Raw genomic sequence first — 115343 nt, 5'->3', positions numbered from 1 at the left:
TGTTCAGCGCTTGCTGCTCTGCATGCGGCGCCACGCCTTCCAGTTCAACCATCGACAGGTTGACGCGGTGCTTGAGCGTGCGTTCCGGGTCCCACACATAGGCCACGCCGCCCGACATGCCGGCTGCGAAGTTGCGGCCCGTGGCGCCCAGCACCACGACCGTGCCGCCCGTCATGTATTCGCAACCGTGGTCGCCCGTGCCTTCGACCACCGTCGCCGCGCCCGAGTTACGCACCGCGAAGCGTTCGCCGGCCACGCCGTTGAAGAATGCTTCGCCTGCCAGCGCGCCATACAGCACGGTGTTGCCGGCAATGATGTGGTCGGGGCCGAAGCCGCGGAAGTCGTTGGGCGAGCGCACGATGATGCGTCCGCCGGACAAGCCCTTGCCGACGTAGTCGTTGCCTTCGCCCACCAGGTCCATCGTGATGCCGTGCGCCAGGAACGCGCCGAAGCTTTGGCCGGCGGTGCCGTTGCACTGAATGTGGATGGTGTCGTCGGGCAGGCCGTCGTGGCCGTAGCGCGAGGCCACGGCGCCCGACAGCATGGCGCCGATCGTACGGTTGCGGTTGCGCACCGGCACGATGAACGACACCTTTTCGCCACGTTCCAGCGCGGGGCGGCTGCGGTCGATCAACTGGTGATCCAGCGCGCCGGCCAGGCCGTGATCCTGCTCTTCGGTCTGACGCACGTCGGCGTCGGATTGCGTTTGATGGAACACGCGGGCGAAGTCCAGCCCTTGCGCCTTCCAGTGCTCAACGCCCGAACGCATGTCCAGCAGATCGGCGCGGCCGATCAGGTCGTCGAACTTGCGGATGCCCAGCTGCGCCATGATTTCGCGGACTTCTTCGGCGATGAAGAAGAAGAAGTTCACGACGTGTTCCGGCTTGCCCTGGAATTTCTTGCGCAGGACGGGGTCTTGCGTGGCCACGCCCACCGGGCAGGTGTTCAGGTGGCACTTGCGCATCATGATGCAGCCTTCAACGACGAGCGGCGCCGTCGCGAAACCGAATTCATCAGCGCCCAGCAGCGCGCCGATGACGACGTCGCGGCCGGTCTTCATCTGGCCGTCGGCCTGCACGCGGATGCGGCTGCGCAGGCGGTTCAAGACCAGCGTTTGTTGCGTTTCGGCCAGGCCCAGTTCCCAAGGCGTGCCCACGTGCTTGATGGACGACACCGGGGATGCGCCCGTGCCGCCGTCATGGCCGGCGATCACGACGTGGTCAGCCTTGGCTTTGGCGACACCAGCGGCCACCGTGCCCACGCCCACTTCGGACACGAGCTTGACCGACACCGACGCCTTGGAATTCACGTTCTTCAGATCGTGGATCAGCTGAGCCAAGTCTTCGATGGAATAGATGTCGTGGTGCGGCGGGGGCGAAATCAGGCCCACGCCCGGCACCGAGTAACGCAGCTTGGCGATGTATTCCGACACCTTGTGGCCGGGCAGCTGGCCGCCTTCGCCGGGCTTGGCGCCCTGCGCCATCTTGATCTGGATCTGATCGGCCGACGACAGGTACTCGGCCGTCACGCCAAACCGGCCCGACGCCACCTGCTTGATCTTCGAGCGCAGCGAATCGCCCTTCTTCAGCACGACGTCGGCTTCGATGCGGTCCGAACCCAGTAGCGAGGCCAGCGTGTCGCCGTCCTTGATGGTGCTCTTGCCTTCGCGCATTTCGGCGCGGTAGCGCAGTTCATCTTCGCCGCCTTCGCCCGTGTTCGACTTGCCGCCGATGCGGTTCATGGCAACGGCCAGCACCGAGTGCGCTTCGGTCGAGATCGAACCCAGCGACATGGCGCCGGTGGCAAAGCGCTTGACGATGTCCTTGGCCGATTCCACGTCATCCAGCGGGATGGCGCGCGACGGCTCGAAGCGGAATTCGAACAAGCCGCGCAAGGTCATGTGGCGACGGCTTTGGTCGTTGATGATCTGCGCGTATTCCTTGTACGTGCGGTAGTTGTTGGCGCGCGAAGCGTGCTGCAACTTGGCGATGGAATCCGGCGTCCACATGTGCTCTTCGCCGCGCACGCGGTAGGCGTATTCGCCGCCTGCCTCCAGGTCGTTGGCCAGCACCGGGTCGGTGCTGAAGGCGGCGCGATGCTGGCGCAGCGCTTCTTCGGCCACTTGGAAGATGCCGATGCCTTCGATGTTGGACGACGTGCCGGTGAAGTACTTGTTCACCAGGTTGCTTTGCAGGCCCACCGCTTCGAAGATCTGCGCGCCGGTGTAGGACATGTAGGTCGAAATGCCCATCTTGGACATGACCTTGTTCAAGCCCTTGCCGATCGCCTTGATGAAGTTCTTCACGGCCTTTTCGGGGTCATTCATCTTGCCCAGCGATTCCAGCGCCAGGTAGGGGTGAATGGCTTCGGCGCCGTAGCCGCCCAGCAGCGCAAAGTGGTGCACTTCGCGCGCGGAGCCGGTCTCGACGACCAGGCCGGTGTTGGTGCGCAGGCCGGCGCGGATCAAGTGCTGGTGGACGGCCGAGGTGGCCAGCAGCGCGGGGATGGCCACGCGCTCGCTGTCGACCAGGCGGTCCGACACGATCAGGATGTTGTAGCCGCTTTGCACGGCATCAACGGCGCGCGCGCACAGCGCGGCCACGCGGGCTTCAATGCCCTCGGGGCCCCAGGCGGCGGGGTACGTGATGTCGAGTTCGAAGCTGCGGAATTTCTTGCCCGTGACTTGCTCGATGTCGCGGATCTGCGCCATGGCGGCGAAGTCCAGCACCGGCTGGGACACTTCCAGACGCAGCGGCGGGTTGACGTTATTGATGTCCAGCAGGTTGGGCTTGGGGCCGATGAACGACACCAGCGACATCACCAGCTGTTCGCGGATGGGGTCGATGGGCGGGTTCGTGACCTGCGCAAACAGTTGGCGGAAGTAGTTGTAGAACGGCTTGGCGCGGTCAGACAGCACGGCCAGCGGGGCGTCGTTGCCCATCGAGCCGATCACTTCTTCGCCGGTGGACGCCATGGGTTCCAGGATGAACTTGTAGTCTTCCTGGGTCCAGCCGAAGGCTTGCTGGCGGTCCAGCAGCGACACGGCCGATTGCGTGGCAACGGCCACCTGACGCGGCGCGGGCAGCGATTCCAGCTTGATCTGCAGGCGTTCGATCCACTGGCGGTACGGGCGGCTGTTGGCCAGTTGCAGCTTGATCTCGGCGTCGTCGATGATGCGGCCTTGTTCCAGGTCGATCAGGAACATCTTGCCCGGCTGCAGGCGCCACTTCTTGACGATGCGGTTTTCGGGAATCGACAGCGTGCCGGCTTCGGACGCCAGGATGACCATATCGTCATCAGTGACCAGATAGCGGGCAGGGCGCAGGCCATTGCGGTCCAGCGTGGCGCCGATCTGGCGGCCATCGGTGAAGGCAACCGCGGCGGGGCCGTCCCACGGCTCCATCATGGCGGCGTGATATTCGTAGAACGCGCGGCGCGACTCGTCCATCTGCGTGTGCTGTTCCCAGGCTTCCGGGATCATCATCATCATGGCGTGGGCCAGCGAGTAGCCCGAATTCACCAGCAGTTCCAGGCAGTTGTCGAACGTGGCGGTGTCCGACTGGCCTTCGTAGACGATGGGGTACAGCTTCTTCAGATCGTCGCCCAGCACGGCCGACTGCATCATGCCTTCGCGGGCGCGCAGCCAGTTGAAGTTGCCCTTGACCGTGTTGATTTCACCGTTGTGCGCAATCATGCGGTACGGGTGGGCCAGCGGCCAGGCGGGGAACGTGTTGGTCGAAAAGCGCTGGTGCACCAGCGCCAGGGCGGACACCGTGCGGGTGTCGGCCAGGTCGCGGTAGTAGCGGCCAACCTGGTCGGCCAGCAGCAGGCCCTTGTAGACCACGGTGCGCACCGATGCCGACGGCACGAAATATTCCTTGCCGTGAGCCAGATGCATGTTCTGGATGGCGTGGCTGGCGGTCTTGCGGATCACGTACAGCTTGCGTTCCAGTGCGTCCGGCACCATCACGTCGGCGCCGCGGCCGATGAACAGCTGGCGGATCACGGGCTCGCAATCGCGCACGGTGGGCGACATGGGCATGTCGACGTCCACCGGCACATTGCGCCAGCCCAGCACCACTTGGCCTTCCGCGCGCACCGAGCGTTCCAGCTCTTGCTCACAGGCCAGGCGCGAGGCGGTTTCCTTGGGCAGGAACACCATGGCCACGCCGTACTCGCCCGGAGGCGGCAGGATGATGCCTTGCTGGCTGAGTTCGTCGCGGTAGAGCGTGTCCGGAATCTGAATCAGGATGCCCGCGCCGTCGCCCATCAGCTTGTCCGCACCGACCGCGCCGCGGTGGTCCAGGTTTTCCAGGATCTTCAGACCCTGCTGGATGATCGCGTGGCTTTTCTTGCCCTTGATATGCGCAACAAAACCAACGCCGCAGGCGTCATGTTCGTTCTTGGGGTGGTAGAGCCCTTGAGCCGCAGGCAAACCGATGCGGCTGGCATCGATAGGGGTCGCCTTGGGGGTGGGACAGGATTCGATCGGGGTAATTTGGGGCATGGCGCGCTCCGCAGTGAGCCTGCGTCGTAATGTTGCAGTGCAGGAGACGGACAATACCCCCGCTGCAAGTAGGGTGCAACTGGAACAATAGGGGTGTGACCCTAATTATATTGATGCTCCATCATAGGGCATAAATATAGGGACACAACAACGGCCACGCCGTTATTGGCTTGGCAGAGAGGGGCTTTGTGCCGCTGCCGCTGAAGGGTAGTGAAATCCCTATTTATGGCTTTATCTGTCCCTAAATAAAGCGACAATTTTGCTGCGGAATATCAATATCGCCTGTGGCGAAAACTGCACAGGTTTGCCGGCTTCGGGGCGCACAGGCGCAATGGCCGGACCGTTGCCGAATCAATGGGTGTCGCCGCCGACGGGATCAAGCCCAACGGCGAATGCTGCGAAAAACCCGCCGGAGAGGCGGGTTCGGGTATCAGGATGACGTCGTGGGCGTTGAGCTCGTCGGCGTAGCCGGGGAGGTTTCCGCGTCAGCGGACGCCGGAGCGGCAGGCTTCTTGCGCGGACGGCCGCGCTGACCGGGGGCCACGCGCCGGCTGGCGGTATGGGCCAGGCTGGCGATGAAGCTCGCGCCGCCCAATGCCCATTGACCCGACACGGCTTGGTCAATGCGCTGCGATTCTTCGCGCGACAGGCCGTCTTGCAGGCGTTTGCGGTAATTGGCTTGGCGGTCGAATGGCGTGTTGCCACAAGCCCAGTAATCCGCGTGATCGGATTGCCACTGCGCGGGCGCCGCTGTCGTGTTGCCGGTGTGGCTCGCCGCGGACGACCAGGGCCAGGAATCAGGGTCTTGCGAAGCGCCACTGCGCACCGGGTACGTTTCCAGCCAGACCAGCGCCGGCAATACCCAAGCGCCCGGCTCCAGCAGCGCAGAGCGGTAACGCCCCGCGAACACCCGGCCGCCGCGCAGGCGCGCCGCCAGGTTGCGGCCCAGCGTCTGCATCAGCCGGGGCAGGCCTTCCTCGTCAGCGGGCGTGGCCAGCAACAGGATGCGGTCATTGGCAAGCAGCCAGCCGTGAACCGACACGCGATGGCGCTGAGCGGATTCGCCCAGCCAGGTTGCGAGTTGATTTAGTATGTCGGCGGGCGCTGGTTGCGACGGCGCGGCCAGCGGCGAAATGAAGTTGGCCTGCACCAGTTGGGGCAGCCCGGGGGCGTACAGACGGGGCAGTCGGGCCATAGTGTCAGGGCTTGCGTATCTGGAAGAACGGGTTGTCTTCGCTCACGGTATATAAATAGTGCCACGGTGGGCGCTGGTCAAGTCCCGTGATCACAAATCGGGCACGGAATCCATTTTTTTTGTCATTCGGCCGCTTTCGAGTGCAGGTTAACATTCGGCGACGGAACGTCGTACCGTGGATATACCCTAACCCGTCGACGTTTTTTTCACCCCCCTGACCGGAGAAAATCCATGCCCACGGCCTTGGAGCTCATTTCCCAGCATCGCTGCTTTGGCGGTACGCAGCGCTACTACCGCCATGAGTCCGCCCAGATCGGCCTGCCCATGCGATTTTCGGTCTACGTGCCGCCGCAGGCCGACAACGGCCCCGTGCCCGTGCTGTTCTATCTGGCGGGCCTGACCTGCACCGAAGAGACCTTCATGATCAAGGCGGGCGCCCAGCGTCTGGCTGCTGAACTTGGCGTGATGCTGGTCGCGCCTGACACCAGCCCGCGCGGCGCCAACGTGGCGGGTGAAGAAGAAAGCTGGGACCTCGGCACGGGCGCCGGCTTCTATGTGGACGCCACCACGCCGGCCTGGCGTGACCACTACCGCATGTACAGCTACGTCACCGAAGAACTGCACGGCATCGTCACGGGCGGCACCCTGCCCGGCGACGCGTCCCGCACCGGCATCTTCGGGCACTCCATGGGCGGTCACGGCGCACTGGTGCTGGCGCTGCGCAACCCCGCCAAGTTCCGTTCGGTATCCGCGTTTGCGCCCATCGCCGCGCCCAGCCAGTGCCCCTGGGGCAAGAAGGCTTTCGGCGCCTACCTGGGCGACAACCCCGCCGAGTGGGCAGCTTACGACGCGTCGGCGCTGATGCGCGGCCTGAAGCGGCCCTTCCCCGGCGGCATCCTGATCGACCAGGGCGAATCAGACCAATTCCTGGCTGAACAGTTGTATCCCGAGGTATTCGAAGCCGCCTGCGCCGCCGCCGATCAGCCCTTGTCGCTGCGCCGCCAGCCCGGCTACGACCATGGCTACTACTTCATCTCGACCTTCATCGAGGATCACATCCGGTTTCACGTCGAACGGCTTGGAAAACCGGCGGGCTGAAGACGCCCTTCTATACTGGGGAGCCTGCCGCGGCAGGCTCGCGGCGCCCTGGGCGCGACGGGCTGGAACCCGCGGTGTTCTGAATAGGAACGCCTGATTTGATCAACGGTATCGCTCCCTTTGTCTGGATTCTTCTGGGCGCCGTCGTCGTATTCCTGCCGGGCATCGTCATGTTGCTGGGCCGCGGCGGCCCGCGCGACGAGCGTGGCCGCAAGATGTTCCAGTTCCGGCCGGTGCGCCGCCTGTTCGGCTTGATGCTGGTGTTGCTGGGCTGCGTGTCCGGTTTGCTGGCGTTGTCACTGGTGCAGTTTTTCCGCCTGACCACGGATGAATCCGTGGCCCGCGTTGAAATCGCCCAGCAGGCGGACGGCCAGTTCCAGCTTACGACCACCGCACCCGGCATCGGCCCTAAACAATATGTACTGTACGGCGACCAATGGCAGATCGACGCGCGCGTCGTGCGCTGGAAGCTGCCTGCGCTGATGGCGGGCGTGCCGCCGTTGTATCGCCTGGAACGTTTGTCCGGCCGCTATAGCGATACGGCGCGTGAAGCCTCGGCCACGCGCTCGGTCCATGCCTTGGACGACTGGCCCGCGCCCGACTTGGGCTCGCTGAAGAAAAGCTTTCCGAACTGGCTCCCCTTTGTCGATGTCCAATTTGGCAGCGGCGCCTACATGCCCATGTTTGATGGCGCGAAGTATCAGGTCTTTATGGACCCCCGCGGCGCCTTGTTCATCCGTCCGGACGGCGAGGCTACGGCAGAGGGGTTAAAGCGTCTGGGCTGGTAGAAATATATGGGGACGCGTCACGGAATTGAAACTTTGACGCACCGCAATAGTCCTATTAGCACTCCCTTTACTAGAGTGCTAACATCGAATCCATGTCGTTATCCCCTTGCTTTCCGGAGACCCCCGCTATGAAACAACCCAGTACCTCGTTGGCCGCTTCCGGCAACGCCCTGGCGTTGGCCATTGCCAATCCGGGCGCACTTGGCACGATCGACGCGTATATCTCTTCGGTCAACCGCCTGCCGGTGTTGTCCGCCGAACGCGAAACCGAGCTGGGCCGCCGCCTGCGTGACCAGGAAGACCTGGGCGCCGCGCGCGAACTGATTCTGTCCCACCTGCGTCTGGTGGTGTCCGTTGCCCGCCAGTACCTGGGCTACGGGTTGCCCCACGCTGACCTGATCCAAGAAGGCAACGTCGGCCTGATGAAGGCCGTGAAGCGTTTCGACCCCGAGCGCGGTGTGCGCCTGGTGTCGTTCGCCGTGCACTGGATCAAGGCTGAAATCCACGAATACATCATCCGCAACTGGCGCTTGGTCAAGGTGGCCACCACCAAGGCCCAGCGCAAGCTGTTCTTCAATCTGCGCAGCATGCGCCCCGACGGCCAGACGCTGGACCCTGAACAGGTCGATCACATCGCGCGCGAACTGAACGTGCGCCGCGAAGACGTCAGCGAAATGGAAGTGCGCCTGTCCGGCCGCGACATGTCGCTGGAAAACCAGGACGACGATGACGACAGCTACGCGCCCATCGCCTATCTGTCTGACGACGGCCGCCAGGAACCGACCCGCGTGCTGGAACGCGCCGCGCGCGATCAGCTGCAAAGCACCGGCCTGACCGGCGCGCTGGATGCGCTGGACGCCCGCTCGCGCCGCATCGTTGAAGCGCGCTGGCTGCAAGACGATGGCGGCGCTACGCTGCACGAATTGGCGCAAGAGTTCGGCGTGTCCGCTGAACGCATTCGCCAGATCGAAGCGGCTGCACTGAAAAAGATGCGCGGCAATCTGGCGGCGTAATCCGCCGGGGATGAACCTGCACGATGTTCGCAAGAAGGGCCGCTCGCAAGCGGCCCTTTTCTTTGGACGCGATCGTCACGGTCACTATGCACCTACATGGCAAGCGCTATGCATCGCTCAGGCGTCTTGGCGTATCAACGGCGCCACTAGGCATCGCGCAGCAGCGCCCACACCGCAACAATAAATTGATACAAATTCAGGCTCAAATTTCTGCGGATTGCAGAAACTTAATGGGGATCGGCCCGCCTAACTTTATGTAGACCGCGAACTTCGGTTAGCAGTCTTGTCATCCGTCTCGGCTTCTCCTCTTTCCCCTCCCCTATGAGACGGATGCTTGCGGGGCACCACATATATTTCATATATCTGGTGCCCCGTTTTTTATGCGGCTTGCGCGTCGTCTGGCGCCAGCGCCGTATGCCACAGCGCGTCCTGCACGCGACGCACGCCCGTGGCCATCGACCCATCCTGATAGAGCTTGATCCAGCGGTAGCCGGGCGCCATGTTGTCGACTACGTGCTTGCCATCGCGAATGCTGAACTGGAAGCAGGTAGAAGGCGTGGCCAGCATGCGCAGGTTATGGCGGCGGCGGTCGAACTCGTGATGCACATGCCCCCACAACAGCACACGCACCTGCGGCCAGCGCGTCAGCCGCTTGAACAGCACCTGCGGGTTGTCGATCATCATCGAGTCATGCCAATGGCTGTCGATCTGCATGGGGTTGTGGTGCATCGCCACCAGGGTGTGGCGGCCGGGCGCGGCCTCCAGCGCCGCTTCCAGCATATCCAATTGGCTGTCTGGCAAATGGCCGGCGTTGGAGCCGGGCACGGTGGTGTCCAGCGTGACCACGCGCCAAGCGCCAACGTCGGTCACGGGCGTTGACCACTGCGGCAATTCCTGGCGCATCACGGCCGGCTGGTCGTGGTTGCCCGGCAGGCAGCGGATCTGTGCACCCGCCAACGAGCCGGCCTCGCCCAGAATGGCGGCAAAGCGGCGATACGCGGCGGCCTCGCCATCTTGGGACAGGTCGCCGGTGGCCAGCAGCAGGTCGGGATGCTTGCCGTCGGCCTCGATCTGGCGCAACACCGCGCGCAGGCTCGCGTCGGTATTGACGCCCAGCATCGCGACGTCGGGTTCGCCGAACAAATGGCTGTCGGTCAACTGGACGAGCATGGCGGGGGCGTCGTGACGCCGGGCCAGGGAATGGACGCGGGGCAAGTGCCGCTCCTGCGAAGTTTGCACGATTGCACATTACCCAAAAAACATCGCACGGCGCGTATCTGGCGCCGGGCTTGGGGTAACGAAACGTGCATTCTCTAACGCATCCAGGCCGGGGCCTAGGAAAAAAGCCGCTATTCTTTGGGAAAATTCTTAACTGCTCAAATGATCGGGACGCGGCGCTACCCATGGATGTAGGTTTTCTCGTATTCGGCCTGGCCGGTCTTCTCACACTGGTCTGCTTCATGCCTCCGCTGGCCGGCCGCCTCAAGCTGCCGTACTCGGTGCTGCTGGCTATTGTCGGCTGTCTGCTGGGCATCATTATTCATGTGCATGGCTGGGCGCCCAGCTGGATTGCTGACTTCCTGGATTCGCTGGAACGCTTTGAGATTTCGTCCGAAACGTTCCTGATGGTGTTCCTGCCGGTGCTGCTATTTGAGACCGCGTTGTCGATGAACGTGCGCCGCCTGATGGACGACATCGGCCCCATTCTCATGATGGCCATCGTGGCCGTCGTGGTTTGTACGGTGGTGGTGGGCGTGACGCTGGATGCGATCTCGCCCTATGGGATGGTGGTTTGCCTGCTGCTAGGCGCCATCGTCGCTACGACGGACCCGGTTGCGGTGGTGGGCATCTTCCGCGAAGTGGGCGCGCCCAAGCGGCTGACGACGCTGGTCGAAGGCGAAAGCCTGTTCAACGACGCGGCGTCCATCGCCTTGTACTCGGTGCTGCTGGCCGTGCTGAGCGGCCATGGCGAACTGACCGTCAGCGGCATCTTCAACGATTTCATCGTGCACTTCATCGGGGGCGGCATCGCCGGCTTTGCGATGGGGCGTCTGGCTTGCTTTCTGTTCGCGTGGCTGCGCGGGTTTCCCACGGCCGAGATCACGCTGACGCTGACGCTGGCGTATCTGTCGTTCTTTATCTCGGAGCATTATCTGAACGTGTCGGGCGTGGTCGCCACGGTGATCGCCGGTTTGGTCGTGGGGTCTACCGGCCGCACGCGCATGTCGCCTACCACCTTCGAATACCTGTCCAGCGCCTGGGAGCAGTTTGGCTTCTGGGCCAATTCGCTGATTTTCCTGTTCGCGGCCATGCTGATCCCGAAGCTGATGGCCGCAGCCGATTGGCAGGAACTGGTGCTGGTGGCCGTGGTGTTCGTGGCGACCCTGGTCGCCCGCGCCATTGTGGTGTTTGGCCTGCTGCCGTTGCTGGGGCTTACCCGGCTGGGCACCAAGGTCAGCAACCCGTACAAGGTGGTGATGTTGTGGGGGGGCTTGCGCGGCGCCGTGTCGCTGGCGCTGGCGCTGGCGGTTACCGAGCAGACCGGTGTGGCCGAAGAGGCGCGCCAGTTCATCGCGGTGGCCACCACCAGTTATGTGCTGCTGACGCTGTTCATCAACGGCATCAGCCTGCGGCCCTTGATTCGCATGCTGGGCTTGAACCAACTGTCGTCGGTGGAGCGCACGATACGCAATCAGGCGCTGGCCGTGGCGCTGGAAGATCTGCAAGGCAAGACGGATGAAGTCGCCAAGACCGAGCACATCGGCACCGAAGTCCGCGACCGTATCCGCGCCGTGTTCGACGCCAGCCTGACCAGCGTGCACGACGGCCAGGTCAGCCAGATGAGCGACGAGCAGCGTGTGGCGGTGGGCCTGGCCATCGTGGCGCAGCGCGAAGAGGAAATGTTCTTCGACGTGCTGAAGGCGCAGATCGTCGACTGGCGCATGGCCGAAGCCTTGCTGGCGCGGGCCGAACGGCTGGAGGACGCCATCCGGCTGGGCGGCGTGCCGGGCTTTGAGCGCGCCATTGTGGCCGACGTGCGTTATTCCACCGCCTTCCGTCTGGCGCTGCGCATGCATTATCTGTTTGGCTTCCAGGGGTGGCTGGCGCGCGAGCTTGGCCAGCGATTCGCCAACTTGATGAGCAAGCGCTCCGTCGCGCAGCGGCTAATCGTTTTTGCGCGCGAACAGATCACGCCATTGCTGGGCGAAGAAGCCACCCAGCGCATCGTGGCGCTGCACCAGCGTCGCCTGGACCTGATCGAAAGCGCCATGCAGGCGCTGAATCTGCAATATCCGTCCTACGCGCAGTGGCTGCAGGAAAGCTATTTAGGCCGCGTGGCGCGCGAGCTGGAACGCATCCGCTATCGCGACATGCTTGAGCAATTCCTGATCAGCGGCGAGGTCTACGCCGACCTGATGGCGCAGTTAAAGAGCCGCTGGGCGCATATCGACAAGCACCCGCCGCTGGACATCGAAATGAGCGCGGCCGAACTGATCAAGCGCGTGCCGCTGTTTGAAGGGCTGTCGCCCGATTCGCTGCGCGCGATCAGCAAGCTGCTCAAGCCGCGTTTGTCGCTGCCGGACCAGCGCGTGTTGACGCAGGGGCGTCATGGCGAAGAGATGTGTTTTGTGGCCTCGGGCGCCGTGGCCGTGCACCTGCCGGACAACACCATGATCGAGTTGGGCAGCGGCGAATTCTTTGGTGAACTCGGGCTGTTGGGCGAACAGCAGTTGACGCCGGACGTGACCTCGTTGGGCTACAGCAAGCTGCTGATGCTGTCATCACGCGATTTCCACGCCCTGCTGGCGCGCGACGAACATCTGCGTGAACGGATTCAGGTCGTGGCCAAGCAGCGCCTGCGCGCCATTGAAGTGTGGAAGCAGTTTTCGCAAGCGTCGGCCACGCCGGCCACGCCAGCACCCGCACCCGCCTCGGCGCTGAGCCCCGCGCAGGCCGCGGAAGCGGCGGAAGCTGCAGGGGCGGAAACACCAGCAGCACCAGCAACACCAGCAACAAATCCTGCGACGAATCCTCCGGCCGCCGTCCCGTCTTCTGCGCCCGCTGCGCCCGCTGCGCCCGCTGCGCCCGCTGCGCCCGCGGCATCCGCTGCCCCGGCAGCACCGGTCCCACGCGAAGACCTATCCGAAGCTCACGCGCCGCGTGATGACGGCGCGCCCGCTATCCTGGGCGAGCCGGGGGTTGCCCCGCGCTAGGTTCAGATCTGGCCGGCGGCCTGGCGTTGCATGATGTCTTCGACCAGCACCAGCGCCGCCTCCAGCGTGAACTCGCCGTCGGTGATCTGGCGCACCACCGTCGACACCTCCGCGACCGCGATTTCCATGACTTCGCCGTCTCGGTTGGCCGGCCGGGCATCGGCCGCCAGCACGCAGGTGCTGGTCAGCACGTCTTCCACCTGATAGCCCTCGGGCAGCCGGCGATGAATGCGCAGGATCGTACGCAAGGGCGTGCGCTGCGCGAGATCCGGCGCGTCCAGGCCCGCTTCTTCGCCGCATTCGCGCACCAGCGCAAGCTCCAGGTCTTCACCGCTGCCGGCCAATCCGCCGACGAGCGTATCCCACATACCGGGATCAGTGGACTTGCTGAGCGCGCGCCGCGCGACCCAGATGCGGCCGTCCGGGGTCCAGGCGTTGAGATGCACGGCCTTGGTCAACAGGCCCAACGGACGGACCGCTGCGCGTTCGATCACGCCCAGCGGCGCTTCGCCATCCATGACATCCAGCAATTCGTCGCGCCATCCGCGCAAGCAGTTGGCTTGGCGCAACAGTTCGGCCGTCTGTTCCAGCACGGCATTGAGCGCCGCGCCGGGAGTCAGCGCCGCACCGATATGCAAAGCGGTGTCGTCACAGTCGATGCCGGGGGCGCCGCGCAGCGCATCGCACGCGGCATGCGTCGCCCAGCCGCAGCGGCGGCCCGCTATATATAAAGCGTGCGCGCCATCGGGAGCGGGTTCTTGTGCGCGCGCGCACAGCTCGGCATACAAATCGGACAACTGCTTGGGCATGGGTGAGCGTCGTGATGAGGTTGCCGCTGATTTTATGCCACACGGTTTACAGCGGGCGTCAAGGGGTGGACGGGTGGCGCGTGCAGATGGGGGCGGGCGCCATGAATTCAAGAGGCTTGTCTTACATCTGTTTGCGTGTCCGCTATAATCCGCCAGTTTCTTTGTGATTTCGAGTGGGAACGCGGGGGCCGCTCTATCTTCCCTGCTTAACCCTGCCATCTAATAATTGCGCGTAGTCCTGTTGAAGTGACACTCGTGCCACTAGGCGACAAGGGCCCTCGCGCCGTGTTTCGAGGTAAGCATGAAGAAGTGGAGAGGGATACTGGGGGCTTGTGCGATGCTGATTGGCAGCGTGGCCAGTGCTCAGGTGCAAGACATGCCCGGCGGCCCGAAGGTCAATCAGCTGAACCTGCATGAAGGCGTGACAGCAATATCACGCGACATCATGTGGCTGCACTGGCTGTTGCTCACGATCTGTATCGTGATCTTCATCGGTGTGTTCGGAGTGATGTTCTACTCCATCTGGGCGCACCGGAAGTCACGGGGGCACAAGGCCGCAACCTTCCATGAGCATCTGGGCGTGGAAGTTGCCTGGACGGTCATCCCCTTCATCATCGTCATCGCCATGGCGCTACCGGCCACCAAGACGGTCGTGGCCATGAAAGACACATCAAGCGCCGACCTCACCATCAAGGTCACCGGCTATCAATGGAAGTGGGGGTACGAGTACCTCGACGGCTCCGCCGCTGGCGTCAAGTTCCTGTCCACGCTGTCCACGCCCCGCGCGCAGATCGAGAACCGCGAGCCCAAGGGCGAGTTCTATCTGATGGAAGTGGACAACCACATGGTGGTCCCGGTGGACAAAAAGGTCCGGGTCGTACTGACCGCGGCCGACGTGATCCACTCGTGGATGATTCCCGACTTCGGCGTCAAACAGGATGCCATCCCCGGCTTCCTGCGCGACGCCTGGTTCCGTGCTGAAAAACCCGGCATCTATCGCGGGCAATGCGCGGAACTCTGTGGCAAAGACCACGCCTTCATGCCCATCGTTGTTGAAGTGCTGGCGCAAGCCGACTACGACAAATGGGTAGAAGACCAAAAGAAGAAGATGGCGGCGAACGCCGACGATCCTAATAAAGAGTGGACGGAAGCCGAACTGGTTGCCCGTGGCGAAAAAGTCTTCGCCGCCAATTGCGTAGCCTGTCACCAGGCCAACGGCAAGGGCATTCCGGGCAGCTTCCCACCGCTTGACGGAGACAAGGTTGTTCTGGGCCCCAAGGCCGAACAGATCAACACCGTGCTGAAGGGCAAGCCCGGCACCGCGATGGCGGCATTCGGCGGGCAGCTCAATGATGTCGAGATCGCAGCGGTCATCAGCTATACGCGCCATGCCTGGAGCAATGCAGGCAAGGGGCAGGACCCGACGGTTCTACCGAAGGACGTCGCGGCTGCGCGTTGATTGCGCACCCACGTTCCTCCACCGATAGAACCGGTTCCGTTTAGTTAGAGATACCCTGCCGGTCCCGTGGATCGGGGCCGGCACTCAGCAGGAAGGAGTCCATCATGAGCAGCGTCACTGTAGACCACGTGTCGCCGGGCCACGGCCACGGTCACGATGACCACCATCACGCCATGCCCACGGGCTGGCGCCGCTGGCTATTCGCCACGAACCATAAAGACATCGGGACGATGTATCTCATCTTCTCGTTTGCCATGTTGCTGGAAGGCGGCACGCTCGCCTTGCTGCTGCGTACCGAATTGTTCGAGCCGGGCTTGCAGTTCTTCCGCCCCGAACTGTTCAACCAGTTCACGACCATGCACGGCATCATCATGGTGTTCGGCGCCATCATGCCGGCCTTCGTGGGCTTTGCGAACTGGATGATCCCGATGCAGATCGGCGCATCCGATATGGCGTTCGCGCGCATGAACAACTTCAGCTTCTGGCTGCTGCCGGTGGCCGCGATCATGCTGACGGCATCGTTCTTCGTGCCGGGCGGCGCCACCGCCGCGGGCTGGACGCTGTATGCGCCGCTGTCCTTGCAGATGGGTCCGGGTATGGACCTGGGCATCTTTGCGATGCACTTGATGGGCGCGTCCTCGATCATGGGCGCGATCAACATCATCGTGACCATCCTGAACATGCGCGCGCCCGGTCTCACGCTGATGAAGATGCCGCTGTTCTGCTGGACCTGGCTGATCACCGCCTTCCTGCTGCTGGCCGTGATGCCGGTGCTGGCCGCCGCCATCACCATGGTGCTGACCGACCGCCACTTCGGCACGGGCTTCTTCAACGCAGCCGCAGGCGGCGACCCGGTCCTGTACCAGCACGTGTTCTGGTTCTTCGGGCACCCCGAGGTCTACATCATGATCTTGCCGGCGTTCGGTATCGTGTCGGCGATTGTGCCGGCCTTTGCCCGCAAGAAGCTGTTCGGCTACGCCTCGATGGTGTACGCCACCGCGTCGATTGCCGTGCTGTCCTTCATTGTGTGGGCGCACCACATGTTCACGACGGGCATGCCGGTGACCGGGCAGCTCTACTTCATGTACGCCACCATGCTCATCTCCATCCCGACTGGGGTGAAGGTGTTCAACTGGGTCGCCACGATGTGGCGCGGCTCCATGACGTTCGAAACCCCGATGCTGTTCTCCATCGGCTTCATCTTCGTGTTCACGATGGGCGGCTTTACCGGCCTGATCCTGTCGGTGGCCCCGATCGATATCCAGGTGCACGATACCTATTACGTGGTGGCGCACTTCCACTACGTGCTGGTGGCGGGTTCGCTGTTCGCGCTGTTTGCCGGCGCCTACTACTGGGTGCCGAAGTGGACGGGCCGCATGTACAGCGAAAAGCTGGGCAAGCTGCATTTCTGGTCGACGCTGATCTCGTTCAACGTGACCTTCTTCCCGATGCACTTCCTGGGCCTGGCCGGCATGCCGCGCCGGTACGCCGACTACGCCGCGCAGTTCACGACGTTCCACCAGATGGCCACCATTGGCGCGTTCTGGTTCGGCTTGTCGCAACTGATTTTCCTGTACGCGATTCTGCGTTGCTACATGGGCAAGGGCGAACCCGCGGCCGCCAAGCCGTGGGAAGGCGCCGAAGGGCTGGAATGGACGGTGCCGTCGCCCGCGCCGTTCCACACCTTCGAAACCCCGCCCGAAGTGAAGTGAACCCGTCTTTCATGTTCCAGGTAGCACAGCAATGACACCCGAGCAGCGCCGCCGTAACAAGATTGCAGGACTGGTCCTCGTGGCCTTTGTCATCGCTGTGTTTGCCTGGACCGTGTTGCGCGGTTCAGCGTTGCTGACAGGAAACGCGGTCAATTAGGCCCGAAACATGAGCGACGACCTGCACGAAACCACCCGGCGCAAGCTGAGTTTCCTTCAGACGATGAAGGCGGTGGCGTGGGGGTTCTTCGGCGTGCGCAAGGGCGCGGGCTACCGGGAAGACAGCGCCAAGCTGAACCCGGTGCACGTGATTCTGGCTGGGCTGCTGGCAGCGGCAATCTTCGTGACTGTGCTGGTATTAATTGTGCGTTGGGCGGTTTCAAGCCTGACTTGAATCACTTAATCTATAAATCTGTACCAGGGAGAAAGCCATGAGTGCAAGCCACTCGGTTCAAGGTAAAGAGGCACCGTACTACTTTGTGCCCGCCGACTCGGGTCACCCCGTGCGTACGGCGGTGGCGCTGCTGTTCATGGGGCTGGGCGCCGCAGCCTGGATCAACGGCGTCAGCTGGGCCAAGTGGTCCGTGCTGGCCGGGTTCATCGGCTTGATCGTGGTGCTGTACTACTGGTTTGGCGACGCCATCCAGGAATCTGAAGCGGGCTTGAACAGCAAGCGCATCGACGGCTCGTACCGTTGGGGCATGAGCTGGTTCATCTTCTCGGAAGTGATGTTCTTCGCGGCGTTCTTCGGCGCGCTCTGGTATACGCGCACCATCACCACCCCGTGGCTGGGCGACATCGACCACCGCCTGATGCTGTGGCCTGACTTCAAGGCCGCCTGGCCCAACTTCGGCCCGGCCGGCGTGGTTGAGGAATTCCAGACGGTTGGCCCGTTCTGGCTGCCCACGATCAACACCGCGCTGCTGCTGTCCTCGGGTGTCACGCTGACCATCGCCCACCATGCGCTGCGCGAAAATCATCGTGGCAAGACGATGTTCTGGCTGGCCGCAACCGTCATCCTGGGCTTTGTCTTCGTGGCCTGTCAGGCCGCCGAATACCATCACGCCTATACCGAGCTGAACCTGAAATTCAATTCGGGCGCATACGGTTCGCTGTTCTACATGCTGACCGGTTTCCACGGCTTCCACGTGATTTTGGGCGCCACGATGTTGACGGTGATCCTGGTGCGCCTGATGCGGGGACACTTCACCGCCGACCACCACTTCGGCTTCGAAGGCGCGGCGTGGTACTGGCACTTTGTGGACGTGGTGTGGCTGGGCCTGTACTTGTTCGTGTACTGGTTCTGACGCCTGACGTGCCCGCTTGCGGGCACGTGTGATGGATAACGCGCGGGAACTCCTCGGCAACAACGCTGTCGATTAACCCGCGCTACCCATCCTGCCTGGGGCCATCAGCGCAGCCCCGTGCTTTCGATCCAGCCCATGTGATGGGCGAACAGCACGAACAGGAATAGCGCAACCGAAAGTCCGATGCGCACGGTCAGCGCATTGACGGTGCGGCTGGTGGACCCTTTGTCCCGCATCAGATAGACCAGGGCGGATGCCAGACTGGCCAGAATTCCGATGAAGGCCAGTACGACGAAAACGCGCATGGTGGTCTCCGGACAAAATAGAGTGATTAGCAACGATACATGGCCCGACCGCACTCCACCCGCTACACGGTAGCTGCCCTACTTCTGCTTGGTATCGCCGTGGTGATTCTGGCGTCGCTCGGGCAGTGGCAGTTGCGTCGCAGCGATGAGCGACGCGCCATTCTGGCCGCTATCGAAGCCGGCCGCAAGCAAGCGCCGGTGCAGCTCACCCCCGCCACGCCCTCTGATTCGCTGGTACCTTGGCGCGTGGCGCAGGCGACTGGCACATGGTTGCCGCAATTCAGTGTACTGCTCGACAACCGCAATCACGATGGCCGCCCGGGCTATTGGCTGGCCACGCCGCTGCTGCTGGATTCGACCTCACGGCAAGCGGTGCTGGTGCTGCGTGGCTGGCTGCCGCGAGTGATTCAGGGCCAGGGCGAACCGGTGTTGCCCGCCACGCCCGAAGGGCCGCAAACGGTGACCGGCGAGTTGTCCGAACGCGTGCCGCGCATGTTCGAACTGTGGTCGTTGGGCGGGCAGGACCAATCCGCCCTGCCGGCGTTACCGGCGGCGGACGGCAAAACGCCGCAAGTGCAGAACCTGCCGCTGGACACCTACGCGCGCGCCACGGGCCTGAACCTCTTGCCTGTCGTGTTGAGCCAGACCAGCCAGCCCAGCCTGCCCAGCGACGCCAGCCAGCCCAGCCAGCCCAGCCAGACCAGCGAAGCCAGCCAGTCCGGCCAGTCCGGCCAGCCCGGCCAAACCAGCCCGGCCAGCGCCGACGGTCTCATACGCGACTGGCCAGAACCGCCCGTCGATTTTCAGAAGAACACGTCCTACGCCGTGCAGTGGTTTGCGTTTGCTTCGATTGCCGCCATCGCATGGCTGGTGGTGCTGGGGGGCGCCATCAAGCGCATGCGCCAGCGCGCAGAGCCAGGCCCCCGGGCCTGATCGCGCGCATCAATGAACGACTCTTCCAGGATATAAAGTGGCTCGCGACATTTCATCCAACCCGCCTGCGCGCAAGCGCTCGCTGATGCCGATGGTGCTGGTGTTTCTGTGTTCGCTGGCGCCCATCGTGGGCGCCTTCGTGGTGTACATGAACCCGCAATGGTGGCCGTCGGATTCCGCCAACTACGGCACGCTGGTGTCGCCGCAACGGCCGATGCCGGCTGCCAATGAACTGAAGCTGACCACGCTGGACGGCAAGCCGTTTGACCTGCAAAGCCTGAAAGGCAAATGGTTGCTGCTGGCGGCCGACGGCGCGGCGTGCCCGGAAAGCTGCGCCCGCAAGCTCTACATTACGCGCAACACGCACGCCAGCCAGGGCAAGAACGTGGACCGCCTGGCGCGGGTCTGGTTCATTACCGACGATGCGCCGGTGCCGGACAAGGTGCTGGAAGCGTATCAAGGCACGGTCATGCTGCGCGTGAATCCGGATCAGCTGGCGCACTACCTGCTGGCGCGCGATTCGGCCGCCGGGCAGCCCGCCCTGCAAGACCCGATCTGGGTGATCGACCCGCTGGGCAACCTGATGATGCAGTACCCTGCCGACGCTGACGGCGTGAAAGTCCGCAAAGACATCAGCAAGCTGGTCTATAACTCGCGCATTGGCTAAGGGAGTCTTTCCCGGCGAGTGCGCATGTGTGTGCATTTTTATTTGGTTGACATGGAACGCATCAAAGCGCGTTATCGCAAGCTCGTATTTTTCACCTGGTTCCTGACGCTGGACTTGATCATGTTCGGCGCCTTCGTGCGCCTGACGGACTCCGGCCTGGGCTGCCCCGACTGGCCCGGCTGCTACGGCAGCGCGACGCCGCTGGGCGCCATGGGCGACATCCACGAAGCCTCCCAGGCCATGCCGTTCGGCCCGGTGACCTTGTCCAAAGCCTGGATCGAAATGATCCATCGCTACGTCGGAACGATTCTGGGCATGCTGATCATCGGCATCGTCTACATGGCGTGGCGCTATCGCCGCGAACTGGGCCGTTCGCCGGCGCTGGCCATCACGACGCTTGTCGCCGTGTGCGTGCAGGGCGCGTTTGGCGCCTGGACCGTTACGCATAAGCTGATGCCAGCCGTGGTGACGTCGCATCTGGTGTTCGGGCTGTCGGTGCTGGCGCTGATGACCTGGTTGTCCGCGCGTGAACGCCCGCACCTGGCCATTGCCGCGGCTGCGGCGCGCTGGAAACCCTGGGTGGCCGTGGGCTTCGGCTTGCTGCTGGTGCAAGTGACGTTAGGTGGATGGGTCAGCACCAACTACGCTGCGCTGGCCTGCATGGACTTTCCCATGTGCCACGGGAAATGGGTGCCGGACATGGACTTCCACGGCGGGTACTCCGTGATCCGGGGCCTGGGAGAACTGCCATCTGGCGAGATGATTTCCCAGCCCGCACTCACCGCCATCCACTGGGTGCATCGCAATTTCGCCTTCGTCGTGTTCCTGTACCTGGGCACGCTGGCCTGGCGCCTGCGGGCGGAACCCGGCCTGCGCGGCCCCGCCACGCTGATGCTGGCATTGCTGGCCGCGCAGTTGTTTACCGGCCTGACGACCATCTTCTTCCAGTGGCCGCTCTTGATCGCGGTGCTGCACAATGGGGGCGCCGCCGGCCTGACCTTGGCTGCCGTGGTGCTGATGGTGCGTTTGTCCACGGCGGGACGCGCGCCGACGGGGGGCTATGGCCCCAATTCGGTGCGCGTTTAAAATAGGGTCCACTATGACCAGTCTTGCCGCTCCTCAACCCGGATTGTTCCGCCAATACCTCGTACTCACCAAGCCGCGCGTGACGCAGCTTGCGGTGTTTTGCGCGGTCATCGGCATGTTTCTCGCCGTTCCGGGCATTCCCGATATGCGCCGTGTGCTGTTTGGCACCATCGGCATCTGGCTGCTTGCCGCAGCCGCCTTCGCCATCAACTGCCTGATCGAACAGGAAGTCGACGCCCGCATGCTGCGCACGGCGCGGCGCGCCACGGCGCGCGGCACGATCTCGGCGTTCCAGGTGCTGAGCCTGTCAGGCCTGTTGGGCGGCGCGGGCATGTTCGTGCTGTACACGCTGGTGAACCCGCTGACGATGTGGCTGACCTTCGCCACCTTTGTGGGCTACGCCGTCATCTATACCGTCATCCTCAAGCCGCGCACGCCGCAGAACATCGTGATCGGCGGCCTGTCGGGCGCCATGCCGCCTGCGCTGGGCTGGGCTGCCGTGGCAGACTCTGTGCCGGCGGAAGCCTGGGTGCTGGTGCTGATCATCTTCATCTGGACGCCGCCGCATTTCTGGGCGCTGGCGCTGTATCGCAACCACGATTACGCCAAAGCCGGCCTGCCCATGTTGCCCGTCACGCACGGCAACCAGTTCACGCGCCTGCACATCTTGCTGTACAGCGTGGCGCTGGTGGCCACGACGCTGTTGCCCTACGCCATCCGCATGAGCGGCGTGCTGTATGTGTTGTCGGCCTTGGTGCTGGGCGGCATGTTCCTGTCATATGCGTGGCGCTTGTACCGCGTCTACAGCGATGAGCTTGCGCGCAGCATGTTCCGTTTTTCCATTCTCTACCTGGCGCTGCTGTTTGGCGCCCTGCTGGTGGACCACTGGGTCGGCCTGCTGCGCTGACCCCCTGGAGGTTGTTGATGTCCATGTTTTCCGCCAGCCGCCGGCTGGCTCTGCGCTTGACCGTCGCCGCCGCTTTCACGGCCGCCCTGGCCGCTTGCGGCGAAAGCGCGCCCACGTTCAAAGGCAGCGACATCAGCGGCACCCAGCTTGGGCGCGGCATGGAACTGACCGACACCAACGGCAAGACCCGTCAGCTGTCCGATTTCGCCGGCAAGGTTGTGGTGGTGTTCTTCGGCTTCACGCAATGCCCCGACGTCTGTCCGACCTCGCTGGCCGAGCTGACCGAAGTCATGAAGAAGCTGGGCCCGGACGCCGACCGCGTGCAGGTGCTGCTGATTACGGTGGACCCGGAACGCGATACGCAGGAAGTGCTCAAGCAATATGTGTCGGCGTTCGACCCGCGCTTTCTGGGCCTGACCGGCACGCCGGACCAAATCAAGAAGGCGGCCGCCTCGTTCAAGGCGTACTACGCCAAGGCGCCCACCAAGGATGGCAGCACCTACACGATGGACCACACGGCCGCGTTCTATTTGCTGGATGGCAAGGGCGAATCGCGCGTGCTGGCCAACAACAACCTGGGTGTGGACGCGCTGACGCACGACATCCAGGCGCTGCTGAAAGGCTAGTCCTGACAGGACGGGTTCGAAATCGGGCTAGTCCGCGAGGGCTAATTCGTAATCGGGCGATTCAGCCAGAAGTGATCAGCGGGCGCCGCCGCCCGCCGAAGCCCAGCCGGCCAGCGCCGCCTGGGCTTTTTCATTGAGTTCGGAAACGGCGATGTCGTGGCGGTGCGTCATGATCATCAGCGCATAGGGCGTGGCCAGCGCCGCGGCTTCGGGACACAGGCGCGATTCGTCACCGACCGAAGGCGACACGTTGCGCCAATAGTTGATCGCCTGTTCAAGCTGGGGCAGAGAAATGGAATCCATTCGGCTATTGTCCACGAATGCGCGCGAGTGTCCATCCGCCCGCCCTTGGGGCCATTACCCCTGCAAAGAAGCGTCACCATCGCAACATGCCGAAACCGCGCCCGGGTGCTATACCGATGCCGGTTAGTTACGATGGAGCATCGTCATGAATACATCCACCCGAATTGAGCACGCGCGCCGCGGCTTGCATCCCCTGGTTGCCGCCGCGTCGATCGCTGTCATCGTCATGTGCGCCGTGGGCGTCGCCGCTGTGATGGGCTGGCTGCCCTCGCCGTCGGCCAATCCGCACGCGGACACGCCTGTGGCCGAGGCCGGCCCGGAAAGCGCCAACCTGGCGCCGGCGCCGCAAGCTGCTGCACAGCAATCGCAGGCTCGGCAGGCCCAAGCCCAGCAAGCCCAGCAAGCACAGGCACAGCAGGCGCAGGCGCAACAAACCCAGCAAGGCCGTCCGGCATCGGCGTCCGCGCCGCGGCCCGCCGCGCCCGCACCCGCGCAACAGGCTTGCCAGAGCTGCGGCGTGGTGGAAACCATCCGCCCCGTGCAGGTGCCTGTGAAGGACAACAGCGATCACCTCGTCGGCACCATTGGTGGCGGTGTGGTGGGCGGCGTAGTGGGTAATCAATTTGGCGGAGGCAGCGGCAAGACGGCGCTGACCGTGCTGGGCGCGGTCGGTGGTGCTTTGGCAGGCCGTGAAGTTGAGCGTAATATCAGACAGCAACAAACGGTGACGCACTATGAGCTTACGGTCCGCATGAGTGACGGTAGTGCGCGCCAGTTCCGCAGCGCGCAGCCCTTCGCCTTTGCATCCGGCGATCACGTGCGCGTTGAAAATAATCAGCTGCTGCCGGGTTGACCGGCAGCCAGCGGCAACCATCCGTACGCGGGGAGATCTGGCATGAGCGACTCATTCACCAATCCGTTCGTCCTACCTGGCATGGGGCAGAACTCGGATCTGTCGGGCAACCCTCTTCTGGCCAGCATGGAAATGATGCGCCAGGCTTGGGCGGGTTTGACCGGGCCGGGCGGCCTGGCCAGCAGCCTGCCCATGGCTCCCCCGATGAACCTGGAAGACCTGGACCGCCGCATCGCCGAGCTGCGTTCGGTGGAAAACTGGCTGCGCATGAACTTGTCCATGCTGTCGTCCACCATCCAGGGCATGGAAGTGCAGCGCTCCACCATCAGCACCTTGCGTGCGTTTGTGGACAGCGCGGCCAACATGGACTTGAACATGGTGCGCGAAAGCGGTGCGGCATCACCGCTGGAAGTGGTGCTGGGGTTGAAGCCCGCGCCCAAGTCCGCACCCAAGGCTGCGCCCACGTCCTCGTCAAAGGATACCGAGGCAGCCAAGGAGCCCAACGCAGATAATGCCGCGGCGCCCGAATCCGGCATGGCCGGCATGAGCGAACAGATGGGCGCTGCGGCGCAATCGGCATCCAAGGCCTGGTGGGATCTGCTGCAACAGCAGTTCAACCAGATCGCGGCGGCCACGGCGGCATCGATGCCGTCCAACCCCGCAGCACCGGGCGCGGCGTCGGCCCCGAAATCGGGCGAGGCCAAGTCCGGCGAATCCAAATCGGGTGAGTCCAAGCCGGGCGAATCCAAGGCTGCGGCCCGCACCGAGGCCAAGGCTTCGACGCCTGCCGCACGCAAGACGGCGGCTAAGTCCGGCGCCAAGGGCGCCACTAAGACCGCCTCCAAATCCGCGCCTCGCGCAAAGAAAACCGGGCCTGCCGACGGCACGCCCTGATCCTCCTTTCAATCTCGACTGGCGAGTGGCCGCAAGGCTGCTCCGCCGTCTCTCAACCTTTTAGAACTTATGCTTAATGTAGTGATCCTCGCCGCCGGACTGGGCAAACGCATGCAGTCCGACCTTCCCAAAGTGCTGCACACGCTGGCCGGCAAACCGATGCTGGCCCATGTGCTGGACAGCGCGCGCCAGTTGAAGCCGGCGCGCATCATCGTTGTGGTCGGCCATGGCGCGGACCGCGTCAAACAGGCGTTCGAAGGCCAGCCGGATCTGCACTTCGTGTTGCAGCAACCGCAGCAAGGCACCGGCCACGCCGTGCAGCAAGCGGTGCCGCTGCTGTTGGAAGGCGAAGGCAAGGATGACGTGACGCTGGTGCTGTACGGTGACGTGCCGCTGGTGCAGCCCGACACGCTGCAACGCCTGCTGAACGCGCGCGGCGCGGGCGCGGCGGTGCTAACCGAAGTGCTGGACGACTCCACCGGCTATGGCCGCATCGTGCGCGACGCCCAAGGCAATGTGTGCCGCATCGTCGAGCACAAGGACGCGTCCGACGCCGAACGCGCCATCAAGGAAGTGAACACCGGCATCCTGACGGCACCCACGGCCAAGCTGAAAGACTGGCTGACCCGCATCGACAACAAGAACGCACAGGGCGAGTACTACCTGACCGACGTCGTCGGGCTGGCTGTCGTTGACAGCGTGCCGGTGGGCGCGGCGCAACCGGCCGCCGGCTGGGAAACGCTGGGCGTGAACAGCCGCGTGCAGCAAGCCGAACTGGAACGCCGCTGGCAAGGCGAGCAAGCCCGCCGCCAGCTGGAAGCCGGCGTCACGCTGGCCGACCCCGCCCGCTTTGACGTGCGCGGTTCGCTCACGTGCGGCCGCGATGTGTTCATTGACGTGGGCTGCGTGTTCGAAGGCAATGTGACGTTGGCCGATGGCGTGCGCGTTGGCCCGCATTGCGTGCTGCGCGATGTCGCGGTGGGCGCGGGCACGCAGATCGAAGCGTTCAGCCATCTGCAACAGGCCGAAGTGGGCCGTGATGCGCGCGTGGGTCCGTATGCCCGCCTGCGTCCGGGCGCCGAATTGGGCGACCGCAGCCACGTTGGGAACTTCGTCGAAATCAAAAAGAGCGTGCTGGGCGCTGACAGCAAGGCCAATCACCTGGCCTACATTGGCGACGCCGACATCGGCGCGCGCGTGAACGTGGGCGCGGGCACCATCACCTGCAATTACGACGGCGTGAACAAGCACCGCACCGTCATCGAAGACGACGCCTTCATCGGTTCCGACACGCAGCTGGTCGCGCCGGTGCGTGTGGGCCGTGGCGCCACCTTGGGCGCAGGCACCACCCTGACGCGCGACGCGCCGGCTGAGAAGCTGACGGTGTCGCGTGCCAAACAGCTCACCGTTGAGGGTTGGCAGCGTCCCGTCAAGAAGTCGTGATGGCGGAGAACGACCCCGCCCAGGCTGCCGCTCAAGGCGCCGCCCCAAGCGGCGGCGCCAAGTCGGCCCAGCCTGATGGCCTGCCCACGCCGCGCCGGTATTGGGCGGCCGCTACGGTGATGACAGGCATCAGCCTGTCGGTGCTGGACACGACCATCGCCAACGTGGCCCTGCCCACGATCGCCGTCGACCTGAACGCATCCCCCGCGCAAGCCGTCTGGATCGTCAACGCCTACAACCTGGCGGTGGTGATGATGCTGCTGCCCTTGTCGGCGCTGGCCGAGCGCATCGGCTTTCGCCGCATGTTCACCTTCGGCCTGATACTTTTCACGTTGGCGTCGCTGGGCTGCGCGCTGGCCGGCACGTTGTGGCAGCTGACGGCGGCGCGCGTGTTCCAGGGCGTGGGCGCGGCCACCTTGATGTGCATGTTTGGCGGCCTGGTGCGCAACATCTATCCGCTGAAATTGCTGGGACGCGGCATCAGCATCAACGCCACCACGGTGGCCGTGATGTCGGTGCTGGGGCCCACCATCGGGTCCGCCATTCTGTCGGTGGCGCCGTGGCCATGGATCTTCGCGGTCAATCTGCCGATCTGCGTGCTGGCCATGTTCGGCCTGCGCCATCTGCCTGAAGTGCCGCGTAACGACGTCAAGCTGGATTGGGTCAGCGCGCTGCTCTGCATGGTGACGCTGGGCGTCTTCATTTCCGGCGTCGACATGATGGGGCAGGATCTGCTGCGCGGGATCGGCCTGGTTGCGATTGCGACGGTGGTTGGCTTGGTGCTGGTGCGCCGCGCCAGCCGCCAGCCCGCGCCGCTGGTGCCGGTGGACTTGCTGCGCATCCGTCCGCTGGCGTTCGCCGTGGGCGCGTCGGCCTGCACGTTCGCGGCGCAGATGGCGTCGTATGTGTCGCTGCCGTTCTACTTCCAGCAGGTGCTGGGCCGGCCGTACCTGGAAGTCGGCATGCTGATGGGCGCCTGGCCTGTGGGCACCGCCATCATCGCCCCGCTGGCGGGCCGGCTGTCCGACCGCTATTCCGCCGCCACGCTCAGTGGCGTGGGGGCGGCGACCATGGTGGCTGGCATGCTGTCGCTGGCGCTGCTGCCGTCGTCGGTGTCGAACTGGCCCATCGTGGCGGGCATGTTCGTGGCGGGCGTGGGATTTGGTTTCTTCCAGACGCCGAACAACCGCGCCATGTTGTCGGCCGCGCCCCGCTCGCGCAGTGGTGCGGCGGGTGGCTTGCAGGCCACGACCCGGGTGTTCGGCCAGAGCTTTGGCACGGCGCTGGTGGCCATCGCCTTCAGCGTTAGCGTGGCGCACGGCCCCGGGCTGGCGCTGGTGCTGGGGACGATCTGCGCAGCCCTGGCGGTGGTTGTGAACACCGTCCGTTTCAGCAAATTGCGGGTCTAGGGGCCATTCAGCCCCTGGCTCCCTGCCACTACTACCCTGGTTCCCGGCCGCTTCTATAATGGCGGCCGGCGCCTGGTTCCTGAAGCCAGGCGCGCAAGATTCCCTATTTTGAAGGCGGGCAGGCATGAAAATCACGGTCGTGGGTACCGGTTACGTGGGGTTGGTGTCGGGAGCGTGCCTGGCCGACATGGGCAACGACGTCATGTGTCTGGATGTCGACGCGGCGAAGATCGCCCTGTTGCGCCAAGGCGGCATCCCCATCTATGAACCCGGCCTGGAAGACCTGGTCCGCCGCAACGTGCAGGCGGGCCGCCTGCATTTCACGGACGACGTGGCGCAAAGCGTGGCCTTTGGCGACGTGCAGTTCATCGCCGTGGGCACGCCGCCGGGCGAAGATGGCTCCGCCGATCTGAAGTACGTGCTGGCCGCCGCGCAGAACATCGCGCGCCACATGACCACGCGCAAACTCATCGTCGACAAGTCCACCGTGCCGGTCGGCACCGCCGACAAGGTGCGCGCGGTGGTGGCCAAGGAACTGGCGGCGCGCGGCGTCGACATCCCCTTCAGCGTGGCCTCCAACCCCGAATTCCTGAAGGAAGGGGCCGCCATCAATGACTTCATGAGCCCGGACCGCGTGGTCGTGGGCGCTGATGACGACTACACCATCGGCGTGATGCGCCGCATCTACGAACCCTTCCAGCGCACGCACGACCGCCTGATGGTGATGGACGTGCGCTCGGCAGAACTGACCAAGTACGCCGCCAACGCCATGCTGGCCACGCGCATCTCGTTCATGAACGAGATGGCGAACCTGGCCGAAGCCTTGGGCGCCGACATCGAGCAAGTGCGCCGCGGCATCGGCGCCGATCCGCGCATCGGCTATCACTTCCTGTATCCCGGCGCGGGCTACGGCGGCTCGTGCTTCCCCAAAGACGTGCAGGCGCTGGTCAACACCGCCGCCGAAAATTCCCTGCCCATGCGCGTCATCGAAGCCGCCGAAGCCGCCAACCACGCGCAGAAATTCCGCTTGTCGGAAAAGCTGGTGGAACGCTACGGCGAAGACCTGCGCGGCCGCAAGATCGCGCTGTGGGGCTTGTCGTTCAAGCCGAACACGGACGACATGCGCGAAGCGCCCAGCCTGACGGTCATCGCCGAACTGACGCGCCGTGGAGCCGATGTGCGCGCCTATGACCCCGTCGCCATGCACGAGGCCGCCCGCGTGCTGGTCGGCCAGCCGGGCATCAGCTTCGCCACCGACATGTACGACGCGCTGGACGGCGCCGACGCGCTGCTGATTGCGACCGAATGGAAGGTCTTCCGCGCACCCGACTTCGACCGCGTGAAGGCGCTGCTGAAGACGCCGCTGATCATCGACGGCCGCAACCTGTACACGCCCGCCGACGTGCGCGGCCTGGGCTTCGAGTATTCGGGCATCGGCCGCGCATGAAGATCCTGCAACTGAACTTCGAAAAAGGCTGGCGCGGCGGCGAACGGCAGACGCTGTATTGCATGCGCGCCTTCCGCAAGGCGGGCCATGACGTCGAAGTGATGTGCCGCGAAGGCGCGCCGCTGGCCGAGCGCGCGCGCCAAGAGGGTTTCGTCGCCCACACCTGCCGCAACGTGCCGGGCCAACTGGCGTTCCTGGCGGGCGCCAGCCGCTACGACATCATCCACGCGCAAACCGCCAACACCATCACGTGGGCCGTGCTGACCAAGTGGCTGCATCGCAGCCCCGTGGTGTTCTCGCGCCGCACGTCGTTTGTGGTGAAGCCGGGCGACGAATGGAAAACCGGCTACAAGTGGCGCCACGCGAATCTGTTCGTGGCGATCAGCGAGATGGCCGCCAGCGAACCGCGCCGGCTGGGCATCGAACCCGTCATCATCCGCAGCGCGGTCGAACCGCACGCCATCAACGCCGAGAACGTCGACAACCTGGTGCGCGAATTCGAACTGACCGGCAAGAAGGTCATGGCGACCTCCGCCGCGCTGATCCGCGACAAGGACCCCGTCACCTTGGTGCGCGCCGTGGGCGAACTGGCCAAGACGCGCCGCGACTTCGTCTTCCTGCACTTCGGCGCAGGCGGCGACCGCGAACAGCAGGCCAAGGACGAAGCCGAAAAGCTCGGTATCGAAGACGTCTACCGCTTCGCGGGCTTTCGCAAAGGCGTCGAAGATTTCTACAGCATCCTCGACGTGTTCGTCATGAGCTCCGAAGAAGAAGCGCTAGGCAGCAGCGTGCTGGACGCCTTCCTGCAACGCGTGCCAGTGGTATCCACCGACGCGGGCGGCTTGAAAGAAAGCCTGGCCGACGGGCGCGGCGTGCTGGTGGCCGTGGGCGACCACCAGGCCATGGCCGCCGGCATGGCGCGCTGCCTGGACGACGCCGCATTCCGCCAAGATGTGACGGCGCGCGCGTACGAGTACGTCAAGAACGAACACGACGTGCAGAAGATGGGCAACCGGTATCTGGCGCAGTTCGAGCGGCTGCTGGGCGGGCGCTGACCCTTGCGGGGGCACTCACCCCCGCACATCAATCCTCGTTTCAAACTTCGCGCGGTGCACCGAGAAGAACGTGCGCACGTTGCGCACGTTGGCTTGCGCCGTGAAGGCGCGGTGGACCAGTGCGTGGTAGGCGGGCATGTCCTTTACCTGGGCGATCACCACGAAGTCCGGGCCGGGCGATACGCGGTAGCACTGAAGCACGGCGGGCTCGGTCAGCATGCTTTGTTCGAACGCGTCCAGGCTTTCGGCGGCCTGCACATCCAGCGTGATCTCGACGATTGCCGTCAGCGTGCTGCCCAGCTTTTCGGCCGCCAGGATGGCGACCTGGCGGGCAATCACGCCTTCATCCACCAGGCGCCGCACTCGCCGCAGGCAGGTGGGGGGCGAGGCATGCACGCGTGCGGCCAGATCCTGGTTGGTCAGTGAGCTGTCTTCTTGTAACTGTTCAAGAATGCGCAGGTCCAGATCATCGAGTTCCGGCAGCAGATTGGGCATATTTTGCATGATTAATTCAAAAACATCGTTTTGAAGAAAGATTATTTAATCACAAATATGTAAGGGAATTAACTTCCAAATATAGGCGTATTAAGAAATCAAATTTCTTTGCGGGTCGCGCACAATGCGTCGGTACACGAACTTAGCGGAGTCTCTCCTATGTGCGGCATTGTTGGCGCCGTCGCCCAGCGCGACATCACCCCGATTCTTGTTGAAGGTCTGAAGCGGCTGGAATACCGCGGCTACGACTCTTGCGGCGTTGCCGTCTATGCCGACGGCCATCTGCGCCGTACGCGCAGCACGCAGCGCGTGGCTGAGCTGGCCGACCAGGTTGCCCAAGACAAGGTGCAGGGTTTCACGGGCATCGCCCACACGCGTTGGGCCACGCACGGCGTGCCGGCCACGCATAACGCGCACCCCCACTTCTCGCATCTGGGTAACGACGAGCCGCGCATCGCGCTCGTGCACAACGGCATCATCGAAAACCACGACGAACTGCGTGCTGAATTGCAGGCCGTGGGCTATGTCTTTGAAAGCCAGACCGACACCGAAGTCATCGCGCATCTGGTGAACCACCTGTACGCCGGCGACCTGTTCGAAGCCGTGCAGAATGCCGTGCGCCGCCTGCATGGCGCCTACGCCATCGCCGTGTTCTGCCGCGACGAACCGCATCGCGTCGTGGGCGCTCGCCAAGGCTCGCCGCTGGTGGTGGGCGTGGGCCAGAACGAAAACTTCCTGGCTTCCGACGCGCTGGCGCTGGCTGGCACGACCGACCAGATCATCTACCTGGAAGACGGCGACGTCGTTGACCTGCAACTGTCGCGCGTGTGGATCGTGGACGCCAACGGCAAGAACGTGGATCGTGAAGTGCACACCGTGCACGTGCACACGGGCGCGGCTGAGTTGGGCCCGTACCGCCACTACATGCAGAAGGAAATCTTCGAGCAGCCGCGCGCCGTGGGCGACACGCTGCAAGACATCGAAGCCATCACGCCCGAGCTGTTCGGCGACCAGGCTTACAAGGTCTTCAAAGAGATCGATTCGCTGTTGATCCTGGCTTGCGGCACCAGCTACTACGCGGGTCTTACCGCCAAGTACTGGATCGAGTCCATCGCCAAGATCCCGGTGGCCGTGGAAATCGCCAGCGAATACCGCTACCGCGATAGCGTGCCCAACCCGCGTTCGCTGGTGGTCACGATCTCGCAGTCGGGCGAAACCGCCGACACGCTGGCCGCGTTGAAGCACGCGCGTTCGCTGGGCATGGAGCACACGCTGACCGTCTGCAACGTGTCCACCAGCGCCATGGTGCGTGAATGCAAGCTGTCGTACATCACGCGCGCCGGCGTTGAAATCGGCGTGGCGTCGACCAAGGCCTTCACCACCCAGCTGACCGCGCTGTTCCTGTTGACCCTGACGCTGGCGCAAGTGCGCGGCCAGTTGTCGGACGAGCAGGAAGCCGATCACCTGAAGGCCCTGCGCCATCTGCCGGTGGCCATCGGTTCGGTGCTGGCGCTTGAGCCGCAGATCATGGCGTGGGCCGATCGCTTCGCGTCCAAGGAAAACGCCCTGTTCCTGGGCCGTGGCATGCACTACCCCATCGCGCTGGAAGGCGCGCTGAAGCTGAAGGAAATCAGCTACATCCACGCCGAAGCCTACCCGGCTGGCGAGCTCAAGCACGGCCCGCTGGCGCTGGTGACCGAACACATGCCGGTTGTGACCATCGCGCCCAAGGACGAGCTGCTGGAAAAGCTGAAGTCCAACATGCAGGAAGTGCGTGCGCGCGGCGGCGAGCTCTATGTGTTTGCGGATGCCGACAGCAAGATCCAAAGCGCCGAAGGCATGCACGTGATCCGCATGCCCGAGAACTACGGCAAGCTGTCACCCATCCTGCACACCATTCCGCTGCAGCTGCTGTCCTACCACACGGCCTGCGCCCGCGGCACCGATGTGGACAAGCCGCGCAACCTGGCCAAGAGCGTGACGGTGGAATAACACCGCTGTTCGTCTTTTATATCAAGCACTTGGCCCACAGCATGCGGTGGGCCAAGTGCTTTGAAGACGGCGATTTTCAGGGGCATTATTCAGCGGATTATGACGGGCTTGTACACAACGATTTTGCATTACGGAATAATTGCTTTAGGCTATTAATAAATACCCGCTGAACAAGCATTATGTTTTTCAGTATGGTTAAACAAGAATAAGAAATACCCTTTTTAATATCCGTTAACAATTACCCGGCCATTCTGTGTTGCGGTTTGTGTAATGAATGTAATTATTTGAGGGAATTCCCGGGGTTTATTACGGAAACCCTGACTCATTTCCACAGCAATAATAATTTTTAGAAAGAATATTGCTGTCTGGCCCATCTACGATTCGTTGGCTCGTCATCTGGCACGTATGTGTAGGTTTCGAGACGAAACATTTCTTAAGCAATAAGTCCGCCCAATGGGGACAGTCGTATATCGATTTTGAATCGATTTACGTGTCTTCGGGCGTCGATTTCTAGTGTCCACGACACGACGAAAACAGTGAGGCCCCCGTGGTAAAGAGAATCGCAGTGTGTGGCCTTGGATATGTCGGCCTGCCCGTAGCCGTCGCATTTTCCAAGCGCTTTGATGTCATCGGCTTTGATGTAGATAAGCGGAGAATCGCACGACTGAAAGAGGGACATGACTGGACCGGCGAGATTGACGACGACGCCCTGCGTGCCTCTGCCATGACCTTTACCGACCAGATTTCGGAACTGGAAGGCTGCGACTTTTTCGTGGTCGCCGTTCCCACGCCGGTCGACGAAAAGAACAACCCCGATTTTTCCCTGCTGGTGCGCGCATGCCAATCGATTGGCCCTGTGCTGCGTCCGGGTTCCATCGTGGTGTTTGAATCCACCGTCCACCCCGGCGCTACCGAGGAAATCTGCGGCCCCGAACTCGAAAAGGTGTCCGGCCTGCGCTGCGGCGTCGATTTCAAGCTGGGTTACAGCCCCGAACGGATCAACCCGGGCGACCGCGAGCATCCGCTGGAGAAGATCGTGAAGATCGTGTCCGGCCAGGATGAAGCATCGCTGGAGATCATTGCCGGCGTGTACGAGAAGATCATCGACGCCGGCGTGCACCGCGCCTCGTCCATCAAGGTGGCCGAAGCGGCGAAGGTGCTGGAAAACACCCAGCGCGACATCAACATCGCGCTGATGAACGAGATGTCGAAGATCTGCGATCTGGTCGGCATCCGCACCTCGGAAGTCCTGAACGCCGCCGGTACCAAGTGGAACTTCCTGAAGTTCTCGCCCGGCCTGGTGGGCGGACACTGCATCGGCGTCGACCCGTACTACCTGACGTCCAAAGCCCAGGAACTGGGCTATCACCCGGAAGTCATCCTGTCCGGCCGCCGCATCAATGACGGCATGGCGAACCACGTTGCACAGCGCATCGTGCAGACGCTGGCCCGCAACGGCCGCCTGAACGCGTCCACGCGCGTCGGCATCCTGGGGATGACGTTCAAGGAAAACGTGCCCGACATCCGTAACTCGAAGGTTGTCGACCTGTACCAGGCGCTGGGCAGCTACGGCATCACGCCGGTTGCGTGCGATCCGATGGTCGACCCCGAACAGATGGAACACGAATACGGCATCAAGCTCGTCCCCCGCGAAGCATTCGCTGGCATGGACGTGCTGATTCTCGCGGTCCCTCACCGCGAAACCATGGAGACCATCTGGGAAGACCTCCCCGGCCTGGTCAACAGCGGAGGCATGGTGTGCGACCTGAAGTCGGTGCTGGACAGCAAGCGCCTTGCCCCCGACCTCTTGTACTGGACTCTTTAAGTTCAGGCTCGCTATCCATCACTACAGGAGAGACCCTGGATGACTGCATTTACTATCGCTCCGATCGGCACCTGCCGAATTCATACGCCCCTGCGTGACGCCGTGGGACGCTACCCGATCAAGCTGCAACTCGGGCGCAACTACGGCTTTGTGCACACCAGCGCCGAGGCGCTACAGCAGGCGCGTTTCATGTTTGGCCAGATGGACATTCCGGCCGACGTGCAGCGCCTGATCTTCCGCCCTTCGAATGGCGAGCAAGCGCGCCGCGGCACGCACAAGCCGGCCGACCTGTACATGGTCGAGCTGTCTTCGCGCAAGCTGCTGACCATCGACGGCCATCCCATTCAGTCCAACTATCTGGTTCGCTATTTCAGCGAGTTCTTCGCCGACCGCGCGCGCACCCGGATGTTCTGGCAGCTGGCCAGCACCGACCGGCTTGCCGAACGCCGTGTGCAGCTGGACCAGGACGCCGTGTTCAAAAGCCTGTCGCGCGATGACCAGGACCTGCTGTCGCGCATCGTCAAGCGCGATCAGACCGACGAAGAAATCGAAGCCGAAATGCGCGAGCTGGTCGCGCTGCTGGGTCATGACAAGGTCGTGTTCGTCACGCATGTCAACGCACTGACGCCGGACAACGTGCCGATCGACCAACGCGCGCAGCTGATCGCCGCCGTGGCCGCAAGCGCGCAACGCATCGGCGTGCCGTGCTATGACCCGACGCCGCTCATGAGCAAGATCGGCCAGGCCGACGCCATGGAAAACGGCGGGCTGGATTTGACGCATTACACGCAGGTCTTTGCCGAACGCCTGTGCCACGAGTGGTTCAAGAACTACATGCGCCCGCGCATGAGCGCATCGACCACGCAGGTGTCTGTACCCAAGCTGGGCGCCGACGACAGCGCCGAGCGCATCGAAAAGATCTGGGATTCGGGCGACCTGCGCGAAGCCTCGCGCCGCGTGCGCGACGTGCTGCGCCGCCACCCCGGCCTGCCCGAGCACATGCTGCTGTTCGCACGCATCCAGGCAGAACTGGGCGACTACGAAGGTTCGCTTGAGCTCTTGGGCAGCGCGGACGGCGCTCTGGCTTCCGGCAGCAAGGCGGAACAGATCCTGATGCGCAACCACTTCAAGCTGGGCCGCCACGATCTAGCGTACTCGCTTGCGGCCGGCTTGCTGGGCGACGAAATCGAAACGCCCGAAATCGTCCGCATCGCCGCGGCCTCCGCCGGCCAGTTGGGTCACGTGGACGAGTCGCTGGGCAACTGGAAGCAGCTGTTCCGCATTTCGTCGCCCACCGACGCCACCGCGCTGGAAGCGGCCGACACCGTGTTGTCGCTGTTGCAAACCAGCGGCGACATGGACGCCGTCATCCGCTGGGTCAATGAAGTGCGCGAAGCCATCCCGACGTACGGCCGGGGCTTTGCGGTGCTGTGGCGCGACCGGCTGCTGGCGGGCGACCGCGCCGGCCTGCGCGCCCTGGCGTCGGAATCCCCCGCGTTGGAAGACGTGGACGCGCTGGAACTGGTCAAGGAAGCCTCGTGGCGCGGTTGCATCATGGCCGCCGCCGCGCTGGCCGTGTCTTGCGGCCTGGCCAAGAGCCAACACGAAGACATCAGCGCCTGGTTGCAATCGCAGTCGGCCGCATGGGCCGAGGACGGCACCCGCGCGCTGGAAGAAGGACGCCTGCGCGATGCCGCCGAACGCATCTGCGCGCACCGCCTGCTCAACCCCGACGCCCTGACCGCCCTGCGCGCGCAGCGTGCGTTCGAACGAGCGATGCGTCTTGGCGTACGCGCCGCGCTGCTGGCCGGCAATCACAAGGAAGTGATCGACCTGACCGACATCGCGTTGGATACGCAGGTTGATTTCCCCGAACTGGACGCAATGCGCGGCCGCGCGGCCGATGCGCTGGGCGACAAGCAGACCGCCATGCGCCATCTGGAACAAGCCGCTGCCGACAAGGCCGCACCGTTGAGCACGCAGCTGTACTTTGCCCGCGTGGCCTTCAACGGTGGCTGGTTCGGCGAAGCCATCGACGCCTACCAGGCCGTGCTGGCCAACGCCTCGGCCGACCAGAACGCCAAGGATGAAGCCGAACGCCAACTGGGCAGACTGGGCCCGCGCGCCATTCGCGGCGCTCGCGAAATCCTCGCGGCAGGCGATCACCGCGCCGCCTGGAACCTGTTGGAACGCGTTGCCCAATCGTGGCCGCAGATGACGGAAGTCGATCACGAAAAACGCCGCATCATCGCCGTGCTGTATGCCGAGGCGCGCGCGTTGGACCCGGCCAGCACCACCGAGCGCCTGGCGCTGGGCGAACGCATCCTGCAACTGGTTCCCACCGACGCCATCGGCCTGCGCCTGGCCGCCGTGGGCGCCATGCGTCTGCATCGTTTCGAACAGGCTTTGCCGTACTGGCGCCGCCTTCGCGAACTGTCCGATAACCCCACGCAGTTCGATCACTACATCGATCGCTGCTTGGTGTGGATCGAAAAAGCCAATCGAAGGAAGGCAGCATGAACCCACCACTGACTACCGAACGGGCGGACGTTGCGTCCGATCTTCAATGGGTGCATGCCCAGTTGGAGGAGATCGTCACGGCGTCGGTGCGGGTCCAGGTCGCACAAGAAAACCTGGCGCGCGCCGAAGCGTTGGCGCGCGATCATCTGCAAGACTCGAAGGTCCGCTTCCTGTTGCTTCGGCTGAAGGAATCGGCAGGCTTGAACGAGGGCATGGCCGAGCAGTGGGCAACCCTGCTGCAAGAGTGCCCGGACGACCTTCTGATCGTGCGCTACTGCGCGACGCGGCTGGTCAAGGAACGGCATGTCGACGAGGCCTTGTCCTTGGTCGACCGCCATCTGCCGGCAACGTCGGAGAACCCGTCGCGGCTGTTCGCCCGCGCCAAGTTGCTTAGCGACATCCGCGCACACGAGCAGTCGGACCAGTTGTTCCGGCGCTTGATTCTGGAACACACGGATCGCAATATCCGCGTTGAATTCGCTAAACGGCTGCGCAAGCGCGGCTTGCTGGCGGACGCGTATGAAGCGATCCGCCCCGTGGCCGCGCACCTGGCGCCGGGCAGCAAGGCGGCGGAGCTGGCCAACGCGCTGGCCGCCGACTACGCCTTCTTCAAGGGCCTTGAGCCCGAAGGCGGCCTGGCGGGAAAGGACGTGCGGATCGTGTCGATGAAGCACGCCATCCTGCACTTTCGCAACCGCAAGATCGCCGAGCAGCCGCCAGAAAAGCCCGTGTCCGTCGCCCTGGTGACGGGCAGCCTGGGCCCCGGCGGCGCCGAGCGCCAGCTGACGCGCCTTGCCGGCGAATTGACGCGCATGGCGGAGCAGCCGGATCGGCAGCTGCCGGACGTGGTGATGCGGCCCGAGAAGGTCGAAGTCATGGTCAAGCAGCACACCGAGCCGGCGGGTTCGACGAAAAAGAAGCAAGGGCTCGACTTCTTTTTGCCGGTGCTGGTGCAGGCGCAGATTCCGGTCACCGAGATCAACAAGCTGCCCGCCATTTCGGTGGCGCATCAATCGGTGCCCGACGGCCGCCTGGGCCGCATGCTGGAACAGCTGCCCCCGCCCGTGCACTACGGCGTGACGCGGCTTGCGCCGGTGCTGCGCGCCAACCCGTTTGACGTCGTCAGCCTGTGGCAAGACGGCACGTGCCTGTTCGGCGCGCTGGCCGCGTTGCTTGCGGGTGTGCCGACCATCCACCTGGTGTTTCGCGGATTGCCGCCGAACATCCGCAAAGACCGCTTCCGCGAAGAGTATCCCGAGCTGTTCCAGGCCTTGGCGCAAGTGCCGGGCGTGTACTTCGTCAGCAACAGCCGCACGGCCGCCGAGGCGTACGCGCAGTGGCTGGGCATTCCCGTCGTGCGCTTTCATGTGCTGTACAACGGCGTGCCCGACCTGGCGACCAATGCATCCAGCGCCGACGAGCAAAAGTGGGAGTCCTTCAAGGAAGCCACCACCGACGCCACTGAAACGATTGGCGGCGTGTTCCGGCTGGAACCGGACAAGCGGCCGCAGCTCTGGATCAAGCTTGCCGCGATGTATCTGAAGCGGCGGCCTCAGGCGCGCTTTGTCATCGTGGGCGACGGACGCCTGCACGACAACATCGTGGCGCTGGCGGAAGAACTGCGCGTGACCGATCGCCTGTTGCTGGTGGGCCTGTCCAACCACGTGGGCTACTGGTATTCGCAGATGGACGCCAGCCTGCTGCTGTCGCGCTATGAGGGCTTGCCAAACGTGTTGATCGAAGCGCAGCTGTTGGGCGTTCCGGTGATCTCAACACCCGCTGGCGGCGCCGGTGAATGCTTCGTCGAAAACGAAACAGGCCATCTGCTCAGCGATGTCGAACATCCGGACCTGACCGAAGCTTGCGACAAGGTTGAGTCGATGGTTGATCGGGTGCGCAGCAACGAGTCATTGAAGGCGCAGAGCCGTACCCGGGCACAAGACCTGTTTTCGCTCGACGCGATGCTGAGCAAGTTCCTGAGCCTGTGCGTGCCCGTCCTGCCCGTCTCGGAAAACGAGGAACGCATCGACTTCCAGCCCATGCAGCGCATGCTTGCCTGACAGACGGCTGGTCTTCCCGAGGTCCTACAGATTTAAGGTTTTTATGCACATGAACGTCCCGGCTTTCGGCCTGCGGCGCAACGCGGCCTTCGCCCTGCTGGTGTTGGCCGCTCTTTCACTTTCGGGATGCCAGCTGCCGCGTTCCGGTCCGATGTTGAGCGAAATGACGGGGGCTCACGATGACAAGGATGTCGTCGTGATGCCCGCCTCGCGCGAGCTTGCGCGCGCGAGCCAGGTGCCAGAGGTGTCTGACTTTCCGGTGCCGTACCGGGATCTTACGCAGGCAGGATTCGACCGCCTGGTGCCGGGCGACGGCATCAACGTCAAAGTGTGGGAACGCGGTGGCCTGGGTGTATTCGCGGCGGACCCGTCCGGCGTCAGCGACCTGGGTAATCAGGAAATCGACCGGACGGGGTATGTCTCGTTCCCGATCCTGGGGAAATTCCGCGCCGCGGATTCGACGCTCTCGCAATTGCATGACGCCATCGTGCAGCGGCTGGCCAAGCTTGTCGTGGGCGCGGATGTGAGCGTCACGCGCGCAGCCGATGCGCGCGGGCAGATGGTGACGGTGCAGGGCAACCTGACCAAGCCCGGCATGTATCCCATCACGCAAACCGCGCAACGCCTGAGCAGCGCGCTGGCGCAGGCCGCGCCGGTGCAGACGAATCCCGAACAGCTCGTGATCAGCCTGCGCCGCGACAATCAGGTGGCATCGGTGCGGTTGTCGGATATCTACCGCAACCAGAACAACGACATCATGCTGCGGCCGGGCGATGTCATCACCGCCTATGACTCGCGTGAATACCTGACCGTGTTGGGCGCTGCGGGTAACCAAGGCCGTGTGGCGATCAGCAAGCGCAACTACTCGGTGCTGGATGCACTGGCCGATTCCCGTGGCCTGGACGACAAGCTGGCCGACCCGCGTTCCGTGTTCCTGTTCACGCCCGCGAAGGCCGGGGTGGAAGGCAAGGCGGACCTGCTGCCGGTGGTGTATCAGTTTGATCTGACGCGTCCCGAGCAAGTGGCGCTGGCCCGCGAATTTACGGTCCATGAAGGCCAGGCCATCTATATCTCGGACGCGCCGTTCACACAGGTGCAGAAGGTCTTGTCGGCCTTCCGCGTCACGATGAGCGCCGGCTTCAGCGCCACGCGAGCCATCGATAGCGATTCGGGTTCGAGTTCGTCCGGCGTGCAATAGCGTGTCGATGAGTAACGAGGACCGGATCAAGGGGTGGCGTAACCGCCGCAAGGACAGTAACTACGCGGTGGGTTCGGGGGTCGATGCCTGGCGCCTGGACCCGGCCGCGCTCTTTGAAGCACAAGCCAAGCCGGGCGTGTTGCTGAAGCCGTTGCTGGCGCGCCTGCAAGGCGAGCCGCACGATTCCGTGGCCGCCCGCCGCGCGGTGTACGAGGCCGTGCAGGCCGAGCTGGACGCTGAAATTGCGCGCAGCAAGGTCGATGAGACGCTCGCCGATTTTTCCCGGCGGCGGCTGCGTCTGATCGTGCGCCTGCTGGAGCAGGACATCCGCGCGGGCGTCGACGTGTTCACGCCGGGCTACATGCCGCCCAAGCTGATCGCTGAAGACGAGCGGCTGGCGGCGGCGCATGCGCGGCGCGTGGAACGGCGCAAGCAGGACGAAGCGCGCGATGCGCGCCGTCATGCGTCGCGCAACGACATCGCGTTGGAAATCGAGCTGCCGCAAGGCGAGGCCGGTGATCTTGCGATTCTGCGTGAACGCCTGCAAGCCTTGCATGAAGGGCATCACCCGGGCAATGCCGCGCGTGGGCGGCCCGTCGGGCGCACGCTGATGGCGTTGTTCGTGTATCAGCTGCGGGTGATTCATGGCGAAAGCCGAATCGCGCTGCTGTGGGCCTTGGTTGGCCCGGTGGTGCTGCTGACGCTGATCTCGTCGCTGTACATCCTGATGGGGACGCACTTCATTCTTGGCATGGACGTGCAAACGTTTTCGCTGTTGGGGGCCACCACATGGATCATGTTCCGGCAGATTGTTTTCCGAAGCAGCACCGCGTACGTGTCGGCCCGAGGCTTGCTGAACTTTCAGGGCGTCACGCCGCTGATGTGCGCGATGGTGCAGGCGCTGATCTACGTGTCGGTGTACCTCGTGGTGTTCGCGGTATTGATCAGCGCCGGCCACGGGTTGGGGCTCATCACGCTTCCCGAAAGTTGGGCGGGGTTCATTCTGTTCGTGGTGCTGATGGGATGCTGCGGCTCCGCCATGGGCGTGCTGTTCGGGTCGATCGCCACCTTCTGGCATTTCTTCCTGCGCCTGGCGCCGGTGATCGAGCGGGGCCTACAGATCTTCTCCAGCGTGTTCTTTGTGTCGGAGCAATTGCCCGAACACTTGCGGCCCTGGATTCTGTGGTCGCCCTTTGCCCACGGCATGCAGCTGCTGCGTTCGGCGTACTTCGCCGCCTACGATTCGCACGACGCCAGCCTGGGCTATTTCCTGACGGCATTGGTGTTCATGATGGTGGTTGCCTTGGCGGCCGAGCGTCTTGCGCGCCCCAATGTCCAACCGATGTGAGGCAAGCAGATGATCCATCTGAACGGCGTCACTGACGAACCCTATGCCTTTGGAAGCCGGCAGCCGCTGCTGGCCAACGCCACGCTCGACATTCCGGTGGGGCGCTACGCGCTGCTGTCGCATTCGCCGGAAATGCATCGCCAGATCGTCGACGTGCTGTGCTGCCTGCGTCCGCCGCGCCAGGGCTTTGTCAAACATGACGGCAACGTCTCGTGGGCGATCGGCCGGCAAGGCTTTATCCGCGGCAAGGCCAGCGGCATTGCCGTGATCGACTTCGTCTGCGAGATGTACGAAATCGATGTGGATGCCACGTTCGAACTGGTCGCAGACCTGATCAGCGATCCCAAATGCCTGGCCAAGCCCATGGAGCATTGGCCGCTCTACGTACGGCAGGAATTCTCGTTCGCCCTGGCGCTGGCGCCGGCGTTCGATGTCTACGTGATCGAAGGGGCCATCCCTTTCGAACCCTGCCGTTTCACCCGGCTATGGCTGGCGCTGTTCGAAGAGCGGCTGATCGGCCGAACCCTAATTCTCTCTAGCTACCGCCAGAACCAGATGGCGGACTATTGCCTAAAAGGCTTGATTTATGAACGAAGCGCTCTCAGCATCGAAGACGACCTCGACCAATGCCTCAGCAAATACCCCCCGCGACGATCACGAAGCGACTCCGGCACCGGCGATGACGTCTTCGGAGGCGGCTTCGAAGACAGCCAGCTCGGGATCTGAGGGCGGCTCCGAGATCGAACGCCGCCGTCGCGAACGGCAGGCGGCGCTGCGCGAACGCCGCCGCCACCGTTGGATCAACGCGTTCATCGTCATCGTGCCGGTGGCGCTGGCGCTGGTGTATGTGCTTGCCATCGCCACGCCGCGCTATGAAGCGGAATCGCGGTTCTTCGTGCAATCGGGCTCTGGCCAGCAAGGCGGTGGCGGCGGCGCGGCCAGCCTGCTCACCACCGGCAACATGGGCGGCATGCTGGGCGGCTTTGTCGACGGCTGGGCCGTCAGCGACTTCCTGAAATCGCGCGACGCCATGCAGCAGCTGGACAAGAAAGTCGGCCTGCGCCAATACCTGATCCATGCGGGCGTGGACCCGTTCAACCATCTTTCCGAAGATTCCAGCGAAGACGATCTGTACCGCGCCTATCAGTCGTCGGTGCATGTGTCGTTCAATGCGTTGGAGCAGATTGACGTGCTGCGCGTCAGCGCGTTCTCGCCGGAAGATGCGGCAACGCTGTCCAAGGCGCTGATCAGCCTGGCCGAAGAGTTCGTCAGCTCGATGAACGAGAAAGGCGTGGCCGATAAATTGAAGGTCAGCGAAGAGGCGGTGAAGCTTGCGGAACAAAAGGCGCTTGCCGCCCGCGACGCGCTGATGTCATGGCGGACAACGCACGGCAACATCGACCCCACGGCGACGGTGGCGATGCTGTTGAATCTGTCCAGCACGCTGGAGGCCGAGCTCAGCAGCGCGCAGATCAATCTGGACAAGATTCGCGCGCTGGGCAACAAAGACCACTTCATGCTCAAGCCCGCTGAAATGCAGGTGCTGGCGCTGCAAAAGCGGATTTCGTCGGTGCGCCGCCGTCTAAGCGGCGACGGCAATGCCGAAGCCAAGCAGCTGAAATCGTATGAGTCGCTGAGAAATGCCCAGGCGTTTGCGGATTCGAACCTGACCTTGGCGCAGCAGTCGTACCAGCAGGCCATGACGGACGCGCTGCGCTTGCAACGTTACCTGTCCATCATTGCTCAGCCGGTGCCCACCGACCGTCCGAGCAGCCCGCGCACGATGGTTCTGCTGCTGCAAGCGCTGGCGCTGGGCTTTGTGTTGATGTTCATCTCGCGCGTTGCGATGGCATTGTTGAGGGGGCTGCGTCATGGTTGATACGGCAATTGAAACCCGTCGCGCTGCGGCCGACGCCACCGCGCGGCTGCGCGAGGTCATCAAGGACATTTACGCGGCGGGCGACCCCGCCCGCGAGATGGCCCGGCTGGACCCGGCGCTGGCCGAAGCCCATGACGGCTGGCGCGATGTGCGACGTTTGATGGTGGCGCCGTGGATGCGCGAAGCGCGCTTCGAACCCGCCATCGCCGCGCTTGAAAAGCTGACGGTGGCTTACCCGACACGCGCTGATGACCGCCGCTTGCTGGCCAGCCTGTTGGGCCGCAGCAAGCAGTGGGACCGCGCGATTGCCGAGGCCGACGCCGCGGCCGGCATCGAGCCCGCCAACGCCTCGCTGCATGCCGCGCGCATTCAATTGCGCGTGCAGGCCGGGCGGGTGGCGGATGCCGCCGAGGTCGCGCGCGCAACCGTCGGCATGGCCAAAGACGATCCTGCTGAAGCGTATGCCTGGATGATGGCGTTCGTGCGCAACGGCGACGTGGCCGAGGCGGCGGGCATTGCGGCAAGCCTGGATTCGAACCAGCTGCCCAACGAACGCGTAGCAACGATGGCCGTGCGCGCCTTGCTGGAAGACGACCGCGCGGAAGCCGCCATCCAACTGGGCAATGCGGCCTTAAGCGCAAACCACGATTGCGCGGCATTGCGCGCCTCGCTGGGCCTCGCGCACCTTCGGCGCGCCTCTGAAGAGGATCGCAAGGTGCACGCGCTGACGCATTTCGAAGCGGGCCTGAGCGCCGCGCCTGCGGACGTCAGGCTGCTCACGCTGTATGGCGAAACGCTGTTGCGTGCTGGCCGCTACAAAGAAGCCGCGGCGCCGCTTGCGCAGGCCATGGAGTTGGCGCCGGACCTGGAACAGACGCGCGCGCTGTATGCCCGCGCGCTGCGCTATACGTTGCAGTACGACGAAGCCGCCGACCAGATGTTGAAGCTTGTGGAAAAGTCGCCCGACAAGCTGATGTGGCAGCGCGCCGCCATCGGCGCGCTGTCGCAGGCCGGCCGCAAGGGCGACGCCGAAACCCTGTACGAAAAATACGTCGCCACCCGCAGCGCGAACCTGCCGAAGACCTTCCAGGAAGCCATGGCCCAGATGGAAGCGCGGCTGGATACCGCCCCGATTCCGCAGGCGCGTCTGGATTGGGCGTGGTCGATGCGCGGTGACACGAATGTGGACCGCGCAGAATGGGAACGCCGCGCGCGCTGGGGCCACATGATCGATCACCTGCTGTTCGATTGGCTGGAATGCCGCGAGGATGACGTCGAAGAATCCATGCAGCTGTTGGGCGAACTCGATACCGGCGAACGCTTCTTTGCACCGCTGCTGGCGGCCGGCAAAGGGGTGGTGGTGGCCACCGCGCACGTCGGCCCCATGTACGCGGGCCTGATGGCGTTGGAGCTGCTGGGCATCCCGTCGCGCTGGCTCGCCACCGCGCCCAGCATCGCCCAGAGCAGCTATTCCACGGCGCTGATCTCCACTGCCGACCAGACCGAAGCGCAGGTCGCCAAGGCCTGCATGCGCGCCATCAATTCGGGCTACGTGCTGTGTCTGGCGATTGATGGCGCGGCAAATCCCGCCGCACCGCGCACGACCTTTGAAGGGCAGGAAGTCACGTATTCCAGCTTCGCATCGCACCTGGCGCATCGTCTTGGCGTGCCGTCGGTGTTCTACGCGCCGCGATGGGAGAACGGCCACGTGGCTTACACGCTGGAGATGCTGCCCGCCGCCAACCCCGGTGAAGACGCCGACGCCTATGCCAAGCGCTGGCAGCAGGCGTATTTTGAACGGCTGCGCGAACACGTGGCCGGCCCCCCCGAAAATCTGCGCCTGAGCGGGGGCATCTGGCGCCATGTGCAGTCTGCGGATCGCTCCGCGCAGCAATAGGAATCAAGCCTTGATGAAGACAGCAATGAAAACGAGCCGGTGGACAGTGCGTCGGCCAATCCAGTGGCTGCTTGCCGTGGCCCTGTTGCAAGGCGGCGTGGCGGCCGCAAGTGAATCGTGCGCCAGCCCGGATGAACACTGCCCGCTCGTTTCGTCGCTGCTGTCCCAACGCGAAGGCTATGGCGCCAAGGCCACGGGCGGCTTGGGCGGAAAATTCATCGAGGTCACGTCCGACCAGGATTCCGGCCCAGGCACGCTGCGCGCCGCGCTCGCGCAAGCGAAGAAGGGGCCAACGTGGATACGCTTTGCGTCGGACATGACCATCGTGCTGGACAAGCAGCTGCGCGTGCCGTCGAACGTAACGATCGACGGTCGCGGCAAGCAGGTCACGTTGATTGACGACGGGCTGGGCGTGTACGGCAGCCAGAACGTCATCCTGACGCACCTGACCATCGACGGCCGCCTGAACCGGCTGACGCAAGCCGTGAACGTGGCCAACGGCAGCCGCGACGTGTGGGTCGACCACATGGACCTGTCGCGCATGTCTGACCGCTTGCTCAACGTGAAGAATGGCTCGACCGACGTGACGATTTCATGGACCAAGTTCCATAACTCGAACAAGGTCATGCTGCTGAACAACATCACATCGAAAAATCTGTTCGAAAACTACGACCGTGATTCGATTGCGCGCGTGACGCTGCACCACAACTATTTCTTCAACACCGTGCAGCGCAACCCTCGCGGGCAGTTCGGCACGTTCCACCTGTTCAACAACCTGTTGGAAAACTGGGACTTCTACGGCATGAGCTTCAGCCTGGAGGCCAAAGCCTTTGTGGAAGGAAACATCTTCAACAACACCACCCAGCGCAAGTGCGTGGAGCCGGCGTTCTTTCCCACGGTGGAAGGCATCAACGTCAACTACTGCCACTACATCCCCATCGCCGCCAAACGCAGCGCGCTGGACAACGGCGAATCCGATCGCGGCGCTTACGAAAAACTGAAGGCGCAGCATGGCTACACGCGCGACTACAAGGCTTTCCTGCGTCTGAAAGACAATCTTTATCTGGGCGACGCGAAGCCGGTGCTGGAAGACTACCGCCCCGAATCGGCGCCGACGCCGCCGTACTGCTACGGCTATGAGCGGCCCACGCCGGAATTGGCGGAAAAGATCCGCCAATTCGCGGGGAATACGGGTGGCGATACGCCGTTGCCGACGTCGCGCGTGGGCTCGGGCTGCGGCAAGTAACTCAGGAGGCCCAGCCGCCCTTTCCCGCGCTTGTCATTTCCCCTTCCCAGAGTGAAAATCGCCGCTTGGCGTGTTGCACAGCAACACAGGGACGACACACGATTCGGCCGCCAGGGGAAACGCAGTGAAGGACGCCGTCCAGTATCAGACTCACACCGCTTTCGACGGTGCCGCCGGCACTGAACCGGATCGCCCGTCAGACCGTTCGCCCGACTGGGTCTACCGTTGCGCGATGAGCCTGCTCAAGCGCCCGGCCGATGATGCGATATCCGAGCAACTGGCCTTCATGGGCGAGACGTCCGATGTGGATCGTTCGTGGCTGATCGAGTACCGGCCCGACATGCTGCGATTCCGCAATACCCATGAATGGTGCCGCGGCCAGACGCAGCCGTTTGTTGCCGAACTTCAAGATGTGCCGACCACGCTGATTGCGTGGCTGCACCGGTTCATGGTCAAGGGCTATGCCGTGGCCATTCATGATGTGCACGACCTGCCGCGCACGGCGCGGATCATCCAGGCCGAGTTCGTGCGCCAGGGCAACAAAAGCGTGCTGAGCGTGCCGGTGTTTCATGACAAGAAGCTGTACGGCATCATCGGTTTCGACACCACCGCCCGGCACCGCAGCTGGTCGGCCGCCGAGGTCAACGCGCTGTATCAATGCGCCAACCTGATCGGTCAGGCCAAGTATTCCAACAGCCTGGATCACAACCGCACAGCGATGCACGAGAGCTCGATGTCGGTGGTCTATCTGAACATGCGCGGCGTGGTGCGGGGCGTGCAGCCGGAGACCATCGTTGGCGTGCGGTCGGCAGGAAACTACAGCGAGATCTGGCTGGAAGACGGCTCGATGGTGCTGGACTCCCGCGCCCTCGGGATGTGGTCGACCTTGCTGCCCGAAAAGATCTTCTTCCGCGTACACCGCACCGCCATTGCCAATGCGTTGCATGTCATGGACGTTGACCGCCGCAGCGTCGACAAGTGGCTGATCAGGATGCGCTCGGTTGAGGGCGCATGGCCCGTGTCGCGCTCGTACCGCAAGCCGCTGCGCGAACGCATGGGGATCTGACCCGCCAGCCGGGGCCGCCGCGCCCCGCGCCTATGTCATTCGTCATGCGGGAATGTTGTTTCGTCCTGGCAAGGTGGTCAATTTCCAAGGTTTTGGGATGATCTCGCTTGCGGTGACCCCTTCCCGCAACTCCCATCCCCCGGGCGACCTTGAGAGAATTGGCATGCTGGCGACTCGCGCTTTCACACGTTTGACTTCCCTGGCTTTGACGGCGGCGTGCGCGTTGGGCGTGGCCCCGGCGCGCGCGACTGACCTGGCGTTGCAAGATGCCGTGTCCATGGCCGGCATGCAGCTGTTTCTGAACTCGGGTGCGCCGGCCGTCATCATCGCGGTGGTGCGGGGCGATGAGGTGGTCATCCAAGGCTACGGCGAGACAGCGCCGGGCAATGGCGTTGAGCCGGACGCGAATTCCATTTTCAGAATTGCGTCGGTATCCAAGGTGTTCGCCGCCGATGTGCTGGCGTCGCTGGCCGCCAAGGGCAAGGTCAAGCTGACCGACCCGCTGGCCAAGTACGCGCCCGACAATGCCCGCGTCGAAGCTAACGGGCGGCCCATCACGCTGTTGGATCTGGCCACGCATTCCGCAGGCTTGCCGCGCGAATTGCCGGACCCGAACGCCAAGCCGTCCGACAACCCCTACGCCGCCTTTGATCGCGCGTACTACTGGAAATGGATCGGCAGCAACAAGCCGGCCTACACGCCCGGCACCACCACGCTTTATTCGAACCTGGGATTCGGCTTGCTGGGCGATGCGCTGGCGAAAGCGGGCGGCGCGGATTATTCAACGGTGCTGGCCCGCGAAGTCACGCAGCCCGCGGGCCTGACGGACACCACCAATGTGGTGAACGACGCGCAGAAGAAGCGCCTGATGACGGGGCTGGACCCGTTTGGCAAACCGGACCCCAACGCGCCGGTGCCGGACGTGATGTACGCCAGCGCGGGCATCTATTCCACGGCGGCCGACATGGCGCGCTGGATGCGCTGGCACCTGGACGGCGCGCGCCAGGCCAAGGAAGCCTTCGCGCTGGACCATGTCATGTGGCTGCCGTATGACGGCTTGAAATCCGTGGTGGGAACCGAAGTGACCAGCGCCGATGGCATGGGCTTGGGCTGGGTGGTGTCACTGCCGCGCAACGGCACACCCTTGCTGTTGGGCAAGAGCGGCGGCCTGGGCGGCTTCATGAGCTATGCGGTGTTGTCGCCGAATCGCGACCTGGGCGTCTTCGTGGTGGCCAGCCGCGTGAACTTCGCGATGTTCGAAAACATCCATTCCCAGGTGCGCGAATTGGCGGCTGAGCTGGCGCGGTGATCGAGTCTGGCCGGTGCTTGGCGATGGGCAAGCGCATTGGATTATCGGTATGCCACGGGCTCGTGGCGGCATTGGTGATGCATGGCGTTTTTGCGCAAGAGGTGTCTGCGCAAGACGCGTCTGCGCAAGACGCGTCTGCGCAAGAGGTGTATGCGCAAGAAGTGCCTGCGCAAGGCGGGCCCGACATCTTCAAGACCGAGATTTTCCTCACGCCGTACAGCCAGTTGGGCGAAGACGCAGGCACGTATCCGCAGCTGAACGGCCGCTTTCTGCTGATGACGGGCTACACCGGGTTTTTTGGCATCAAGGATGACAACGGACAGATTCCGCGGTCGCACTGGAGCAGCGTGCAGCCCACGGCGGAAGCCGCACTGGTGATGCAACTGACGCAGCGGTTTTCGATCCGCACCAAGGCAACGCTCAACTCGTCGAACAACGAGACCAAAGACAACGCGTTCTCGGACCTGGGCGTGAATTTGGACAACCTGTTCGCGGCCTATACCGCCGACCGCTATGCCTTGTACGGCGGCAAGATGGACTTGGGCTTTGGCGACGCGTGGCACGTCATCGATGGCCTGTACAGCGGCTTTAACGAGAACTCGGAGTTTCGCGGTTCCATCGGATTGGGCGGCCGCTACACCTTGGCCACCGGCGGCAACGGCACGCATTCGGTGGCGGCGGTGTTGTTCAAGCGTGATGACACCGCGTTGAACCAGCGCTTCAGTCTGGACGATGGTTTCATTCGCCAAGATCAGCCGCCGGCATTCAGCGACCAACTGAAGTCGTTCATCCTGTCTTATGACTTTCGGGATCTGCCGGGGCTGGAACGCTGGTCGGGCGGCGTGGACGCCGGCCGCCTGCATGTGGACCCGGGCATGGGTGAAAGCGCCAACACCGTCTCTGCCCGGCTTCGATACGACGCGCCGCTTGCCAATGCGTGGGCGCTCAGCTGGTTTAACGAAGCCACGTTTTCCAGCGCCTTTCGCGGCGCGCCCGTGCGCAACGGCAATGGCGTGACGTCAGTATCGCTGTCGCGCGACCGCTGGCAATTGACCGCCACCGCCGCTGCGCGCAAATTATCGGGCAGCGACGGCAGGCTGGCGCCGTACGGCTTGCAGAACGATTGGGACTGGGCGTTGTCCGGCGCAGTCACCTACGTCACACCGGTCGGGTTCATCGTGCAGGCCGGCGTGACCCATCAGCGCGATCAGGCCATCCGCATCAACCAAGGTGTTTTTCGCATCGCTTATCAAGCGGGATTCTGAGGTCACCATGACTAGCAAAACCAACTTCATTGCAGGCCTGTGCGTGCTGGCCCTGAGCGGCGCCGCGTCAGCGTGGGCGCAGCCGATTCCCGTTGAATCGCATGCCAGCCCGCCCGCCGACGTCGTCGCCATCCCCAAGGGCAGCCGCGAACAAGCCGTGAAGGATCTGCCGCGCGTGGTGGCAGACATCATGAAGCGCAGCCATGTGCCGGGCATGGCGGTGGCCGTGGTGATGGACGGCAAGACGGTGCTGACCCAGGGTTACGGCACGCGTGAAGTGGGCAAGAACGCGCCGGTGGATGCCGGCACTGTGTTCCAGATTGCGTCGATTTCAAAGTCGCTATCGGCCACTGTGGCGGCGATGGAAGTGTCGCAAGGCGTGGTGGCGTGGGACGACCCCGTGGCCCGCTATCTGCCGGACTTCAAGCTCAGCAACGCTTATGTGTCAGCGCACGGCACCATCGGCGACTTCTTCGCGCATCGCTCGGGTTTGCCTGGCACGGCGGGCGACGACCTGGAAGACTTGGGCTATACGCGCGGTGACGTCATGGCCCGCTTGCGGCTGCTGCCGCTGGACGCGTTTCGCACGTCGTATCACTACGCGAATTTCAGCACGACGATCGGCGCAGAAGCCGTGGCGAAGGCCGTGGGCCGCCCTTGGGAAAGCCTGGCGCAAGACGTGCTGTTCAAGCCGCTGGGCATGACGTCCACCAGCTATCGCTACGACGACTTCATGGCGCGCACGAATCGCGCCGTGCTGCATGGATATCAGAAGGGGGGCTTCGTGCCGCTGGGCCAGCGCAATGCGGATCAGCAGGCGCCCGCGGGCGGCGTGTCGTCCACCGTGGGAGACATGGCGCAATGGTTGAAGCTATTGCTGGCCGATGGTGAATTCCAGGGTAAGCGGATGATCGCGCCGGGCGCGCTGCTGCCGGCCTTGTCGCCGCAGTCGTTCAGTGCGCGCGCGCACAACCTTGACGCGCGTTCGGGCTTTTACGGTTATGGCTTCAACGTCAATACCGAGCTGGGCGGACGCCCGTCGATGGGGCATTCCGGCGCATTCCTGATGGGCACGGGCACGACGTTCCGGATCGTGCCGTCGGCGGGCATCGGCATCGTGGTGCTGACCAACGGCGCGCCCGTGGGTGCAGCAGAATCGGTGGCGGCAACCTTCATCGACACGGCGCTGTATGGCAAGCCCACGCGCGATTGGTTCGCCGCGTACAACGGCGCCATGCAGGCCTTCTTTGCGCCACAAGCCGATCTGTCCGCGCAGGCCAAACCGGCGAACGGCAAGCCTGCCGGCGCGCTGTCGCAATACACCGGCCATTTCGACAACCCCTATTACGGTCCTGCGGAAATCCAGGAAGCCAATGGCGGGTTGAGCCTGGTGCTGGGACCCAAAGGAATGCGCTTTCCCGTCAAGCACTGGGACGGCGATACCTTCGCGTTCGCCCCGGTCGGCGAAGCCGAGCTGGTGGATTCGCTGGCGTCCATTGTGTTCAAGATGGATCAGGGCAAGGCCAGCGGATTCGACATCAAGTTCTATGACGATGCCGGCATGGGGCATTGGTCGCGCAAGTAATCTCAAGCGCCGCCACCGCCCCTTCAAAAGCGGTAGGCGGCGCGCAGCGTCAGCGATTGGTCGCGGTACTGTCCGTTGCCGCGCAAGGCGTATTCCGTCTTTAACTCCATGCCCTTGGGGCTCACGACTTCCAGGCCCGCCGACAGATTGCCGTAGGTGCGCGGCATGCCCGACTTCAGCGAGAACGGCGTGGCGTTGAAGCTGCTTAGCTGCATCGTCGTGACCACATCGCCACCGTTAAGAAAGCTCATGCCGCCGGCCACATACGAACGCAAGGTGGAGCCGTTAGCCAGGTCTTTCCGGCCGCCCAGTTCGATCATGGGTGACACCATGAACGACGTGGTGTCATTGCCGCGCACCTTCAGGTTAAAGAGCCCCGCCCCGCTTTCCTGATAGCCATCCTGGCGGATGTGGTTCACGTCCAGATCCACATAAGGCCGCAGATACCAGGTGGGCTGGCTGAATTCATACGCGGTGCGCAAGCGGGCGGCCAGGAAGGACGCATCAGGTTTGCTTTTGGCCACACCATCCAGCGTGCCGCGCGACATTCTGCTTTTCTCAACACCGCCATGAACGGCCACGGCAATCTGCCACGGCGCGCGGTTGTACTTCAGCGCCAAACCACCCGAGAACGTGTCGCTGTTGCCGGTCAAGTCATTCGAAGACGTCGTCTTGCCGGCGGCATAGGCCAGCGAGCCGCCCAGGAACCAGTTGTTGACGATTTCGCGCTGCGCGCCGAGGGTCAGCGCGGTCTGGCGGATGCGATAGCCCTGGTCATCCGACGTGCTCTTGCGTTGCGTCCAGTTGGTGTCCAGCCGCGACCAGACGCAATTGCCTTCACGCAGTATCGTGCTTTCGCCGACAAAGCCCGGGCAGCTCATCATGCGGCTCATGGAGGCATAGGACGCGTGTATCTGGTTTGCCGCGCGGGCGAATTGGCCATCGTGGGCCACGCCATTGAGCGCATCGCGGTATTGGCCGGCGGTTTGTACGCCCGTGAACTTGTCGAACAGTGCTGCGCTGCGTGAGTCGCCCTGGTTCCACAGGCTTTGCAAGGAAGTCGCGATGCTCCGGTGGTCTGCGCTGACGGGCAATGCCGAGGGCGTGAAATTGGCGTCCACCGAAATCAGCGGATCGCGCCATCCGCCTGCGCCGTTGTTCTTCAGCGCATAACTGAACAAGGGGCTGTCGCTATCGGTGGCGGGAATCTGCGATTGCTCGGCGTCGAAATGCGCGATGCCCATCCACACGTTCTTCACGGGGTTATGCAGCACGGGTTGGATGATGCCCCCGAACGTGGATGGGCCAGACACCGAGATGAAGTCGCTGTGATGGTTGCCGAAATCCAGGTCGGGCCGATAGGTGCCGGTGTGGTTCAGCACGCCCGTTAACCGGGTGGCGGCGTACGCACCGGGGCCTGCCGGGTTGAGGATACCGGCGTTGTTCAGATCGCCCACGAACTGCGAACCGGTGTACAGGTTGCCACCCGCGTTGTTGTTGAACGTGCTGCCGTTGCCCAGCTGCACATCGCCGGCCACGGTGCCGGTGTTGTTGACGAGCGCCTGGCCCGACACCTCGATCGCGGTTTTGGCTTGAATGGTGCCGGCGTTGGTAATGGTGGTGGTGGCCAAGGGCGCCACGGCAAGAATGCCCGTGCCGGAGGTGGCGTTCGCGCTGACGAGTGCGCGCGTGCCCAGGCTGATCGACACGGCCCGCCCTCCGCCATTGGCGCCGTTGCTCAGGGCGACGATGGCGGGCGAGCCCGCGCCCGTGGCGACAACCTGGGCCGCTTCGCCCAGGCTGATCGTGACGGGGCCGCCGTAGGCCAGCGCGTTGTTGGGGGTGCCGTATTGGTAAAGCGTGCCGTCCTTGAAGACGCCGCCGCCGCCCACGCTCATGGCAAGAATAGCGGGCGCATTTGCGCCTGAGGTTTGCACGGTGCCGCCCGTGCCAATGGCCACATTGACCCCTGCCGAGTTGCCCGTGCCGCCGGTCAAGCCGGCGCTTTGGATGATGCGGGTGGAGTAGCTGGCGGACGACTGGTCGCCCGTCAGGCCGCCACCGCCGCCGATGCTTTGCGCCAGCACGCCCGCCGCGCCATTACCCGACGTCGAGATCACGCCCGACAACGACAGGTTGACGGCGTTGCCGTCGCCGTCCTGGGTGGGGGCCGTCACGGCTTTCAAGGTGGTCAGATTGGGCTGGAGCGCCAAGCCGGCGATGCCGCCGCCACCACCAATGCTCTGCGCGACGATGGCATGCGCGTTGGCGCCAGCGGTGACAATGCGGCCGCCCACGTCCTGCGTGACGGTCACAACGCCGCCCGCGCCCTGCATACTTCCATTCGATCCGAACGTGATGGTCATGGGGTTGGCCGCTGGCCGCGCGGTGTTATCCAGCGAGGCATACCCGCCACCGCCGCCCACGCTTTGGGCCAGCACGCCGAACGACAGCGCGCCGTTCGTGACGATGCTGCCGCCCGAGTTCGAGACGGTGACGTTGCCGCCGCGACCCGTCAGCGTGGAAAATGGCGTGGCGACGGTCTGGAGGCTGCCCAGCTGTATATCGACGCTGCCCAGTGACGCGCTGGTCGACACGATGGCCGCACCGCCGCCGCCGCCCACACTTTGTGCGAAGATGCCCGGCGACAGCCAGCCCTGCGTCGTGATGAGGCCGGTGTTGTTCGCCACGCTGACCGCGCCACCCGACAGCAACGCGCTATTGAATGCCGCGGAGTTGCTGAACGTGTAGTCACCACCCAAGGTGACCCCCACGGAGGCGGTTTGTGAAATGTTGGCCAGGCTGGTGTTGCGCAGGCTTAAGGTCGTCAACCCGCCGCCGCCGCCCACGCTCTGCGCCATGATGCCGGCCGCGCCGCCTGCCTGCGTCGTGAGCACACCGCCATGGATGACGCTGGCCTGGCCGCCCAAAGTGAATTCTGCATTGCGTTGTGCGCCGGTGGCGCCCAGCGTCGTGGTGGTGGTGAACGCGCTCCATAGATACATCGGCTGGTCCAGCACCGACACGCCGCCGCCGCCGCCGATGCTTTGGGCCAGGATGCCGGGCGCTTGCAAGCCCTGTGTGTTGATGCGGCTGGTCGACGCGCTGGCGTCTACGGTGACGACGCCGCCCGAGCCGCTTGCGCCATCGGAGCCGCCGTTTTGCACATGGATCAATGAGCCCAGCACGGACCCGCCCTTGGTACCGAGGAGGTTGATGACTTGCGTGATCTTGTCGATGATCGCGGCGCTTTGATTCCCGGCCGCCGCGGTGACGACGTCTTGCAAGTCCTGGCCGCTTGCCGTGCTGCGGCCGCCGCCGCCGCCGATGCTCTGCGCCACGATGCCGGCCGATCCATCACCTTGCGTGGTGAGGGTGCCGGTATTGATCACGATGGCGGGATCGCTTGCTGATCCCCCGCCCGCGCCGCCCGTGCCGCCGCTGCCGCCCGTTTGATGGGTGATGCTGGTTTGCGGCAGGGCGACGGTGAACAGATTCTGCGCGCCGGATTCCGCTGCCTTGATCAGCGCGTCGATGCTCGACAGCAGGCTCGACGCGCCTGTGGAATCGATCAATCCGGCGTTGCCGCCACCGCCGCCGATGCTTTGCGCGAGGATGCCGGGAGCATGGTCGCCTTGCGTGGTGATGGCGCCGTCATTGCGCACATTGAAGGCGCTGGCGCTGCCGCCTCCACCGCCTTGGCCGCCGGTTGTGACGCTGGTGGACAGGCTGATGGCTTTGCTGATCTGCATCTGCGGGGCCGCTTCCAGCCACTTCACGGCCTGTTGCAGCAAGCCGGGCAGCGCCGCCGGTGAGCCGACGATGGCGTTGAAGGCATTGGCGTCCAGCGCTTGAACGATGCCGCCGTTGCCCCCACCCCCGCCAATGCTCTGCGCCACGATGCCCGCTGCGCCTGTGCCCGCCGTGGCGATGACACCGCTGCTGGAATTGTTGGCCTGCACGCTTGCGCCACCGCCGCCCTGGCCGCCTTGCGCGCCGTGCCGGATGCTCAGGTCCAACGACACCAGCGAGTTGCCGATCGTCGGCGTCTTGACCGGGGCCAGCACGCCGCCGCCATTGCCGCCGCCGCCGCCCACGCTCTGCGCGACGATGCCATGGCTTTGCGCCGAGGCCGTGCGGATGCTGCCGTCGTTGGTGAGCGTGACGTTGCCGCCGTTGCCCGCGCCCTGTCCCGCCCCGCCATTGGTGATGGCGAGCGTAACCGTGCCGCTGGGGTTGTCGCCTGTGGGCGGGGCGATGGTGACGGTGCGCGAATTGGCCAGCCCGCCGTTGCCGCCGCCGCCGCCAATGCTCTGGGCCAGCACGCCGTTGCTGTGGGGGCCTAGTGTCGAGATCGTGCCGGTGCTGGCCTGCGTGAACGACACGGTGCTGCCCGAGCCGCCGCTGCCGCCCTTGCCGCCTGTGGCCACGGTGACGTTCAGCCCCACGCCCACGCCCACCGCGTTGGCCGACCCGGCCGTGCCGCCGCCGCCGCCGATGCTTTGCAAGACGACGCCGGGCGCATTGCCCGCCCGCGTCAAGATCTTGCCCTGCGATGAAAACTGCACCAGCCCGCCGTTGCCCGCTGCGCCGCCCGCACCGCCGATGGCGACGGTGGCGATCACGCCGGTGGCGTTGGCGTCACCGCCCGCGCCACCGCCGCCGCCTATGCTCTGCAGCGTCACGGCGGCGCTGTTGTCGCCCGAGGTATCGATGCTGCCGGTGTGCGTCATGGCGACGCCGCCGCCTGCGCCGCCCATGCCGCCATGCCCGCCGCCCACCGCGATGAAGCCGTTGCTGGCCTGCGCCAGTCCGCCGCCGCCGCCCGCGCTGTTCACCAGCACGCCCGCGGCATCGTTGCCCATGGTGCTGATGACGCCCGCGTTGGTTAGCGTGATGGCCTGGCCGGCCATCGCACCCGCGCCACCATTGCCGCCTGAGCCGAAGGCGCCGCTGGACCCGCCCGGCCCGCCTTCACCGCCCAGGACGCTGGCGACAATGCCCTTTGCGCCGACGGTGTTGGCGGCGCCTGTGGTGATGGCGCCGGTGTTGGTGATTGTGATGGCGCCGGGGTTGCCGCCCGCAGCGCCGTTGTGTCCGTCGGCCCAGGAACCATCGCCGCCGTTGCCGCCATTGCCGCCTTGGCTCAGCGCATAGATACCGATTGCGCGATTGCCGGTGGTGGTGATCTTGCCGCCGTTCGTGATGGTGACCAGGCCCGCGTTGCCGCCTGCCGCAGCCTTGGTATCGGTGTCGTTACGCTGTGACGCATTGCCGCCGATGGATCGCGCAATCACGCCATACATGCCGTCGCCCAGCGCCGTCACCGCACTGTTTGCCGATGATGTGAACGTCACGGCCCCTGCATCGCCGCCGCGCCCGGCATTGCTGTGGCCGCCGAAGTCGCCGGAATGTTCCGCCGCACCCCCATTGCCGCCAAGCGAGATCAGCCCCACGCCTGCGCTGACGTCGTCCGGGCTGGGTCCGCGCGCCGTGATCGATGTCGTGCCTTGCAAGATTGCGGTGGCGTCGCCGGCGTTGCCGCCTCGGCCCGAATCATTCGCGCCGCCAAACCCGCCAACGATGGCGCTGTCGGTGCCCGATCCGCCCCAGGATTGCACCGCCACGCCGAAGCCCGTGCCGGTGACGGTGGTGTTGTTGAGTGTGATGCGCGCCAGATGGCCATCGCCGCCATTGCCGAAATGGCCGGCGCGCCCGTCGGCATTGGCGTACAGACCGCCGTTGCCGCCGGCCGAGGTCAGGCTGATGCCACGGCCCGCAGCCGACACGGTGCTGGCCGACAGCGTGTAGTCGATGATGCGCCCGCCGCCGCCGTTGCCGCCCCAGTGGTTGAAGTTGGACGGCGCGTCGCGGCCATCACCGCCCTTGCCGCCGCTGACGTCGATCAGAATGCCGGTTTGCCCAACTGCGGTTGCGGTGATGTTGACGTTGCGGTCCTGTTGCAGAAAGTCGCGCTGGCCCCATTGGCCGTCAAAGCCGTTGTCCGGGTAGTCGCCGCTGGTGCAGCAGGCGCCGTCCGCACCGCGAAAGACATATACCAACGCGGGCTGGGTCTGGATTTGGGCCTGGGCCGGGCGCCCGAATAAATACGCCGTCGACATGCCGGCTTGCAGCACCAGCAAGGCAAGTCGGGACGGCCGGAACCGATGGCGCGAGGGGGCTTGCGGGACGGACATGGCGGCGCGGACGTGTGGAATCGGGACAGATTAAGAAAATCGCCGTTCGCCGCGCGCTGGACAAGATCAAGATGACGAATCAACCATCCGGTGTGATGAGTCGCCTGTGGCGTGTGCAGGAGTCCGTTCTACGCCTCTTTCGTCGCCTTCCTGTCTGGCCGGGCGCTAAGCGGCTTGGCGTCATCCGCCGGCGATCCGATGCCGTCCGCATCCCGCGACCGTGCCGATTGCTCGGCCTGTGCCAGCTTGTCTTTCAGCTCGGCGACCCGATTGCCGTCGGCGTTCTTATCTTCACGCAACGCCTTTTCAGCGGCGGCCAGCAAGGCTTTCAGCGCTTGCATGACTTCCTTCACCAGGCGCGCATCGGCTTGACGCTGCCGGGCGTCGCGCTGGCGTTCGTCAGCGGGTGAGCTGGCGTCGATGCGTTCGCTGTCTTCGCCGGACGCCGAGGCAGTTTCGGCGGCGTCGGCCGCGCGGTCTTCGGCCGTGGCCGCTCCGCCTGCGTAAGCCGTCAATGCGCGAGACGCTGCGGTACTTGATGCCGGGGTATTTGATGCGGGGGCGTTCGATGCGGCGGCGTTCGATGCGGGGTTTGATGCCGCGGCATTCGACGCGACGGCATTCGACGCGACGGCATTCGACGCGACGGCATTCGATGCGGCGGCATTCGATGCGGCGGCTTCCGCCTGCGGTTGAGGGGCCGCAGCGGAAGTCGTAGCAAGACCGGCGGCGGGCGCCTCGGTCGTCGATGCGGCCGCGGCGCTGGTGATGCCAGCCGTGGCTGCCGCGGGCATGGCCGCGCTTGGCGCTGCGCTCGCACTATGCACCACGGGCGCTGTCATTGGCCCCACGGATGCCCCGCCTCCCGAGCCCTTCGATAGGGTCGCCGCCGCTTGGGCCAGTTGTCCGGCCAGTTGGCGCAGTTCCTGGATGATGCCCTTGGCGGCTTCCGGCCCCATCATCGCCAGCAACATTTTCAGCATCTTGATGCGTTGCTTGATTTCGGCGATGCGGCCGCGCGCCATGTCACTGCCAGATGGGCCTGCAGCCGCTGACTGGCCGGCGTCGGCCATTTGGGCTTTTCGGGCTTTTGCAGCGCGTTCAAGCGCGTCGCCGCTGATCGACACGCGAACGGAGGGCATGTCCGTCTTGGCCGCGTCGTCCTTTTCCTTGGCGTCGGCCGCGATGGCCGCTTCTTTTTTGGCCCCTTCCTTTTTGGCGTCTTCCTTGATGGCGGCGCGTGTGTCGTTGGCCAGGGCTGCTGCGCCCCAGATGGAATCGTCGGTCCGTAGACTAGAGGTCATATCGCCCGCCTTCAACGCGCCTGAGGCGCGAATAATTATGGTTTTCGTCGAGTCACGGGCGTGTGTGGCCGGTGACATGCAGGGGTATATCCCGTTAACGGCAGGCGATATAAATACTTAACGTGTGTACGGAATTGCGCGTTGTTGCCAAGGCGTGACGTTGCGAATTCAATTGCTACGGCGATCGGGATTCGTGCGCCGGATCTCCTATAGTTTTCCGGACGGGTCCGCCCTGCGGGCCGCTTCTGGGAGCACATCATGCGCATCCAAGTCAGGCATTTCATTAGTGCGGCAGCACTGGTTGCAGCGCAATGCGTCGCGGCAGGGGCGCACGCGCAACTGCTCGATTCCGTGAAGGGACAGATGGAGGGCCTGGGCGGCAGCACCTCGTCCCTGTCATCGCTCAGCGCGGGCAGCGCCGGCAACGCAGCCGGCGTATTGCAGTACTGCATCAAGAACAACTACCTGAGCGGCGGCGACGCGCAGGCCGTGAAAGACAAGTTGATGGACAAGCTGCCAGGCGGCGCCAGCAAGGCCGAATCCGATACGGGTTACACCTCTGGCGTGCAGGGCATCCTGAAAGGCAGCGATGGCAAGTCGCTTGACCTGAGCGGAAGCGGCCTGAAGAAAGAGATCACCCGTCAGGCGTGCGACCAGGTGCTCAAGCAGGGCAAATCGTTCCTGTAGACGGCCAGGCGGGCAAGGCGGGTGGGCGACGTCTGCAGGGCGGATGGTATCTTGTGCCTGTTTTCACCCACCGCCCTGCCCATGTCCGACTCTTCTTTTCCCGCCGACGCATCGCAACCTGACGAGCCGGCGGCCATCCACCGGCCCTTCGTCCAGAATGCCGGCACGCGCCGCACGCTGCATTTCACGCAGAAGGAAATCCAGAGCAGCATGTCTGTGCTGAATCCGGATGCGCTGGAAATCGAATACACGCGGATGATGATGGGCTTCGTGCTGTTCAAGCCCGAACCCGCCCGCATTCTGATGGTGGGGCTGGGCGGCGGCTCGTTGCCCAAGTTCTGCCATCGCTATCTGGCCACTACCCAGATTGAAGTGGTCGAGATCGACCCCGCCGTCATCGCCCTGCGCGACACCTTCATGGTGCCGCGCGACAGCGAACGCTTTCAGGTGATCCAGGCCGACGCGGCCGATCACATGCGCGACGTGTCGGACCACGCCGATGTGATCTTCCTGGACGGCTACGGCGTGGGCGGCATCCCCGACGCGCTCTGCTCCGAAGCGTTCTACGCCGACTGCTACCGCGCGCTGCGCGACGACGGCATCCTGGCGATCAACTTCCACGTCAACCATCCCATGCACCACGAGTACCTGGACCGCGTGCGCGAATCGTTCGGCTCCGCGATGTTCGAAGTGGTCGACGACGACATGACCAACAGCATCGTCTTCGCCTGCAAGGGCGACCTGCTGAACAACCCCGCCGCCGCAGAGCTGAAACGCCCGGCGTCCATCCCCAAAGACGCATGGCGCCAGCTGATGCCGACGATGCGGGTGATTGGGGCGACGCTGGAGCTTAAGTAGCGGCTTCGTGCAAATAGGATTGGCCTGTCTTGGCGCTGATCCTTGCCAGCACGTGGCTGACCAGCCCGCTCACTTGGCGTAGCGCACGTATGCGCGTGTCGGCGTGTTCGCGGTCGAAGCCGTGAAAATTGACGAAGGCAGCGGGGCCTTCCTTGCGATAGCCTTCAACGTCAGCATCGTCGCAGAACCGGCGTGACAGGGCGTGCAATGCGGCGTTCAATGCCTTGCATTGACGCCCCTCCACCAGCCTTGCACTGAAGTGATCCGCCAGCGTTTCGGCGTCCCGCCAATAAGTCATGACATGGATAAGATCGGCGGCGTCTTTGGGTTCATGGCGTTGATCAAACGCCAGAGCCTTGAGCACGATGAAGGCCACGGCATCCGCGTAGCGGATGGTTTCCTGCGTGACGCCGCCCTGGTTGGGCAAATCAACCTGTACGACCCGTTCTTCGAACCAGTCGTGGGTAAGTCCCGCGTAGAGGATCTGGCATGCGGATACGGCTTCACCATCCAGCAGTGCTAGCCGCGCACTCTGTTCGGGGTCATCGGTATGCGTCAGGAATTCGACCCGAATCGGGAGCCCGTTCAGCTCATAGACCCATTGCCATGTACTGACGACGCCCTGGCGCGGGTGGTATCGCTGGAATCCGGCGGCCTGTAATTGCCGCTTCAAGGAGTCATAGGCGCCTCGTTCGGCCAAGAGCGCAACATCCAAAACAACATCGACGTCTGTTGTTCCCACATGCGGGGGAACGTCAGGCAGCGCCTCGGGCGTCAGATATCTCGGCACAAGCCCGCCGATCAATCTCAGGTTTCCTTTGAACCCTGCGAATGCGCGCAACAGGATGACAAGCACGGTCTCGCAATCGCGGGTGATGTCGGCGCTGTAGGCGTGCGCCGACTTGGGCTTTTCGTTCAATGCTCGGGTTCCAGATGCAGAACGTGGCGGCGGAATTCCTGCGCCAGTTCTTTATTGCGGCCATAACCATTCAGCAAATCCAGATATTGGATGAACCGGTTGGCAACGTTTGCGCCAGTCTGCCCGCTTTCATCGTCAAGGAACATCATTGAGGCCCCTTCGCGCTCAATAAATAGGACGTTTGCACCCTTTTCGGCCGGTTCTAGACCCATTTCACGGCCCCACGCCTGCGCTTGCCCGGGCGGCACGATGACCTCAACGCGCTCAACCTGGGTCAGATGCGGGAAGGCCGCATTCGCGGCTGCGGCACCGGTCAGTGCCCAGTGTTCTTTCTGCCGAAGTGTGTGAAGCAAGGTGTCGCGCAGCGAGGTTCGCGGGGGCGAAAACAGGAAGTACCGCGATGTCGTATCGCGCCGCAACGTCCACGCTTGCGCCCAGGCGTCCAGCAACGCGTTGGCATCCCGCAGCCGACGGCGCAATCGAGGGCCGTTGCCCATCGTCTCGACCCAGTCTTCGCGTTGGAGCGCTTGCATGGTGAGTGAGACGGTGTAGGGCGATGTACCCGCCAGTGAAGCGAGCTCGGCGCCAGAAATGAATCCGTCGCTCTGATGTCGCGCCGCATGCTGAAGCAACGCCAGCACGACTTGCTCGCGAGCCCCCGTGAACAAGGCCGCAGGCCGGCGGGGGCGCGAGGGGGCCGCACGTTCGATATCAACGAGCCACGGCTGGTGTTTGAAGAACAGCGTCCCGCTGTGATCGAAGTAGCCGATGCCGCGTTGCCGAAGATCTGATCGCGCGCCCGGACTCAAGCTGTCCGCGACAACCACGCCGGCAACTGAGGATGCGTTTGGCTGCGCACGTTGAAAGTCCTGGATATGCGCAACAGCGGACGGGATGTCTCGCGGATAGCCTGCGCGCATGATTTCAACCGCCAGCGTCAGGGCGTCGCCGGTTGCAAGACGGAGGTTGACGGTGGCGTCCAGCCGGCTTGCGCCTATCGAGACATCGCGCCGGATGCCGGCGACCGATGCGCCCGTGCGTCCGCAGAACGCTTCCAGAAAGGCCGCCAAGGAATCGGAGGATGAGCGAACGTTAGCCATATAAGCAAGATTTGCTGCGCAGCAAATATAGGAGTTCTGCCAAATATAGTCTCAAGTGGCAGAAACTCCCTAACGGCTCACTCCGGCGCTGTTATGCCACTTTCCGAATCACCACCGGAATCGACTTATAGCTGGGCGTGCCGCTTTGCTTGTCCTGATAATCCAGTGGGCACAGATCATTGGCTTCCGGGTAGTACGCGCCGACGGACCCCGCGGCGATGTCGTATTCAATGGCGGTCAGGCGCAGGTGGCGGTGGGATTCGCCGGGCAGGCTGGTGTGGATGTCGACTTCGTCGCCGGGTTCCAGGCCGTGCAGCTTCAGGTCGGACGGATTCATGAACAGCACGTCGCGGCGGCCGAACACGCCGCGGTAGCGGTCGTCCAGGCCATAGATGGTGGTGTTGTATTGGTCGTGGCTGCGCAGCGTGGTCAGTTTCAGGCTGCCGGGGGCGGTGGCGGCAACGTCTTCCTGCAAGCCTTTGAACGGCAGGAATTCGGCGCGCCCGGATGCGGTCTTCCAGATGCGTTCGGTGGGCGGCAATGACAGGCGGAAGCCGCCGGGTTTCAGGATGCGTTCGTTGTAGCCGTGAAAGTCCGGGTAGACCTTTTCGATCAGGTCGCGGATGCGGTTGTAGTCTTCAACCAGGTAATGCCAGGCGATGCGGCTGCCGGGCAGCGTAGCGGCTGCGATGCCGGCGATGATGGCGGGTTCCGAGCGCAGGTGCTCGGACGCTGGCGCCAGCTTGCCGCGCGAGGCATGCACCATCGACATCGAATCTTCGACGGTGATGGACTGCGCACCACTGGCCTGCACATCGCTTTCCGTGCGGCCCAGCACGGGCAGGATGATCGAATCGCGGCCAATCAGCAGGTGCGACCGGTTCAGCTTCGTGTTCATGTGCACCGCCAGATCCAGGCGGCGCATGCCGGCCGCGCATTGGCTGGTGTCGGACAGCGCCATCGCCAGGTTGCCGCCCAGGCAGATCAGCGCCTTCGCAGCGCCGTCGACCATCGCCTTCATGGCGTCAACGGCGTCATGCCCGTGGCGCTCGGGCGGCCGGAAGCCGAAAGTCTTTTCGAAGTTGTCGAACATCACGGGGTCGATCTTTTCGGTGATGCCGACGGTGCGATTGCCTTGCACATTCGAATGCCCGCGCAATGGGCAGATGCCGGCGCCGGGCTTGCCGAAGTTGCCGCGCATCAGCAGCAGCGCCGCAATCTGCTGCACGTTCTGCGTGCCGCGCGCGTGCTGGGTGATGCCCATGCCGTAGGTGACGATGGTGGCGTTCGACTTGGCGTAGGCGGCGGCGACGAGCTCCAGCTCGGCGCGCGCCAGCCCGCTGGCTTGTTCGATGTCGGACCAGGCGGTGTCGTCCAGGTCTTCTACGTAGGCGTCAAAGCCGTGGGTGTGTTCGGCGATGAAGGCGTGGTCCAGGACGCCGGGCGTGGCGCGGTCTGCGTCCACCAGCGCTTTCATGATGCCCTTGAGCGCGGCCGCGTCGCCGCCGACCTTCACCTGGTAGTACGTGGAAGCGATGCGAGTTGACCCCATGGTGCCCATTTCAATGGGGTTTTGAGGATCGGCGAAGCGTTCCAGCGCACGTTCGCGCAAGGGGTTGAACACGATGATGGGCACGCCGCGGCGGGCGCATTCATGCAAGGTGCCCATCATGCGCGGGTGGTTGGTGCCGGGGTTGTGGCCCATCGAGATGATGAGATCGCAGGTGTCGAAGTCGTCCAGCGACACCGTGCCTTTGCCGATGCCGATGGCTTGCGGCAGGCCGACGCTGGTGGCCTCGTGGCACATGTTCGAGCAATCGGGAAAGTTGTTGGTGCCAAGCTCGCGCGCGAAGGCGCTGAACAGGAACGCGGCTTCGTTCGACGCGCGGCCCGAGGTATAGAACTCAACCGAATCCGGGTCAGGCAGGCTGGCCAGCGTGCGGCCGATGCGAGCGAAGGCGGCGTCCCATTCGATGGCTTGGTACGTGTCGCTGGCGGCGTCGTAAATCATCGGATGCGTCAGGCGGCCGGCGTCTTCCAGGTCGTGGTCGCTCCAGGTCAGCAATTCGGTGACGGTGTGCGCGGCGAAGAAGTCGGGCGTGACGCGCTTCTTGGTGGCTTCCCACGTCACCGCCTTGGCCCCGTTTTCACAGAACTGGAAGGTGGACGTGTGAGCCTTGTCGGGCCAGGCGCAGCCGGGGCAATCGAAGCCGTCGGGCTTGTTGGTGCGCAGAAGCAAAACAGGCGCTTCGGCAATGCGCATCTGGTCCGCCACGGCTTGGGCGGTGGCTTTCAGCGCGCCCCAACCGCCTGCGGGGGCGTCGTAGCGTTGGATGCCGGTAAGGTTGCGTGACTTCATGAAAATCTCGGGTCGGGAGGTGTTGCGTGCCGGGTCAGCGGGATAAGGCGGGATAAATCGGGATCAAGCGGGATAAAGCGGATTCAAGCGGATTTAAGCGAATTCAAGCGGATTCAGGCCGCGGTGCGCGGGCGGCATCGGCGCTGCGGGCGGCGCGGGCCGCGCAAAAACGATGGGTTACCGCAGAGCCTGCCACAGCCAGGATCATCGGCACCAAAAAACCCTGATCCACGCGCGTGAATTCAAGAATCAGCACGATGGCCGTGAGCGGCATGCTCATGGACGACGCCAGAAACGCCGCCGCGCCAACGACGGCATAGGCGCCAGGCGGCCCGTCAGGCCAGGCCAGGCTCCACAGCCCGCCCAGCACAACGGCCATCAAGGCGCCGATGGCGATGCCCGGCGTCAGCAGCCCGCCGGACGCACCTGCGCGCAGCGAACTGGTGGTGATGGCCACCTTCAGCACGAGCAGAATCGCCGCCATGCCTATCGTCAGCTCGCTGCTAAAGCCCAGTTGCGCCGGCCCTTTGCCGTTGCCCAGCAACGCAGGCAGAAGCATCGCCAGCCCGCCGATCATGGTGAAATTCAACAAGGCCGTCACGGGCAGCCGCCATCCGCGTGCGGCGCGGCGGCGGGCGGCGGTGGTCAGCCGCACAAAGCCATACGCGGCGCAGCCAAACAGCGGCCCTGTCACGACGGACCAGACGATCAGGCCGGCGCTGACTGACATGTCGGGAACGAGGTACTGGATGTCGTTGCCCAAGCCCGCCCACGCCACCACGGCGCCGATGCAGCAGGTTACCAACGCCAACATGGCGGCGGGCCATGCGAAGGTGCCCAGCAACACCTCCAGCACGAAAAGCGCCGCGCCCAACGGCACGTTGTAGACCGCAGCCAGCCCCGCGCCCGCGCCGCAGGCGACGATCATCCGGTGTTGTTCGGGCGGCAGCCGCAGCCACGCTGCAAGCCGGCTGGCGGCCAGCGCGCCCACTTCTCGCGGAGCGACTTCGCGGCCCAACGGTGAGCCCAGCGCTACGGTGATGATTTGCAGTGTGGCGTGCGCCAGGGTCGTCATGGCTGGCATGCGCAGGGCGGGGTCTTGCACGGCCTGCGTCACGCTGACCAGCGGCCGTCCGTAGCGGTAGATCAGCCACCATCCGCCGCCCGCGATCAGCCCGCACAACATCAAGACACCCAAGCGCCGCTCGCCGCTGGCGGCCTGGACGCCTTCCAGGAAGGTCTCGTGGCTGATGATGTGATCCAGGCTGTAGCCATAGGCCACGTGCTGGACCGCGTGCAACAGCATGCCGAGCAACATGCCGCCCAGGCCGGCAAGCAGCCCGGTCAGCAGCGCGGCGGCGATAAGACGGGAGTGGAACTGCGGCGGAGCGGTGGCCGGGGCTTCAGTCATTTCAGGATGGCTCCTGTCCGGGGCGGGCGAATTCGCCCGGGAACGGTTCATGATGAAGCACTGTATGCCAACTGGCGTCAACGAATTGTGAACACGTGACGCTGTTAATACCAATGGATGACGCGGTCATTCCAAATCGAAAGGAGACCGCCAGGCGCGCCCTAGGCGATGGGCCATTTCGGCAGTCGGATCTTGCGGTAAGGCAGGCTGCGCCAGTCCGGGCTGGCGGAACCCGGCGCGGCCACGTACACCACGGCGCGCGCCAGGGGCGCATAGCGGGCGTAGAAATGATGCGCCGATTTCACGACGATGAGCCGTTGCGCGGTCAGATCGCAACCCAGCTGGGTGAAGAGGTCGGTGTGATAGGCCTGCGTGCGCAGCGACACCAGTGCGATCAGGATGCCGTCCGCGTCGACCAGCGCGCAATCACCCAACGCGATTTGCGTATTGGAGTTGCCGGTCATCATCATGTTGGCGTGCGTGGCCACCACGCGGCAGCGCGCGTCGACGGGCGCGCCTGACAGCGGGCCGACCTTTCCGCCGATGCGCAGATCCAGCTCGGCACCCACGCCCGCATCGAACGCGATGCGCGCGGCAACCGGGTCCCACATCGGGCCGAGCGCGGCGTTGCGGATGCCGCGCTCTCGCATGCGCGCCAGCAGATAGGTGGAGTCGCCGGCTGCGCCGCTGCCCGGGTTATCGGACCGGTCGGCCAGCACAATGGGTCCGCCATCGAACGCCAACGCTTCGTCCAGGGCTTCATCGACGCTGCGGTACGGCACCATCAGCTGTTCACGCATGCCGATCAGGTCGTCGGCAAGCGTGCGCGCAAGCGTCTGCGCGCGGGCCGCATCGCCGTCGGCATAGACCAGCACCTTCGTGCCCATCTCTGGCACATCGCCCGTGGCGAAACCCTGCGCCACCGAGATGGACAGAATGCCGTCGCGCCCTTCCAGCGCCTTGATGCGGCTGACGAAGCTGCGTGCCGGCTCGCGCATGGTGTGCATGGGCACGACCATGTCGCAATCGACCAGGGCGGGCACCGGATGTTGCTGGCGCAGGTGCGCTGCGTGGCACAGGTCCACGAGTTCACAGGCGCGCTCGTAGACGTCGATGTGCGGATACTCCTTGAACAGCACCAGCACCGTCGCCTGTTCCACCATCAGCGGCGTCAGGTGCGCGTGCGGGTCCAGCTCGGCGCCCACGATGACATCGGGGCCGACCAGCGCTCGCACGCGTTGCAGGATGTCGCCTTCGCAGTCGTCGTAGCCATCGGCCACCATCGCGCCATGCAGGCCCAGCAGCACCATGTCCACCGGCAGCGCGGCGCGCAAGTCGGCCAGCAGCTCGTCGCGCAGGGTTTCATAGGCGGCGCGTGTGGTGGTGCCGCCCGGCTGCGCCGAGGCCACCAAGCCTTCGATGACGGTCCATCCATATTCATCCGCGCGTTGGCGCGCGACCCACAAGGGGCCGCCGTAGAACGTCATGTGATCGGGGTGCGTGCCGGCCGGCAGATACTCGCGCGACGTGAAGGCGGCCAAGCCGGTTGGCAACGGCGAAAAGGTATTGGTTTCAGTGGCGAGTGCGCCGGTGAAGATACGCATGAGACGGCTCCAAGGCGCGCGCGGCGCCCGTTCAGGGTTGAAACGGCGCGGCGTCGATGGGCAAGGCGCTGCCGCTCATTTGCGCGGTCAACAAGGCCGCGCTGCCGCAGGCCAGCGTGAAGCCCAACGCGCCTTGGCCGATGTTCAGCCACAGGTTGCTGGCGGCGCGGCTCTTGCCAATAAGCGGCTTGCTGGTTGGCGTGGCGGGGCGCACGCCCGCCCAAGCCAACGCGCGCGTCAGGTCCAGCCGGGGAAACGCTTCGCCTACCTGACCCCGCAACGTCGCCAGCCGCGATGCGTCAACGTCCGCGTGCTTGGCGCCGATGTCGACCATGGCTGCGATGCGCAGCACATTGCCCAGGCGCGCGTAAACGATGCGCCGTTCGTAGTCGGTGACGCTGATGGCCGGGATATCGGCGGTGTCAGCGGTGATCGGCACGCTCAGGCTGTAGCCCTTGAGCGGGTAGAGCGGCACGCGCTGGCCCAACGCCGCCAGCAGCGGCCGGCTGCCGATGCCGGAGGCCACAACGAACGCATCCGCCTGCACGTCGCCCGCTTGAGTCTGCGCGGCGACAATGCGGCCGCGTTCGCGCCGCAAGCCTTGCACGCGGGTGTTCATGTGGACGCTTACGTTCCCCGCGCTGTGCAGCCGCTGGAATAGCGCAGCGGTAAAGCGATGGCAGTCGGCCGTTTCTTCGCTGGGGGTATAGACGGCGCCCGCAATGCGCGCGCCCATGCCGGCAAGGGCGGGCTCGGCCGCCAGCGTCTCGTCACGCGAGAGCACGCGCTGGTCCGTGCCGTGCTCGGCCTGGTAGCGCACCAGCGCGGCGGCCTTCTCCAGCTGCGCGGCGTCCCGAAACACGATGAGCTTGCCGGTTCGGGACAAGCCGAAATCCATGGGCGCTTCCGCCAGCAAGGCGTGCAAGGTGTCGCGGCTGAGATAAGACAGCGATAGCAATTGCGCGGTGGATGCGCGCGACACCGATGCGCGGCACGCCCGCAAAAATCCCGCCAGCCAGAACCATTGCGACGGGTCGAAGCGATAGCGCAATCGCAGCGGCGAATCGCGCCGGAACAACCAGCCCGGCATGTCCGCCAATGCGCCCGGGCCGGCAAGCGGCGCCACATAGCTATAGCTGAGCTGCCCGCCGTTGGCGAAGCTGCTGCCCAGCGCCGGCTCCGCGCGTTCGTCCACCAGCGTGACCTCGTGGCCCGCCCGCGATAGCAGGTGCGCCGTCGTAACGCCGACCACGCCCGCCCCAATTACGCATACCCGCATGACTCGCCTCGTAGGTTCAGGTAGGGCACGATTCTGAGCCGCGTGTGTGTGGCTGAGCAAATTCCAAAACACGCGCTATCCATAACCTTGCGATATGTGTGTGGCGACGCGTTGCCGCCCTATCGTTTTCCCTAGCGCACGCACACCTCTGGGGCATTTCCCCCGCTTTTTTCCCGAAAAACGCGCACACCATAACCTTGGGTTATCCATAGCCGCACGTTAGCTATTTGTGCCGCGGGTGCCCGGCCGCCGATGATCCGCATACGGAACGCAGCGCCACCTTGTTGACCAGGCAGGCGATGACGGATAACCGGCCTATACAAGGGGAAATGATGACGTCTTACCGGATCGCCGCGCGTGCCGCGGCGCTTGCGCCAGCCTGTCCGGGAGCGCAGCCATGAAGGTCTTCAGCGCCGGTCTTGGCACCGAGACCAACACCTTCGCGCCCATGCCCACCAGTCTTGCCGCCTTTCAAGAGCGCGACTACTACCCGGCGGGCACGCACCCCGATTCCGTCACCTTCGCAGGCGCGCCGCTCTATGTGGCGCGTTTGCAGGGCCGCGAAGCCGGCTGGACGCTGGTGGAAGGGTTGGTCGCTTCGGCACAACCGGGGGGCAACACGACGCGCGCCGCCTACGAAACCTTGCGCGACCAAATTCTGTCGGACCTGCGCGCCGCGCTGCCCGTGGACATGGTGCTGCTGGGCCTGCATGGCGCCATGGTGGCCGATGGCTACGACGACTGCGAAGGCGACATCCTGCAACGCGTGCGTGCGCTGGTTGGCCCCGATGTCATCGTGGGCGCCGAGCTGGACCCGCACGCGCACCTGACGCCGCTGATGGTGGAACAGGCGACGGTGCTGGTGCTATTCAAGGAATATCCGCACACCGACATCCGCGAACGCGCAGAAGACCTGCTGGCCTTGTGCCTGGACGCGCACGCCCGCCGCACGCGGCCTGTGGCGGCGCTGGTCGACTGCCAGATGATCGTGCCCATGCACACCACGCGCGAACCGGCGCGTGGCTTTGTCAGCCGCATCAAGGCGCTGGAAGGGCGCGACGGCATTCTGTCGATCTCGGCCGCGCAAGGCTTCGCCACCGGTGACGTGCCCGAGATGGGCACCAAGGTGCTGGTCTATGCAGACGGTGATGCGGCCGCGGCGCAAACGCTTGCACGCACGCTTGCCGACGAACTGATCGGCATGCGTGAGCAACTGATGGTGCCTTACCGCAGCGTGGATGAAGCGTTGGACGAAGCGTTGGCGTTCGATGGCGGCCCGGTAGTGTTGGCCGACCGGCCCGATAACCCGGGCAGCGGCGCGCCGGGCGACGCCACCTTCGTGTTGCGCCGCATGCTTGAGCGCGGCATCGCGAATGCGGCGCTGGGGCCCATGTGGGACCCGGTTGCCGCGCGCATCGCGTTCGATGCGGGCGTGGGCGCCGAGCTGGCCCTGCGCATCGGCGGCAAGGTCGGCCCGCTATCGGGTGACCCCGTCGACCTGCGTTGCACGGTGCTTGCCGTGCAGCCCGAAATGGTGATGACCGGCCTGTCTGGCGCGCCCGCGCCGATGGGCGACTGCGTGCTGGTCGAGGCGCAGGGCATCCAGATCGTGCTGACTTCCGTGCGCAACCAGGCCATCAATATGGATCTTTTCACGCAGCTGGAATGCGATCTGGCGGCCAAGAAGATCATCGTGGTCAAGTCCGCGCAGCACTTCCACGCGTCGTTCTCCAAAGTGGCGCGCCACATCATCTATGTGGGCGGCAAAGGCGTTGCCACGCCGGATTGGAAGACGCTGACGTATCGCAACATCCGGCTGCCGAAGTGGCCGCTTTAAGATCCTGCCGGCGCGAAGCCGCCGGCGAATCCACCAATTTGATGGGAGCCTAGTGCGATGAAAAACCGCCTGCTTTGCCTGTTCTCGACGACGACGCTGGCGCTGGCCTGCACCCTGGGTGCGGCAACCGCGCACGCGCAAGCCAATACGTCGCCCAAGACGTTGCGCATCGTGCCACACGCCGATCTGAAGGTGCTGGACCCCACCTTCACCACCGCCTACATCACGCGCAACTTCGGCTACATGGTCTACGACACGCTGTTCGCGATGGATACGCACAGCAAGCCGCAGCCGCAGATGGTTGAGAAGTACGAGGCCAGCGACGACAAGAAGACGTGGACGTTCACGCTTCTGCCCGGCTTGAAATTCAGCGACGGCCAGCCGCTGACCACGGCGGATGTCATCGCGTCGCTGGAACGCTGGTCGGCCCGCGACAACATCGGGCAGGCCATCACGCGCGCCGGCGGCAAATGGGAAGCGCTGGACGACACGCGCTTCAAGCTGACGCTGACCCAGCCCTTCGACATGGTGCTGGACGGCTTGGCGAAGGTGTCCAGCTACCCCGCGTTCATCCTGCCCAAGCGCCTGGCGTCTCAGCCGGCGACCCGCCCCTTGACCGAAGTGGTGGGCTCTGGCCCTTACGTGTTCAAGCGCGATGAATGGGTGCCGGGCAGCAAGATCGTGTTCGAAAAGAACCCGCACTACATCGGCCCCAAGGCGCCCGCAGACGGACTCGCAGGCGACAAGACGCCGCACATTGGCCGCGTGGAATGGCGCGTGCTGCCCGACTCCAACAGCGCAACGGCCGCACTGACCAACGGCGAAGTCGACATGATCGAGCAGGCGCCCGCCGATTACATCGACGCATTGCGCGCCAACAAGAACGTGAAGATCGGCGTGTTGGAACGCGCTCAGGGCTACATCATCCTGAACCAATCCATGCCGCCGTTTGACAACCCGAAGGCGCGCCAAGCCATTGCGCATCTGGTGGATCAAGACAAGTTCACGGCCGCCATGGGCTACCCGGACGACTTGCGCATGAAGTACTGCGCCACGGTCTTCATCTGCGGCGGCCCCAACGACAGCACGGCCGGCGCGGCGCCTTACGCCAAACCCGACCCGGCGCTGGCCAAGAAGCTGCTGGCCGAAGCGGGCTACAAGGGCGAGAAGCTGGCGATTCTGTTGCCGACCGATCTGGCCTATCTGAATTCCGCCACGCTGGTCGCCATTCAGGCCTTGCAGGACATCGGCGTCAACCTGGACATTCAGTCGATGGACTGGGCCACGCTGACCGCCCGCCGCGCCCGCAAAGAAACGCTGGACAAGGGCGGCTGGAACATCTTCCTGTCGGCGGCCTCCGAGTTCAACGTGGACTCGCCCATCAGCAACACGTATCTGGGCGCGGTGTGCGGCAACAGCCTGCCGGGCTGGCCGTGCGACAAGAAGCTGGATGAGCTGCGCGAGCAGTGGATTTCCGCCACCAGTTCGGACGAGCGCAAGCGCGTGCTGGATCAGTTCCAGGAACGCGTCTACGAAGTCTTCCCCGTGATTTCCATCGGCCAGTATTCGCGCGCTTTCGCCGCGCATAACAGCCTGAAGCACGCGGACAAGATCTGGAGCTTGCCGAACCTTTGGGTGCTGGACAAGTAGTCCGCCGCCGTTACCGATACGCGAGACAACTATGGGTTACATCATTCGGCGCGTGCTGGCCATCGTGCCTGTCATGGCGGTGGTGGCAGTGATCGTGTTCCTGCTCATCCACCTGTCGCCCGGCGACCCGGCGGCGTTGATTGCCGGCGACTTCGCCACTGCCGAGGACATCGCCAAGCTGCACACGGCGCTGGGCCTGGACGAGCCGCTGTGGCGCCAGTTTGGCCTGTGGGCGGCCAAGCTGATGCAGGGCGATCTTGGCACCTCCATCTTCACTCAGGTGCCGGTGACGCAGCTGTTGTCGCAGCGGGTGGAACCCACGTTGTCGATTGCCGCCATCACGATGCTGGTGTCGATTCTGGTGGCGGTGCCGCTGGGCGTGCTGGCGGCCTACCGCGCCGGCACCTGGATCGACCGCCTGGTGATGTTGTTCGCGGTGCTGGCGTTTTCGTTGCCGGTGTTTCTGGTGGGCTACCTGCTGATTTACGGCTTTGCCGTCAAGTTGCAGTGGCTGCCGGTGCAGGGCTACGTCAGTTTGTCCCAAGGCGTCGGGCCGTGGCTGCGCAACCTGACCTTGCCGTGCATCAACCTGGCATTGGTGTACATCGCGCTCATCACGCGCATGACGCGGGCGACGGTCGTCGAAGTGCTGCACGAAGACTACATCCGCACGGCGCGCGCCAAAGGCCTGGCGGTGCTGCCGGTGCTGGAGCACGCGCTGCGCAATGCCGCCATTCCCATTGCGACAACGGTGGGCGTGGGCATCGCGCTGCTGATTGGCGGCGTGGTCGTGACCGAAACCGTGTTTGCCATTCCGGGTATTGGCCGGCTGGTGATCGACGCCGTTCAGCATCATGACTATCCGGTGATCCAGAGCGTGCTGCTGATTTCGGCCGGCGCCTACGTGCTGATCAATCTGTTGATCGACCTCAGCTACCGGCTGTTCGATCCGCGTATCCGCTATTGACCCGCCGCGGGAGAACACCATGTCTGATAATTCCCTTTCCAACGCTGCGGCCCCCGCGCCCGCAGCGCCCATTCTGCTGCACGAGGCCTTGACGGCCAGCGGCCGGCGCTGGCGCTGGGTGCGCAAGCATCCGACGCTGATCATTGGCTTGGTGCTGCTGCTGATCGTGGCGGGCCTGTCGATTGCCGCGCCGTGGATCGCCACGCACAACCCCATCACGATCAACCCCTTGCAGCGCTTGAAGCCGCCATCGGCACAGCACTATTTCGGCACCGACGCGATGGGCCGCGATGTGTTCAGCCGCGTTGTGTGGGGCGGGCGCGTGTCGCTTGTGGTGGCGATTGTGGTTGCGCTGGTGGCCACGCTGTTGGGCGTGGTGCTGGGGCTCTTGGCCGGCTTTGTGCGCTGGGCCGACGCCATCATCATGCGCATCATGGACGGCATGATGGCCATCCCCGACATCCTGCTGGCCATCGCCTTGATGGCGGTGATACGCGCCAGCCTCACGACGGTGATCATCGCCATTGCGATTCCGCAGGTGCCGCGTGTGGTGCGGCTGGTGCGTTCGCTGGCGCTGACGCTGCGCGAACAGCTGTACGTGGAAGCGGCGCACGCCATCGGCACGCGTCTGCCGGTGATCCTGCGCCGGCATGTGTTGCCGAACATGGTGACGCCGCTGGTGGTGCAGGCCACGTTCATCGCGGCCACCGCCGTGCTGACCGAAGCGGTCTTGTCGTTCCTGGGCGTCGGCGTGCCGGCGCAGGTGCCCAGCTGGGGCAACATGATGGCCGACGCGCGCAACTATGTGGCCGTGGCGTTCTACACCATCCTGTACCCGGGCATTCTGCTGGCCATCACCGTGCTGGCGATCAACCTGATGGGTGACGGCCTGCGCGATGCGCTGGACCCGCGCCTGACCAACCAACGCTAGGAGGACGCCATGGCCCTATCCCCCGCCACCGCCGTCGCCCCTGGCGACGTGCTGCTTGAAGTTGATAATCTGCGCACGTACTTCGATACCGTTTCGGGTACCGTCCGGTCGGTTGACGGTGTGTCGTATCAAGTCCAGGCCGGCCGCACGCTAGGCGTGGTCGGTGAGTCCGGCTGCGGCAAGAGCGTGACGGCGCTGTCAATTCTGAGCCTGGTGCCAACGCCGCCGGGCCGGTTCGCCGGCGGACAAATCCGTTATCGCGGCACCGACCTGCTCAGCCTCACGGAAAAGCAGATGCGCCAGATTCGCGGCAACCGCATCTCGATGATCTTCCAGGAACCGATGACGTCGCTGAACCCGGTGCTGACCGTGGGGCGGCAGATTGCCGAGACGGTGATGGTGCACCAGAAGCTGGGCCGCCGCGACGCGTACCGGCGCGCCGAAGAGATGCTGCGCCTGGTGCAGATCGCCGAGCCGGAACGCCGGGTGCATGAGTACCCGTATCAGTTGTCGGGCGGCATGCGGCAGCGGGTAATGATTGCGCTGGCGCTGGCCTGCAACCCCGAAGTGCTGATTGCGGATGAACCCACGACCGCGCTGGATGTGACGATTCAGGCGCAGATCATCGACCTGCTGCGCAACTTGCAGAAGACGCTGGGCATGGGCATCGTGCTGATCACGCACGACCTGGGCGTGGTGGCGGAATGCTGCGACCGCGTTGCGGTGATGTACGCGGGGCGCAAGGTCGAGGAAGCCTCGGTGACGGAATTGTTCGATACCCCGTTGCATCCCTACACGCGCGCGCTGATGGGGTCGATGCCGTCGATGAATGCGTCCACGCAGCGTCTGGCGGAGATTCCCGGCATGGTGCCCGCGCCCAGCGAGTTGGGCAAAGGCTGTAGTTTCGCGCCGCGTTGCACCTACGCCACCGAGCGCTGCCGGGTCGAAGCGCCCGAGCTGTCGTCGCACGGCGCGGATCATGTGGTGGCCTGCCATGAGGTGGCGCGCGTGCTGGCGCAGCCTGCTCTGCAAGCCCTGTCGTCCCCTGCCAACCCTGCCGCCCTGAACGGAGTGCAAGCATGAGCGCCCTGACGCAACAACCGGCGCCGGCTTCGCCTTTGCTAGAAGTCCGCGACTTGAAGATGCACTACCCCGGCGCGGGCGGCTGGTTCAAGCCGCGCCGCAAGGTCATCCAGGCGGTGGATGGCGTGTCGTTCAATGTGGCGCGAGGCGAAACGCTGGCGCTGGTTGGTGAGTCCGGCTGCGGCAAGACGACCACCGGCAAATCCGTCTTGCGGCTGATTCAGCCGACATCCGGCTCGGTCAAACTGGAAGGCGAAGAGATCCTGGCGCTGACGCCGGAGCAGATGCGCAACCGGCGGCGCGACATGCAGATCATTTTCCAAGACCCCTACGCGTCGTTGAACCCGCGCATGACCGCGGGCGATATCGTGGGTGAGCCGCTGCGCAACTATCCGATGCCGGGTGGCCGTGCGCGCGTGGACGAGCTGGCCTGGCTGTTCGGCAAGGTCGGGCTGCGTCCGGAAGCCATGAAGAAGTTTCCGCACGAATTTTCGGGCGGGCAGCGGCAGCGGCTGGGCATTGCGCGGGCGCTGGCGCTGCGGCCCAAGCTGATCGTGTGCGATGAACCGGTATCGGCGTTGGATGTGTCGGTGCAGGCGCAGGTGATCAACTTGCTGATGGACTTGCAGCAAGAGATGGGCATCGCCTATCTCTTCGTTGCGCACGACCTGGCCGTGGTGCGCCACATCAGCCACCGCGTGGCCGTGATGTATCTGGGCCGCATTGTTGAAGTGGCTGACCGCGATACGCTGTTCTCGCAGCCGCGGCATCCCTATACCGAGATCCTGCTGTCTGCCGTGCCCGTGCCCAACCCGCACAAGCCCGCGCAACGCAAGCTGCTGCAAGGTGATCCGCCCAGCCCCGCGAACCCGCCCAGCGGTTGCCGCTTTCATACGCGCTGCCCGCTGGCGCAGCCCATTTGCCGCGAGACGCAGCCCGCGCTGACCGAACGGCCCGTTGCATCGGCCACGGGTCAGCAATGGGTGGCGTGCCATTTCCGATGAACCGGCCGGGCTTGCTGGCGGGGCCATTGCCCGATGGCGACGCGGTATTCGGGCAGCCGGTCGCCGCGTTGCAAGCGGCGATGGCGGCGGGCAGCTTGACTGCGGCCGATCTGGTGCGCGCCTATCTGGCGCGCATCGCCGCTTATGACCCGCACGGGCCTGCGCTCAACGCCGTGCTGGCGATCAATCCGCACGCCGCGGACGAAGCCGCATTGCGCGACGCAGAGCGGCGCGCGGGGCAGCGGCGTGGCCCGCTGCACGGCATTCCTGTTCTGATCAAAGACAACATCGACGTCGTGGGAATGCCCGCCACGGCCGGCTCGCGGGCCTTGGCGCAACGGCGGCCCGAGCACGATGCGGACGTCGTGCTGCGCCTACGTAAGGCGGGCGCGATCGTGCTGGGCAAGACCACGCTGCACGAGCTGGCTTGCGGCATCACCAATGTGTCGTCCTTGTCCGGCCGGACGCGCAACGCGTATGACGCGGCACGCGTGCCGGGCGGGTCCAGCGGCGGCAGCGCGGTAGCGGTGGCGTCAAGCTTTGCGGCGGTGGCGATCGGCAGCGACACCAGCGGTTCCATCCGCATCCCGGCCGCATTCAACCAAGTGTGGGGCTTGCGTCCGACGGCGGGCCGTTGCAGCACCGCAGGCGTGGTGCCGCTGTCGCCTACGCTGGATACCGTAGGGCCGATGGCGCGGTGCGCGGATGATCTGGCGGTCTTGTGGTCAGTGATGGCGGGGCCGGATGCGGGAACGGCGAGCGCGCCTCGGGCCGGTTCGCCGTGGCGCATCGGCATGCTTGATGCGCTTTACGGCGGCGCGGAGCAAGAGCGCGACGTGTCTGATCACGTGCGCGCCGCCTTGACGCGCATGCAGGCGAACGGCGCGCACGTTCAGCCCGTGTCGATGGCGTTGGATGATGCGCGGCTGGCGGCCGCGAATGTCACCGGCTACGAGTTCCGCGATGCGCTTGCCGAATGTCTGCGTGATGTCGGGTTGCCGGTGCGCAGCCTGGACGACATCCTGGACGGCGCGTATCCGCACCCGGAAGTCGTGGCGATTTTGCGCGAGCGTAATGCCGTGCGCGATGCGGACGGCAGCGCACGTCAAGCCGCGCTTGACCGTGCGCACGCGATTCGCGCGGACGTCTTGGCGGCGCTGGCATCGGGGTCGCTGGACATGTTGGCCTACCCCAGCGTGCGCGGCGCGCCCGTGCTATTGGGCGAGCCGCAACGCGGCGGCAATGGCTTGCTGGCCGCCGTAACCGGCTTGCCGGCGTTGAGTGTGCCGATCGGGTTTACGCCAGGCGGCATTCCGGTCGGCTTGGAGCTGCTAGGCGCTGCGGGCAGCGAAGCGATGCTGATCCAAGCCGCGCGTGGCTTGGATCAGGGTGCAGGCGCCGGCAATGCTTGCTGGTCTGCCGCCCACGCCAGCAACGCGTGATCCTGATCCGGGCGTGCGACCCATTGCACGCCGACGGGCAGGCCGCTGGCGGTCTTGCCCGTAGGCACGTGCAGCGCAGGCCAGCCCAGCAGCGACCAGACGCGGTTGAACACCGACGACCCTGTCGACTGCAAGCCTTCCGGCGCGGGGCCGGGCGCGCTGGGCGTGAGGATGACGTCAACGTCGGCAAAGCGTTCCAGCCAATCCCGCGCCAGGCGGTCGCGCGTCTGCTGGCATTGCACGTACTCCGCGTAAGGAATCGCCAAGCCCAGCGTCACCGCATCCCGCAAAGCAGGCGATAACTGGTCCGCCTGCGGGCTGTGTGCAACCGGCAGCATGGCGCGCGCCAGTTCGGCGTGCATGATCCGCGAATGCAAGTGCAAAAGTTCCTTCAGGTCGGCGTCGTATCCGGGCGTGAAGAGGGTAGCGCCCTGCTGACGCAAGCGCGTTGCCTCGTCTTCCAGCGCTTGCCGCGATGCGGATTCCAGCGTTCCGATGCCGTCACAAACGAGCACGGCAACGCGCGGCGCGCGCGTGGGAACAATCAGCGGCGCGAGCGAGGGGACACTCAGCGCCGCGCGCGTGGTCGCAACCCGCGGCGCGTCCTGAGGCAGCAACACCGACGCCACGGTTTGAGACTGCGCCACCGTGCGGCTGAACCAGCCGATGGTGTCGAGCGAATCGCACAGCACCGTCATCCCTTGCCGGTGCACGCGGCCGAAGGTGGGCTTGAAGCCCACCACGCCGCAGAACGCCGCCGGACGGATCATGGACCCGCCGGTTTGTGTGCCCAAGGCGATATCGACCATACCAGCGGCGACGGCGGCCGCCGAACCGCTGGATGAGCCGCCGGGCGTGTGCGAGGCCCGGTGAGGGTTGCGGGTGGGCCCGGGTGACACGTACGCGAATTCCGCCGTGACCGTCTTGCCGATGGGAACCGCACCGGCTGCGCGCAGCTGCGCGACGCAGCTGGCGTCCCACCGCGCGGGGTCGGAAGACGTGGCGGGCGAGCCGCAACGGGTGGGCATACCGGCCACGTCAATCACATCCTTGACGCCGAATCCCACGCCCGCCAGCGCACCCGTGGCGGGCGCCGCATCGTAGGGCTCGGCCAGCCATGCCCAGGCTTGGATGGCGTCGTCCCGCTCCGTGCTGCGAGACCATGCGGCGTGCGCTTTCCGCATCATTGAACCTGGATCTGCTTGTGGCGGATCAGTTGCGTCCAGCGCTCGCTTTCGCTGGCGATGAAGGCGCTGAACTGTTCGGGCGTACCGCCTGCAACTTCACCCCCTTGTGATTCGACGACGTCACGGTACTGCTTGTCTTGCAGCGCGCGGTTGATGTGTTCGTTCAGCGTCTTGATCACATCAGGCGGCGTGCCGGCAGGCGCAACCACGCCGAACCAGTTCGATACCACCATGTTTGGCAAGCCCAGTTCCTTGAACGTCGGCACATCGGGCAGGCCCGGCACGCGCTTGTCGGCCGCAACGGCAAGCATCTTGATGCGCGGCGTGGCGCCGGTGGCATGCGGTAGGAACAGGCTGGGCAGTTCGATGTAGAAGTCCACATTGCCGGCGATCAAGTCATTGACCGCGGGCGCGCCGCCTCGGTACGGCACGTGGGTGGCGTTCATGCCGGCCTGCTCCTTGAACAATTCGGTGCTCAGGTGCGAAGCGCTGCCCGCGCCGGTAGAGGCGTAGTTCAGCTTTTCCGGATTGCGCTTGGCGTCATCAATCAGCGCGGCCGGATTGGCGTAGGGCGACTTGTCGTTCACGCCCAGCGCCATCGGCCCCCGTTCAATCAGGGCGATGGGCGCCAGGTCCCGTGCCGGATCGAAAGGCATGGTGTAGAGCGCTTTGTTGACGGCGAGCGGCGCGAAGTTGCCCAGGCCGATGGTGTAGCCGTCGGGCTTGGCGGTGGCGATTTGCCCGGTGCCGATGTTGCCGCTTGCGCCCGGCTTGTTGTCCACCACGACGGGTACGCCGAGTGAGTCGCTCAGCTTCTGGGCCAACTGGCGCGAGCGCGTGTCCGAACTGCCGCCTGCGGCGTAAGGCACGATGAATTTGATTGCCTGCGTGGGATACGCGGCTTGCGCGTGGGCGCTGGCCGAGGCCAGCGACAGGCTGGCGGCAAAGGCGCCGGCCAGCAGTTTGATGGTTGCGGTTGTCGTACCCATGGCACTCCCCTGATGGTCAGGGGAATTCCCCTGCTGTTGATTTGTCAGCGCATAGTAGGAAGCGGCGATTAGGTTGTCTAATACCTTATTCTCTTGTTATTGATTTGCCAGGAATATAAATGCTGATCGACAGCCGATTGCTTCAGGTCTTTGCCGTGGTGGCCGAAGAGCTGCATTTTGGCCGCGCCGCGCAGCGGCTGCACCTGAGCCAGCCGCCATTGAGCCAAAGCGTGCGCAAGCTGGAAGAGGCATTGGGCGTGCAGCTGCTTGAGCGCACGACCCGGTCGGTCAGGCTGACGTCGGCGGGCGCTGAACTGCAACGCCGCATCCAGAAGATGGCGGTGGAACACGAGGCCACGCTACGCTATGTGCGCCAGGCGGCGCGGGGCGATGCGGGCCAGTTGACCATTGGCTTGACGCCGAGTGCGGCGTACTCAAACGTGCCGCAAGCGCTGTTTGCATTCCGCCAGCGCTATCCCGGCGTGATGCTGGATTTGCAAGAAATGAACTCCAGCGACATGCCCGATGCGCTGCATCAGCGCCGGCTGGACCTGGCGTTACTGCGTCCGCCTTTCGCCGATGCCGACCTGGCGCCGGTGCCGCTGTATGCCGAGCCGATGGTGCTGGCATTGCGCAACGATCACCCGCTGGCGGCCAAGCGCTGGGTAACGATGGCGCAGGTGCTGGAGTTGCCGCTGGTGGGTTATGCACGCGACCGCTCGCGTTACTTCAGCCAGGTGTTGCGGCAAATGATCGAAGCGGCGGGCAAGCCCGCCAACATCGTGCAGGAAAGCATGATTCCCACGATCCTGACCTTGGTCGAAGCGGGCTTTGGCGCCGCGGTGGTGCCGGCCTCGCTTGCGCGGATGCGCATGGACATCCTGGCTTACGTCGGTATTCGCGGGCCGGGCGCGTTTCGCGCAGAACTGGCCGCTGCCCGCCATCCGGATAATCCGAATCCGTTGATCGACGCGTTTGTGGCGATCATGCGGGAGAGCCCCGATAAACGCTTGGCCGGGGCGCGCGGCGGCCGCGCCGCTTAATCCCAAACCGCCGCCAACCCGTCCGGGCTGACTTCGCGGCCGTTCCTTTCCAGCGCAGCGATCTGCGCCATGTCTTCGCTCGTCAGGCGCAGTTGCTGCGCGAGCAGATTGCTGGCCAGGTTGTCGCGCTTGGTCGACGACGGGATCACCGAATACCCCAATTGCAAGGCCCAGGCCAGCGCCACTTGCGCAGGCGTGGCGTTGTGGCGGCTGGCGATTTGCTGGATGACGGGGTCTTTCAGCACCTTGCCGTAGGCGAGCGTCATGTAGGACGTTACATGGATGCCTTGTTCCTTCAGGAACGCGGTCAGTGCGGCGTTCTGCAGATAGGGGCTGAGTTCGATCTGGTTGGTGGCAATGGCGTCGCGGCCCACGGCGGCGATGGCGGCGCGGGTTTCAGCGATGGGGAAGTTCGAGATACCGATCTGGCGGGTCAGGCCTTGCGACTTGGCGTCGGCCAACGCGGTCATGAATTCGTCGACGGATACGCCGTTGCCGGGCGCGGGCCAATGGATGAGCGTCAGGTCGACGTAGTCGGTACGCAGTTTCGTCAGGCTGTCGCGCAGGCTCGCGGCAAGCTTGGCCTGTGAATAGTTCGGCACCCAGATCTTGGTGGTGATGAACAGGTCTTCGCGCGCCACGCCGGACTCGGCGATGGCCTGGCCCACTTCGGCCTCGTTCTCGTAGATTTGCGCGGTGTCGATCGCGCGGTAGCCGACGTCCAGCGCGTTGCGTACCGAGTCGATGACGACCTGGCCTTGCAAGCGGAACGTGCCGACGCCAAATGCGGGAATGCTCATGTAAAACTCCGGAGAAGATTCGGGGGGCCAGGCGCTTTCGGCCTGGGAATGACGCTAGTGTGCCCGCGAGATACTTGATGAAAAAGCCCGGTATTGGCGAAAGACTTTTGATATAACGTCAAATATGAAAACCACTCTCGACGAAATGCAGGTCTTTATTGCGGTCGTGGACAGCGGGTCCATCACCGCTGCCGCCGACGTGCTGGGGCAGACCATTTCCGCCACCAGCCGCACGATGAGCCGGCTGGAAGAGAAGCTGCAGACGACGCTGATGCGCCGCACCACGCGCCGGCTTGAGCTCACCGAAGAAGGCAAGACTTATCTGGAGCAGGTGCGGCGCATCATCGCGTCGGTGGAAGAAACCGAAGAACTCATGAACGTGCGCCGCAATCAGCCGGCGGGCCTGCTGCGTGTGGATGCGGCGTCGCCCTTCATGCTGCATGTGATTGCGCCGCTGGTGCCCGGTTACCGCAAGCGCTTTCCGCAGGTGGAGCTGGAGCTCAACAGCAACGAGGGCAATATCGACCTGCTTGAGCGCCGCACGGATCTGGCGATACGCATCGGACGGCTGAAGGATTCTTCGCTGCATGCGGTGCTGTTGGGCCACAGCCGCGTGCGCGTGCTGGCCAGCCCCGGCTATCTGGCGGCGCATGGCACGCCGAAGCGCGTGGCCGATCTGGCGTCGCATACGCTGCTGGGTTTTTCGCAGCTGGAATCGCTGAATGAATGGCCGCTGCTCGAAGCCGATGGGCAAGCCCTGCATGTGAAACCCGCCGTGCGCGCCTTCAGCGGTGAAACCTTGCGGCAGCTGGCGTTAAACGATGGCGGCGTTGTGTGCCTGTCGGATTTCATGACGCGCGGCGACCGCAAGGCGGGCACGTTGCAGCAACTGCTGGTCAAGCAGACGCAGGATGTCAGGCAACCGATCAACGCGGTGTATTACCGCAACACGGCGATATCGTCGCGCATCAAGTCGTTCATTGATTACGTGGTGCAGGCCGTGGGGCCGGACGGATTCGCCGAATAACCCCCACGGTGAGAGATGTGTCCAATGGAGACAAGGGCGTCTCGGGCGAAAAGGGCAAACGTATACTGCCCCCGTTTTTATTCTTACCGCCCCAGACACCCCATGAGCATCTTTTCCCGTTTCTTTGGCCGCAAGGAAGAATCCGCCGACGCACGTGCGCTGGCGGCCAACCCCGCCATCGAGAACCCGCTGAGCCTGCAAGTGTTGTTCGCTGCGCCCTTGGCCGTGACCGAAGACACGCTGGCGGCTGCCTTGCGCGGCTATCACCCGTCGATGAGCGATGCGCGCGCAGAAATTGCGCCGGACATGCCGGAATTCCTGGGCCTGGTCGGCTGGGGCAAGCATGTGGTGCGGCTGGTGGGTTTCAACGCGCCCTATCCCAAGGACGCGCTGGAAATGTGCGTGGCGCCGGCGCACTACCCGGCCACGGTGAAGGAAGAAATTCGCGCGCACGCCAGCCATCTCATCCTGTACTACGCGGGCTTTGAAGAAGACGTGCTGGAGCAATACGTGGCGCTGGCTGCGGTGGCGGGCGCGCTGACGAGCTTCAAGGCGATGGCGGTGATGAACGAACACGCGCATACGTCGTTGCCGGCGGGCGTGTTCGATGGCGAATCGCTGGGTGAAGAAAGCCTGGACCTCTTGCGCACGCTGCCGTTGACGATGCTGTATTGCGGCTTCGTGAAGTATGAAGTCGAAGGCGTGGAAGGCGTGTGGATGCGCACCTATGGCGCAGACCAATTCGGCCTGCCCGACTTCGCCGCGCTGGCCCAGGGCCACCACGAAGGCGAGTACTACTCGGACATCTTCAACAATATCCTGGGCTACATGCGCGACAGCGGCGCTGAGCTGGCCGCCGGGCATACGATGCAGATCGGCGAGAACGCCTATATGAAGTTGCGCGCGCCCGCCCAGGAAGAGTATTACCTGGACGGGCCCGGCGTGGTGCTGGTGGCCGAGATCATCACGGCCGACGAGATCAACGCGCCGGAGTAAGCGCCACGCCGCGGCGCGCGCCCGGCCATACGCGCATGCCCAGCGCCAAGGCCGCCGCGCCTGCCGCCACCACGGTGACGCCCGTCCAGCCCCAGTGCGCCAGCGCCAGGCTGCCCAAGGCACCCCCTGCCGCCATGCCGATGAATACGCCCGTCATCAGGATGGCGTTAAGACGGCTGCGTGCGGCGGGGTCGATGCCGTAGACGATGCTTTGATGCGCGATCAGCGAGGTCTGGATGCCCAGGTCAAAGCCGATGGCGCTGCCCGCAATCAACCACAGCGCGGCATGCGGCGACAGGAACGGCAGGAAGATCATCGCGGCAAACGACACCATCGTCAGCCCCGCGCCCAGGCTGGCCACGGCCAGCGGGCCGCGGGTGTCGGCCACGCGGCCAGCCAGCGGCGCGGCCAATGCGCCCGCCGCACCCGCCAGACCAAACGCGCCCGCCGCGCCTGCACCCAGGTGAAACGGTGCGCCATGCAGCATCACCGCCAACGTCGACCAGAACGCGCTGAAGCCCAGCGACAGCAAGCCCTGCGCCGTGGCGGCGCGGCGCAGGCCGGGGTGTTGGCGCCACAGGGTGGCAAGCGACGCGAGCAAGGCCGCGTAAGACAACTGTGCAGTCGGCACGAAGCGCGGCAGGCCACGCCACAACGCCGCGCCCAACGCCACGATGGTGACCGCGGCCGCCACGAACATGGCGCGCCAGCCAAATTGCTCGGCGACAAAACCGCTGACCACGCGTGACAGCAGAATGCCCAGCAGCAGGCCGGTCATGACCGTGCCGACGATCTTGCCGCGTTGTTCAACGGGCGCCAGATGGGCGGCGGCGGGCACGATGTCTTGCGCCAAGGTGGCCGACAGGCCGACGACGAAACTTGCCGCCAGCAGCACGCCAATGGATGGCGACACGGCGGCGGCCAGCAGCGCCAGGCTCAGCACGGCGGCCTTGATCAGGATGATGTGCTTGCGGTCATGGCGGTCACCCAGCGGCGCCAGCATCAGGATGCCGAAGGCATAGCCCAGCTGCGTCAGCGTGGGAATCCAGCCCAGCGTTTCAGCGCTGGCGTGGATGTCCACGCCCAGCACGCCCAGCATGGGCTGGCTGTAATACAGGGACGCAACCGACAGGCCCGCGCCGATGGCAAGCAGGAAAACCAGGCCGCTGGATAGCGTGCTGGCTGGATGGGAGGCAGAGGTTTGGGAAGACATGATGGGCTATCCGAGGGATCGAGTACGGGGCAAATTCTGGGCTTCCGGCCCGCGTTTTGGTAGCCAACCTAGGGGTACATCCGTTATACGATAGGCGTATGACCACCCCTGCCCTGACCGCCGCGGCCGGCACCGACCGCATGCTGCTGATCGAAACTTTCGTGCGTATCGTCGAGGCCGGCAGCCTGTCAGCCGCTGCCGCGCAGATGGGCGGCACGCAGCCGACCGTCAGCCGCCGATTGCAATTGTTGGAGCGCACCTTTGGGGTGCGCTTGTTGCAACGGTCCACGCATGCCATCCGCCTGACCGAAGATGGGCAGCGCTGCTACGAACGCGCCAAGGAACTGATCGCAACGTGGCAGTCCTTTGAAAGCGAGGTGCGTGGCGCGGGCGATGAACCCATCGGCACGTTGCGCGTGGTGGCCCCGCATGCGTTCGGCCAGGACCAATTCGTGGAGCCGCTGGCGCGATATCTGAAGCAGTATCCGAACATGCGCGTGGAATGGCTGCTGCATGACCGCATGCCCGACCTGATTGCCGAGAACGTGGATTGCGCGATTCGGGTGGGCGCGGTGACGGACCCGTCAGTCATTGCCGTGAAGTTGGGCGAGGTGCCGCGCATCGTGATCGCGTCGCCCGATCTGTTGCACGGCGCGCCCGTGCCGCAAGAACCTGCCGAGCTGGCGCGCTTGCCGTGGCTGGCGCTGCGTACGTTCTATCGCACCGAAGTCAGCCTGACGCATTGCACGACGGGTGCGACGGAACGCTTCGGCATTCAGCCGCGCTTATCCACCGATGGGCTGCATGCGTTGCGCAAGTCGGCCGTGCTGGGGCTGGGCGTGGCCTTGGGATCGGCGTGGGCGATGCAGGACGATTTGGCTGCGGGCCGCTTGGTGCATCTGGCGCCCGAGTGGCGCGCAGACGCTTTGCCCGTGTTCCTGGTGTATGCGCCGTCGCGCTTTCAGCCGGCGCGGCTGCGCCGCTTTATCGAAATCATGCGCGAGCATCTGCCGGTGGAATTGGCGGAGTCGGACAGGGATCGCATTTGACCCATGCAACACCCGCGCTTCACCTGCGCATCTCCCCTCAAGCCGCGTCGCTCACCGCCTCATACACCAACGTCGCCAGCGTCAAATCCTCCAGCGCGCTGCCCACGGCCTTGAACACCGTAATCTCGTCATCACGTTGCCGGCCCGGACGTTGTCCCGTCGTCAACTGATGCAAATCTCCTTGAATCGCGTCTAGCGTCAGCACGCCCGCATCGAAAGCGGACAGCAGATCGCCGGACTTGGTCGGCGCTTCATCCGTGTCCACGTACACCGTCGTGCCGTCAAAGCAGGCGGGGTCAGTTTCGCGCATTTCGGGTTTGAAGCTGCCGATCAAATCCAGGTGTACGCCGGGGCGCAGCCACGCGCCCTGGATCAGCGGCACGGTGGACAGCGTGGCGCAGCTGATGATGTCGGCCTGGCGCGCGGCGGCTTCCAGGTCGGTCGTGGCGTCGGCGTCAAAGCCTTGTTCGCGCAGGCTCGCCGCCAGCGCGTCGGCGCCGGCTGCGCGCACGTTCCACACCAGCACACGTTCAATCGGGCGCACGGTGCGCATGGCTTGCGCGACCAGCCCCGCGATGCGGCCCGACCCCACGATCAACAACGTGCGGGCGTCCTGTCTTGCCAGATAGTCCGCGCCCAACGCCGCCGCGCCCGCCGTGCGGTAAACGGTGACGATGTCGCCGTCGACTTGGGCAATGGGCACGCCGGTGGTGGCGCTGTACAGGTTGTAGGTGGCGTGCAGGCCCGGCAAGCCCTGATGCGTGTTCTCGGGAAAGATGTTGATGATCTTCACGCCGAAATAACCGCGGTCGCTCCATGCGGGCATGATCAGCGTGGTGCCATGCGCCGTGCCGGACTGGATGGCGTGGACGTGGCGGGGCGGCACGGTGGCGCCGTCGCGAAACGCGTCCCGCAAGGCGGGAATGACGGCGTCAAAGGACAGCGCGTTGCGGGTCTGTTCAGTGTCGATAAAGCGCATGGGATCACTGCCTGAAAGGGGTCAATCAATCAAAGGGCCGCAGGCAGTCTAGCAGCGCGTCCCCGGGCGGGTCCCTGGCAGGCCGTTCGCGGCTATCAATCTTTGCGCAGGCGTCATAACGCCCCGTTATCGGATGCCCTTTTGTGCGGTGCTCCGAATGCGCATAAATACATTGCAGATCAAGGGTTTGCGATGCGGAAGCGGCGATGTGCGCCATTCGCTTCATAGTGGATTTCCCTGGGTCCACGCGGCTCGGGCGCACTGGCATTCTTCGACCACCGTAAGCCCCCGGGGCGCACCAAGAGAGGTTGCTTTATGCCGAGATCCGTTCACCCTGCCGCCGCACAGTCCCTGCCGGGCTGCTGCAACGGCGGGCCGAATTCCGCGACCGGAGTTCGCGTCGCATGATCCGGCAACTGCTTAACCGTCTGTACATTTCCCTGCCCGTGCTGCTGGGCGTGATCGTGGTGTGCTTCGTGCTGCTGCAAGTGGCGCCCGCCGACCCCGCCGCCGTTATCGCCGGCCCGACCGCGTCCGCCGACGAACTGGCGCAGGTGCGCCAGGAGCTTGGTCTGGACAAGCCGCTCGCCGTGCAGCTGACCGGCTACATGTGGCGTCTGGTGCATCTGGACCTGGGCCGCTCGATGATTTCGAACGTGCCCGTCATCGATGAAATCGGCAGCACCATCGGGGCCACCGTTGAATTGATGCTGGCCAGCGTGATCTGGTCGATACCGCTGGCGATCCTGCTGGGCACGCTGGCGGCGTATCGCCGCGGCAAGTTGATCGATCGATTCGTCATGACCTTGTCAGTCGTCGGCGTGTCGCTGCCTGTGTTCTGGGTGGGCCTGCTGCTGGTGCAGCACGTGGGCGGGGCCGGCATCCTGCCTTACATCGGCCGCAACGGCCCATTGTGGACGCTGGCCGGGCTGGAATCCATTGCGCTACCCGCGCTGACGCTGGGCTCGGTGCTGATCGGGCCGGTTGCGCGCATCACGCGCACTGCCGTGATCGAAACGCTGAGCGGTGATTACGTGCGCACGGCGCGCGCCAAGGGGGCGGGCGAGTCCCGCGTGGTGCTGCGCCATGCGTTGCGCAACGCGCTGCTGCCGATCGTGACGCTGGTGGGCCTGCAAGTGGGCAACCTGCTGGGCGGCGCGGTGGTGACCGAACAGATCTATTCCTGGCCCGGCGTGGGCCGCATGGCGGTGGGCGCCATCTTCGCTGGCGACTTTCCGCTGGCGCAAGGCGCGATTCTGGTCACGGCGCTGGGCTTCATCATCATCAACCTGATCGTGGATCTGCTTTACGGCTACCTGGACCCGCGAGGACACAAATCATGAGCGCAGGTTCGACTTCTTCGATGGGCGCCTTGCCGCCCCAGGCCATGGCCACGCCGCTGGCGCGCATCGGCGCCCGGCTGCGCCGCGATCCGATTCTGCTGCTATCGCTGCTGGCGGTCATCGCCATCTTGCTGACTGCGCTGTTCGCGCCGTGGCTTGCGCCGCATGATCCGTACTCCACCAACATGTCCATCGCGCGCAAGCTGCCGGGCTGGGTGTCGTCCGACGGCATCACGTATCTGCTGGGCACCGATGTGCAGGGCCGAGACATCCTGTCGCGCATCATCTACGGCATCCGCGCCACCTTGCTGCTGAGCGTGCTGGCGGTGATTGGCGGGTCGGGTATCGGCGCCATCCTGGGCATCCTGGCGGCGTACTACCGGCCGCTGGAAGGCGTGATCATGCGCGTCGTGGACGTGCTGCTGTCGTTTCCCGCCATTCTCTTCGGCCTGAGCCTGTCGGCGCTGCTGGGGCCTGGCACCGTGGCGATGGTGCTGGCGTTGGGCGTGTCGGCCATTCCCGGCATGGCGCGCATTGCACGCGGCTCCGCCATGGTGGTGATGAAGCAGGAATACATGGAAGCTGGCCATGCCATGGGCTTTGGCAACTTCTACCTGATCACGCGCTACCTGCTGCCGAACTGCTCGTCCATGCTGATGATCTACGCGACGCTGCAACTGGGCCACACGATTCTGCTGGGTTCGGTGCTGTCATTTCTGGGCCTGGGTCCGCAGCCGCCGTTTGCCGAGCTGGGCAGCATGGCCGCCGATGGCCGCAAGTTTCTGCAGATCTTCCCGCACATCTCCACCATTCCCACGATGACGATCTTCTTCATCGTGCTGGCCTTCAACTTGCTGGGCGACAGCTTGCGCGATGCGCTCGACCCAAAGTTGCGCTTTTGACCCGCGCTCTTGACCCGCGCTTTTGATCCGCGCCAGAACCACATCACGCCACAACACACCACAACGGGGAATCCACCACCATGACGTTCATCAAAGGCCTGGCCGTTGCGCCCTTGGCGCTGACCTGCCTGCTCGCCGCACCGACGCACGCCGTCGCCCAAACTGACAAGACGGTGCTGATCCTGCGCGAGCTGGACACCGACAAATACGACCCGCATCGCACCACCGCGCGGGGCGCGGCTGAAGTGCTGTTCATGGCCGCCGACACCATGGTCGGCCTGGACTACGACATGAAGACGCCGGTGCCGGCGCTGGCCAAGAGCTGGACGGTGTCGCCCGATGGCCTGACCTACACCTTTGCGCTGCGCGACAACGTGACGTTTTGCAGCGGCAAGAAGATGACCGCCAAAGACGTGGTGGCCAGCTACGAGCGTTGGCTGAACCCGGAAACCAAAGGCCTGGAGCGCTGGCGCGCCGGCCCCGTCGACAGCATCACCGCGCCCGATGATGTCACCGTCGTCTACAAGCTGAAGAAGCCCTACAACGAGCTCTTGCAGCAGATGGCGCACTACATGCACTCGGTCATCAACATCGATCAGGTCAAGGAACTGGGCCCGGACTACGGCGTGAAAGCCTTTGACGGCACGGGCCCGTATTGCTTCCAGAGCTGGTCGCCGCGCAACGAAGTCGTACTGACCAAGCATGCCGGCTACAACTGGGGCCCGTCGATCTACAAAGACCCGACGCCCAAGGTCGACAAGATCATCTGGAAGATCGTGCCCGAAGAAAGCACCCGCCTGACCGCGTTGCAAAGCGGGCAAGCCGACTTGTCGCGCTATCTGCCGCAATGGGCCATCAAAGACCTGAAGGCCGACAAGCGCCTGTTCGTCAGCCGCGCCGACCCGTTCTACTGGACGTTCTTCCTGGGCTTCAAGATCGACAAGCCCATGCTGACCGACGTGAACGTGCGCCGCGCCATCAATCTGGCGATCAACCGCCAGGCGTTGACCGAAGCCATCACCTTCGGCGAAGCGCAACCGGCGACCAGCATGCTGGCTACTAAAACGCCCGCCGGCAGCAATGACGCCTACCGCTACGACCCGGCTGCGGCCAACAAGCTGCTGGACGAAGCCGGCTGGAAGAAGGGGCCTGACGGCTACCGCTACAAAGACGGCCAGAAGTTGTCGCTGCTGCACTACGGCATCACCGGCTACTGGAAAGACATCATGGAAGCCGTGCAAGGCGACATGAAGAAAGTGGGCGTGGACCTGCGCGTGCAGCTGTTCGATTCGACCTCCGCCTGGGGCAAGCTGGCCACGCAGGAATTCGATGAATTCAGCATGAGCTTTGGCTACATGAGCACGGGCGAAGCGCTGAACAGCTACTTCCTGTCCAACAGCGTGCCCACGCCCAACCGCATGAACTGGAAAGACCCCGAGACCGACAAGTGGCTGGCCGAAGGCAGCGAGGCGCTGGACCCGGCCGCGGGCGACGCCATCGTGTCCAAGGCGTTGACGAAGATCTCGGACGGCGCTGCGTGGATTCCGCTGTATCACGACTCGATGTACCTCGTGGGCGGCCCGCGCATGAAGCCGATGAAGGCGCATGGCATCTTCGGTGCTGCGGCCTACAAGGGTCTGGACATCGCGTTCAAGTAAACGACGCCCCTGCGGCGCGGCCGGTGCCGCGCCGCAGGGGCTGCTTCGCCTCTTCATCGTTCCCCATCTTCAAGCTGTACTGAGAGCCTGCCGTGAGCGACACCAATCAAGCCCGCATTACCCACTTCAAGAACCTGTCCACGCTCGTCGCGTGGGATGCCGAACTGGGTTCGCACGTCTACATCGAAAACGCCGATCTGGTGATGCGCGGCAACACCGTCATCCACGCGGGCACCGGGTACGCCGGGCCGGCGGATAACGTCGTCGCGGGCCATGGCCTGATGGCCATGCCGGGTCTGGTCAACGTGCATACGCATCCGTCGTCGGAACCCGGCAACCGCGGCCTGCTCGAAGAGTTGGGCAGCGACAAGCTGGGCCAGAGCTCGTTGTACGAGTACATGCCCGTCTTCCGCATGGGCATCGAGACCGCGCAATATTCCAACCAGGTCGCCATATCGGAAATGCTGCTGTCGGGCGTGACCACGTTCGTGGACATGTCGCTGCCGCGCCCAGGTTGGGCCGACGTCGTGGCCGGCACCGGCATCCGTGGCGTGCTGGGTCCGATGTTCCGTTCCGCCGCATGGCGCACCACCGACGGCCACTCGGTGGAATACACCTGGGACGAGGCCAGCGCCGTTAAATCTTTCGAAGCTGCGCTGGACGTAGTGAATAGCGCCATCGATCATCCAAGCGGCCGTCTGAGCGCCATGCTGTGCCCCTCGCAGGTGGACACATGTACGCCCGAACTGCTGAAGGAAGCGCAGGCCGCCGCGCGCAGCCTGGGCATCCCCATGCAGATTCACGCCGCGCAAAGCGTGGTGGAATTTTCCGAGATGACGCGCCGCCATGGCCGCACGCCCATCGAATGGCTGGACGATCAGGGCTTGCTGGACCCCGACCTGATCATCGGCCACGGCATCTTCCTGAACGATCACCGCACGCTGTACTGGCCGCATGCCGACGACTTCGGCCTGCTGCAACGCTCTGGCGCGCACGTGGCGCACTGTCCCACGGTGTTCGTGCGCCGCGGTATTGCGATGAGCTTCCTGGGCCGCTACCTGCGCGCCAGTATCAACGTGGGCATTGGCACCGACACCTTCCCGCACAACATGCTCGATGAGATGCGCCTGGCCTGCTATGTGGCCCGTTTGCAGGCCGGCCATTTCCGCGCCGCATCCACCGAAGAAGTGTTCAATGCCGCAACGGTGAACGGCGCCAAGATGCTGGGCCGCGACGACATCGGCCGCATCAAGGTGGGCGGCAAGGCCGACTTTTCGCTGGTCGACTTGTCACACCCCTACATGCGCCCTGGCCGGGAACCGTTGCGCAGCCTGATCTATTCGGCTGGCGACCGCGCCATCCGCGACGTGTATGTGGACGGTGAACAGGTCGTGAAGAACGGCGAACTGCTGACCATCGACATCGAGCGCTGCATGCAGGAAGTGGAACGCGCGCAGGCGCAGACGATCGCGACGGTGTCGCAGCGCGACTACGCGGGACGCAGCATCGACGCCATGTCGCCGCGCGTGTTCCCCAGCCGCGCATGACGGAGAGCGCCTTGAACAACGAGACACTACTGGCGGTGGAAGGCCTGAGCGTGGCGTTTGGCGCCCGCGCCAACCCGTACCGCGCTGTGAAGTCGCTGGACTTCACCATCGGGCGTGGTGAAACGGTGGCGCTGGTGGGCGAGTCGGGGTCGGGCAAGTCGGTGACGGCGCTGTCCATCTTGCGCCTGATCGAACGCGCGGGCGGCCGCATCGCCACGGGCGCGGCGCGCTTTGTGCCGCGCGACGGCCAGGAAGTGGACCTGTTCAAGCTGCCGGAGTCCAAGCTGCGCCGCATCCGCGGCAACGAGATCTCGATGATCTTCCAGGAACCCATGACATCGCTGAACCCGGTGATGACGGTGGGCGACCAGTTGGCCGAGGTCTATCTGCTGCATCAGGACATCTCGCGCGAGGAAGCCTGGAAGAAGGCCGAAGCCATGCTGGTGGCGGTGAAGATGTCGGAACCGCAGCGTCGCATGACGCAGTATCCCGGTGACTTGTCCGGCGGCATGCGCCAACGCGTGATGATCGCGATGGCCTTGGCCTGCCGTCCGCAGCTGCTGATCGCCGACGAGCCGACCACCGCGCTGGACGTCACGGTGCAGGCCGAAATCATCGACTTGATCCGCGACCTGCAACGCGAAGTCGGCATGGCGGTGCTGTTCATCACGCACGATATGGGCGTGGTGGCTGAAATTGCAGACCGCGTGGTCGTGATGCGCCATGGCGACAAGGTCGAGGAAAACGCCACCGTGGCGCTGTTCGACGCGCCGCAACAGCCGTACACGCGTGACCTGCTGGCCGCCGTGCCCAAGCTGGGCGATGGGTCGCCTGACGAAGCCGTGGTGCACGACCGCCCCGCCGTGCTGGAAGTGGCGGGCCTGGCCAAGCGCTTTCCCGTGAAGGCGGGCGCGTTCGGCAAGGTGGTGGCCAACGTGCATGCGGTGGAAGGCGTGTCGTTCACGCTGCGCGCGGGCGAGACGCTGGCGCTGGTGGGTGAGTCCGGGTCGGGCAAGTCGACCACCGGACGCTTGCTGATGAAGCTGGTGCAGCCGACCGAAGGCGTGATCCGCCTGGCGGGCCAGGACGTCACGCATATGTCGCCCGACAAGATGCGCGACATGCGGCGGCATATTCAGATGATTTTCCAAGACCCCTACGCGTCCTTGAACCCGCGCCTGCATGCGTGGGACTTGGTCAGCGAGCCGTTGAAAGTACACGGCGGCTACACGCGCGAACAGCGCCGTGAACGCGCCGCGCAGCTGCTTGAACGCGTCAACCTGCCGCGTGAATTCCTGGACCGTTATGCGCACCAGTTTTCAGGCGGACAACGCCAGCGCCTGTGCATTGCACGCGCGCTATCGGTGAACCCGAAGATCATCGTGGCGGATGAACCGGTGTCGGCGCTGGACGTTTCCGTGCAGGCCCGCGTGATTGAACTGATGAAGGAATTGCAGGCCGAGATGGGCTTGTCGTACCTGTTCATTTCGCACGATATGGCCGTGGTGGAGAAGGTCAGCCACCGGGTTGCGGTCATGTATATGGGCCAGATCGTTGAGATCGGACCCACGCAGGAAGTGCTGCATCGGCCGCGTCATCCCTACACGCAGCGGCTGCTGTCGGCGGTGCCGATTCCCGATCCGGCGCGCCGCCATCAACGCACGGTGCGCGCGGCGCGGGATATCCCCAGCCCGATCCGCAAGGTGGGCGACAACCCGCACGTGGCAGAACTGGTGCAGGTCGCCGCAGGGCATTTTGTGCAGCAGGCGGCGTGATGAATGGCGCGCGATGGCGCGCCATCCATACTCTTCCTATCGGCTGAACACCCTTCCCGCCGCCATCGCCACCGCCGCCTGCGTGGGCTCCACTACCGGCAGGCCGCATGCGTCTTCCAGCCGGCCACGCAGGTCGGCCATGCCGGCGCAGCCCATGATCAGCACCTCGGCGCCATGCGCATCGCGCAGCGTCTTGCCCACCGTCGCCATGCGCGCGAACGCCAGCTCGGCGTCGGCCAGCTCGCTGACTTTCATATCCAGCGACAACTCCGCGCAGATACGATCGGCCACACCCATCGCGCGGAAATAGCGCAGGTGGCGTGGCACGGACGCGGCGGCGATGGCGATGACGCCGATGCGCGTCGCCATGCTCATGGCCGTCAACACCGAACTTTCACCGATGCCCAGCACCGGCGCGGACACCAGGTCGCGCAGCCCATGCAGGCCGGGGTCGCTGAAGCAGGCGACGATGAACGCATCCGTCGTGTCGGCTTCTTGCAGAAACAACTGCGCCATCGGCGCGATGCTGGCGTCGGCTTCTGCCTGGGTCTGAATGCCGGCGGGCCCGCCTGTCGACGTCAGGCAGCGGAACTCCAACGGCAGGCGCTGGAACGGCACCACCGCCTGGGCGATGGCGTCGGTGACCTTGGTCAGCGAATTCGGGTTGACGAGCGTGATGCGAGCGGTGGACATGATTGAGTAGAATCCCTGCAAAAGAAGCGGAAAAAAATGCGGCGCAAACGCGCGCTGACCCTACCGCTCAGGTCAAGAGGAAAGAAAGCAGCATGTCTGAATTACCCGGGAAGGTCCGGTCTGGCCCGCTGAACCTGCGGCAGATCGAGGTGTTTCACGCCATCATGATCACGGGCTCGCTTAGCGCCGCCGGGCGGCTGCTGCATGTGACGCAGCCCGCCATCAGCCGCGTCTTGGCGTCGATAGAACTGCGCTTGGGCTACGCGCTGTTTGAACGGTTCAAAGGCCGCCTGCATCCCACCAAGGAAGCGCGCAAACTTTTCCAGGAAGTGGAATCCATTCAGGCGGGCGTCAACCGGCTGAACGACATGGCTGCTGGCATGGCGGGCCATGGCGGCGGGCTGGTCAGCGTGGTGTCCAGCCCCAGCTTCGGCGAATGGCTGATCCCGGCGGCGACGGCGAAGTTCTGCGCGCGCAACCCGGGCGTGCGCATCCGCTATCGCCCATTGGGCATGGATGCGCTGCTGCCCCAGCTGCTGCTGGGGCATGCGGACATCGCTATCTCTACCTTCAAGCCCGAGCATCCCAACCTGATCACCAGCGAGCTCGCGCAGGGCGAGATCGTCTGCGTGCTGCCCGCGGGCCATCGGCTCGCGCGCGAAAGCGTCATCCATCCGGCGATGCTGGCTGGCGAGATGCTGGTGGGCTACGGCCGTGATACGCCGCTGGGCGAAACCTTGTTCAACTACCTGGAACCCTTGGGCCAGGCGGTCACGCCAGCCATCGAGGTGCGTTCGTCCCAGACGGCGTGTTCGTTCGTGCGCCAGGGCGTCGGTGTGGCCCTGGTGGATTCGTACGGCCTCACGGATACGTTGATGCACGGCATCGTGGTGCGTCGTATCGAGCCAGCGATTTCGTTGTCCGTGCACGTGTCCCATTCCCGGATCGAACCTCCGCCATCCATCGCCAAGGCGTTTCTGACGCAGTTTTCCCAGATCGTCAAAAAAGAATTGCCTGCCATGACGCAGGCAATCATCAACCGGGCTTAAACCACTTCTGGCACGGGCAGCGGTTCGCCCGCGCCGGTGCGTTCGGTGATCAGCTTGTAGTGGTGCGGGCTGCGATGCTTGGCGAAGTTGAACACGTGGTCGCGGAAGGTCTGGCCCATGCCCAGGTCGATCTTCGCGGTGATGACTTCGTCTTCCTCGCCGCTGGAACGCGCCACGATTTCGCCCGACGGCGCCACGATCATCGAGCTGCCGATCATGTGGTGGCCGTCTTCATGGCCGCACTTGGCGGCGGCGCCGACCCACACCGCGTTCTGATACGCGCTGGCTTGCAGCACGATTTCGTGCGTGGTGGTGCGCCAGTGCGCGGGCTCGTCCCAGTGGATGTTCAACGACGGCGTGTTGTAGCCCAGCACGATCAGCTCGGCGCTTTGCAGCGACATCACGCGATACGTCTCGGGCCAGCGGCGGTCATTGCACAGGCACATGCCGATCTTGACGTCGTTGGTCTCCCACACGCCAAAGCCCAGGTCGCCCACTTCAAAGAACTTCTTCTCCAGATGCTGGAACGGCGCGTCGACCTTGTGGTCCGAGTGGCCGGGCAAGTGAATCTTGCGGTACTTGCCGATGATCTTTGCGCTGCGGTCGACCAGGATGGCGGTGTTGAACTGGCGGCCTTCCGGCGTCAGCTCGGCATAGCCCAGATAAAAGCCGATGCCCAGCTCGCGCGCCGTGTCGAACAGCGGCTGCACATCGGCGTTGGGCATGGTTTTTTCGAAGTAGCGGTCGACAGCTTCGGCGTCTTCCATCCAGTAGCGCGGGAAGAACGTCGTCAGCGCCAGTTCCGGGAACACGACGAATTCGGCTTTGCGGGCGGCGGCCTCGCGCATCATGTCGACCAGGCGGCGCACGACCACCGCGCGGGTGTCGGCCAGGTTCACGGCGCCCATCTGGGCGACCGCCAGGCCCATTTTGCGGGAGGGGGTTGCGTTGCTCACGATATCAATCTCCAGGGTGTTCTTATCGAATGGGGTTCAGGTGATGGGCGTGGTGCATCACGGCTCAATCACGGTCGGGAAAATCTTGCGCAGCAAAGCAGCGCGCGGCGAGATTTCGCGCGTCTTCTGCAACGGGGCGGGCAGACCTCGCGCGATGAACTGGCCGCGGCCGCGTTCGGCATGCAGGGCGCCGTCATCCACGATGACGTCGCCGCGGCTGATCACGGTGGTGGGCCAGCCCGTAACCTGGCGGCCTTCATACGGCGTGTAGCCAACGTTGTCGTGCAGGCCATTGGCGGACAAGGTCACGACGCGTTCGGGGTCCCAGATGGCGATGTCGGCGTCAGCCCCAACGGAGATCGTGCCCTTCTTCGGATACAGGCCGTACATGCGGGCGTGGTTGGTGGACGTCAGCGCCACGAACTGCTGCAAGCTCAGGCGGCCGCTGCGCACGCCTTCGGAGAACAGCAGCGGCATGCGCACTTCCAGGCCGGGCAGGCCGTTGGCGATTTGCTTGAACGTGGTGGCGTCGCCTGCGGGCAACTTGCCGGATTCGTCGTAGCGGTACGGCGCATGGTCGGACGACAGCAGCGCCAGCGTGCCGCTATCCAGGCTTTGCCACAGCGCCTGTTGCGACACGGGGTCGCGCGGCGGCGGGCTGCAGCAGAACTTGGCGCCTTCCACACCGGGGATGTCGATGTCTTCGGCGGTCAGCAGCAAATAATGCGGGCAGGTTTCGCCGTAGACGGGTGCGCCCAGCGTCTGCGCGGCGTGAATCGCCTGCGCGCCGCCTTGCGTCGACACGTGCACGATCAGCACCGGCACTTCCAGCACAGAGGCCAGGCTGATAGCGCGTTGCGTGGCTTCGTTTTCGGCAATGGGGTCGTGGCTGACCGCGTGGTACTTCGGCGCGGTGTGTCCGGCCGCCAGCAGATGGCGCGCAATCCAGCTGATCACGTCGTTGTTCTCGGCGTGTACCATCGGCAACGCCCCTTCGCGCGCGGCAATGGCGAACACGTCCAGCAATTGCTTGTCGTCGAGCTTGAGCTTGTCGTAGGTCATGAAGACCTTGAACGATGTGATGCCGGCGCGGATCAGCTCGGGCAGGTCATGGTTCAGCGTCTGCGGCGTGGGGTCGGAAATGATCAGGTGGTAGCTGAAGTCGATGACTGACTTTGCCGCCGCCGATGCGGCGTACTCATCGGCCACCTGCCGCAGCGACTGGCCGCGATGCTGCGCCGCGAACGGCACGATGGTGGTGTTGCCGCCGTGCGCGGCCGAGACCGATGCGCTGTACCAGTCGTCGGCGCACAGCACGCCCATGCTCGACAGTTGTTCAACGTGGCAGTGGCTGTCGATGCCGCCGGGCATCACCAAGCGGCCCGCGGCGTCGATGGCGCGCTTGCCGGCAGGAAGCTTTGACGAGATCGCGGTGATGACGCCGTCAACGATGCCGATGTCGCCAATAAAATCGGCATCCGCGGTGACGATGCGGCCGTTGTGCAGAGTCAGGTCGAAGTCGGTCATGGAGTGTGGGGATGCAGGGTTGCCTGCCGCAAGGTGCCCGAAGCCGGGCGCGGCTGAAGATGCAAGCATGCATGCGTCCGCAGAAATTCGATACCGCGCGGCGGCGCCTCGTGCAAGGTGGTGGCGTGCGCGGGCGATTCTGCTAAGGCACTGATTGGATTGACGATTTAGCGGCGGCGGGCCAAGGCCAAGCACCCCACGCATAACGCTGGATCATGGACGCTATGCAAAGTTTTATATCGGGTTTCCCCGCGCTCTCGTGCGTGGATTGCCCGAGGGCGCGATGTCTTAGAACGCCTTGAACGTCTTCAGATGAATGCTGGTCTCGGTGGCCGAGATGCCCTTGAGCGTGCGCAGGCGGTCCAGCACTTCGGACAGCTGGTCGATGGTGGGCACGCGCAATTCCGCCAGCAAGTCCCAGCGGCCATTGGTGTCGTGCAGGCCCGCCACGCTGGGTTCGCCCATCAGCAGGTTCACGATCTTGCGGGTTTCATGGCCTTCGACGGCGATGCTCATCCAGGCCACGATGTCATCGGTTTCCGCTTCCGGGCGCAGCCGCACGGTATAGCCCACGATGATGCCGCGCTCTTCCAGTTTGCGGATGCGGTTGTCGATGGTGCCGCGCGAGACGTCCAGCTTCTTCGCCAGCGTCGCCACCGACAGGCGGGCATTGGCGCGTAACAGGCCCAGCAGGCTTTGATCCAGCGTATCCATTGTGAAAAGTGCTAATTGTGGCTGTCGAATTGCCAGAATCTTAGCGTTTCGTGTGGAATGTTGTCACTATGAATTGATTTGGCCGTCAGCCAGAATTTCTGTTCCATAACTTGGGGAGAAAAATATGACGACACTGCTGACGACTTCCGACGTTGCCAACATCGTGGCCTTGCAAGGCCCGCGCAAGGTCTTCACCGACCTGCTGGACTATGTGTTGGCCGACTTTCTGCGATGGCAGGAATTCGATAAATGCGCACGCGTAGCCAGCCATTCCGCCACCGGCGTCATCGAACTGATGCCCACTGCCGACAACGAGCTCTACAGCTTCAAGTTCGTGAACGGCCACCCCGACAACCCGCAAGCCGGCCTGTCCACCGTGATGGCCTTTGGCGCGCTGGCGCACGTCAGCACGGGTGAACCGCTGCTGATCAGCGAACTGACGTTGACCACCGCCTTGCGCACCGCCGTCACCTCGGCCCTGGCCGCGCGCGCGCTGGCCCGCCCCGATTCGCGTTCGATGGCCTTGATTGGCAACGGCGCCCAAGCCGAATTCCAGGCGCTGGCGTTCCACTATGTGCTGGGTATCGACACGCTGCATGTGTATGACGTGGACCCCGACGCCACCCGCAAGCTGGAAAGCAATCTGGCTACCGTTGCGCCGTCGTTGCGCATCGTGCGTTTCGACAGCACCGCCCAGGCCGTCAAGGGCGTGGACATCATTACCACCGTCACCGCCGACAAGGCCTACGCCACCATCCTGACCGCCGACATGGTCGAACCCGGCATGCACATCAACGCGCTGGGTGGCGACTGCCCGGGCAAGACGGAGCTGCACGCGGACGTGCTGCGCATGGGCCCGGTGTTCGTGGAATACGAACCGCAGACGCGCATCGAAGGCGACTTGCAACAGATGCCGGCCGATTTTGCCGTGACGGAATTGTGGCGGGTGCTGACCGGCCAGAATGGCGGCCGCCCAAGCCCGGATGCCGTGACCATTTTTGATTCCGTGGGCTTTGCGCTGGAAGACTTCTCGGCCCTGCGCTGGTTGCGCGATAGCGCCGCCCGGCATGGCATTGGCGCCCAAATTGAAGTGGCGCCGCAATTGCAAGACCCGAAGAACCTGTTCAACGTGGTGCGCACGGCCCGCAATGGCCAGTCCGCCCTGGTTCAGGGATAAGCGGGCAGCAGGTTTTGCCAAAAAAAGAACGCCCATTCACGAGATGGGCGTTTTTCTTTTTGGGGGACGGGACGCTTGCGGTTACATTGCCTTACGCGCAGGTGCTCCCCTTGAGAAGCGCCGCCAGTGTCCCTCCCTTACCCCGATGTCACGTATTCGAATTACGGCCGTAGTCCTGTTGATGTCGACGCTGGGTTTCCTGGCGGGCTTGTTGGGCGGACGGCTGATTGAACTGAATCAGGTCGACGACCGGCTGGCGGCCCATAATTCCCGCCTGCTGGCCCACGCCCTGCGCGTGGCGCAGGAAAGCCATCGCCTGATCGACGCCGCCACGCACACGACGGCGCTTTGCTCGGCGTCCGACATTGCGACGTTGCGCGTGCTGTTGTTCAACGCCACCTTTCTGCGCGACATCGGCCGCCTGCGTGACGGCATGCTGGTGTGTTCCGCCGCGTGGGGGCTGTTAGCGGAACCCCACGCGTTGCCGCCCGAAGCCTTCAAAACCCGTAACGGCGTCACGCTATGGGTGGGCGCCGCCAATATCATCGACCGCCGCATCATCGGCGACATGGCCGCGCGCAATAACGTGGTGGTGTTTACCGCGCCGGGCGCCTTTGACGGATTTCCCGAACCGGGTTCCGGCATCGACGCCAAAGTCGAAACGCGCGATGGCGCCCATGTGTTCCGCCGCTTTGGCCGCACTGACGGGCTGGCATTCAACCAAGGCGACAACGCGTCGCAAACCAGCTGGCGGGCCGAACGCGTGATTGCGGAATGCGCGCCCGGCACGGTGGACATCTGCGCCGTGTCGCGCGCCCATGTGCAGTCGTGGTTCCCCTTACCCGCCTTGATCCTGGCCTCTGCCGGCGCGCTCGTGGGCGGGCTGCTGGCGGGCCTGTGCGTGTTGTGGCGCCAACAATCCAAGAGCGATCGCGCCACCTTGCGCAAAGCCATCCGGCGCGGCGATGTGCAGGTCCGCTATCAGCCTCTGCGCGAACTGGCGACGCGCCGGCTCGTGGGCGTGGAGGCCCTGGCGCGTTGGCGCGCGCGCGACGGCTCGGCCGTGCCGCCCGCGCTGTTCGTGCCGCTGGCGGAAGAGATCGGCCTGGGGCGTGAGCTGTCGCGGCTGGTGACGGAGCGGGCACTGCACGAGCTGGCGGGACGCCTGCGCACCGACCCGGCGTTCTACGTCAGCATCAATGTGTCGGCGGAAGATTTGCAGAACGACGCGTATCCCGATTTCTTGCTGCGCCGGGTGAACGAGCAAGGCATTGCGCCGCAACGGGTGGCGCTGGAAATCACCGAAGGCACGCCGCTGGCGGACAGCCATGTGCTGGGCACGATTCGCACCTTGCGCCGTCAGGGGTTCCGGATACTGATCGACGATTTCGGCACCGGCAATTCCAACCTCAACTACCTGGCCGAGATCCAGGCCGACGCCATCAAGCTGGACCGCCGCTTCACGCAGGCGATTGGCGCGGAGCAGGCGGGCACGCTCATCATTGACCACGTCATTGATATCTCGCGCGAGCTGGGCCTGGGGCTGATCGTCGAAGGCATCGAAACCGAAGAGCAGGCGCAATACCTGTCGTCGCGTCAACCCGCCACCATCGGCCAGGGCTGGCTGCTGGGGCGGGCGGTGCGGGCGGAGGATATTCCGCGGGAGTAGCGCGGGGGGTGGCAAGGGTGCCCCTCCACGGCCGTGACACCTTGCACCCGTATACTGGCCCCCTTTAAATCGCCAAAAGGACCCGCCACGATGACGCCTGCGCCCGGAGATATCTACGTCGTTCATAACAGCCGACTCGATGCCTATACGGCGGTGCAAGTGACCCATGTGGGGGGCGAAAATCGCGCGGGGCTACTGGCGGTGTTGACGCTGGACTGGCTGGGCAAGAGCCTGCCCGACGACGCGGCGCTGGACGCCATGCGGCCCGGCAGTTTCGACTTCATGTTCTGGAATGCGCACCGCCAGCACCTGTGGCTGCAAGGGCCTGTGCCGCAGCGCTTTCAGCATGTGGGCCGGCGCGAGCCGCTGGTCACGGCCGATACCCAGAGCTTTGGCGGTGGCTGGCCGGATGGCGATACGCATTTTCTGCAACGCCGCTGGGATGCCATCGATGCCGACGTGCGCGCGCGTTTCAAGACGGCGGCCCGGGAAGAACGCCACGACAAGACGGTGGTGCTGGAGGCGGGCGGCCTGGCATTGACGCGGTCCACGGGCCGCGTGAACGGCAAGGTGCTGAGCGCGCTGGCCGCGCTGGCGGACCTGGATGCCCTGCCCTTGCTGACCACGGTGGAAGCCGATGCGCCCGTGCCTGGGCTGCTGCCGTGGCTGCGCACACGGCCTACGATCAACGAACTGATTCTGTCGGGCCAGGACACGCCCGTCATCGATCTGCGCGGCACGAACCTGGGGCGTGTGGCCATCGACATGACGGGCGTGCGCGAAATCCATCTGAACCACGGCCTGGATACGTTGACGTTGAACGGCACGGCCAGCGCCGATCTGGTGGTGCATGGCGAAGACAACGGCCGTTGGCTCACGGTGAACCTTCAAGCCGTGGCGCCCGTGTGGTCGGGCTTGCCTGAGGTGTCGTCGCTGAACCTGCATGGCGTGAAGTCGTTGGACGCCAACGACATCGTGCAGGCGTTCCCGCGTTTGCAGGACCTGCGCATCTGGGGCGCACCGGGAATCTTGCAGGGCTTGGAACGCTTGGCGGCATTGAAGTCGCTGACTACGTTGATGCTTAACGACGTGTTCCCGCCTGCGGATGCCGCCCTGCCGGGGCCGTCGGCATGGCCAGCGCTGGCCATGCTGTGGCTGACCAGCGTGCCGGCTGATTTGGCGGCGGCCGCCAAGAAAGCCTACAAGGCCGAGACGGCGCGCGGCTTGAACCTGAGCGTGCGCCAGCCGCGCAAGCCCGAGTGGCTGGCCGCGAATCTGGACAACCCGTTTCGCGAATGGGATGGCAGCGAATTCGTGACGTCGGCGCAAGCCAAGAAGGCCGCCACGCTGTACCGCAAGGCACGCACCGATGCGCTGAAGCTGGCGGCTGACATGGCCACGCAAGCCGGTCCGCTGGCCGACGCCTTGCGGCCCGTTGTGCTGGCGTACACCGAAGGCTTCAACGCCATGGACCGCCGTTCCAGCTTCATTGAAACGGTGGAACGCGAGCAGATCTACATGGCGCTGATGGGCATCGTCGACGCGGTGGAGGCCAAGCGGCGCGAGGTGGCGGGCGACCGCATCGACGCACTGGACCGCGCGCGCGTGGAAGAGGCCATGGACGAAGTGCGGGAGTTTTAAGATGACGCCCATGCTCACCCCTCTGACTCGCACGCTGCTTGCCGCCGCGCTCTTGTCCGCCAGCGCCACCCTCTGGCCCGCTGCGGCATGGGCGGAGAATCAGGACGCCGCCACAAGCGTTCCGGCATCCGCCGACGCCAGCCCGCCGCAGACTTCCCCCTTCGTGCAGCACATGCAGGAGGCCCATCGCCTGATCGCTGAAAAGGACTGGCCCGCCGCTACCGGCGCGGCCCGCAAGGCAGTCGAAGCGGCGCGCCAGGGCGAAAACCACTACGAAGAATACGACGCCGTCGCCACGCTCGTCCGCCTGCTGCACAGGCAACAGCGCTACAGCGACGCGCGCCGCGAGGCCGACGCGCAAATCGTCATTTTCGACAAGCGCAACGCCAGCGAAGACGCCACGGAACAACTGCTGGTGATGGCCGTGCGCGAAGCCGCCGCCGCCAACGAAGCCGCCGATGTGGCGCGCTTGCAGGCGCGCATTTACGCGCAGGGCAACGCCTACCCCGGACTTTGGACGCGTGATGCTGCCGCTGGCCGCTTGAACTACACGCTGGCCGGCATGAGCCTGCCGCTTGCCACGGGCCGCTGGGCCTTGGTCAGCTTCAAGCCGGCCGACAGCCGCACGGAACGCGCGCAGCTGGATTACATGCAAACCCTGGACGACGGCAGTGCGCTGTCGGCCCGCATCTGGGTCTCGTATCGCGAAGACCTGCGCGCCAAAGACGCGCAAGCGCGGCGCCAGGCATTGGCCAGGCGGATGGGCGAACCCGAAGGCGACCAGACACCGGCGCCCGACACGGAAGCCGCGTTGCCGGGCTTGCCGTTCAAGGACGCCGTGGCCGCCAAGCGCGCGTTGCAGGCCGACTACCCCGGCGGCAAGGGCATTGAAGCGCAATGGATCGCGGCGCGCGGCGAGTGGTATGTCGAGGCGCGCGCCTCGTTCCCGCAAGGCAAGCAGGACGCGGCCATCGCCCAACTGCGTGAGCTGTTTGACGCCATGACGTGGACGGGGGATGTGCGCCTCTTCCGTGACAAGACCATGCAGGAGCAGGACCGCGAAATCGATTCGTATTGGTCGATGGCGCATGACTGGGACCAGGCCGCCGAGCTGTCTGAAGCCGCCCTGCCCGATGCGGTCTTTCCGCTGGAGATTGCGCGCTTGAATACCGTGATCGGCCGCGCCGCCTATGACCGCGACGATCTGCCCGAAGCCCGGCGCAGCCTGGAGCTGGCGCTGCCGGCCTGGGCGCATGCGAGCAAGGCGTATCACGACGAATCGCTCTATCAGACCGCGCTGGATATCGCGGCTGACGTCGCGTACCGCCAAGGCCGCACGCAGGAAGCAGTGGCGTTGAATCGTCAGTTCATCCAGTGGGTGGGCAGCCTGGGCGATGGATGGTCACTCGCTGAAAAAAGCCCGGTGGTGGTGTACGACGACACGGGCATGACGCTGCCGTTGCGCATCGGCGAATTCCGGCTGGAGCCCATCGACTCGAACCGCTTTTACTATCGCAAGCTGAAGACAGGCGAACAATTGGGCCTGGCGCTGAACCAGAACGCAGCGGTGCCGGACGACAAGCTGGAAGCGTCCATGCGGTCCTTCATTGAAGACAACCTGGGCCTGCGCATTCTGAACCTGAAAACCGAGGCCTTCGCGCCGCACGCGCAGGAAGGCATGAAGGGTGCGGTACAAGGCCGTCAATATACGTTCCAGGTGGAAGCCAAGCCCCATGATGGCCGCACGATCAGCCTGAGCGGTCCGTTTGGTGCGCCGCCTGCGCAGATGGTGTTCTGGGTGGTGGACCGGGACAAGCGTCGCAGCATTCTAAGGGCGCCCCTGCCGGCGGAGGGTATCCAGACCGGCGTCGCGCAGTTTGTGCAGACGCTGGCCTGGTAAGCAGCGCGGTCAAACGCGCTGCGGTGAATCTGCGGGCGGCGTACCGTCGCGGAACATGCCTTTTAGTTGCGTGCGCAGTTCGGGCGAGTCGGTGTGTTTGTGTACGGTGGTGGCGTGCTGCACGGCGGTTTCCAACAGCTCGTCGTCGGAATCCGCGGCAAAGGCCACCGAGCAATTGATGTCGCTCGGAAATTCGCGGCAGTCGATGTATTTGCGAGTCATGGAATTCTCCTTGCGCAGCGCTCCGGGGGAGACCCCGCTGGGGCGGCTTGCGTGATGGCACTTCCGACGCGCGGCACGGCAGGCATCGGGCAGGATGGCGCGTCGCAGCGCACCCGATGATTTGAAAAGTATAGGTCTGGCCGGGCGCGCCAGGGGCCGCGAATTGCGGGGACGGCCCCTGATTGCGGGGCCGTCCGGCCGCGCTAGTCCGCGGCGCCGGGTGCGGCGTTGTGTGGGGCGTCGGCTGTGGCGTCGGCTGTGGCGTCGTGCGACACCGGCCGGCCCAGCAGATAGCCCTGGAAATGCGAGCAGCCTTCCTGCGTCAGCCGGTCCAGCTGCTCGGCAGTTTCCACGCCTTCCGCCGTGGTGGGGATGTCCAGGCTGCGCCCGATCCCGTTGATGGCGCGGATGATGGCCAGCGCCTCTTTGCTGGATTCCACGTCTTGCGTGAACGACTTGTCGATCTTGATCTTGTCGAACTCGAACGAACGCAGATAGCCCAGCGACGAATAGCCCGTGCCGAAGTCGTCCAGCGCCACCTTCACGCCCAGCTCCTTCAGGCGATTCAGTGTGTTCAGGTTGGCGGCGGAGTTGGCCAGCAGCACGGATTCGGTAATTTCCAGCTCCAGCCGGCGCGCCGGCAGCCCGGACTTCGACAGCGCCGACTCCACCAGCGACACCAGCGCGCTATTGGTGAACTGGCTGGCCGACAGGTTCACGGCCACGGTTTCATGGTCGTCCCAGCGCATGGCTTCGGCGCAGGCCTCGTGCAAGGTGAAGGCGCCCAGCTCGTGGATCAGCCCGGTTTCTTCGGCGATGGGGATGAAGTCACTGGGCATGATCAGGCCCTTCACCGGATGCTGCCAGCGCATCAGCGCCTCGCGGCCCACGATGCGCACATGGCTCACGTCCATGATGGGCTGGTAATGCAGTTGCAGCTGCTGCCACATGATGGCCTGGCGCAAATCCATTTCGACTTCATGCCGCTTGAGCGCCGCCGTCTCCATCTCGGGCTTGAAGAAGGCCAGGCAATTGCGGCCATTGCGCTTGGCTTCGTACAGCGCCATGTCGGCGTAGCGCAGCAGATGGTCGGCGGTGCAGTCGGCCGTTTCGGCCAGCGCGATGCCGATGCTGACGCTAATGGGTACGGTGTGGCCGTCCACTTCAAACGGCTGGCGCACCACGTCGATGAGCCGTTCCGCCATCTTGCGCACGTCGTCCTTTTCGCCGATGTTGGGCAGCACCACGGCGAACTCGTCGCCACCCAGGCGGGCCAGCGTGTCGTGCTCGCGCAAACTCTTGGGCAGGCGCTTGGCCAGCAGCCGCAAGAGTTCGTCGCCGCAGGGGTGGCCCAGCGTGTCGTTCACGCTTTTGAAGTTGTCCAGGTCCAGGCACAGCACCGCCGTGCTGCGGCCGCCCGTCCGGCTGCTCAAGGCCTTGAGCAATTGTTCGCGGAACAGGCGCCGGTTCGGCATGCCGGTCAGCGTGTCGTGGTGCGCCATGTAGCGCACTTGCGCATGCGCCGCGTTTTCGTCGGTGACGTCGTCCGTAATCAGCAGCACGTAGCGCGAGCGCGGGTCGTTGCTGTGGAAAACCAGTGTCTTCGTGCGCAAGGTGCGCGGGCCGCGCGCGGTGATCAGTTCTTCTTCGGCTTCGCGCAAGCCGCCATCCGAGCGCAGCGCTTCATTGGTCAGCCGGTCGAACAGCGCGCAGACGGGCGGAGGCAGGCTGCGCTGCGCGGGCTTGCCCATCATGTCGCTGCGCGACGCGCCGAAGGTGGTCTCCGCCTGGCGGTTGGCCAGCAGGATGTTGCGCGACACCGCGTCCAGCACCAGCACGCACGACGGAATGTGCGACACCACGGCTTCCAGGAAGCTCGACAGTGACGTCAGTTCGCTATTGAAGTGTTCGGCCAGTTCCTTGGCCTTCAAGAGCTGTTGCTCGCGTTCGCGCCGTTCGGTGACGTCGCGCGTGATCTTCGCAAAGCCCAGCAGCGCGCCCTGCTCGTCGTAGATCGCGTCGATGACGACGTTGGCCCAGAACAGCGTGCCGTCCTTGCGCACCCGCCATCCCTCAGCCTCGAAGCGTCCTTGTTCGCGCGCGGTTGCCAGGCCGAATTGCGGCAGTCCGGCCGCCTGGTCGTCTTCGCTGTAGAAGCAGGCGAAATTCTTGCCGACGATTTCTTCCTGGGTGTAGCCCTTGGCACGCTGGGCGCCGGCATTCCAGTTGGCGACGGTGCCGTCCGGATGGAGCATGTAAATGGCGTAGTCGACGACGCCCTGCACAAGGTGCCGGTACATGACGTCGGAGTTGTCGATGATCATTGGATGGGGGGCGGGCTGGAGCGGCCGCGTCTTGCGCGCCTTGCCGGCGCACACGTGGGCTGTCCCGCGAAAAAACTGAGGGATATACGGCTTTACGTCGTGGGGAGCGCAATATTTAACGCGTTAGAAAGAAAAACGCGAATCTTGCTAATCATGTCGCCGAAACACATTTGATTGCATCGGCGGTGCGCGGTGGCTACAGCTTCACCCGCTGCTTTAACGCCTGCGCGATCATGGCGATGTCGATGTCCTTGCCGGGGTTCTTCTGGCAGAAGTCATACAGCACCGCCACGTAGGCGTTGCCCAGCAGCTTGGTGATGGCGCCCGCCGTGGTGGCGGCGATGGTGCCGCCGATTGCGCTGCCCGCGCCGGGAATGAACTTCAGCATGCCCGACACGACCGAACGCCCGATCAGCGTGGCTGCCGACGCGCCCAGCGTGGACGTGACGAGCGTGGTGATGGCGGTGGTGTCCAGCTCCATGCCGAAGGTGATGCCGATCTTGGCGATCATGCCCACCTGAATGGGCACCAGCGCAAAGGCGTCCGAGAACGGAATGGGCGCGGCGGCGGCCGATGCGGCCAGCCCTGCGGCCACGTTCACCTCTATCTCAGCCCGCTTTTTTTTTACTTCCAGGGCCTTCTTGTTGCGGGTGGACAGCGCGTTGGCGTAGGCGCGTTGCTGCGCCTCGGGGATGTATTCAGCCGTTGCTTCGATCAGGTTGTCCAGGCCCATCGGCGGCAGCTCGGCGTCCAGCTCGTCGATCCATTCTGGCAGCGCGCGCACCGCCACAACCTGCTTTGCGCGCGGCAAAAGCTTGCGCGCCTCGTCCAGAAAGGGGCTGTTCTTGCGCGCTTTCGTCAGCACGGCCACGACGGGAATGCCGGCGTTGGCCAGCATGTCGCACAGTTCGATTTCGGCGTCTTCAACGCGGTGGCTGCTGTCCTGAATGCACAGCCATGCCACGTGCACATGCTTGTCGTGGTCGTCCGAGGCGGAACGTTCCTGGATCAGGTCCGTCAGCTGTTGGCGCGAGCGCGCGTAGTCGCCCACTTCCAGGCCGCGCGTGTCGATGATGGTGAGCGGGTGGCCGGGCTTTGTGTATTCCTGCGTGCTTTGCGTGACGGGTTTGCCCGCGCCGGTCTTGGCCAGTTCGCCGCGAAAGACGGCGTTGATCAACGTGCTTTTGCCTACCCCCGTTTTGCCGGCGATAAGAATGTTCACACGGCCTGCGCCGCGCGTGGCCGTGCTGATGGCGTCGGCGATGGCGTCTTGCAAGGCGGGGGAGTCGGGGCGTAGCGGCATCGGGCGTGGGTGAAAGGCGTAAGGGCGTTCGGGAACGATATCAGATGCCGCTGACTTCCGTGCGGCCAGGGTGGCCGCCCGCGCCGTCATTGGCCGCAACCCCCAGCGCCGCCCGGATGTCCTCCAGGAACGCCACCGTGATGTCGTTCAGATACGGGCGCTTCTTGGCCACCATGCTGATGTCGACGTCATAGCGGAACGTGTTGGCGTCCAGCGCGTGCAAGAGGCCCGCCGCCACATAGGGCGCGGCAAAGTGTTCAGGCAGATAGCCCAGATGCGCGCCCGACAGAATCAGCATGGCGGCGGCCTCCATGTTGTCGGCCTGTGACGTGATGCGGCGGGGCCGGCCCGTGAACGAGGCTTCTGGCAGCGGATACGTGCGCCAGGTCCAGTCGGCGTTGGCCACCTCGTCCACTGTGACGCGGCCGGCGCGCGGCGCCAGCGGATGCGTTGCGCCGCAGTACGCCACCTGGCGCTCCTGGAATAGCGGCGTGTAGTCCAGCATCGGCACGCGGTGCAGAAAGTAGCCCACGGCAACTTGCATGTCGTCTTTCAACAGCAGCTCTTCCAGTTCGCGCGGCCCGCGGATCAGTACTGACAAGCGCACGGCTTCGTCGCGCTGGCGGAAGCGTTCGATGGCCTGTCCGATGCGCACGTTGTGCGCCATCGTGGCGTTGCCGATCAGGCCCAGCGTCAGGTCGCCCACCAACTGCCGATGCATGTTGCGCGCTTCGGCGCTGAAGGTGTTCAACGACGCCAGCGCGCCGCGCGCCAGTTTTTCAAAACGCTGGCCTTTCGCCGTCAGCCGGAAGCCGCCGCGTCCGCGTTCGCACAGCTTGAAATCCAGCCGCGTTTCCAGCGTGGCCAGCTGGCTGCTGATGGTGGACTGCCCCACGCCCAGCATGTCCTGCGCGGCCGACACGCCGCCCGCATCCACGATGGCGATAAACACCCGGATCAAGCGGAGATCAAGGTCGGAAACTTGGGAGAGCATAGGGTTAGCACCTATAAAACATCGACGTGCATCGATGCTTGTAAGTCGAACGAGATATGGATCAGCGTTGGCGTCATTCCTATTATCCACAGGGCTGTCGGGGCGGCTGAAGGAAGCCATCGACCGCACATCAAAACGGCCGAGCCCTGCAATACGGTGAAACGGCGATTAATAACTTCTATCCGGCTCGGTGTGATGCCGGCGATAGGCGTGTGGGGAGGTGTGGGACATGATTCTGGACATTGGCGTCGTCTTGATTTATCTGGCGGGCATGTTGCTGCTGGGCTGGTACGGCATGCGGCGCGCGAAGACGCAGGAAGACTTTCTGGTGGCCGGGCGCAATCTGGGGCCGAGCCTGTACATGGGCACCATGGCCGCTACCGTGCTGGGCGGCGCCAGCACCGTCGGCACAGTGCGGCTGGGTTATGTGTACGGCATCTCGGGCTTCTGGCTATGCGCCGCGCTGGGGCTGGGCATCATGGTGCTGAACCTGGTGTTGGCCAAGCCCTTGCTGAAGCTGCGCATCTACACGGTGACGCAGGTGCTTGAGCGGCGCTTTACCGCCAACACCAAGCACGTCAGCGCGCTGGTGATGATGGCGTATGCGTTGATGCTGGCGGCCACTTCCGTCATTGCCATCGGCACCGTCATGCAGGTGCTGTTCGGCCTGCCGTTCTGGGTGTCGGTGGTGGTGGGCGGCGGCGTCGTGGCGCTGTATTCCGCCGTGGGCGGCATGTGGTCGCTGACGCTGACCGACATCGTGCAGTTCGTGATCAAGACGGTGGGGCTGATGTTCATTTTGCTGCCCATCTGTTTGATGCGAGTCGGTGGCTGGGATGAGCTCGTCGCGCGTTTGCCTGCCGCCAGCTTCGACATGGCGGCCATCGGCTGGAGCACGATCATCACGTACTTCGTCATCTACTTCCTGGGCATCCTGATCGGGCAGGAAATCTGGCAGCGCGTCTTCACTGCCCGCACGACCCGCGTGGCGCAGGTGGCGGGCACCGTGGCGGGGCTGTACTGCATTGTCTACGGCCTGGTGGGCGCGCTGATCGGCATGACCGCCAAAGTGCTGCTGCCCGATCTGGACAATGTGAACAACGCGTTTGCCGCCATCGTGCAGGCCAGCTTGCCGGACGGTATCCGGGGGCTGGTCATCGCGGCGGCGCTGGCGGCCATGATGTCCACCGCCAGCGCGGCGATGCTGGCCACGTCCACCGTCTTGACCGAAGACCTGCTGCCCGCGCTGCGCGGCGGCCGCGCGTTCACGGATGTGCGCCTGAACCGGCTGATCACGCTGCTGGCGGGCGTGTCGGCGCTGGGTATCGCGCTGGTGGTGGACGACGTGCTCAGCGCCCTGACCTGCGCCTACAACCTGCTGGTGGGCGGCATGCTGGTGCCGTTGCTGGGCGCCATCTACTGGCGCCGCGCCACCACCGCGGGCGCCATCGCCAGCATGCTGCTGGGCTGCTTCACCGCGATTGGCTTCATGTTGAAAGACGGGCTGGCGGCCAACACGCCGGTGTATGCCGCGCTGGCAGCCAGCGCCATCAGTTTCATTGCGATCAGCCTGCTGGGCCGCGCGGAGGCGGCGCGGGCATACCGCGACGCGCCCGCCCCGCAGCGACACCGGGAAGCGCCCGCCCCGCAGCGGCATCGCGACGCGCCCGCCCGCCCAGCCGGGGCGGAATGAACCCGCCGACATCAGCCATCCCCCCATCCATCCCTGACAGGAGACCAGCATGACCTACACCCCCGACAAGCTCGCGGCCTTGCGCGCCCGCTTTGGCGGCGACAACGAAGCGCAGATTCACGACCCGCATTTCAGCGCCGTGGCCGCCAACATCATCGACGCCAGCGGCACGCGCAGCGCGCCTTACGCGGGCATGCCCACGCTGATGGATGCGCCCGCACACCAGATCGATTGGAGCGCGCCCGACTTCGGTGACCTGCAAGTGGCGCTGACAGGCGTGCCGATGGATTTGGGCGCCAGCAACCGCAGCGGTTGCCGCTTCGGGCCGCGCGCGCTGCGCGCCATTGAACGCGTCGGCCCGTACCACCACGTGCTGCGCTGTACCCCCACGCGCGACCTGCGCGTGGCCGACATTGGCGACGTGCCCATGCGCAGCCGGTTCAGCCTGGACCAATCGCATCAGGACATCGAAGACGCGTACGCCAAGATTCACGCGGCGGGCGTCATGCCGTTGTCCGCCGGCGGCGACCATTCCGTCACGCTGCCGATCCTGCGGGCGCTGGGGCGCGAACAACCGTTGGCGTTGATCCACTTTGATGCGCACTGTGACACCGGTGGCCCGTTCGATGGCAGCCGCTTCCATCACGGCGGCCCGTTCCGCCAGGCCGTGCTGGATGGCGTGCTGGACCCCACCCGCACCATTCAAATCGGCATCCGCGGCGCGGCGGAATACTTGTGGGAATTCTCGTACGCGTCCGGCATGACGGTGATTCACGCCGAAGACATCGCCACGATGGGCGTTCCTGCCATCATCGCCCGCGCCCGCGAGGTGGTGGGCGACGCGCCCGTGTACGTCTCGTTCGATATTGATTGCCTGGACCCGGCGTTCGCACCCGGCACCGGCACGCCAGAGGTTGGCGGCGTGACGGTGCGCGAAGCGCAGGCGATGCTGCGCGGGCTGGCGGGCATCAACATCGTGGGCGGGGATCTGGTTGAAGTGGCGCCGGCCTATGACGCCACGGCGAACACCGCGCATGCGGGCGCGCAGATCATGTTCGAGATCCTGAGCCTGATGAGCGTGCGCCACGCGCGCTGAACGCGGCAACCGGCGGCTGCGGTGCTTGCTTGCAGTCGCCTTTCGTTTTGGCGCAAAACGTAATGGAAGGTACGTTGGCGCGTCCCGCCCGGATCAGGCCGGCTAGTGCCGAAGGCACAGTGCGTATGCACGGTTCTGGTGCAATGTCGACGCGTTTGGCTGCCCCCGTTCCGCTATGTGGGAAGCCCGGAAACGCTAGGCGGCAGCCGCCAAATTAAGGGGCAAATGGCCGCCTCCAATGCTGTTACATCTCAAATGTTTCGAACCCGTCGTGAGGGGGGGCGGCTGAGTAGAATCCGCCTCTCGCTAGGTTTCGCCGCGCTTTCAGTGGCACCCATTCATGACCCGTTTTGCGCTTGTCCCTCGCCTGCTTCGCTCGCGTCCGTTGACCAAAGGCTTTCGCTATTTTTACCGCTACACGCGTGGCGGAGCCTATCGGCACAACGAGACGCTATGGCCATTGGTGAAGGTGCGGCGCGAAGGCAGTGAGCAACTGGTGGCGTGCGATCTGGTGGGCGTGCGCGGGCCGGCCACGCTGCCGATGGGACAGGTGCCGCGCGCCATTCACGGCGACGCACACTTGATTCTTAGCGGTCCGTCGGTTGCGCAGATCGATTACGCGCAATGCGGTCTACGTTCCGTCATGGGCGTGAACGGGTCCATCGCGCTGCGCCGCCAGCATCCCGCGTTGCGCTTCGATTACTACGCGATGCTGGACGCCGGCTTCGTCAAGCGCCGGCGCGATCTTGTGGCCGAGGTGCTGTCTCAAGACCTGCTGCTGTTCGTCACGCCCGAGGTCTATCGCTGGATTGCCTTCCTGTTTGATGCCGGCGCCATCCGTTGCCGCATCGCGCTGTTCGAAGAAGTGCACCAGCGCGCGCTGCAACCGCGCGCGCAACCTGATGAGCTCGAAGCGCAACTGGCGCGTGACCCCGAGCTGGTGCTGTTCGACGCGCACAACCCTGAACACGCACACGGCTTCAGCCTGAACCCCGCGCGCGGCCTCTTTGGCGGCGGCACCGTGGCATACACGGCGTTGCAGCTGCTGGCCTGGATGGGGGCGCGCACCGTGTACCTGCACGGCCTGGACCTGACCGCGGCGGCTGGGCCGCGCTTCTACGAACAACCCGGGGCGCAGTTGGCCACCGCACTTGACCGCCAATTCACCGGCCACATCGAACCCGCTTTCCGCGCGGCCAGCCGCTTGCTCGCCGCACGTGGCGTCAAGGTCTACAACTTGTCTCCCGGCAGCCGTCTGGGCGATGACGTATTCGAAAAGCGTCATTGGAGCTGTTTGCTCAATCAAGGGGAGTCTCCGCCTTCCCCGCAACTGCTCTCGGGCCTTACATCATGAAGATTCTCTACACCAATTTCCATCAGGGCGATGGCGGCGGCCACACCACTTATGTGATGTCGCTGGCGCGCATGCTGCGCCAGCGCGCGCACATTACGGTTGCCGCGCCGCGCGGCAGCCGTCTGCTGGCCGAGGCGCATGCCTTGCCCGGCGTGCATTCCATCGACCTGGAGTTCAAG

General features: G+C 64.5%; 89 protein-coding genes (2 of these 89 cut by a window edge). 61 read left to right on the top strand and 28 right to left on the bottom strand.

The genetic code is table 11. The annotated features are described in order from the left end of the window. Together HV765_RS19435 and HV765_RS19430 are read right to left on the bottom strand one after the other, a co-directional pair. Positions 1-4507, bottom strand: the 5' portion of a protein-coding gene (locus HV765_RS19435) for a glutamate synthase-related protein (protein WP_175170673.1). 233 nt of this gene lie to the left of the window's left edge; the window shows 4507 of its 4740 coding nt (coding positions 1-4507); the start codon lies at positions 4505-4507; the stop codon falls past the left edge of the window. 430 nt (positions 4508-4937) lie between these two features. Continuing rightward, positions 4938-5702 carry a hypothetical protein gene (locus HV765_RS19430; RefSeq protein WP_175170672.1) on the bottom strand — a complete coding sequence of 255 codons (765 nt, stop codon included), beginning with the start codon at positions 5700-5702 and terminating at the stop codon, positions 4938-4940. Positions 5703-5933: 231 nt separating this feature from the next. Here HV765_RS19430 and fghA point away from each other — a divergent pair, with 231 nt between their 5' ends. The 3 genes from fghA (at position 5934) to rpoH (ending at position 8601) form a co-directional block, all read left to right on the top strand. Further along, positions 5934-6800: an S-formylglutathione hydrolase gene (gene fghA / locus HV765_RS19425; RefSeq protein WP_054421062.1), complete on the top strand. Its 867-nt coding sequence runs from the start codon at positions 5934-5936 to the stop codon at positions 6798-6800. 98 nt (positions 6801-6898) lie between these two features. Further along, positions 6899-7588: a hypothetical protein gene (locus HV765_RS19420; RefSeq protein ID WP_175170671.1), complete on the top strand. Its 690-nt coding sequence runs from the start codon at positions 6899-6901 to the stop codon at positions 7586-7588. A gap of 128 nt (positions 7589-7716) precedes the next feature. Continuing rightward, positions 7717-8601 (top strand): RNA polymerase sigma factor RpoH, encoded by an 885-nt coding sequence (gene rpoH / locus HV765_RS19415; RefSeq protein ID WP_054421064.1) that lies wholly within the window; start codon positions 7717-7719, stop codon positions 8599-8601. A 378-nt stretch (positions 8602-8979) separates the two neighbouring features. Here rpoH and cpdA read toward each other — a convergent pair whose 3' ends face one another. Then, positions 8980-9816 carry a 3',5'-cyclic-AMP phosphodiesterase gene (gene cpdA, locus HV765_RS19410; RefSeq protein WP_175170670.1) on the bottom strand — a complete coding sequence of 279 codons (837 nt, stop codon included), beginning with the start codon at positions 9814-9816 and terminating at the stop codon, positions 8980-8982. Positions 9817-10004: 188 nt separating this feature from the next. On the opposite strand from cpdA, the gene HV765_RS19405 reads away from it, so the two are divergent. Beyond that, positions 10005-12815, top strand: coding sequence for a cation:proton antiporter (locus tag HV765_RS19405; protein ID WP_254600639.1), 2811 nt, complete (start codon positions 10005-10007; stop codon positions 12813-12815). Between the two features lie 2 nt (positions 12816-12817). Here the strand turns inward: HV765_RS19405 and HV765_RS19400 are convergent, their stop codons facing one another. Continuing rightward, on the bottom strand, positions 12818-13624 hold the full coding sequence (locus HV765_RS19400; protein ID WP_175170669.1) for an NUDIX hydrolase: 807 nt from the start codon (positions 13622-13624) through the stop codon (positions 12818-12820). 301 nt (positions 13625-13925) lie between these two features. Here HV765_RS19400 and coxB point away from each other — a divergent pair, with 301 nt between their 5' ends. From coxB to HV765_RS19380, 5 genes are all read left to right on the top strand, one after another. Beyond that, a complete protein-coding gene (gene coxB / locus HV765_RS19395) occupies positions 13926-15083 on the top strand; it encodes a cytochrome c oxidase subunit II (protein WP_175170668.1) in 1158 nt (385 codons plus the stop codon). Positions 15084-15187: 104 nt separating this feature from the next. Continuing rightward, positions 15188-16795 carry a cytochrome c oxidase subunit I gene (gene ctaD / locus HV765_RS19390; RefSeq protein WP_054421068.1) on the top strand — a complete coding sequence of 536 codons (1608 nt, stop codon included), beginning with the start codon at positions 15188-15190 and terminating at the stop codon, positions 16793-16795. A 31-nt stretch (positions 16796-16826) separates the two neighbouring features. Beyond that, positions 16827-16952 (top strand): cytochrome oxidase small assembly protein, encoded by a 126-nt coding sequence (locus HV765_RS31720; RefSeq protein ID WP_217483375.1) that lies wholly within the window; start codon positions 16827-16829, stop codon positions 16950-16952. A gap of 9 nt (positions 16953-16961) precedes the next feature. Further along, positions 16962-17186, top strand: coding sequence for a DUF2970 domain-containing protein (locus tag HV765_RS19385; RefSeq protein WP_054421069.1), 225 nt, complete (start codon positions 16962-16964; stop codon positions 17184-17186). A 37-nt stretch (positions 17187-17223) separates the two neighbouring features. Next, positions 17224-18099 carry a cytochrome c oxidase subunit 3 gene (locus HV765_RS19380; RefSeq protein WP_054421070.1) on the top strand — a complete coding sequence of 292 codons (876 nt, stop codon included), beginning with the start codon at positions 17224-17226 and terminating at the stop codon, positions 18097-18099. A gap of 104 nt (positions 18100-18203) precedes the next feature. Here the strand turns inward: HV765_RS19380 and HV765_RS19375 are convergent, their stop codons facing one another. Continuing rightward, positions 18204-18404, bottom strand: a complete 201-nt coding sequence (locus HV765_RS19375; protein WP_006216871.1) for a twin transmembrane helix small protein — start codon at positions 18402-18404, stop codon at positions 18204-18206. A gap of 39 nt (positions 18405-18443) precedes the next feature. Between HV765_RS19375 and HV765_RS19370 the strand changes: the two genes are divergently transcribed. From HV765_RS19370 to HV765_RS19350, 5 genes are all read left to right on the top strand, one after another. Continuing rightward, entirely contained in the window at positions 18444-19337 is an 894-nt protein-coding gene (locus tag HV765_RS19370; RefSeq protein ID WP_175170667.1) for an SURF1 family protein, read from the top strand. A gap of 85 nt (positions 19338-19422) precedes the next feature. Then, complete coding sequence (locus tag HV765_RS19365; protein ID WP_054421383.1) at positions 19423-20004, top strand: SCO family protein; 582 nt, start codon at positions 19423-19425, stop codon at positions 20002-20004. 51 nt (positions 20005-20055) lie between these two features. Then, positions 20056-21090, top strand: a complete 1035-nt coding sequence (locus HV765_RS19360; protein WP_054421384.1) for a COX15/CtaA family protein — start codon at positions 20056-20058, stop codon at positions 21088-21090. 13 nt (positions 21091-21103) lie between these two features. Next, positions 21104-21997: a heme o synthase gene (gene cyoE, locus HV765_RS19355; protein WP_054421072.1), complete on the top strand. Its 894-nt coding sequence runs from the start codon at positions 21104-21106 to the stop codon at positions 21995-21997. A 17-nt stretch (positions 21998-22014) separates the two neighbouring features. Then, entirely contained in the window at positions 22015-22623 is a 609-nt protein-coding gene (locus HV765_RS19350; protein WP_175170665.1) for an SCO family protein, read from the top strand. A 75-nt stretch (positions 22624-22698) separates the two neighbouring features. On the opposite strand, the gene HV765_RS19345 is transcribed toward HV765_RS19350, so the two are convergent. Beyond that, positions 22699-22926, bottom strand: coding sequence for a DUF3717 domain-containing protein (locus HV765_RS19345; RefSeq protein ID WP_054421074.1), 228 nt, complete (start codon positions 22924-22926; stop codon positions 22699-22701). A 145-nt stretch (positions 22927-23071) separates the two neighbouring features. Between HV765_RS19345 and HV765_RS19340 the strand changes: the two genes are divergently transcribed. The 6 genes from HV765_RS19340 (at position 23072) to HV765_RS19315 (ending at position 30027) form a co-directional block, all read left to right on the top strand. Then, on the top strand, positions 23072-23779 hold the full coding sequence (locus tag HV765_RS19340) for a glycine zipper 2TM domain-containing protein (protein ID WP_175170664.1): 708 nt from the start codon (positions 23072-23074) through the stop codon (positions 23777-23779). 42 nt (positions 23780-23821) lie between these two features. Beyond that, on the top strand, positions 23822-24673 hold the full coding sequence (locus tag HV765_RS19335) for a PhaM family polyhydroxyalkanoate granule multifunctional regulatory protein (RefSeq protein WP_054421076.1): 852 nt from the start codon (positions 23822-23824) through the stop codon (positions 24671-24673). A gap of 69 nt (positions 24674-24742) precedes the next feature. After that, positions 24743-26116, top strand: a complete 1374-nt coding sequence (gene glmU / locus HV765_RS19330) for a bifunctional UDP-N-acetylglucosamine diphosphorylase/glucosamine-1-phosphate N-acetyltransferase GlmU (protein WP_054421077.1) — start codon at positions 24743-24745, stop codon at positions 26114-26116. Next, positions 26116-27525 carry an MFS transporter gene (locus HV765_RS19325; RefSeq protein ID WP_175170663.1) on the top strand — a complete coding sequence of 470 codons (1410 nt, stop codon included), beginning with the start codon at positions 26116-26118 and terminating at the stop codon, positions 27523-27525. The genes glmU and HV765_RS19325 overlap by 1 nt, the downstream gene beginning before the upstream one ends. A gap of 124 nt (positions 27526-27649) precedes the next feature. After that, a complete protein-coding gene (locus HV765_RS19320) occupies positions 27650-28972 on the top strand; it encodes a UDP-glucose dehydrogenase family protein (protein WP_175170662.1) in 1323 nt (440 codons plus the stop codon). Then, positions 28969-30027, top strand: coding sequence for a glycosyltransferase family 4 protein (locus tag HV765_RS19315; RefSeq protein WP_175170661.1), 1059 nt, complete (start codon positions 28969-28971; stop codon positions 30025-30027). The genes HV765_RS19320 and HV765_RS19315 overlap by 4 nt, the downstream gene beginning before the upstream one ends. Before the next feature lie 15 nt (positions 30028-30042). Here the strand turns inward: HV765_RS19315 and HV765_RS19310 are convergent, their stop codons facing one another. Then, positions 30043-30531 (bottom strand): Lrp/AsnC family transcriptional regulator, encoded by a 489-nt coding sequence (locus tag HV765_RS19310; protein ID WP_054421080.1) that lies wholly within the window; start codon positions 30529-30531, stop codon positions 30043-30045. Between the two features lie 150 nt (positions 30532-30681). On the opposite strand from HV765_RS19310, the gene glmS reads away from it, so the two are divergent. From glmS to HV765_RS19240, 14 genes are all read left to right on the top strand, one after another. Further along, positions 30682-32514, top strand: a complete 1833-nt coding sequence (gene glmS, locus HV765_RS19305; protein ID WP_054421081.1) for a glutamine--fructose-6-phosphate transaminase (isomerizing) — start codon at positions 30682-30684, stop codon at positions 32512-32514. Between the two features lie 565 nt (positions 32515-33079). Next, a complete protein-coding gene (locus HV765_RS19300) occupies positions 33080-34339 on the top strand; it encodes a nucleotide sugar dehydrogenase (protein ID WP_175170660.1) in 1260 nt (419 codons plus the stop codon). Positions 34340-34378: 39 nt separating this feature from the next. After that, complete coding sequence (locus tag HV765_RS19295; protein ID WP_175170659.1) at positions 34379-36859, top strand: hypothetical protein; 2481 nt, start codon at positions 34379-34381, stop codon at positions 36857-36859. Further along, on the top strand, positions 36856-38919 hold the full coding sequence (locus HV765_RS19290; protein ID WP_175170658.1) for a glycosyltransferase: 2064 nt from the start codon (positions 36856-36858) through the stop codon (positions 38917-38919). The genes HV765_RS19295 and HV765_RS19290 overlap by 4 nt, the downstream gene beginning before the upstream one ends. A gap of 43 nt (positions 38920-38962) precedes the next feature. Then, positions 38963-40117, top strand: coding sequence for a polysaccharide biosynthesis/export family protein (locus HV765_RS19285; RefSeq protein ID WP_054421085.1), 1155 nt, complete (start codon positions 38963-38965; stop codon positions 40115-40117). Between the two features lie 7 nt (positions 40118-40124). Continuing rightward, entirely contained in the window at positions 40125-41465 is a 1341-nt protein-coding gene (locus HV765_RS19280) for an ABC transporter permease (RefSeq protein ID WP_175170657.1), read from the top strand. 9 nt (positions 41466-41474) lie between these two features. Beyond that, positions 41475-42191: a P-loop NTPase family protein gene (locus HV765_RS19275; protein WP_054421087.1), complete on the top strand. Its 717-nt coding sequence runs from the start codon at positions 41475-41477 to the stop codon at positions 42189-42191. After that, a complete protein-coding gene (locus HV765_RS19270; RefSeq protein WP_156336331.1) occupies positions 42145-43344 on the top strand; it encodes a KpsE/RkpR family capsule polysaccharide export protein in 1200 nt (399 codons plus the stop codon). Before HV765_RS19275 ends, HV765_RS19270 begins: the two co-directional genes overlap by 47 nt. Then, a complete protein-coding gene (locus HV765_RS19265) occupies positions 43337-45241 on the top strand; it encodes a tetratricopeptide repeat protein (protein WP_175170656.1) in 1905 nt (634 codons plus the stop codon). Before HV765_RS19270 ends, HV765_RS19265 begins: the two co-directional genes overlap by 8 nt. Before the next feature lie 13 nt (positions 45242-45254). Beyond that, positions 45255-46487 (top strand): pectate lyase family protein, encoded by a 1233-nt coding sequence (locus tag HV765_RS19260; protein ID WP_054421089.1) that lies wholly within the window; start codon positions 45255-45257, stop codon positions 46485-46487. Between the two features lie 124 nt (positions 46488-46611). Continuing rightward, positions 46612-47553: a GAF domain-containing DNA-binding protein gene (locus tag HV765_RS19255; RefSeq protein ID WP_254600636.1), complete on the top strand. Its 942-nt coding sequence runs from the start codon at positions 46612-46614 to the stop codon at positions 47551-47553. A 163-nt stretch (positions 47554-47716) separates the two neighbouring features. Next, positions 47717-48862 carry a D-alanyl-D-alanine-carboxypeptidase/endopeptidase AmpH gene (gene ampH, locus HV765_RS19250; RefSeq protein WP_175170655.1) on the top strand — a complete coding sequence of 382 codons (1146 nt, stop codon included), beginning with the start codon at positions 47717-47719 and terminating at the stop codon, positions 48860-48862. A gap of 23 nt (positions 48863-48885) precedes the next feature. Next, a complete protein-coding gene (locus HV765_RS19245) occupies positions 48886-50127 on the top strand; it encodes a hypothetical protein (RefSeq protein ID WP_254600635.1) in 1242 nt (413 codons plus the stop codon). Positions 50128-50134: 7 nt separating this feature from the next. After that, positions 50135-51712 carry a serine hydrolase gene (locus tag HV765_RS19240; RefSeq protein WP_175170654.1) on the top strand — a complete coding sequence of 526 codons (1578 nt, stop codon included), beginning with the start codon at positions 50135-50137 and terminating at the stop codon, positions 51710-51712. A 23-nt stretch (positions 51713-51735) separates the two neighbouring features. On the opposite strand, the gene HV765_RS19235 is transcribed toward HV765_RS19240, so the two are convergent. Both HV765_RS19235 and HV765_RS19230 read right to left on the bottom strand, forming a co-directional pair. Next, positions 51736-57909, bottom strand: coding sequence for an autotransporter outer membrane beta-barrel domain-containing protein (locus HV765_RS19235; protein ID WP_175170653.1), 6174 nt, complete (start codon positions 57907-57909; stop codon positions 51736-51738). A gap of 128 nt (positions 57910-58037) precedes the next feature. Beyond that, positions 58038-59213, bottom strand: a complete 1176-nt coding sequence (locus HV765_RS19230; protein WP_175170652.1) for a hypothetical protein — start codon at positions 59211-59213, stop codon at positions 58038-58040. Positions 59214-59471: 258 nt separating this feature from the next. Here HV765_RS19230 and HV765_RS19225 point away from each other — a divergent pair, with 258 nt between their 5' ends. Next, positions 59472-59900 (top strand): YjjA family protein, encoded by a 429-nt coding sequence (locus HV765_RS19225; RefSeq protein WP_054421095.1) that lies wholly within the window; start codon positions 59472-59474, stop codon positions 59898-59900. 81 nt (positions 59901-59981) lie between these two features. Beyond that, positions 59982-60758: a fused MFS/spermidine synthase gene (locus tag HV765_RS19220; protein ID WP_175170651.1), complete on the top strand. Its 777-nt coding sequence runs from the start codon at positions 59982-59984 to the stop codon at positions 60756-60758. On the opposite strand, the gene HV765_RS19215 is transcribed toward HV765_RS19220, so the two are convergent. The 6 genes from HV765_RS19215 to HV765_RS19190 all read right to left on the bottom strand — a co-directional run bounded on the left by HV765_RS19215 (position 60751) and on the right by HV765_RS19190 (position 69430). Then, positions 60751-61677: a hypothetical protein gene (locus HV765_RS19215; protein WP_175170650.1), complete on the bottom strand. Its 927-nt coding sequence runs from the start codon at positions 61675-61677 to the stop codon at positions 60751-60753. The genes HV765_RS19220 and HV765_RS19215 overlap by 8 nt on opposite strands. Next, positions 61674-62777 (bottom strand): type IV toxin-antitoxin system AbiEi family antitoxin, encoded by a 1104-nt coding sequence (locus HV765_RS19210; RefSeq protein WP_175170649.1) that lies wholly within the window; start codon positions 62775-62777, stop codon positions 61674-61676. The genes HV765_RS19215 and HV765_RS19210 overlap by 4 nt, the downstream gene beginning before the upstream one ends. 91 nt (positions 62778-62868) lie before the next feature. After that, positions 62869-65136 carry an FdhF/YdeP family oxidoreductase gene (locus HV765_RS19205; RefSeq protein ID WP_175170648.1) on the bottom strand — a complete coding sequence of 756 codons (2268 nt, stop codon included), beginning with the start codon at positions 65134-65136 and terminating at the stop codon, positions 62869-62871. 103 nt (positions 65137-65239) lie between these two features. After that, positions 65240-66547: a chloride channel protein gene (locus HV765_RS19200; protein WP_175170647.1), complete on the bottom strand. Its 1308-nt coding sequence runs from the start codon at positions 66545-66547 to the stop codon at positions 65240-65242. Between the two features lie 161 nt (positions 66548-66708). Then, positions 66709-68151: a M81 family metallopeptidase gene (locus tag HV765_RS19195; RefSeq protein WP_175170646.1), complete on the bottom strand. Its 1443-nt coding sequence runs from the start codon at positions 68149-68151 to the stop codon at positions 66709-66711. A gap of 31 nt (positions 68152-68182) precedes the next feature. Next, a complete protein-coding gene (locus HV765_RS19190; protein WP_175170645.1) occupies positions 68183-69430 on the bottom strand; it encodes a D-amino acid dehydrogenase in 1248 nt (415 codons plus the stop codon). Between the two features lie 397 nt (positions 69431-69827). On the opposite strand from HV765_RS19190, the gene HV765_RS19185 reads away from it, so the two are divergent. Genes HV765_RS19185 through HV765_RS19155 form a run of 7 tightly spaced genes read left to right on the top strand, consistent with a single transcriptional unit; the run spans position 69828 to position 78344 of the window. Next, the gene (locus tag HV765_RS19185; protein ID WP_175170644.1) at positions 69828-71267 is read left to right on the top strand and encodes a M81 family metallopeptidase; all 1440 of its coding nucleotides are present in this window, start codon (positions 69828-69830) and stop codon (positions 71265-71267) included. A gap of 57 nt (positions 71268-71324) precedes the next feature. Further along, positions 71325-72917, top strand: a complete 1593-nt coding sequence (locus tag HV765_RS19180) for an ABC transporter substrate-binding protein (protein ID WP_054421102.1) — start codon at positions 71325-71327, stop codon at positions 72915-72917. A 31-nt stretch (positions 72918-72948) separates the two neighbouring features. Further along, a complete protein-coding gene (locus tag HV765_RS19175) occupies positions 72949-73884 on the top strand; it encodes an ABC transporter permease (protein ID WP_175170643.1) in 936 nt (311 codons plus the stop codon). 19 nt (positions 73885-73903) lie between these two features. After that, positions 73904-74815, top strand: a complete 912-nt coding sequence (locus HV765_RS19170) for an ABC transporter permease (protein WP_054421104.1) — start codon at positions 73904-73906, stop codon at positions 74813-74815. Positions 74816-74824: 9 nt separating this feature from the next. Continuing rightward, positions 74825-75898, top strand: a complete 1074-nt coding sequence (locus HV765_RS19165) for an ABC transporter ATP-binding protein (protein ID WP_175170642.1) — start codon at positions 74825-74827, stop codon at positions 75896-75898. Beyond that, positions 75895-76902 (top strand): ABC transporter ATP-binding protein, encoded by a 1008-nt coding sequence (locus HV765_RS19160; protein WP_054421106.1) that lies wholly within the window; start codon positions 75895-75897, stop codon positions 76900-76902. The genes HV765_RS19165 and HV765_RS19160 overlap by 4 nt, the downstream gene beginning before the upstream one ends. Next, complete coding sequence (locus tag HV765_RS19155) at positions 76887-78344, top strand: amidase (RefSeq protein ID WP_175170641.1); 1458 nt, start codon at positions 76887-76889, stop codon at positions 78342-78344. Before HV765_RS19160 ends, HV765_RS19155 begins: the two co-directional genes overlap by 16 nt. Here HV765_RS19155 and HV765_RS19150 read toward each other — a convergent pair. Both HV765_RS19150 and HV765_RS19145 read right to left on the bottom strand, forming a co-directional pair. Next, positions 78287-79531 carry an amidase gene (locus HV765_RS19150; protein WP_254600634.1) on the bottom strand — a complete coding sequence of 415 codons (1245 nt, stop codon included), beginning with the start codon at positions 79529-79531 and terminating at the stop codon, positions 78287-78289. The two genes, HV765_RS19155 and HV765_RS19150, sit on opposite strands and share 58 nt — an antisense overlap. Continuing rightward, positions 79528-80520 (bottom strand): Bug family tripartite tricarboxylate transporter substrate binding protein, encoded by a 993-nt coding sequence (locus HV765_RS19145; RefSeq protein WP_054421108.1) that lies wholly within the window; start codon positions 80518-80520, stop codon positions 79528-79530. Before HV765_RS19145 ends, HV765_RS19150 begins: the two co-directional genes overlap by 4 nt. A gap of 119 nt (positions 80521-80639) precedes the next feature. On the opposite strand from HV765_RS19145, the gene HV765_RS19140 reads away from it, so the two are divergent. Further along, on the top strand, positions 80640-81563 hold the full coding sequence (locus HV765_RS19140; RefSeq protein ID WP_175170640.1) for a LysR family transcriptional regulator: 924 nt from the start codon (positions 80640-80642) through the stop codon (positions 81561-81563). Here the strand turns inward: HV765_RS19140 and dkgB are convergent. Then, on the bottom strand, positions 81560-82363 hold the full coding sequence (dkgB, locus tag HV765_RS19135; protein WP_175170639.1) for a 2,5-didehydrogluconate reductase DkgB: 804 nt from the start codon (positions 82361-82363) through the stop codon (positions 81560-81562). The genes HV765_RS19140 and dkgB overlap by 4 nt on opposite strands. A 124-nt stretch (positions 82364-82487) precedes the next feature. On the opposite strand from dkgB, the gene HV765_RS19130 reads away from it, so the two are divergent. Both HV765_RS19130 and HV765_RS19125 read left to right on the top strand, forming a co-directional pair. Next, positions 82488-83390 (top strand): LysR substrate-binding domain-containing protein, encoded by a 903-nt coding sequence (locus HV765_RS19130; protein ID WP_175170638.1) that lies wholly within the window; start codon positions 82488-82490, stop codon positions 83388-83390. A gap of 102 nt (positions 83391-83492) precedes the next feature. Next, entirely contained in the window at positions 83493-84386 is an 894-nt protein-coding gene (locus HV765_RS19125; protein ID WP_175170637.1) for a DUF4261 domain-containing protein, read from the top strand. Here HV765_RS19125 and HV765_RS19120 read toward each other — a convergent pair. Next, positions 84370-85599: an MFS transporter gene (locus HV765_RS19120; protein WP_175170636.1), complete on the bottom strand. Its 1230-nt coding sequence runs from the start codon at positions 85597-85599 to the stop codon at positions 84370-84372. The two genes, HV765_RS19125 and HV765_RS19120, sit on opposite strands and share 17 nt — an antisense overlap. 98 nt (positions 85600-85697) lie before the next feature. On the opposite strand from HV765_RS19120, the gene HV765_RS19115 reads away from it, so the two are divergent. Beyond that, a complete protein-coding gene (locus HV765_RS19115; RefSeq protein ID WP_175170635.1) occupies positions 85698-86648 on the top strand; it encodes a LysR family transcriptional regulator in 951 nt (316 codons plus the stop codon). Between the two features lie 37 nt (positions 86649-86685). Here HV765_RS19115 and lhpI read toward each other — a convergent pair whose 3' ends face one another. Continuing rightward, positions 86686-87627: a bifunctional Delta(1)-pyrroline-2-carboxylate/Delta(1)-piperideine-2-carboxylate reductase gene (gene lhpI, locus HV765_RS19110; RefSeq protein ID WP_175170634.1), complete on the bottom strand. Its 942-nt coding sequence runs from the start codon at positions 87625-87627 to the stop codon at positions 86686-86688. Between the two features lie 404 nt (positions 87628-88031). Between lhpI and HV765_RS19105 the strand changes: the two genes are divergently transcribed. From HV765_RS19105 to HV765_RS19085, 5 genes are all read left to right on the top strand, one after another. After that, complete coding sequence (locus tag HV765_RS19105) at positions 88032-88970, top strand: ABC transporter permease (protein WP_054421119.1); 939 nt, start codon at positions 88032-88034, stop codon at positions 88968-88970. Next, positions 88967-89872, top strand: coding sequence for an ABC transporter permease (locus HV765_RS19100; protein ID WP_245636246.1), 906 nt, complete (start codon positions 88967-88969; stop codon positions 89870-89872). Before HV765_RS19105 ends, HV765_RS19100 begins: the two co-directional genes overlap by 4 nt. A gap of 80 nt (positions 89873-89952) precedes the next feature. Next, positions 89953-91530, top strand: coding sequence for an ABC transporter substrate-binding protein (locus HV765_RS19095; protein ID WP_054421121.1), 1578 nt, complete (start codon positions 89953-89955; stop codon positions 91528-91530). Between the two features lie 92 nt (positions 91531-91622). Then, the gene (locus HV765_RS19090; RefSeq protein WP_175170633.1) at positions 91623-93077 is read left to right on the top strand and encodes an amidohydrolase family protein; all 1455 of its coding nucleotides are present in this window, start codon (positions 91623-91625) and stop codon (positions 93075-93077) included. After that, positions 93074-94852, top strand: a complete 1779-nt coding sequence (locus HV765_RS19085) for an ABC transporter ATP-binding protein (RefSeq protein ID WP_054421123.1) — start codon at positions 93074-93076, stop codon at positions 94850-94852. Before HV765_RS19090 ends, HV765_RS19085 begins: the two co-directional genes overlap by 4 nt. Before the next feature lie 36 nt (positions 94853-94888). Here the strand turns inward: HV765_RS19085 and HV765_RS19080 are convergent, their stop codons facing one another. Next, the gene (locus HV765_RS19080; RefSeq protein ID WP_175170632.1) at positions 94889-95545 is read right to left on the bottom strand and encodes an aspartate/glutamate racemase family protein; all 657 of its coding nucleotides are present in this window, start codon (positions 95543-95545) and stop codon (positions 94889-94891) included. Between the two features lie 92 nt (positions 95546-95637). Here HV765_RS19080 and HV765_RS19075 point away from each other — a divergent pair, with 92 nt between their 5' ends. Further along, complete coding sequence (locus HV765_RS19075; protein ID WP_054421125.1) at positions 95638-96594, top strand: LysR family transcriptional regulator; 957 nt, start codon at positions 95638-95640, stop codon at positions 96592-96594. Here HV765_RS19075 and HV765_RS19070 read toward each other — a convergent pair. From HV765_RS19070 to HV765_RS19060, 3 genes are all read right to left on the bottom strand, one after another. Continuing rightward, positions 96591-97523: an N-carbamoyl-D-amino-acid hydrolase gene (locus HV765_RS19070; RefSeq protein ID WP_175170696.1), complete on the bottom strand. Its 933-nt coding sequence runs from the start codon at positions 97521-97523 to the stop codon at positions 96591-96593. The two genes, HV765_RS19075 and HV765_RS19070, sit on opposite strands and share 4 nt — an antisense overlap. An 84-nt stretch (positions 97524-97607) precedes the next feature. Next, the gene (hydA, locus tag HV765_RS19065; RefSeq protein WP_175170695.1) at positions 97608-99077 is read right to left on the bottom strand and encodes a dihydropyrimidinase; all 1470 of its coding nucleotides are present in this window, start codon (positions 99075-99077) and stop codon (positions 97608-97610) included. Positions 99078-99365: 288 nt separating this feature from the next. Then, positions 99366-99791: an Lrp/AsnC family transcriptional regulator gene (locus HV765_RS19060; protein WP_054421128.1), complete on the bottom strand. Its 426-nt coding sequence runs from the start codon at positions 99789-99791 to the stop codon at positions 99366-99368. Between the two features lie 124 nt (positions 99792-99915). Between HV765_RS19060 and HV765_RS19055 the strand changes: the two genes are divergently transcribed. The 4 genes from HV765_RS19055 to HV765_RS19040 all read left to right on the top strand — a co-directional run bounded on the left by HV765_RS19055 (position 99916) and on the right by HV765_RS19040 (position 106178). Then, positions 99916-100968, top strand: coding sequence for an ornithine cyclodeaminase (locus HV765_RS19055; RefSeq protein WP_175170631.1), 1053 nt, complete (start codon positions 99916-99918; stop codon positions 100966-100968). A 181-nt stretch (positions 100969-101149) separates the two neighbouring features. Further along, complete coding sequence (locus tag HV765_RS19050; protein WP_054421390.1) at positions 101150-102637, top strand: EAL domain-containing protein; 1488 nt, start codon at positions 101150-101152, stop codon at positions 102635-102637. 90 nt (positions 102638-102727) lie between these two features. Next, the gene (locus HV765_RS19045; protein WP_175170630.1) at positions 102728-104278 is read left to right on the top strand and encodes a gliding motility protein; all 1551 of its coding nucleotides are present in this window, start codon (positions 102728-102730) and stop codon (positions 104276-104278) included. A 10-nt stretch (positions 104279-104288) separates the two neighbouring features. Beyond that, a complete protein-coding gene (locus HV765_RS19040) occupies positions 104289-106178 on the top strand; it encodes a hypothetical protein (protein ID WP_175170629.1) in 1890 nt (629 codons plus the stop codon). Between the two features lie 9 nt (positions 106179-106187). On the opposite strand, the gene HV765_RS19035 is transcribed toward HV765_RS19040, so the two are convergent. The 4 genes from HV765_RS19035 to HV765_RS19020 all read right to left on the bottom strand — a co-directional run bounded on the left by HV765_RS19035 (position 106188) and on the right by HV765_RS19020 (position 111021). Next, positions 106188-106400 (bottom strand): DUF1059 domain-containing protein, encoded by a 213-nt coding sequence (locus HV765_RS19035; RefSeq protein ID WP_054421132.1) that lies wholly within the window; start codon positions 106398-106400, stop codon positions 106188-106190. A gap of 203 nt (positions 106401-106603) precedes the next feature. After that, complete coding sequence (locus tag HV765_RS19030; RefSeq protein ID WP_175170628.1) at positions 106604-108724, bottom strand: putative bifunctional diguanylate cyclase/phosphodiesterase; 2121 nt, start codon at positions 108722-108724, stop codon at positions 106604-106606. A gap of 196 nt (positions 108725-108920) precedes the next feature. Continuing rightward, positions 108921-110027, bottom strand: coding sequence for a YcjF family protein (locus tag HV765_RS19025; protein WP_175170627.1), 1107 nt, complete (start codon positions 110025-110027; stop codon positions 108921-108923). Positions 110028-110067: 40 nt separating this feature from the next. Then, positions 110068-111021 (bottom strand): LysR family transcriptional regulator, encoded by a 954-nt coding sequence (locus HV765_RS19020; protein WP_175170626.1) that lies wholly within the window; start codon positions 111019-111021, stop codon positions 110068-110070. A gap of 229 nt (positions 111022-111250) precedes the next feature. Between HV765_RS19020 and HV765_RS19015 the strand changes: the two genes are divergently transcribed. From HV765_RS19015 to HV765_RS19000, 4 genes are all read left to right on the top strand, one after another. Continuing rightward, positions 111251-112714, top strand: coding sequence for a sodium:solute symporter family protein (locus HV765_RS19015; protein WP_175170625.1), 1464 nt, complete (start codon positions 111251-111253; stop codon positions 112712-112714). Positions 112715-112763: 49 nt separating this feature from the next. Next, complete coding sequence (speB, locus tag HV765_RS19010; protein ID WP_175170624.1) at positions 112764-113810, top strand: agmatinase; 1047 nt, start codon at positions 112764-112766, stop codon at positions 113808-113810. A gap of 340 nt (positions 113811-114150) precedes the next feature. Then, a complete protein-coding gene (locus HV765_RS19005) occupies positions 114151-115164 on the top strand; it encodes a hypothetical protein (RefSeq protein ID WP_175170623.1) in 1014 nt (337 codons plus the stop codon). After that, a protein-coding gene (locus HV765_RS19000; RefSeq protein WP_175170622.1) for a glycosyltransferase crosses the window boundary here: on the top strand, positions 115161-115343 show its 5' end (the start). It continues 960 nt past the right edge of the window; only the first 183 of its 1143 coding nucleotides appear in the window; it begins with the start codon at positions 115161-115163; its stop codon lies off the right edge, out of view. The genes HV765_RS19005 and HV765_RS19000 overlap by 4 nt, the downstream gene beginning before the upstream one ends.

The organism is Achromobacter kerstersii (assembly GCF_902859595.1).
In the GTDB taxonomy this organism is placed as follows: domain Bacteria; phylum Pseudomonadota; class Gammaproteobacteria; order Burkholderiales; family Burkholderiaceae_B; genus Achromobacter; species Achromobacter kerstersii.
Note: the sequence above shows the minus strand (reverse complement) of the source record. Positions and strands in the feature narration are given on the sequence as shown.

Bases quoted from the DNA above. Each gene is read 5' to 3' on its own strand.
- HV765_RS19430 (WP_175170672.1), bottom strand. From the start codon at position 5,702: ATGGCCCGACTGCCCCGTCTGTACGCCCCCGGGCTGCCCCAACTGGTG.
- fghA (WP_054421062.1), top strand. From the start codon at position 5,934: ATGCCCACGGCCTTGGAGCTCATTTCCCAGCATCGCTGCTTTGGCGGT.
- rpoH (WP_054421064.1), top strand. From the start codon at position 7,717: ATGAAACAACCCAGTACCTCGTTGGCCGCTTCCGGCAACGCCCTGGCG.
- HV765_RS19405 (WP_254600639.1), top strand. From the start codon at position 10,005: ATGGATGTAGGTTTTCTCGTATTCGGCCTGGCCGGTCTTCTCACACTG.
- HV765_RS19400 (WP_175170669.1), bottom strand. From the start codon at position 13,624: ATGCCCAAGCAGTTGTCCGATTTGTATGCCGAGCTGTGCGCGCGCGCA.
- coxB (WP_175170668.1), top strand. From the start codon at position 13,926: ATGAAGAAGTGGAGAGGGATACTGGGGGCTTGTGCGATGCTGATTGGC.
- ctaD (WP_054421068.1), top strand. From the start codon at position 15,188: ATGAGCAGCGTCACTGTAGACCACGTGTCGCCGGGCCACGGCCACGGT.
- HV765_RS31720 (WP_217483375.1), top strand. From the start codon at position 16,827: ATGACACCCGAGCAGCGCCGCCGTAACAAGATTGCAGGACTGGTCCTC.
- HV765_RS19385 (WP_054421069.1), top strand. From the start codon at position 16,962: ATGAGCGACGACCTGCACGAAACCACCCGGCGCAAGCTGAGTTTCCTT.
- HV765_RS19380 (WP_054421070.1), top strand. From the start codon at position 17,224: ATGAGTGCAAGCCACTCGGTTCAAGGTAAAGAGGCACCGTACTACTTT.
- HV765_RS19375 (WP_006216871.1), bottom strand. From the start codon at position 18,404: ATGCGCGTTTTCGTCGTACTGGCCTTCATCGGAATTCTGGCCAGTCTG.
- HV765_RS19370 (WP_175170667.1), top strand. From the start codon at position 18,444: ATGGCCCGACCGCACTCCACCCGCTACACGGTAGCTGCCCTACTTCTG.
- HV765_RS19365 (WP_054421383.1), top strand. From the start codon at position 19,423: ATGCCGATGGTGCTGGTGTTTCTGTGTTCGCTGGCGCCCATCGTGGGC.
- HV765_RS19360 (WP_054421384.1), top strand. From the start codon at position 20,056: ATGGAACGCATCAAAGCGCGTTATCGCAAGCTCGTATTTTTCACCTGG.
- cyoE (WP_054421072.1), top strand. From the start codon at position 21,104: ATGACCAGTCTTGCCGCTCCTCAACCCGGATTGTTCCGCCAATACCTC.
- HV765_RS19350 (WP_175170665.1), top strand. From the start codon at position 22,015: ATGTCCATGTTTTCCGCCAGCCGCCGGCTGGCTCTGCGCTTGACCGTC.
- HV765_RS19345 (WP_054421074.1), bottom strand. From the start codon at position 22,926: ATGGATTCCATTTCTCTGCCCCAGCTTGAACAGGCGATCAACTATTGG.
- HV765_RS19340 (WP_175170664.1), top strand. From the start codon at position 23,072: ATGAATACATCCACCCGAATTGAGCACGCGCGCCGCGGCTTGCATCCC.
- HV765_RS19335 (WP_054421076.1), top strand. From the start codon at position 23,822: ATGAGCGACTCATTCACCAATCCGTTCGTCCTACCTGGCATGGGGCAG.
- glmU (WP_054421077.1), top strand. From the start codon at position 24,743: ATGCTTAATGTAGTGATCCTCGCCGCCGGACTGGGCAAACGCATGCAG.
- HV765_RS19325 (WP_175170663.1), top strand. From the start codon at position 26,116: ATGGCGGAGAACGACCCCGCCCAGGCTGCCGCTCAAGGCGCCGCCCCA.
- HV765_RS19320 (WP_175170662.1), top strand. From the start codon at position 27,650: ATGAAAATCACGGTCGTGGGTACCGGTTACGTGGGGTTGGTGTCGGGA.
- HV765_RS19315 (WP_175170661.1), top strand. From the start codon at position 28,969: ATGAAGATCCTGCAACTGAACTTCGAAAAAGGCTGGCGCGGCGGCGAA.
- HV765_RS19310 (WP_054421080.1), bottom strand. From the start codon at position 30,531: ATGCAAAATATGCCCAATCTGCTGCCGGAACTCGATGATCTGGACCTG.
- glmS (WP_054421081.1), top strand. From the start codon at position 30,682: ATGTGCGGCATTGTTGGCGCCGTCGCCCAGCGCGACATCACCCCGATT.
- HV765_RS19295 (WP_175170659.1), top strand. From the start codon at position 34,379: ATGACTGCATTTACTATCGCTCCGATCGGCACCTGCCGAATTCATACG.
- HV765_RS19290 (WP_175170658.1), top strand. From the start codon at position 36,856: ATGAACCCACCACTGACTACCGAACGGGCGGACGTTGCGTCCGATCTT.
- HV765_RS19285 (WP_054421085.1), top strand. From the start codon at position 38,963: ATGCACATGAACGTCCCGGCTTTCGGCCTGCGGCGCAACGCGGCCTTC.
- HV765_RS19280 (WP_175170657.1), top strand. From the start codon at position 40,125: ATGAGTAACGAGGACCGGATCAAGGGGTGGCGTAACCGCCGCAAGGAC.
- HV765_RS19275 (WP_054421087.1), top strand. From the start codon at position 41,475: ATGATCCATCTGAACGGCGTCACTGACGAACCCTATGCCTTTGGAAGC.
- HV765_RS19270 (WP_156336331.1), top strand. From the start codon at position 42,145: ATGACGTCTTCGGAGGCGGCTTCGAAGACAGCCAGCTCGGGATCTGAG.
- HV765_RS19265 (WP_175170656.1), top strand. From the start codon at position 43,337: ATGGTTGATACGGCAATTGAAACCCGTCGCGCTGCGGCCGACGCCACC.
- HV765_RS19260 (WP_054421089.1), top strand. From the start codon at position 45,255: ATGAAGACAGCAATGAAAACGAGCCGGTGGACAGTGCGTCGGCCAATC.
- ampH (WP_175170655.1), top strand. From the start codon at position 47,717: ATGCTGGCGACTCGCGCTTTCACACGTTTGACTTCCCTGGCTTTGACG.
- HV765_RS19245 (WP_254600635.1), top strand. From the start codon at position 48,886: ATGGGCAAGCGCATTGGATTATCGGTATGCCACGGGCTCGTGGCGGCA.
- HV765_RS19240 (WP_175170654.1), top strand. From the start codon at position 50,135: ATGACTAGCAAAACCAACTTCATTGCAGGCCTGTGCGTGCTGGCCCTG.
- HV765_RS19235 (WP_175170653.1), bottom strand. From the start codon at position 57,909: ATGTCCGTCCCGCAAGCCCCCTCGCGCCATCGGTTCCGGCCGTCCCGA.
- HV765_RS19230 (WP_175170652.1), bottom strand. From the start codon at position 59,213: ATGACCTCTAGTCTACGGACCGACGATTCCATCTGGGGCGCAGCAGCC.
- HV765_RS19225 (WP_054421095.1), top strand. From the start codon at position 59,472: ATGCGCATCCAAGTCAGGCATTTCATTAGTGCGGCAGCACTGGTTGCA.
- HV765_RS19220 (WP_175170651.1), top strand. From the start codon at position 59,982: ATGTCCGACTCTTCTTTTCCCGCCGACGCATCGCAACCTGACGAGCCG.
- HV765_RS19210 (WP_175170649.1), bottom strand. From the start codon at position 62,777: ATGGCTAACGTTCGCTCATCCTCCGATTCCTTGGCGGCCTTTCTGGAA.
- HV765_RS19205 (WP_175170648.1), bottom strand. From the start codon at position 65,136: ATGAAGTCACGCAACCTTACCGGCATCCAACGCTACGACGCCCCCGCA.
- HV765_RS19200 (WP_175170647.1), bottom strand. From the start codon at position 66,547: ATGACTGAAGCCCCGGCCACCGCTCCGCCGCAGTTCCACTCCCGTCTT.
- HV765_RS19195 (WP_175170646.1), bottom strand. From the start codon at position 68,151: ATGCGTATCTTCACCGGCGCACTCGCCACTGAAACCAATACCTTTTCG.
- HV765_RS19190 (WP_175170645.1), bottom strand. From the start codon at position 69,430: ATGCGGGTATGCGTAATTGGGGCGGGCGTGGTCGGCGTTACGACGGCG.
- HV765_RS19185 (WP_175170644.1), top strand. From the start codon at position 69,828: ATGAAGGTCTTCAGCGCCGGTCTTGGCACCGAGACCAACACCTTCGCG.
- HV765_RS19180 (WP_054421102.1), top strand. From the start codon at position 71,325: ATGAAAAACCGCCTGCTTTGCCTGTTCTCGACGACGACGCTGGCGCTG.
- HV765_RS19175 (WP_175170643.1), top strand. From the start codon at position 72,949: ATGGGTTACATCATTCGGCGCGTGCTGGCCATCGTGCCTGTCATGGCG.
- HV765_RS19170 (WP_054421104.1), top strand. From the start codon at position 73,904: ATGTCTGATAATTCCCTTTCCAACGCTGCGGCCCCCGCGCCCGCAGCG.
- HV765_RS19165 (WP_175170642.1), top strand. From the start codon at position 74,825: ATGGCCCTATCCCCCGCCACCGCCGTCGCCCCTGGCGACGTGCTGCTT.
- HV765_RS19160 (WP_054421106.1), top strand. From the start codon at position 75,895: ATGAGCGCCCTGACGCAACAACCGGCGCCGGCTTCGCCTTTGCTAGAA.
- HV765_RS19150 (WP_254600634.1), bottom strand. From the start codon at position 79,531: ATGATGCGGAAAGCGCACGCCGCATGGTCTCGCAGCACGGAGCGGGAC.
- HV765_RS19145 (WP_054421108.1), bottom strand. From the start codon at position 80,520: ATGGGTACGACAACCGCAACCATCAAACTGCTGGCCGGCGCCTTTGCC.
- HV765_RS19140 (WP_175170640.1), top strand. From the start codon at position 80,640: ATGCTGATCGACAGCCGATTGCTTCAGGTCTTTGCCGTGGTGGCCGAA.
- dkgB (WP_175170639.1), bottom strand. From the start codon at position 82,363: ATGAGCATTCCCGCATTTGGCGTCGGCACGTTCCGCTTGCAAGGCCAG.
- HV765_RS19130 (WP_175170638.1), top strand. From the start codon at position 82,488: ATGAAAACCACTCTCGACGAAATGCAGGTCTTTATTGCGGTCGTGGAC.
- HV765_RS19125 (WP_175170637.1), top strand. From the start codon at position 83,493: ATGAGCATCTTTTCCCGTTTCTTTGGCCGCAAGGAAGAATCCGCCGAC.
- HV765_RS19120 (WP_175170636.1), bottom strand. From the start codon at position 85,599: ATGTCTTCCCAAACCTCTGCCTCCCATCCAGCCAGCACGCTATCCAGC.
- HV765_RS19115 (WP_175170635.1), top strand. From the start codon at position 85,698: ATGACCACCCCTGCCCTGACCGCCGCGGCCGGCACCGACCGCATGCTG.
- lhpI (WP_175170634.1), bottom strand. From the start codon at position 87,627: ATGCGCTTTATCGACACTGAACAGACCCGCAACGCGCTGTCCTTTGAC.
- HV765_RS19105 (WP_054421119.1), top strand. From the start codon at position 88,032: ATGATCCGGCAACTGCTTAACCGTCTGTACATTTCCCTGCCCGTGCTG.
- HV765_RS19100 (WP_245636246.1), top strand. From the start codon at position 88,967: ATGAGCGCAGGTTCGACTTCTTCGATGGGCGCCTTGCCGCCCCAGGCC.
- HV765_RS19095 (WP_054421121.1), top strand. From the start codon at position 89,953: ATGACGTTCATCAAAGGCCTGGCCGTTGCGCCCTTGGCGCTGACCTGC.
- HV765_RS19085 (WP_054421123.1), top strand. From the start codon at position 93,074: ATGACGGAGAGCGCCTTGAACAACGAGACACTACTGGCGGTGGAAGGC.
- HV765_RS19080 (WP_175170632.1), bottom strand. From the start codon at position 95,545: ATGTCCACCGCTCGCATCACGCTCGTCAACCCGAATTCGCTGACCAAG.
- HV765_RS19075 (WP_054421125.1), top strand. From the start codon at position 95,638: ATGTCTGAATTACCCGGGAAGGTCCGGTCTGGCCCGCTGAACCTGCGG.
- HV765_RS19070 (WP_175170696.1), bottom strand. From the start codon at position 97,523: ATGGGCCTGGCGGTCGCCCAGATGGGCGCCGTGAACCTGGCCGACACC.
- hydA (WP_175170695.1), bottom strand. From the start codon at position 99,077: ATGACCGACTTCGACCTGACTCTGCACAACGGCCGCATCGTCACCGCG.
- HV765_RS19060 (WP_054421128.1), bottom strand. From the start codon at position 99,791: ATGGATACGCTGGATCAAAGCCTGCTGGGCCTGTTACGCGCCAATGCC.
- HV765_RS19055 (WP_175170631.1), top strand. From the start codon at position 99,916: ATGACGACACTGCTGACGACTTCCGACGTTGCCAACATCGTGGCCTTG.
- HV765_RS19050 (WP_054421390.1), top strand. From the start codon at position 101,150: ATGTCGACGCTGGGTTTCCTGGCGGGCTTGTTGGGCGGACGGCTGATT.
- HV765_RS19045 (WP_175170630.1), top strand. From the start codon at position 102,728: ATGACGCCTGCGCCCGGAGATATCTACGTCGTTCATAACAGCCGACTC.
- HV765_RS19040 (WP_175170629.1), top strand. From the start codon at position 104,289: ATGCTCACCCCTCTGACTCGCACGCTGCTTGCCGCCGCGCTCTTGTCC.
- HV765_RS19035 (WP_054421132.1), bottom strand. From the start codon at position 106,400: ATGACTCGCAAATACATCGACTGCCGCGAATTTCCGAGCGACATCAAT.
- HV765_RS19030 (WP_175170628.1), bottom strand. From the start codon at position 108,724: ATGATCATCGACAACTCCGACGTCATGTACCGGCACCTTGTGCAGGGC.
- HV765_RS19025 (WP_175170627.1), bottom strand. From the start codon at position 110,027: ATGCCGCTACGCCCCGACTCCCCCGCCTTGCAAGACGCCATCGCCGAC.
- HV765_RS19020 (WP_175170626.1), bottom strand. From the start codon at position 111,021: ATGCTCTCCCAAGTTTCCGACCTTGATCTCCGCTTGATCCGGGTGTTT.
- HV765_RS19015 (WP_175170625.1), top strand. From the start codon at position 111,251: ATGATTCTGGACATTGGCGTCGTCTTGATTTATCTGGCGGGCATGTTG.
- speB (WP_175170624.1), top strand. From the start codon at position 112,764: ATGACCTACACCCCCGACAAGCTCGCGGCCTTGCGCGCCCGCTTTGGC.
- HV765_RS19005 (WP_175170623.1), top strand. From the start codon at position 114,151: ATGACCCGTTTTGCGCTTGTCCCTCGCCTGCTTCGCTCGCGTCCGTTG.